This is a genomic window from Rhizohabitans arisaemae (genome assembly GCF_025996515.1).
In the GTDB taxonomy this organism is placed as follows: Bacteria; Actinomycetota; Actinomycetes; order Streptosporangiales; family Streptosporangiaceae; genus Rhizohabitans; species Rhizohabitans arisaemae.
In genome coordinates, this window is sequence record NZ_BLRH01000035.1 from 459,278 (window position 1) to 574,620 (window position 115,343).

The window sequence follows — 115,343 nt, forward strand, 5'->3', positions numbered from 1 at the left end:
GCATGATCGCGCCCCAGGACCAGCTGTTCGGGTCGCCGAGGCCCAGGAAGGACAGGCCCGCCTCGGACAGCACGGCCCGCGAGGTGGTCATGACCACCGAGACCGCGACGATCGGCATGACTCCGGGGAGCATGTGCTTGCGGATGATCCAGAGCGCCGATCCGCCGACCACCTTGGCCGCGGAGATGTACGGCAGGGGCACGATGGACAGCGCCTGCGCGCGGACCACCCGGGCGACCTCCGGCCAGCTGAACAGGGCGATCACCACGACGAGGGTCTGCACGCTCGGCCCGGCCAGCGCGGCCACCAGGATCATCAGCGGCAGGACCGGGAGCGACAGCGAGAGGTCCACCAGTACGCCGAGCGGGCCGTCGATCCGCCGGAAGTAGGCCGCGGCCACCCCGACGAGCAGCCCGATCACGATGGCGAGCGCGGACGCGCTGACCCCGACCAGGACGCTGACCCGGGTCCCCCAGACGACTTGGGCGAACACGTCCTGGCCGAGGTCGTCCGTACCGAACCAGTGGGCCGAGCTCGGCGGCAGGGAGGTGTCGGTCCCGTACCCCTCGGGGAAGGGGGCGATGAGCGGGGCGCAGAGCGCGACGAGGATGAGCGCCAGGAGCACGGCGGCGCTGCCCGTCCCGAGCGGGTTGCGGCGGAACGCCCGCCAGGTCCGCTGGGCCGGGGTGAGATCGGGTGCGGCGGACAAGCCGCCGACGACGGGGGTGGTGTCTGTCATGAGGTCCGCACCCGGGGGTCGAGGAAGCCGTAGGCGAGGTCGGTGATGAGGTTGGCCACGACGACCGCGGCGGCGAGCAGGATGAAGGCGCCCTGGAGCACCGGGTAGTCCTGCTGCCCCACCGCCTCGTAGATGGCGCGGCCGATGCCGGGGTAGGCGTAGATGGTCTCGGTGAGGATCGCGCCGCCGAAGAGCGCGCCGAGCTGGAGCCCGGCCAGGGTCGTGGTCGGCAGGAGCGCGTTGCGTACCGCGTGCTTCCAGACGACCGCCCGCGGCCGTACCCCTTTGGCCTTGGCGAGCGCCACGTAGTCTTCGCCGAGGGCTTCGAGCAGCGTGGACCGCATGGAGAGGACGAAGTTGCCGAGCTGGATGAGGACCAGCGACAGGCCGGGGAGCACCAGGTGGTGGAGCATGCTCAGGGTGGCGTCGAAGCCGGTGGCGTCCAGGTTGATCGCGCCGCCGATCGGGAAGATCGGGATCACCACGCCGAGGGTGTAGAGCAGGAAGACGCCGATGCTCGGCACGAAGAGCGACTGTGCGGTGATCCCGGTCACCTGGACGATCCGGTCGGTCAGGCGGTGCGCCCGGGTGGCCGCCAGCACCCCGAGCGGGATGCCGACGATCACCGTGACGGCCAGCGCGGACATGGTCAGGATGAGCGTCCAGGGCAGCCGCTCCAGCAGCACCTCGGTGACCGGCAGGGCCTGCCGGAAGGAGATGCCCATGTTGCCCTGGAGCAGCTGGACCATGTACTCCGCGTACTGCACGAACAGCGGCCGGTCCAGGCCGAAGTCGGCGAGGAGCTTGGCGCGGAGCTCCTCGGTCATGTTGGGGTCGGCGACCGCGAGGACCGGGTCGCCGGGCAGGAGCCGGACCAGGAAGAAGGCCACGGTGACGGCGAACCACAGGGTCAGCAGACCGCGCAGCAGTCGTATGCCGACGAACTTGAGCCGCACCGTGACCTCCTTGTCTGGTTATCTGGCGGCGGCGTCGTCTAGGAGACGGGCTTGACCTGGGCGAGGGAGAGCGGGTTGACGATGGAGAGCAGCTCGCTCGGCATCGGCAGGAAGTTGCCCCACTTCGCGGAGTGCGCGATGTTGAAGGTCTCGACGTACATCACGTTGTCGTAGACCTGCTCGTGGATGATCTTCGCGGCCTCCTGGATCGGGCCCTTGCCCTCTTCCACGGTGAGCGCCTTCGAACCCTTGTCGATCAGCGCGTCCAGCTTGGGATCGGAGACCTGGGCGTAGTTGATGAAGCCACCGGTCTTGAAGGCCAGGGCGAGGTTGGACGCGGGGTTGTCCATGATCGCCCAGGAGCCGGCGTAGATGTCGAAGTCGCGCTTGTGGCCCTTTTCGACGTAGGTGTTGCGCTCCAGGCCCTGCAGCTTGATCTCGATGCCCGCCTGCTTGGCCGAGTCACGGACCATCGGCGCCCACTTGGCGATGTTGGGGTCGGCCTGGTCGTACATCATGCTCAGGCTGAGGTTGGTGATCCCGGCCTCGGCGAGCAGCTGCTTGGACTTGGCCGGGTCGAAGGCGTACTCCTTCGTCGTGGGGTCGAAGTAGTCCGGCTGCGCCGGGGTGAGCACGCTGGAGTTGGACGACTTGGCGAAGCCCTGCAGCGCGATCTTCCGGATGGCCTCGTAGTCGACCGCGTGGGCGAGCGCCTTGCGGACCCGGACGTCGTCCATCGGCTTGCGCTTGGTGTTGTACTGCATGTGCGCCCAGCCGAGCGACGGCACCTCAAGCAGCTTGATCGAGGACTCGTTCTTCAGCGTGACCGCGGTGGAAGGCGGGATCACGTTGCCGATGAGGTCGATCTCCCCGTTGCGCAGGGCGAGCACCTCGGTGTTGACGTCGGGGAAGACCCGGAAGACGACTTCCTTGACCGACGGCTTGCCACCGGGGGCCAGGGGGAAGTTCTCCACGGCCTCCATCACGTACCGCTGGCCGCGCTCGACCTTGGTGAGCTTGTACGGGCCCGCGCTCACCCAGTCCTTGTCGTTGGCGAACTTCTGGATGTTCGGCGCCTTGGAGAACACGTGCTTGGGCACGATCGGCATCCAGAAGCCGATGTCGCTGAGGAAGGCGCCTTCGGTCCGGTTCAGGTGGAACTTGACCTCGGTGGGGGAGACGGCCTCGGCCTTCTCCAGCGGCTCGACCAGACCGCCGACGACGCCGAACGGCTCCTTCTTCACCGCCATGATCGTGTAGACCACGTCGTCGGCGGTGAGCGGGGTGCCGTCGGACCACTTCATGTCGTCGCGGAGCTTCACCGTGGCGGTCTTGCCGTCCTCGGAGTAGCCCCACTCGGTGGCCACGTACGGGATGCGCTTCCCGGTGTTGTCCATCTGGGTGAGGTGCGGGTACATCAGGTTGGTGACCCAGGAGTCGGTCCGGCTGTTGCCGTTCAGCGGGTTGAGGTTGACCACGTCGGCGGTGGTGCCGATGGTGATCCGGTCCGCGTTCGCCGGGGCGCCCGCGTTCGGGTTCCCGCCAGATGAACCGGACGAACCGGATGACCCGGGGGTGCTGGGCGCGCACGCGGCGAGCCCGGCGATGAGTCCCGCCGCGACGGCGGTGACGAGGGCACGACGCATCAGTGCCACACCTCTTCCAATACGCGCAGCACGTTGCCGCCCACGACTTTACGAATCTCGTCGTCGGAGTACCCGTGGACGACGAGCCAGCTGATGATGTTCCAGAAGCACTCGGCCGGGTTCTCCAGGCCGTCCACGTACGGGACCTTGTCGTACGGGACGCCGTGGTGCGCCTCGTTGAGCGACAGGTGCTCGGCGAAGGTGTCGTGCAGGCCGACGTGGTCGCCGAAGAGCGTGTCGGGCCCGAAGGCGACGTGGTCGATGCCGACGAGGTCCACGCAGTAGGTGAAGTGGTCCATCACCGAGTCGAGCGAGTGCAGCGGGTGCGCGGGGGAGAGCGTGGTGTGCGGGGCGGCCTCCAGGCCGATGACCCCGCCGCGCTCGGCCGCGGCCTTGATCGTCTCGTCGGTCTTCATCCGGTTGGTGGGCCAGACGCCCCGGGCACCCGCGTGGGTGATCAGGATCGGCTTGGTGGAGTGCCGGATGGTGTCCAGGCAGGTGATGTCGCCGGAGTGGGAGATGTCGATGGCGATGCCGAGCTTGTTCATCCGGGTCACGGCCTTCTCCCCGAAGAGGGTGAGACCGCCGTCGGACTTCTCCTTCAGGCCGCTGCCCAGGGTGTTGGACTCGCTGTAGGCGATGCCCATCTGCCGCACGCCGAAGCCGTACAGCATGTCGATCCGGTCGACCTCATTCTCGATCATGGTCGATGCCTCGAGGCCGAGCACCAGGCCCATCCGGCCGGAGTCGTGCGCCTCGTGGATGTCGGAGAGGCGCTCGACCTTGACGAGGTAGTCCTGGTGGGCCAGGTCGGACAGGCGCATGCCGATGTCGGCGACGACGTCGTTCCACTTCCAGCCCATCTGGCTGGTGATGCAGCAGGTGCCGTCCATCAGGTTGTCGAAGACGACGGTCATGCCGGAGCGGGCCAGGCCCTCGAATCCGGTGTGGTGCCGCGCGCTCCGGTTGTAGTCGGGGGTCTGGCGGATGTCGGTCGGGAAGACCGAGGGGTGTTCGTGCAGCGAGACGACGATGTTCTCGCTCAGCAGTTTGGCGACCCGGTCCCGCTGGGCCGAGTCGAGGCTCAGGCCTTCGTAGGCGGGTACTCGGCCGAGTTCGGGCACGAGGTCGAACACCCGGTAGTCGGTACCGGCCTCCAGGTACTCGTACGAACGGTAGCCGGAATAGCGCTTCGCGGGCTCCAGCACGATGCGATGTCCTCCTTCGGAGTCTGGACAGGCCGGTCTGCACGGCTGTTGACAGGACTTGCGGGGATTCGGTGAAGATCGCAGATATTGTGAAGTCTTTCAGCGAACTTGGCAGGGAGCTTGCCAGAATTCGGCATATTGGTCAATACTTGTGTTGTTTTTCGGTTGTCTAGGTGGATGTGGGCGGAATGATGGGTCTTGAGAGGGTCGGCGCATGACCGGCTCACGGGCAGCCGATCCCCCTGCGCTGGAGATCCGCGACCTCGAGGTCACCTTCAGCGGCTCTCGGGGCGGCGTGCCCGCCGTACGCGGTGTCGACCTCGTGATCAGGCCGGGGGAGACCCTCGCGCTGCTCGGCGAGTCCGGCTCCGGCAAATCGGTGACCGCCCGCGCGATCATGGGCCTGCTGGAGGGCCCCGGCGTCGACGTGCGCATGAGCCGGGCACAGGTCGGCGGCCGGGACCTGCTCACCCAGGATCCCGAACAGCGGCGGCTGCTCCGCGGCAGCGTGATGACCATGGTCTTCCAGGACGCGCTCTCCGCCCTCAACCCGGTGCTCACCATCGGCGACCAGATCGGCGAGCTCTTCCGCACCCACCGGGGCGCCACCCGTGCCCAGGCCCGGAAACACGCGATCGACCTGCTGAAACTCGTCGGCATCCCCGCCGCCGAGAGCCGGGTCCGCGACTACCCGCACCAGTTCTCCGGCGGTATGCGCCAGCGCATCCTCATCGCCATGGCGGTCGCCCTCGAACCCGACCTGCTCATCGCCGACGAGCCCACCACCGCCCTGGACGTCACTGTGCAGGCCCAGATCCTGCGGCTCATCGACCGGCTCCGCCGCGAACTCGGCACCGCGGTCCTGCTCATCACGCACGACCTCGGGGTCGCCGCCGAGGTGGCCGACCGGGTCGCCGTCATGTACGCCGGACGGATCGTCGAGACCTCCGCCGTCGAGGAGATCTACGACCGTCCCGCGCACCCCTACACCGAGGCGCTGCTCGCCGCGATCCCCGACCTGGAGCGACCCAGCGAGCAGCTGCTCGCCATCCCCGGCGCCCCGCCCCGCCCCGGCACGGTCGGCGCCGGATGCGCGTTCGAACCGCGCTGCTCGCGCAGCTCCTCCCTGTGCGACCGGGAACGTCCGCTCCTCACCGTCCTGCCCGGCAGCCCCCACCGAGCCGCCGCCTGCCACCACACCCAGGAGGTGCTCGATGCCGGCACCGGCTGAGCCCGTACTGCGCGCCGCCGACCTGCACAAAACCTACGGCGGCGGCCTCCTGCGCCGCGGGGGCGTGCACGCCGTGGCCGGGGTGAGCCTGGAACTCCACGCGGGCGAGACCCTCGGCATCGTCGGGGAGTCCGGCTGCGGCAAGTCGACCCTCGCCCGGATGCTGGTCGGCCTGGAGCACCCCGACTCCGGCCAGGTCACCTTCCACGGCAAGCCCTTCGCCCGCGGCCGCAGGATCCCGCGCGAGGTCCGCCGCCGGGTCCAGATGGTGTTCCAGGACCCGCTGACCTCGCTCAACCCCCGGATGACGATCCTGGACATCGTCGCCGAACCGCTGGACGTGCACCGCCTCGCCAAAGACCGCACCGCGCGCCGGGCCCGGGTCGGCGAACTGCTGGAGCTGGTCGGGCTCGCCCCCGAACTGATGAACCGGTTCCCGTATGAGTTCTCCGGCGGCCAGCGGCAGCGGATCGGCATCGCCCGGGCCCTCGCCACCGACCCCGAGGTGATCGTCTGCGACGAGCCGGTCTCCGCGCTGGACATGTCGGTCCAGGCCCAGGTGGTCAACCTCCTCTCCGACCTGCAAAAACGCCTCGGGGTGGCGCTCGTCTTCATCGCCCACGACCTGGCGGTGGTGCGCCACGTCTCCCACCGGGTCGGCGTCATGTACCTGGGCCGCATGGCCGAGCTGGGCGACGCCGCCGACGTCTACGGCGCGCCCGCGCACCCCTACACCGCCGCGCTGATGTCCGCCGCGCCCGTACCCCGCCCGCAGGCGCGGCACCGCGAGCGGATCGTCCTGGCCGGCGACCCGCCGAGCCCGGTCGACCCGCCGTCGGGCTGCCGCTTCCGCACCAGGTGCCCGCAGGCCGCCGACGTCTGCGCCTCCGACACACCCCCGCTCCAGGGCCCCGGCACCCACCTCGCGGCCTGCCACTTCGCCGCGTTCGGCGCCTGACTTTCAGGACCGGTACGGGCTACGCCCGTTCTCAGGCCGGGTACGGCACTGCGGCTCGCGCTCCCTGTGCCGCGATTGTGTGGGCGCGGTAGGAGCCGCTCCGTACGGCGTACTCGGACGTTTCGCCTGTCCCGGCCGGTGTGGTGCTTCGCGCCGGTTCGGGGACGGTCAGCCCGGCCCCGGCAGGGTGAGCGCGGCGAAGACGGCGCGGTGGTCGCCTCCCGGCAGCGGGAACACCCCGAAGTCCTGGACGGCGACGCGCCGGTCGGCGAGCACGCGGTCCAGGGTGACCCACGGGATCGGGGTCGGCCAGTCGCCGTACGGCCAGGTGGCGGTGAGCCCGTCCCCGATCACGTCGGCGGCGTCGCGGTAGCCGGTGGAGATCAGGTCGCGCAGGATCCGGTGGTCCAGGGTCGCGTTGAAGTCTCCGGCCAGGATCCGGACGGGTGACGACGGATCCGCCGGGGGCAGCGCGCGGAGCCCGGCTGCCCAGCACTCGTGCCGGTCCGCCGCGGACGGGGCGCACGGGTGCACCGACACGACCTCCACGGGCGGCCCGCCGGGCACGGAGAGCAAGGCGCGCACCTGCCGGAACCCCCCGATCTCGATCGCGGGGTGTTCGGCCCGGACCGGGTGCCGGGCGTAGACCCCGGACCCGCCGCCGCCCGCCGCGGCCCTGACCAGGCGGTACGGCAGGAGCGTGGTCAGCCCGGCCTTGCGCAGCGCGGCGACGGCGCCCGGGGTGAGCTCCTGGAGCGCCAGCACGTCGGCCCGCTGTCGCCGTACCAGCTCCACGATCCGTTCCGGCGGCACCTCGCCGAGGGCCAGGTTGGCGGCGAGGACCCGCAGGCCGGGGCCGGCCGCGGCGGGGTTCATGTCCGGCAGCGCCCGGGGAAGCACGGCTCCGGCGAGCGTCGCGGTGACGACCAGCGCACCGAACAGGGTCCATCTGCGGCGCAGGCCGAGCGCGAGAACCACGGGGATGAGGGAGGCGACCGCCACATAGGGGGTGAACGGCACGAGCTGCACCCAGGTGAACCCGGTCTCGAAGTCACCCAGCCGGAGCGCCGCCCACACCGCGAACGGCATGACGCCCAGCCACAGCATCAGGGTGACGGCGTGGTGGAGCACCGGTCTGCGCGGCTTTTCGGTGATCTCCCGAGCCGTGTCCCGCTCCGTGGCAACCGCGGTCATGCGCCCCCCGTCCGCTTGCGTCGGGGCGCCCCGCGAAACCGTGGCCGGACGGCCACGGCGACGTCCCCACGGCATTGTGCCCTGGGTCCAAAGCCCCCGGTGCCACGTCCCGGTGCCGAGTGCGGGCAAGGCGAGTGGGGCCTGACCGGACACAGCAGGTGTCCGCGCAGGTCGCCTTGGGTGGGCCGGGTACGGCCGACACGGCGCCCGGCGCGGTTCCCGGCGGGTTCCGCCCAGGTCATGCCGGGTCCACCCGGCCTGTGACGAACCGGTCGGCAGGGGGCGCCGGTAAATGGGAGGACCACGGGATGAGATGTCGATCACAATGGGGTTGTGGCGGGATTCGAGGGATACGAGCTCGCGGCGGACGCCGGTCCGGCGCGGTGGGTGGCCGACCGGATCGGGGAGTTCGCCAAGAACGTGACGTCGGTGTTGCCCGGCGGGTTCGAGGCGTATGCCAGGGTCTTCCATCCGGCCGGCTTGGGAGGGCGAGCCGTGACCTGGCGTGAGGTGGCGCAGGCCAACGGCCGTACGGCGCATCCGGCGATGCAGTGGCCCTCGATCACCGGGGCCGAGCGGTTCGCCTACGGGGACGTGCAGCCCGGGATCTGGGACACCCCGCCGGAGGAGGGCGCGCTCCCGCCGGATCTCGCGAAGGCCCTCGGCGGAGTGCTCGTCCGGTTCACCGCCACGCCCGATGTGGCCTGGTACGCGGTCTGGGAGGGGCATGGTGGGTTCGAGCCCCCGTCGCAGGCGCCCCGGTTCGAGATCCCCCACCGGGAGATGTTCCTGCTGAAGGGACGGGCGGGGACGATCGCCGAGGCCCCGCCGCTGGCCGGCTTCACCGCGACCCCGAACCTGTGGTGGCCGGACGACCGGGCCTGGTGCGTGGCGACGGAGATCGACTTCAACACCACCTACGTCGGGGGTTCGGCGGACGCGGTCGCCGAGCTGCTCGCCGTACCCGGCCTTGAGGTCGCCGCGGTCGACCCGGCCACCGGGATCACCTTCGATTCCGACACCGTCAACCCCCGGCCCAGGCCGCAGGAGCGGACACAGTACGTGGCGGGGACCGGCTACGACAGGGTCTACGTCGACGGCCCGGCGGACGCGGTCGCCGACCCCCTCGCCGTGCCGGGGGTTGCGCCCGCCGCGATCGATCGGGACACCGGAACCGACGGCCCCCGCCTATGACCGTCTTCCCGGCAGAAAGGACATCGGTGAGGAATCGGAATCAGGCCGTCGAGCTGAGAATCAAGACGATAACGAGGGCGGCAGGGCCGACGGTACGCCGGTAAAGTTCCTTATGTAGGCCAAGGATCGGATTCACGCTGCGGGGTTGAGGCCGAGGCCGGCTCGCTTGTCGTGTCGCTGACAAGAGACGGGTGGATGGGACTTCTCGATCGCTTTCGCCGTAGCCTCGATCGCAGACCTGCGGATCTCCGCGATCCGCTGAACCGACCCCCGATTCCCGCCGAACCGCAGCCCCCGATCGCCCCGGCCCGGCCGCCCGGCCGCCACGCCTCCCGCCGCGACACCGCCCCGCACCCCTCCCAGTACGTCGCCCCCGTCGGACCGTGGCTGCCCCCCGGAACCGGGATCGTCGTCGCGGGCCTCAACATCGTCGGCGGCCTGCTCTACGTGGGCAGCGGCCTGCGCGCGGTCTCCGGATCCGTGGCCGAACCCGCCCTCATCGACCCGCGGCTCCCGGTGGACCACCGGCGGCCCGACTGGGCCGGGCACGAACTGGACTACTGGCCGTCCTACGACGCCGTCTCCCCCGCCGCGCGCGCCGCGTACCTGTCCTGGCTGGCCGACGGGCGGCGCCACCCGGAAGTCCCCATCGGCTACGTCTTCCTCTACCTGTACGGCCTGGAGCGGCGCGCCCTCTACGAGCTGTGGGGCGGCCACCCCGCCGCCGAGCACGAACTCCCGATCATCCGCGAGGAGGTCCGGCGGCTCACCGGGCTCTTCCCCGGCCAGGCCTCCTTCCAGCGGTACACCGGCGAGTTCGAGCAGCTGCTGGACGTCATGACCATGACGGCGCGCAACGTCCACGCCGGGCCGGTGCCCGCCCCCGCGCGGGAAGGGGCGCCGCCCGCCCGGCTCCGCGTCGGACTGGGGGAGTTCGCCGCCTTCGGCCTGCCGATACCCGCCGAGTGGGCGCTGTCCTGGCTCCGCTCCGACCCCGAGTACCGGCTCCGGACCGTCGCCACCCGCTGCCCCGACGAGTTCGACGGGCTGTTCCGGCTCCGCTACACCTCCCGCCACGGCCCCGGGATCAAGGTACGGCCCGGCGGCGAGGAGATCGCCCTGGAGTACCGCCCGGCCAGCTCCGGCTTCCGGGGCGCCGCCAAGCTGACGCTCAGCGGGACCACCGACGTGCTGAAACAGGCCGGACCGCTGCGCAAGCTCGCCGCGATCGCCGACGAATGCGCCGCCGAACTCGACACCTACAGCCGGTTCGTCGGCCGGGTCCCCGAGGAGCGGGCGAGCCTGCGGGCGAAGGCGCTGCTCCCCGTCGAGCTGGTGGACTTCCGCTCCGGCGAGGTGGGCCGGGCCGTCTCCTGGGCGCGGGACCGGCTGGGGCGGCGCGAATCGGCGATCGTCCGCGCCGAGGAGTTCGCCGCGTTCATCGCCAAACCCGGGGTCAACCCCACCAAAAAGGACGCCCTCGGGCTGATCCGGCTGCTCGGGGTGGCGGAGGTCGGGGTCGAGCCGGACCCCGGGCTGGGCGGCCCCATCCCCTTCCAAGGTCCGATGGTTCTCTTTCGCACGCTGAGCGGGCCGCCGCCGGAGGCCTCCGAGGCGTACCAGACGGCGACGCTCCTGCTCCACCTCGCCGCCGCGGTGGCCGAGTCCGACGGGGTGGCCTCCGAGGCCGAGCACCGGCATCTGGTGGACCACCTGGAGCGTTCGCTCCACCTGACCGGGAGCGAACGCCGCCGCCTCGGCGCCCACCTGAGCTGGCTGATGGCGACCAAGGTCAAACTCAGCGGGCTGACCCGGCGCATCGCCATGATCGACGACCGGCAGCGGGCCTACGTCGCCGAGTTCCTGGCCGGGGTGGCCGCCGCCGACGGAGAGGTCTCCACGCCGGAGGTGAAGACCCTCACCCGGATCCACCGCCTGCTCGGCCTCGACCAGCCCCCCGCCGTCGTCCCGTCCCCGCCTCGGCCCGCGACGCCGTACGGCTCCGCGGCCCCCACCGGAGTCCGCCCGGGCGAGCCCGAACGGGTCTACGTCGTCGAACCGGAGCCCGCCACCGCGCCGATGGAGCGGATCCCGGCCCAGCCGGAGCGCGCCGTACCCGCCCTCCCGTCGCAGGTCCGGCTCGACCCGGAGGCGATCAAACGGAAGCTGGCCGAGACGGAGCAGGTCAACGCGCTGCTGGGACGGATCTTCGCCGAAGAGGAGGAGACGGCCGCCCCGGTCGATCCGGCCACCGTCTCGGAGGAACCGGTCGCCGGGCTCAACGCGCAGCACTCAGGGCTGCTCCGGACCCTCGCCGGCGGCCACGAACTCTCCCGGGCCCGCTTCACCGAGCTGGCGGCCCGGTGGAACCTGCTGCCCGACGGGGCCATGGACCAGGTCAACGAGGCGGCGTACGAGCTGGTCGGTGAGCCGCTGCTCGAAGGAGACGACCCCATCTCGGTCAATCAATATGTGTTTGGAGAAATGCTCTCGTGACCACCGCAATCCCCATCCGTCCCCGTGAACGCGATGCCCTGATCCAGTCGCTGCGGGCCGGGGTCGTCCCGCGGCTCGGGCAGTGGCACGTCCAGGTCGGGCGTTCCGCAGAGGTCCAGGCACTCGTCACCGACATCGACCGGCTCGGCCACGGCGGCTCCGCCGTACGGTTCGTCATCGGCGACTTCGGTGCGGGAAAGACGTTCTTCCTGCACCTGGTACGGTCCATCGCCCTGGAGCGGCGGCTGGTCACCGTGCATGCGGACCTCACCCCCGACCGGCGGCTGCACTCCACCAAGGGCCAGGCGCGGAGCCTGTACGCCGAGATGATGCGGAACATGGCGACCCGGGCCAAGCCCGACGGGGGAGCGCTCTCCGCCGTGGTGGAGCGCTTCGTCTCCACCGCGCTGGAGGAGGCGCAGCGGACCGGGACCAACCCCGGGCAGGTCATCCGCGCCCGCCTCGCCCACCTGGCCGAGATGACCGGCGGCTACGACTTCGCCGAGGTCGTCGCCGCCTACTGGCGCGGGCACGACAACGGGGACGAGCAGCTCAAGTCGGCCGCGGTCCGCTGGCTCCGCGGCGAGTTCTCCACCAAGACCGACGCGCGGGCCGCGCTCGGGGTGCGCACCATCGTCGACGACGCCACCTTCCACGACCACCTCAAGCTGATGAGCGTCTTCGTCAGGCTCGCCGGATACGAGGGCCTGCTGGTCTGCCTGGACGAGATGGTCAACCTGTACAAGCTCGCCACCATCCAGGCGCGGAACTCCAACTACGAGCAGATCCTGCGGATCTTCAACGACACCCTGCAGGGCAGCGCGCGGCACCTGGGCTTCGTCTTCGGCGGCACCCCCGAGTTCCTCACCGACACCCGGCGCGGCCTCTACAGCTACGCGGCCCTGCAGTCCCGCCTCGCCGAGAACACCTTCGCCGGTGGCGGGCTCGTCGACTACTCCGGCCCGGTCCTGCGGCTCTCCTCGCTCACCCAGGAGGACCTCTACGTCCTGCTCACCAAGATCCGTCACGTCTACGCGCTCGGCAACCCGCAGGCGTACCTCGTCCCCGACGACGGCCTCTACGCCTTCATGCAGCACTGCGCGAGCCGGATCGGCGAAGCCTACTTCCGCACCCCCCGTATGACGATCAAGGCGTTCTGCGACCTGCTCGCCGTCATCGAGCAGAACCCCGGGGTGGACTGGCGGCGGATCCTGTCCACGGTGGACGTCGCGCAGGAGGGAAACCCCGACCTGGTCGGATTCGAGGAGGAGGCCGCCGGGCCTGCGGGGGCCCGTGGCGATGACGACTTCGCGACCTTCCGGCTCTGACCCCGCCGCCCCGTCCGGGGCGTACGGGCTGCTGCACCCCGCGGTGCGGCGGTGGATCTGGGACGAGGGCTGGACCGGGCTCCGCGACATCCAGGAGACGGCCATCCCCGAGGTGCTGGCGGGCCGCACCGATGTGCTCATCGGCGCGGCCACCGCCTCCGGCAAGACCGAGGCGGCGTTCCTGCCGATCTGCTCGGCGCTGGTGAGCGAGCCGCCGGCCGTACCCGGATTCTCCGCGATCTACGTCAGCCCGCTGAAGGCGCTCATCAACGACCAGTACGATCGGCTGGACCGGCTCTGTACGGATCTGGACATCCCGGTCGCCCGCTGGCACGGCGACGTCGGCTCGGACCGCAAGCACAAGCTGACCGAGAATCCCCGCGGGATCCTGCTGATCACCCCGGAGTCGCTGGAGGCCCTGTTCGTCCTGCGCGGCTGGAAGATGTCGCACCTCACCGGGGCGTTGCGGTACGTCGTCGTGGACGAGGCGCACTCCTTCATCGGCACCGAGCGCGGCGCCCAGCTCCAGTCGCTCCTGCACCGGCTGGACCTGGCGGCCCGGCGGCGCGTCCCGCGGATCGGCCTGTCGGCCACCCTGGGCGACATGCGGCTCGCCGCCGAATTCCTCCGGCCCGGCGACGGTGGGAAGGTCACACTGATCACCTCGGACTCGGACGCCCAGGCGCTCCGGCTCCTTCTCCGCGGCTACGTCGAACGGGAGCCCGACCCGGCGGAGACCCGGGACGAGCCGGACGAGATCGCCGACCACCTCTTCACCACGCTGCGCGGCAGCCACAACCTGATCTTCGCCAACTCGCGGCGGGACGTCGAGCACTACACCGACCTGCTGAGCCGGCGCTGCGAGCGCGCCGGGGTACCGGGCGAGTTCGTCCCGCACCACGGCAACCTCTCCAAGGACATCCGCGAGCACGCCGAGAGTCGGCTCAAAGACCGCTCCCGGCCGGTCACCGCGGTCTGCACCGCCACCCTGGAGCTGGGCATCGACATCGGCGCGGTCGCCTCGGTGGCCCAGATCGGCGCCGCCCCCGGGGTCGCCGCGCTCCGGCAGCGACTCGGCCGGTCGGGGCGGCGCGGCGAACCGGCGGTGCTCGGCCTGCACATCCGGGAGCGTGAACTCATCGGGACGAGCCCGCCCGGCGACGAGCTCCGGGAGGAGCTGGTGCAGGCGATCGCCGTCGTCGAGCTGCTGCTGCGCCGCTGGTACGAACCCCCTCCCTCCGCCGCGCTGCACCTGTCCACGCTCGTGCAGCAGCTGCTCTCCCTCATCGCCCAGCACGGCGGCGTCTCCCCGAGCGACGCCTACCGGACCCTGTGCGTCCAGGGGCCGTTCCGCGCCGTCGACCCCGGGGTGTTCGGCGCCTTCCTGCGGGACGCGGGCGCCGCCGACCTCATCCGGCAGGAGCCCGACGGCCTCCTCCTGCACGGGACGGTCGGGGAGCGCCTGGTCAACCACCACAGCTTCTACGCCGCGTTCGCCACGCCGGTGGAGTACCGGGTCGTCACCGAGCGGACGACCCTCGGCACCTTTCCGATGGATCACCTCCTCCCCGACGGAGCCCTGCTGATCTTCGCGGGAAGGCGCTGGAAGATCCTCAAGGTCGACACCGAGGCGAGGACCATCGAGGTGGCCCCCTCCTCGGGCGGCCGACCCCCGAGGTTCACCGGTTCCGGCATGGCCGTCCACGACCGGGTCAGGCGGGAGATGCGGCGGATCTACCAGGACACCGCGGTGCCCGTCTACCTGGACGCGACCGCCCAGCGGCTGCTGGAGCAGGGGCGCGCCACCTACCGGCGCTTCGGCCTGAGGTCGGACTCGCTCGTCGGCTGGGGCAAGGACACCCTGTTCTTCCCGTTCCGCGGGGACGTCATCATGACCACGATCGGCTTGGCCCTGCTCGGCCGCGGGGTGGAGATCGATCAGGAGGGCGCCGGGATGACGCTGAACGGTACCTCCCCGGCCACCGCCCACACCCGTCTGCGGGAACTCGCCTCGGCCGCCCCGCCCGCCCCGGAGGCCCTGGCCGCTCTCGTCCCGGACAAGCGCCTGGAGAAGCACGACCACTTCCTCGGGGAGGACCTGCTCACCCGCGGCTACGCCGCCCGCCACCTGGACGTCCCCGGCGCCTGGTCCGCCCTGGCCGAGCTCACGGCCGGTGGACGCCACCCCGACTAATCGGTACGGGCGAGACATCCCCACCCCGGCCAGCCTGAGTGTCTCAACAGCGTTTCCGGGGCCGGGTGGTAAGTACGGCTGGATCCTAGGTGCTGGTCGCGCTACATCCGCACTTCTCGCGCCGCGCCCTTTGCGGCGCGAGAATGCGCGCGGCGGTTCGTGCCGCGCTGGTTTGTGCGCGGCACGAACCGATCGCGGTCAATGTTAAAAAATACTGTTCTTGTAAGCTCGACTTCACTTAACGGGGTACCGCACGTCCAAGGTTGTCACCCGAACCGGGCCCATCTGCACGGCTCCCTTCGGTGTGTCGCTCACCGACCGGCGGTAAGGGCTTCCTGCAACTGCTCGTAGGTGGGGGAGAGCCGGTGGAGGAGTTTCACGGCGCCCGCGTCGTCCCCGACGACCAGGGGGTACTGGAGTCCGCCCACCAGGCGGGCCTGGAGGTCGGCGATCTCCGAAGCCCGGCCGTATCCGATCTCGCCGAGCCAGTGGGCGGCGTCGGCCAGCCTGCGGGCGGACACCCGGACGGCGAAGTGGGTGAGGTGGTCCCGGTAGCCCTGATCGAGGTCGGCCCCGACAATCTCGATCAGCCGGTTGACCACCTCCGTCGGCGACGGGGTGGAGCCGAGGAGTCGAATTGCCCGGGGAATTGATTCCCGGAGCATGGTGTGCACGTCGAGGTGGCGAATTCTTTCGAAATTCATCCACATGGTGAATGACTCGGCGGGGTATCCGATGGTATCGGTCCGCCATGAGGCGATGAATTCGTCGACGGGCATCGTGGCGTAGGGGAATCCTTGCGGGTCGTGCATGAGCACGGTGTCCTCCTCAACGCGGAGGACCACCGCGTAGTGGTCGGCGGCGATGGGCCCGTTCATGTTCGGCTGGTGCCGGAACAGCCCCATCTCCACCGGCCCGACCAATGCGGGAGATGACGGATTCGCACGTCGGAGCCGGGCCACCGCCTCCTCGGCCGTGCCGCCGCCGCTGCGTTCGGCCCGCCAGCCCATGAGCTCGACGGTCTCGTCGATCGCGATCAGGGGGTCCAGGCCGTGCGGGTCGAAGAAGATCAGATCGTTCTTGTCGAGTTGCGCGCCGAACGGCATGCCGGTGAGCACCTCGATCGCCGAAGGAGGGGGAGCTTCTTCTCCGAGCATCATTCTCAGGGAATTTGAATAGCAGTACGGGCCGGATCCGATGTATCGAAGTCGCATGGCCGGAAGCCTGACAATTTCACCGGGAATTGTCCAGCTGAATACGCCGACAATTTCCGGAGACCAAAATCACACAGGAAAAAAGCGGGAGACCGGTGACCGGTCTCCCGCTTCCGGCCTTCGTGTCGGTCAGGCCGTGCGCGCGGGTTCAGGACCGGCGGCGAGGGCTTCGCGGAGCTGCTCGTAGGTGGGGGCCAGTTGCCGGAGGAGGTCCATCGCGGTGGCGTCGTCCTGGACCACCAGGGGGTACTGGAGTCCGCCCACCAGGCGGGCCTGGAAGGCGGCGACCTCCGAGGCGCGCCCGTACCCGATCTCCCCGAGCCAGTGGGCGGCGTCGGCCAGCCTGCGGGCGGACACCCGGACGGCGAAGTGGGTGAGGTGGGCGCGGTAGCCCGGGTTGAGATCCCCTCCGACGATCTCGATCAGCCGGTGGATCGCGTCCGCCGGGGGCGGGGTGCCGCCGAGGAGTCGAATTGCCCGGGGAATCGAGTCCCGGAGCATGGTGTGCACGTCGAGGTCGCGGATCTTCTTGAAATTGCGCCACATGGTGAATGACTCGGCGGGGTATCCGATGGTATCGGTCCGCCACGAGGCGATGAATTTGTCGACGGGCATCGTGGCGTACGGGAATCCATGCGGATCGTGCATGAGCACGGTGTCCCCCTCGACGCCGAGGACCACGACATAGTGATCGGAGGCGATGGGCCCGTTCATGTCCGGCTGGTGCCGGAGCAGTCCGATCTCGACCGGCCCGACCAGTGCGGGCGATGACGGATTCACACGTCGGAGCCGGGCAACTGCCTCCTCGGCTGTGCCGCCGCCGCTGCGTTCGGCCCGCCGGCCCATGAGCTCGAGGGCCTCGTCGATCCCGATCAGCGGGTCCAAGCCGGGCGGGTCGAAGAAGATCAGACCGTTCTCGTAGAGTTGCGCGCCGAACGGCATGCCGGTGAGCACCTCGATCGCCGAAGGTGGGGGAGCGTCTTCTCCGAGCATCATTCGCAGGGAATTTGAATAACAGTAGGGTCCGGATCCGATGTATCGAATTCTCATGTCCGGAAGCCTGGCAAGATCTCTTGGGAAGGGTCCACCGGCTAGGCCGACAATCTCTTGAGATGGGCCGACAATCTCTTGAGACCGGAATCCCGGCACACAACAGCGGGAGACCGGTGACCGGCCTCCCGCTGTCGACCTGCCGTGGCGCTTAGGCGGGCTGGTAGACGAGGTTGAGCACGCCGGTGCTGAACGTCGTGGACTCGACGAGCTTCAGCTCCTTCTGGACGCCTTCCCCGAAGAGCCGCGCGCCGGTGCCCACCACGATGGGGTGGACGAGGAGCCGGAGCTCGTCGAGGAGGTCGTTCGCGAGCAGCGTGCAAACCAGGGTCGCGCTCCCGGTGATCGAGATGTTCTTGCCCGGCTGCTCCTTCAGTTTCGCGATCTCGGCCATGACGTCGCCGCCGATCACCGTGGAGTTCTGCCACTCCGGGTTCTTCAGGGACTGCGAGACGACGAACTTGGGCGTGTTGTTGAGATAGTCGGCGAGCTCGGCGTCCTCGCCCTGGTGGTTCGGCCAGTAGCCGGCGAACTCCTCGAAGGTGACCCGGCCGAACAGGAGCGTGTCGGCCTCGGCGGCCTGGGCGCCGACCGCGGCCCCCATCTCGTCGTTGAAGTAGGGGAAGTGCCACTGGTCCGGCCGCTCCACCACGCCGTCCAGGGAGATGAAGAGGCCGGCGACTGTCTTACGCATGATTCATCCTTCGTACGTGGGCTATGCGGATCTTCAGGTCGCGGTCGGCCGACCGTGACCAGGGGGCTGAGGGTGTGGGTACGGGGCGGAGGCCGGGCTCCGCCCCGTACCGTGCGGCGGTCGGCTCAAGGCGGCCGACCGCCGCCGTCCGGGGAGGTCAGGCGGCGAGGGTTTCGAGCCAGGAGCGCCAGGACCGCTCGGCTTCGACCGGGTCCGCGTCGCCGAAGAGCTCGTGCATGAGGATCAGCGACCCGCCGAAGCCGCCGACGAACCGGTACAGCGCGTCGTCGGTGCGCACGCCCAGGGTCTGCGGGTTGGACACGTACACGACTCCCTCGGCGGCGGGCAGTCCCGGTACGGCCACCCGCGCGGGGTCGCCGACGGCGGCGGTTCCGGCCAGGCCGAGCGCACGGACGATCCGGGGCCGTACCGCGTCCCAGCCGTCCGGCACCGCGGAGAAGACGGTGAGGGGGACGGAGACGCGCCCGGGGAAGCGGTTGACGTACTCCACCAGCGTGCGGAAGTACATCTCCCCGCCCATTTTCATGGACTCGTACTCCCCCTCCCAGTCGTCGCCGGGAAGGAAGCCGCTGGTCACCGTACGCAGGAAGGTGCTTCCATCCCGTCCTTCGATGAGGAAGTCGTAGGCGATGAACCGCCCGTCCCCGTCCTCCTCGCTCCGGTAGGCGAACCGCTTGAGCGGCTCCCACGAGGTCACGGTCGCCGACGGGGTGTACCCGCCGAAGGTCAGCCGGACCGTGCCGCCTTCCTTCGGCTCCACCTCGCTGCGCCCCATGAACCAGGAGTCGATCCCGGGGCCGGTGGAGATGGCCTCCCACACCTGCTCGGGGGTGGCGTCGACCTCGGCGGACATGTCCACTTCGAATCCGTGGCCCATCTCAATGCTCCTTGTCCTGGTCCTTGGGGGTGTCGTCCGTGCCGGAGGTGTCCGGTGGGGTGGCCACGGCCTTGACGCTCGGGTGGATCGCCACGATCAGGCGGTGGTCGCGGCCACCTTCCGTGCTTGCGTCGTGATATTTGCTGACAAGCCTGGCGACAGTGGTCGACAGTTCCTCGGCGAACGCGGCGCGGTCGGCCGCGGAGGCGAACCGGACCTCCCCGTCGAGCGTGAAGGTGGCCAGCCGCCGCTGCGCCTTCGCGGCGCCGGTGACGAGGGCGCCGACGTCGCGGACGAGCCGGGCGGCGACCGCGAGCAGCCAGCGTGCCGAGAGCCGGTCGGGGGATCTGGCCGGGTCGGGTTCGACCGCGGCGAGCGCGGCCGGTGAGATCACGTACGACGCGGCGGTCGCCCGCATCACCCGCTCGGTGCAGTTGCCCTTGCGCCGCTCCTCGACCAGCTCGACCAGCCCGTGCCGCTCCAGTGCCTTGAGGTGGTAGTTCACCTTCTGCCGGGGCAGGCCGACCTTGGCCGCGAGTGTGGTGGCCGACGCCGGCTCGGCGAGCTCGGCGAGGAGCCGGGCCCGCACCGGGTCCAGCGAGACCTCCGCGGCCGCCGGGTCCTCGATCACCGTGACGTCCAACATGGCGCCCACCCTGCCACCGACAATTTTTGTTGTCAAGACAAGGTGAATGATCCGGACATTTAGTGCGATATCAATCTGAAGTGGCCCAGGATCTTCGCGTTCACCCGCAGGTCCGGACCACCGGGGGCGCGGTTCGGGACCTGCGGGGCTTGGGCGCTCAGGTCTGGTCGTCCGATCGGTCGGAGGTCGCGGTCTCGGGCTGTCCGGTGGAGACGCAGGGGGCCGATGTCTTCGCCGGGGCGACGTTGCGGCGGAACCGCTGGGGCGCGTCGACGTTGCCGGCCGGGCTGTAGATCGTGATGACGGCCGTGTACGCCTTGCCGTCGTCGGCCACGTGGACCGCCCTGCCGACGCCGAGGTGGGTGGTGTTCTTCCACACCAGCTGGGTGAAGTGGCCGGCTTGCTGGGTGTATCCGGGGCGGTCGAAGTCGTACGCCTCCGAGCCCTCGTACCAGGCGGCCACGGCCTCCCCGGGGGCGAGCTCGGCGGAGGAGTCGGAGTCGATCGCGATGAAGCCGTTCTCCCCGTACGGATGGGTCCGCTGCTCCAGGAACGAGCCGCGGCGGGCCGTCTCGCGGGCGCGGAGCCTGGCCAGGTTGGACAGGCGCACGTCGAGCCGGAGCGGCTGTGCGGAGTGCCGGGCCCGGCACCGGTTGACGGCGTCCCTGGTCGCCTTGGCGAAGCCCTCGTCGGAGAGGGCGGCCGCACCCGGCGGGGCCACGGCGGCCAGCAGGCAGGCTTTGACGATTGTGGTGATCAGAATCTGTGACATGGGGCGCCCCCGCGGTCCGGTCCGAATTGATTTGATGCTCACACAGATCATCCGAATGGCTACGTAGCGACACGGATTCGTGGCGGGGTGTGTTCGATGCCCTGGGTTTACCAACCCTAGGGGGGTATGGTAGTTTCCTGCCCGACGGATACCCCCCATGGGTACATGGGAGATGGAGGAGACCATGTGCGGTGAATGCGCCTGCGGTACGGCGGACGCGCCCGTGAAGGACGTCGTCGCCGAGGAGGAGGCCGCGGAGGGGATCCTCCAGGGCTGACCGGCACCGGGCACCCGGACTCCGCCGGGTGGGCGTGGGTTCCGAACCGCCCACCCGGCGGCGAGGTGATCCGGATCCCGCCTGGTCGCCGGCGGTATCGTGGCCGCCGCGCTCGGCGCCGTACCCGCTCCGCGCCGACGGGCGTGGCCACCCGACCCTGCCAAGGGTATATACCAGTAGGGGGTATATTTCCCCCGATGTCGAACAGAGCGGACCATCAGGAGGGTCACCATGAACACACCCGCCAAGCTGGCAATCTTCGTCTCCGGCCTCGCCGTGACCTTCGGCGCGGCCATGGGAATCGGGACCCTGTTCCCCACATCCGCCGCGGTGTCGGCGGCGGAGAACCCGCCCACGACCGCGCCACCGGGCGACGACGGACACAGCCATCCCGCGCCCAAGGCCGCCGCGGAGGTGCCGGGCGGCCTGCAGATCTCCCAGGACGGCTACACCCTCACCCCGCGGACCACGGAGCTGGCACCGGGCGAGGCGACGGACTTCCGGTTCACCGTCACCGGGCCGGACGGCCGCCCCGTCACCGACTACCAGGTGCTGCACGAGAAGAAGATGCACTTCATCGTGGTGAGACGGGACCTGTCCGGCTTCCAGCACCTCCACCCCGAACTGCTGGACGGCGGAGTCTGGTCGATACGGCTGACACTGCCGGAAGCGGGCGCGTACCGGGCGTTCGCCGACTTCGCCGCGACCGGCGGCGAGCCGCTCACCCTCGGCATGGACCTGCACGCGGCCGGCGACTATCGGAGCAAGCCGCTCGCCGAGGTCACCCGGACCGCCGTCGTCGGGGAGTACACGGTCGCGCTCACCGGTGACCTGGTCCCCGGGAAATCCGGCAAGCTCACCCTGAACGTCACCAGGAACGGCGATCCGGTCACCGACCTGGAGCCCTACCTCGGCGCGTACGGACACCTGGTCGCGCTCCGCGCCGGCGACCTCGCCTACCTGCACGTCCACCCGGACGGGGAGCCCGGAGACGGCAAGACCGCGGCGGGGCCGGGGATCGTCTTCCACGCCCAGGCGCCGAGCCCGGGGGCGTACCGGCTCTACCTGGACTTCAAGCACGCCGGGACGGTGCGCACCGCGGAGTTCACCCTGACCGCCGGGGGGAAGGCCGACGTCAAGGCGCCGGAGCAGACCACCCCGGACGACGGGGGCGAGGAGCACGGCGGTCACTGAGCGGTTCTGTCGTACCCCGCCGCTAGGGTCGCCCGGGAACCGCCGTGGAGAATGGGAGAACCCCGATGCACGTCCCCGAGGACCTCGCCGAACTGCCGTACGCGCGCAAGCTCCGGCCGCATGAAGGGGCTCCCGAGGCCGAGGAGCACCACGACGCGGTCCACTTCGCCGACGCCGAGTTCGAGGACTGCGAGGCGGAGCACGCCAGGTTCGGCGAGTGCGCGTTCACCGGGGTCGACTTCACCGGCGGGCGGCTCTCCCGGGCCCGGTTCGACGAGGTGTGGATGCGCGGCACCCGCTGGGTGGGGACCTACCTCGGCGAGACCGAGTGGCTGGACGTCACGGCGATCTCCGGGGTCTTCGCCGGCCTGCAGGTCTTCGGGTCGGAGCTGCGCCGGGTCGTCTTCCGGCGGTGCAAGTTCGACGCGGTGAACCTGCGGTCGGCCCGGCTCACCGAGGTGGTCTTCGAGGACTGCGTCCTGCGTGACGTGGACTGGGGCGGGGCGACGCTGACGAACGTGCGGTTCCCCGGCTCGACCCTGGAGCGGGTCCGGCTGTCCAAGTCGACGCTGACGAAGGTCGATCTCAGTGAGGCCGCCGAGGTCGGGGTGGCCGACGGCTACGACGGGCTGCGCGGGGCGACGATCGGCGAGGCGCAGCTGATGTGGATGGCGCCGATGTTCGCACAGGCCCTCGGCGTCAAGGTCGCGGGGCGGTGACCGGAAACGGGCACTTCACCCTCGCGGCCGTGGGTAAGCGGTGCGTCTCCGGGGAGCGCACGATCGAGGCGACCGAGCTCCGGACCCCCTTCAAGACCTACACCACGACCGTCGGTGGACCGCACATTCCCTAGGCCGCAATCACACGTCGTCTTCCAGGCCCCCGGCCCGATCGGCCGGGGGTCTGCGCTGTTTGTCCGGTTCGGCCGGATCCCGTACCAGGTGATGTGGGCGTAGTTGTTGTGGTTTGGCCGGTGATGTGGAACGACTGAGGGGAGGCGATGGGAACCGGGAGAGGCGGAACGGGATGCCGGACAGGGCGGGGCTGCTTGTGCTCATGGGATCCGGTGAGACGAGCCCCACCATGGTCACGGTGCACCGCGCGATCGCGCGCCGCCTGGGCGACGCGCCGCGCGCCGTACTCCTGGACACGCCGTACGCCTTTCAGGAGAACGCGGCGCTCATCTCCGCCCGCGCCCGGCGGTACTTCGCCGGGAGCGTCGGGCTCCACGTCGAGGTGGCGCGGGAGCCGCACCAGGTCAAGGAGGCCGACTGGGTGTTCTCCGGCCCGGGCAGCCCGACCTTCGCGCTTCGGCGCTGGACCGGCGGGCCGGTGGGGCGGGAGCTCGCCGGCCGGGTGCGCGCGGGCGGCGGGGCCACCGTGCTCGCCTCGGCGGCCGCCTGTACGGCCGGGGTCTCGGTCGTGCCCGTCTACGAGGTCTACAAAGTCGGGGCGGAGCCGCACTGGCTGGACGGGCTGAATCTCCTGGGCCGACTCGGGCTGAAGGTCGCGGTGATCCCGCACTATGACAACGCCGAGGGCGGGACGCACGACACCCGCTTCTGCTACCTGGGCGAACGGCGCCTGGCCCGGATGGAGTCGCTGCTCCCCGAGGGGGCCGGGGTACTCGGGGTCGACGAACACACGGCCGTGGTCCTCGATGTGAACGCCGGGGACGCCGAGGTGGTGGGGCGCGGCGGGGTGACGGTACGGCTCCGCGGCGCCCAGCTCGTCCTGCCCGCGGGGACCTTCGTCTCCCTGGCCGAGCTGACCGGGTTCTTCGCCGGCGAGGGCCTGGCCGGTCCGCCGCCGGCCCGGGTGCCCGGGGGTGAGCCGGCGCGGACCGCGCTCGGCGAGGTGATCCAGGCGTGTGAGCGGCGGTTCGACGCCGCGGCGGGGGAGCGGCGGGCGCAGGCCGTACTGGACCTGGAAGAGGAGATCACCAGATGGGCCGCCGACACCGAGGAGGATGAGGGCGGGGTCGCGCAGGCGCGTGCCGTGCTCCGCCACCTCGTCGTCAGGCTGGCCCGTGCCGCCGAATCGGGTGATCAGCGGGACCGGCTCGCCCCGATGGTGGAGCCGCTGCTCACGGTCCGCGCCGACCTGCGGCGACGTGAGCTGTATCACAGTGCGGACGCGATCCGGGCGGCCCTTGCCGCCGTCGGCATCCACGTCCAGGACGGGCCTGACGGGGTTCGCTGGTCTTCTCGCTAGCTTTACCGTTCCGTGCCCTGCATGGTAGATCTGTTACCTTTTCGTGGCGTTTGAGTGATTTGTCGGCTAGTGTCCGTTTAGAGACCAGTGACCGGGACCTCAAACGGAGGCCGGCTGGTCGCCCCCGCGGAGTCCCGCGACTCGTGGACCCGCCTGTGCTACGGACACTTCACCGTCCTGGCGATTCTGGAGCCTCTTCATGACTAATGCCATAGAGACACCATTGCTGCAGGGAACGACGAAGGCCTCGTACTACTGGGACGACGGCTCTGGCATCAATGGCGACACCGGAATGCCGGCTTCCGGCAAACCCATGCAAAAGGGGCTGTTCGCCAGCCCCAGCTGGCCCCTCGGCACCGAGGGCTACGTGCTTTACGAGGGGAAGAAGGAGAAGTTCTTCATCGGTGACCGCGGTCCGGGCATCCCCTCCAACAAGGGCGTCATGCTCGACATGGACGGCAAGACCTTCGCCGCGCTCACCGGCGGCAGCTGGAACCAGTCGACCCTCACCGTCGAGGGACACGGCCTCGGGCACATCCACGTCACCTACCACGTGACCAAGTGGGGTCCCGGGATCGGCAAGAAGGGCCAGCCCCAGGCGTTCTCCACCGGCGCGTGGAAGGTCAAGGAGCCCGACCCGACCGTCAAGCCGGTCAACGGCGTCAACACGGTCTCGGTACCCCTCAAGCCGTTCACGCCGGCCCCCGCGGCCACCGCCGCCGACACCGGTGCAGCGATCGCGCCGCTGCTCGTCGGCCTGCTGGTCACCCTCACGCTGCTGGCCACGCTCGTCGTCACCTACCTGCGCATGCGGCAGGACGGTCATCACGCCAACCGGGCCTAGGGTCTTTGCCGTGATCATGCCGGGCGACGGGCGGCCGATCGCCTGAGCAGGGGTATCCCCTCGACGAAACGCGGGTGTCCGTCAGGACGCCCGCGTTTCGCCGGTTGTGGATGACTTTCCCGGACTCGGTGGAGTTCGGCCCGGGCGTCTGCGTCGACCCGTGGCCGTACCCTTTCTTCGGCGAGGCGGGCGGTCCGGCCGGGGAGCCGGATCCAGGTCTGGGGCAGGAGGAGCAGACGACCTTCACCGTGTTCGACCCGCAGACCTTGCCCCCGGGCGTCGTCCTCGGGGAAGACGGAAGGATCGGGGGGCGCCGACCAGACCCGGCGTTCACACCGTGCCGGTTCCGGCCTGCAACGGGCCCAGGCTGTTCTGGTGACGATCCCGGTCGACCGCCCCTGCGGGCCGAACGCCGGGGCAACGCCGGCGCCGTACGGGCGTTGAGGGGCAAAAGCTGACCGGCGCGCTGTGCCGTGGGGGCCCGGTACAGCGCGCCGGTCGGTTCAGGGGGTCTTAGGGGTTACTTCCCGAAGGCGAGGTCGTATCCGGTGCCGCGGTCGCGGTAGACGCGGCCCTTGCCCCACTCCAGGACCTCGAAGTCGACGACGACCACGTTGGAGCGCTGGCCGGTGAGCTCCCGCATGAGCAGCTCGGAGAGGTCGATGATGGCGGGCACCTTGTGCTGGGCGACGGCCCACTCGGCGGGCCCGAAGTCCTCGATGACACCGGTCACACTCTTGCCCTGGTAGGTCACCTTGACCTTGGTGCCGAGCGGCCAGTACGGGCTCGCGATCGTCTGGTATCTCATCGGCTTGCCCGACGCCGTGGCCGGGTCCCAGAAGGAGGTGGCGGTGGCGCTACCGGTGGGGAGCTTGGTCAGCAGCTCGGCGGGGACCTTCGGCTCGTGGGCCGGGCCCGAGGCCGTGGCGCCCGCGGGGGCCGTGCCGGCGAGGCCGGTCGCCAGAGTGAATGCCGCTACCGCTGCGATTATCGCCTTCTTTGACCGCATGGGGATCCTTTCAATCGGCACAGGGCGGCTCCGCGGGGGCGGAGAAGGACGTCGCGGGCGTGCGATGGCAGCACGAAGAGAGGTCGTGGCGACCTCGATCAGGGATTCGCGGGGTCGGACGACCCGGCGAGTACGGCCTCACGACGACGGCGAGGCGGTGCGACGGCCCTGTGCTGGGGGAGACCAGCGAGCTGATCTGTATCGGGAAGATGTCAAGTTCTTGGGTATTGCATTTTCCTAGCAAAGGGAACGATAGAGCAAAATGTCCAAGAAAAGTGATCGATGCCCGAATTAATGGTAGATCTTCTGGTGCGTCGGTAAAGGTGGTCTTGGTAGGCAGGCGTCAGCCGTGCCCCGTACGTATCAGCAGTGTCCCTATGGCACTCAAGTGACGCTGAAACCAGCTTTATTCGGCAATCTCCTCTTTATCCAGAGAATCGGCGCGTCGCGGGACCAGGTGGGTATCACTTCGTCCCGGCCCCGCCCGCCAACCCCTTGAGGTGCCGGCACAACCGCCCGCGGAGTCCCGCGGGAAAAAGACAGTGCCGTCCGTATTCGACAAGGGGCCCGCGCATGACGCCCGCAGAGATCTGCTCAGACCTGATCCGCCTCGACACCAGCAACCACGGCGACGGGCGCGGACCCGGCGAACGCACCGCGGCCGAGTACGTCGCCACCCTGCTCAGCGACGCCGGGATCGAGCCCGTCGTGTTCGAGTCGGCGCCCCGCCGTACCAGCGTCGTCGCCAGAATCCCCGGCGACTCGCCCGACGCGCTGCTCGTCCACGGCCACCTCGACGTCGTCCCCGCCGACCCCGGCGAGTGGCGGGTCTACCCGTTCTCCGGGGAAGTCCAGGACGGCTGCGTCTGGGGGCGCGGCGCCGTCGACATGAAAGGCACCTGCGCGATGACGCTCGCCCTGATCCGGCGGTGGGCGGCCGAGGGGGTGCGCCCGCGGCGGGACCTCGTCCTGGCGTTCCTCGCCGACGAGGAGGCGACCGGCGAGTACGGCGCCCGGCACGCCGTCGTCCACCGCAGGGAGCTCTTCGACGGCTGCACCGAGGCGATCGGCGAATCCGGCGGCTACAGCGTCCACGTCAACGACGACCTGCGGATCTATCCGGTCGCGGTGGGGGAGCGCGGCACCGCCTGGATGAAACTCACCGCCCACGGCGTCGCCGGCCACGGATCCAGGCCCGCCGTCGACAACCCCGTCGCCAGCCTGGTGGAGGCGATCGTCCGGCTCGCCGCCCACACCTGGCCCGTACGGCTCACACCCGGAGTGGAGGAGCTGCTCACCCGGCTGGAGGACGCCCTCGGCACCGTCATCGACCGCGACCGGCTCGACGCCGAAGCGGCCCGGCTCGGCGCCGTCGGCACCCTGTTCCGCGGCACCATCCGCAACTCCGCCAACCCCACCATGCTCGAAGCCGGCTACAAGGTGAACGTCGTCCCCAGCACCGCGCACGCCTACGTCGACGGCCGGTTCCTCCCGGGCCTGCGCGAGGAGTTCCTGGCCACCGTCGACCGGCTCCTCGGACCCAAGGTGACCAGGGAGTTCATCTCCTTCGAAGACGGCGTCTCCGTACCGACCGGCGGCGGCCTCCTCCCCGAACTCTGCGACGCGCTCCGGGCCGAGGACCCCCAGGCCAAGCCCGTGCCGTACATCATGTCCGGCGGCACCGACGCCAAGTCCTTCGCCGGGATCGGCATCCGCGGGTACGGCTTCGCGCCGCTCATGCTCACCGAGAACCTCAACTACACCGGCATGTTCCACGGCGTGGACGAACGCGTCCCCGTCGACGGCCTGGAGTTCGGCGTCCGCGTCCTCGACCGCCTCCTGCGCTCCCGCGCCCTCACCGCCACGATCCCCGAACAGGGCGTCTCCGCCGACCAACTCGTTCCAGGAGCGTCCTGACGGCCTCGGAGGCGCCGTACGGGACATGGTTCCGGCGTTTGGCGTCCAGCTGCGCGCGGGTTCTCCGGACAGCCGGAGCCTTCCGCCGAATCGGTGTCGGGGGTTCGGTCGTCGCCGGGTACGGCCCTGGGCGACTCACACCGACCGCTCCGCCTCGGAATCCGCGAGCACCGAGCGGAGTTGCTTGGCGATCTCCCGCGCAGCGGCGGCCTTTCGCCGTCGGGGGTACGGACACCAGGCGGCTTTCGTGCCGCTGTCCGGGTGGGGGATGCCATCGGGGACCGGCTCGGCTCAGCCCGTACGGCCGTTGTCGGGTGATCGTTGTGTTGTCCGCACCCTTTGGGGTGCACACGCCGCAACGATCACCTGGACTTGTCCTGTGGGGAGGTGCCCACGACGGTCGCGCTGACGTGTGGTTTGTCAGACCTTGCGGCCGACACCCGCGACGACCTGCAGCATCGTCTCCGGGGTCTCCTCGTCCGACCACCAGTCCTGGACGTTCACCACACCCGGCGGAAGCACCTCAAGCCCGTCGAAGAACCGCTCGATCTCGGACTTGAGGCGGAAACACATCGGTGCCGCGGAGTACTTGGAGATCTCCTCCAGTTTGGCCTTCGCGCCGGGGTCGCTGGTGTCGGTGCAGAACTGGGAGATGAGGAGGTGGCTGCCGGGCGCGAGACGGTCGCGGTAGTTCGCGACCAGCCCGGCCGGGTCCTCCTCGTCGGTGATCAGGTGGAAGAGGCCTGCGAAGATCACCAAGGCAGGCTCGTCGAGGTTGACGAGCGCCCGGACCTGCGGATTGGCGAAGAACCCGTCCGGGTCGCGTACGTCGGCCTGGATGCAGGCGACGCCGTCCGCGTCCATCAGGGCGTTGTTGTGGATCAGTACGATCGGGTCGCTGTCGGAGTAGACCACCCGGGCGTCGGGGTGGACGGCCTTGACCGTGTCGTGCACGCTCGGCGAGGTCGGAATCCCGGCGCCGATGTCGAGGAACTGCTTGATGCCCTGGCGCGCGCACATCTCAGCCACGCGGAGCAGGAAGTTGCGCTGCGCCTTGCCGAGGACCGGGAGATCGGGGGCGAGGGCCATCACCTGACCTGCGCCGACCCGGTCGATCTCGTAGTTGACGTCTCCCCCGAGCACGTAGTTGTAGGCGCGGGCGTGACTCATCTGGGTAGCGTCGATACCTTCGGGCACTACCTGCGATTCACTCATTGGTCTCCTGTGCTCGTTTCATGTCGCGTGGCCGCCCCCGAGGCCGGGCGGGCGTCGTTGCCCACCGATAGCTTCATATCTTGTCGCGAGAAGGATCTATAGACATCTCATGACTTTTGATGACATCGTCATGTTTGGTGGATAGAGCTCGTCAATCTCAGAGTTTGATGTGAATTATCACGCTCCAGGACTTCGGGGTCTTGTGGGCTATTTGTAGTGATATATCCGAATTCATGGAGTGGGTGACGCCGGGCTGGAATCCGAGTCCACCCGATCGACGGGCAACCTGGAGCCCAGATATTTACCGCCCGGGTAAAGTTGTAGTGGTGGGTAGGGTTGGCGAACACCGCGTGATGTGCCACTGTCGTCACTCGTGGATACCGGGGTGGGATCCGCACGAGCAGAAGAGCAAGCGCTCAGCCGGATTATTCGCATAGCAACGGACGCGCACCGTCTCCTCGACGGACCGTTGACGTCGATGAGGGGCCTGACCTGGGTCGGAGGCGGCGCCGACCGATTCTCCGACGAACTCGCGCATGTACGGCGCAATCTCCAACAGGCACTGGGAGAGGCCGTGGAAAGCGTCACCGCCCGAGTCAGGCAGCTCGGCGGGCATGCCCCCGCGCCCCCGCCGCTGCAAACCCAGGTCGCCGTGGCGGGAGTCAGACCCGGATCGTTCACCGGCATCAACCCGGCAAGGTTGGAGCACCTGATCGCCGACCTTCGGCGGGCCGGCGAAGGGCTCACCCAAGCCGGCTCCCGGCTCTACGGCGAACTCAACGCCATCTGCGTCCCCGCAGAACCCGGCCAGAGAGTCGGCAAAACCGGGGAGTGGGCCGGAACCCAGGTAACAGACCTGACCCGGCGCCTCGACTCGATCCGCCGAACCGGCCCCAACCTCCCGTTCAACGCGGCCATGACCGGCTACGGCCTCTTCGGCGACCACGCCCCCGACCCAGCCAACGCCGCCAAGGTTCTGGGGTGGGCACAGGCAGGGAACAAGGATGCGTTCACCGAGCTTCTGAGAATCCAGGAACGCGGTACCTCCCCGGGCCTGGCGGCACGGGTCAACATCTGGTGGCTCACCCTGGACGAGAACACCCGGGCCGCACTATTGGCGAGCAACCCCGCCGGTATTGGCAGGCTCAACGGAATCCCGTCCGGAGTCCGCGACACCGCCAACCGCACCGTCCTGGCCCAGCGCAAGGACGCCGCCCGCCAAGCGTTGAACGACATCCTGTCCCGAAGACCAGAGGGCTGGAAGGAACAGGCCGAGGAGCAGTCGAGGATCCTCAAACGGATCGGCCAAGTGGAACGGGGACTCGCCGCGGGTGGAACCAACGGTCGCCCTGCCGCACTATTGCTCGCTTTCGACCCTGGCGGCCCCGTGGGCCGAGCGGTGATCTCCTACGGCAACCCCGACACCGCAGAACACGTGGTTGCCTACGTCCCGGGTCTCAGCACAAATCTCGACGGGGCAGCCGGTGACTTCCAAAGGGCTTGGAAGCTTCTGGATCGTACACAGCCGTATTCGAAGTCCGTTGCCTCGATTGCTTGGCTTGGATACGACGCCCCGCAATTATCAGCAGATGTTCTTATCAAGGGTAAGTCGGTGGCAGCTGACGATGTGGCTGATCGAGGAGCACTCATATTGGCGGCTTTCGCAGATGGTCTAAAGGCAACGCATCGTGGCGATGGGGATTCGCACATGACTGTGTTAGGGCATAGCTATGGTTCGCTTGTCACGGGGAAGGCAGCTGTGCTTCGGCCGGGAAGTTTTGCTGATCGGCTCATATTTGTGGGAAGTCCTGGGGTGGGTGTTGGCCACGCGGCAGAGCTGAGAATCGCCCCTAAGAATGTATGGGTAGGGGAGGCGCTATTCGATCCTGTAGCCGACCTCGGCAGGTTTGGTGAAGATCCGGGCAAGGTCGAGTTTGGCGCTCGTCCGTTCCCAGTGGAGCCTGGGCCGCTGTCAAGTGCTCACTCAAGTTACTGGGATCAAAACTCCACTTCACTGAGAACAATGGCTAAGATAGTGACGAACCATGAAGATCTTGCCGACTTTCCTGTTCATGATCCCTCGGCTCGCTGAGCAAGGCCGAGGGACGGTCCGCTATGGACGTAGCCCGTGTCCGACCTGGTGTGGCGTGTCCGAAGAATCCAGTAGTTGTCAGGGAAGTGGCCAAGGGGTCTGTCTATGCCTAGATCACTGAGAACGGTCCTCGCGGTGGCTATGCTCTCCATACTGGTGAGTTGTGGGTTTGGGGGAATATCGATGCGGCGCAGTGAAAAGCCTACAATCACACAGGAACAAGCCATTGCCCGATTGGAGCAATTGGTTGCTGAGGCAGTCGCGAACATCGATCCCAAACCACGCTTGGAGTTGTTCGAACCCTCGCTAACACCTGGGAATTGTCTAGATCCGATGGATGGGGGATCGGAAGACAGATTGGTTCTGTCGCGGGCATACTGGTTGCGTGGAATATCGAAAGATGGAGTGGTTGAGATTGCCGGTCAGGTAAAGCGCAACTGGGAGCAGAAGGGGTATCGGATTAAGTCGACGGGTTTCGACTCCAATAAGCCGGATATCAGTGGTTTCAGTGTTCCTGATGATTTCATTCTGTTGCTTGAACGGACAGAGGAAGGCGGTCTGTATCTCGGCGTCACATCCACTTGTATCTGGCCTAACGGGACTCCCGAGCCGAGTTCCGAGTCCAAGTGACCAGCCCCGCAAATGGTTCAGAGCACCCTGTGTCGGTGAACAACCGCTTGGGCTCCACGAAGATCGGCAGCGACCCTGTCTACCTAGGCCGACGGATCCCAACGTGGTCAGGGCATCCAGCGGCACGCCGTACCGAACCGATATCCAGCACCTCGCTCGGCCGGTCGAGCCCGTGTTCGGGAGCGAGATCCTATTGGTTACCGATGTCGTGGGAGATCCTGGTACAGTTGCCGACGTCGCGCCGCTAGCTCAGTCGGTCAGAGCAGCTGACTCTTAATCAGCGGGTCCGGGGTTCGAGTCCCTGGCGGCGCACTCATAATCAGGCTGCTGAACTGCGAGAACTCGTAGGACAGCGGCCTTTTGGTTTTTGTTCCGTGTCCCGCGCTCACGCATGCAGGTCTTGCAGATCGGTCGTATCGCCGCTCCGGCAAATGTGCTGAGCGTGTTGTGCCGGTGCGGACCTTAACCCGTTACGGGTGGGAGATCACACACGGGCTGTCCGGCGTGAAGTCGGCTGGTCGAGGGCTTCGTCATACCGCGAGTTCCGGCCATCCAGAAGCTTGAAGATCAAAAGCGTTCTGATCACTTCGGCTGGTGCCGGGACACGTGTCCTCCTCGTCACCGAGGGCTCGGCCAGGCTAGACCACTGGTCCAAATTGTGGACCAGTGGCCTTGTCCAGTGGTCCACAATGCGCTAGTTTCGCAGTCCGCGGGTCGAACCCGCTTTCCACCCCTGAGATCAAAGGTGGTCCAGTTGTGAGATGGAACACCCATGTCGCCGCAATCGCGGTGATCGCGACCATGACCGTTCTCGTCAGTGGCTGCACGTCCTCCACGGAGGGCTCCGCGGAAGCCACGAAGGTCGCGCTCCTCCTGCCCGAGAACCAGACCGCACGCTGGGAGCAGCGGGACAAACCCGCGTTCGAGGCGGAGCTCGCCAAGGCGTGCCCCACGTGCGAACTCCTGTACTTCAACGCTGGCGGCGACGCCGCCAAGCAACTGAGCCAGGTCGAATCGGCGCTGACCGAAGGCGCGGACCTGCTCGTGATCACGCCCGTCGATTCGACGGCGTCCGCGCCCATGGTCGCCCTGGCCGACGCGCAGAAAGTCCCCGTCGTCAGCTACGGCCGCGTGATCAACGACGGTGGAGCCGACTTCGCCGTCCGCTTCGACAATGTGGAACAGGGCCGTGTCGGCGCTCGCGCGCTCGTCGACAAACTCGCCGCCGACGGCGTTAAGGGCGGCAACGTGGTCATGATCAACGGCGATGCGCGCGACTCGGTGGTCGGCCTCATGAAACAGGGGGCGCGCGCCGCCCTCCAATCCGGCTACACGATCGCCGCGGAGTTTGACACCCCGGATTGGTCGGCGGAGAACGCGCAGCGGCAGATGCAGCAGTCGATCACCAAACTCGGGCTCGACGGCATCGTCGGGGTGTACGTCGCCAACGACGGCATGGCCGCCGGCGTCATCGCCGCGCTCAAGGGAGTCGGCGCCGACCCGATTCCTCCCGTGACGGGACTCGACGCGCAGCTCGACGCCGTACAGCGCATCGTGGCCGGTGATCAGTACGCGTCGGTCTTCCTCGACATCGAGGAGCAGGCTCGGATCACGGCGAAGATCGCATCGGCCATGGTGCGCGGCGAAGCGGTTCCCGCGGCGCTCCAGAACGGCACAACCGACGACGGGTCGCACAAGGTCCCCTCGTTCCTGCAGGTGCCCGTGCCGGTCACGGTCACCGACATCCAGAAGGTGCTCATCGACAGCGGCTACCTGAAGGTGGAAGAGATCTGCACGAGCGAGTACAAGGCGGCGTGCGACAAGGCGGGGCTGCGCCAACCATGACGCCCAAGGCTTCTCCGGTGATCTCGATCGATCTGGGCGGCACAACGGTGCGCGGTGCCCTCGTCGCCTTCGACGGCACACTCCTCCAATCAATCAAGCAACCCCACCAGGCTGGCAACGCCCCCAGCCAAGTGCTCGCGATCATGCGGCAACTCGCCGCCGAGGGAACGGCGCGCCAGGCCGTCGTCGGCTTGCCGGGCCGGGTCGACCGGTCGACCGGCACCCTCGAATTCGCCACGCAGAACCTCCCCGGAACCGACTTCAGCGGTCTCTCGGCGTCGCGACTCACCACCGAAACCGGTCTCGTCGTCGAACTCGCGAACGACGCCGAGCTGGCGGTTCTCGGCGAAGCGGCCTTCGGTGCGGGTAGCCGCCACGGCACCACCGCCTATCTGACCTTCTCGACCGGTGTCGGTGCCGCCGCGGCGGCAGGCGGCCGGATACTCGCCGGTTCGATGACCGGATACCAGATCGGGCAGTTCCCGGTGCTGGGGACCGCACGCCCGATCCTCAACGAACTCAGCTCGGCGTGGCGCATCCGCCTCCTCGACGAGGAGACCGGAACCCGGGCATCCGACATCCAAACGGTGATCGAGCGAGCCGACTCCGGTGAGCCGGCTGCGGTCCGTACCTGGGCGGATGTCGTGGACGGAGCGGCCGCCGCAGCCCTCTTGATGTGTCTCACCTGCTCGCCCGACGTACTCGTCATCGGTGGCGGGATCGCGCGCGGCGGCGGCGAACGCCTGCTCGCCGCAGTGCGGGAGCGCGTCGACCGGGACGCAGGCGCCCGCCTCGGTCTCCGGACCGAGGTACGGGCCGCGGCGCTGGGTGACGACGCCGGCCTTACCGGCGGAGCAGCCTGGTACGAGGCCCGGACCGCGATGGGTGCCCGGACATGACGACCACCGCGGGCGTCGTCCCGACTCTCGAACTGGACGGCATCAGCAAGTCGTTCGGTGCCGTCCGCGCGCTCACCGACGTCTCCATGCGGGTGGGCACGGGTGAAGTCGTCGCCTTGGTCGGCGACAACGGCGCGGGCAAGTCGACGCTGATCAAAACGATCGCCGGAACGCATGTCCGGGACTCCGGCACCATGTCGTTCGAAGGCGTCGTGGTGCATCCGCGCACCCCGAAGGAGTCCGTACGGCTCGGTATCGCGACCGTTTATCAGGACCTCGCACTCTGCGACAACCTCGATGTGGTGGCGAACCTCTTCCTCGGCCGGGAGCCGTCGAAACTCACGGTGCTGAACAGCCTCGACATGGAGAAGACGGCCCTCGAACTGCTTTCGCGCCTCTCCGTGAAGATCAAGGATGTGCGCGCCGCCGTCGGATCGCTCTCGGGCGGCCAGCGGCAATGCGTGGCGATCGCCCGGTCCCTCATCGGCTCGCCGCGGCTCGTCGTCCTCGACGAACCCACCGCGGCGCTCGGCGTCGAGCAGACCGCCGAGGTGCTCGCCTTGATCGATCGCCTGCGGGACGACGGGCACGCCGTACTCATGGTGAGTCACAATCTCGCCGACGTGTTCGACGTCGCCGATCGGATCGTCTGCCTGCGCCTCGGGAGGGTCGTCGCGGAGTTCCGCGTCGAGGAGGCCACGGAGGACGCGGTCGTCGCCGCCATCACGGGGGCGACCGACAGCCAGGCGCACCGGCGCCGTGCACAGCGGGCCGCGAAGACGGGGGAGAGCCGATGAACACGACCGTCGGCCATCGCCTCGCCGGTTTGCGGTCCGGTGAGCTCGGCCCACTCCCGGTGATCGTCGGCCTCGTGCTCATCGCGATCCTGTTCCAGCTGGCCAACGATCGATTCCTGTCACCGCAGAATCTCTTCAACCTGAGCCTGCAGATCGCGTCGACGGGCGTGATCGCCCTCGGAATCGTGTTCGTGCTCATGATCGGTGAGATCGACCTGTCGGCGGGTGCCGTCAGCGGCGTCACCTCGGCGGGAATGGTCGTGCTGAACATTCGGTACGGCTGGGACCCCCTCCTGGCCGTCGTGCTCGCCGTCGTCCTGGGAGCCGCGATCGGATTGCTGCACGGCGTCGTCTTCAGCAGGCTCGGCGTTCCGTCGTTCGTCCTGACGCTCGGAGGGTTGCTGGCCTGGCAAGGCGTGCAGCTTCTGATCCTCGGCACCACCGGGGCGATCAACATCCCCTACGACGGCCTGATCGCGGCGCTCGCGAACACGGCCCTGCCGGCCTGGTGGGGCCACGTGCTCGCCGCCGTCTTCGTCGTGGTCTCCGCCGCGGCGATCCGCGTCGACGCGGCCCGTCGCCGTACCCGAGGTCTGTCGGAGCGCCCGGCGCTGGGATCGTGGATCCGTACGGCGATCGCCGCCGCCGTGATCGTCGCGGTGACCCTCGTGTTCCAGCAGTGGCGCGGCATTCCGCTGTCCCTCCTCATCTTCATCGGCCTCGTGCTCCTGGTCGAGCTCATGCTGCGGTACACCGTGTTCGGACGCCGGCTGGTCGCGGTAGGGGGGAACTCCGAGGCGGCCCGCCGTGCCGGTATCCGGGTCACCCTCGTGAAGGCCGCGGCCTTCAGCCTGTGTTCCGCGTTCGCGGCGTTCGGCGGGGTGCTCGCGGTGTCGCGACTGTTCGCGGTGAACCAGAACAGCGGAGGCAACGACGTCCTGCTGAACGCGATCGCCGCCGCGGTCATCGGCGGCACCAGCCTGTTCGGCGGGCGTGGGACCGCGTACTCGGCGCTGCTCGGCATGCTGGTGATCGGTGCCGTCTCGAACGGGATGGATCTGCTGAACCAGTCCTCGGCGACGAAGTTCATCATCACCGGGATCGTGCTGGTGGCGGCCGTGGTCATCGATTCGGTGGCGCATCGGCGAAGGAAGGTGAGCGGACGATGAGCCTGGACGCGTTCCTGCGGCAGGGGTTCCTGCCGTTCGAGGCCGCGTTGCGACGCCAGCCGTCCGAGCTCACCCGCGTCGTCGCCACACTGCGATCGTCGGTGCGGAACGTACGGCGGGTGCCCGAGCGGCCGGTGTTCGTCGCGATCGGGGCGAGCCTGGCAGCCGTCGCCCCGGCGGTCGAGTTGCTCAGGGGCCACGGCATCGCGGCTCGCCGGGTCAACGCGGCGGAACTCGAGCATCGCCCGTCGGCAGATCCGGGCGACCTGGTGGTCGCCGTGTCGCAATCCGGCCGCAGCCGGGAGACCGTGGGCGCCCTGCGGCATGTGACGTCACGCACCCTCGCGATCGTGAACGTGACGGATTCGCCTATCGCGGCGCGCACGGACGAGGCGATCCTGCTAGGTGACCTGCCGGACAGTCTCGCCTCGACGATCGGGTACACGGCGACCGTCGCGGCGGCGTCGATGCTCGCGGAGTCCTGGGCGCTCGGAGCTCCGTCTCCCCATTGGGATTCACTCGGCGATCGCCTCGCCGTGTTCCTGACAGCGGTACCTGACGAGATCACGCTCCTCGCGGAGCTGCTCGACGAAGCCCACGTCGTCGACGTCGTCGCGCCCGTGGAGCACCTGGGCGCGGCCGAGGCCGCCGCGCTCCTCCTGCGCGAGGTGCCTCGCGTGCCCGCGGCGCCGTTCGAGTCCCGCCAGTATCTGCACGGGTTGATGGAAGCGGCCGGCCCCGGCACACTCCACCTCGTCTTCGACGGGCCCGACAGCGTTCACCTGCTGCCGAGCCTGGCGAAGGGGTCGGGCCGGGTGCTGCGATTCGGATCGAACGCGACGACGTACGGGCCGGAGGGCGACGGCGTGCTCACGATCTCGCCACCGGCCGTGTCCGCCGCGGAAACGTCGATCTTCACCGCGGCGGTGCTTCAGCAGGCGGCCCGGCTCGTGTCGCGCTCGCGCTCGATCGACCCGGACGAGTTCCTGTTCCTCGACACAGACATCAAACTCGGAGATGAGGTGGTCGAAGATAATGAGCCACGGAGATGATCGGCCGCAGCCGCGGCACGGAGAGGGGAACACGATGGCGGACGGTTCGCTGCTGCACCGCAGAATCAGCGATGCGTTACGCGAGCAGATCGAGCGTGGGGAGCTGGCACGTGGCTCCCGCGTGCCATCGGAGCGCACCCTCGCGGAGCAGTTCGGCGTCAGCCGCCTGACGGTCAGACAGGCCCTCAAAGACCTCGAACTCGAGGGGCTCGTCCAGGTGATCGGCGGAATCCGGTGGATCACCCGCCTTGAGAGCTCGATCGAGGAGGGCGGATCGGGACTCGTGAGCTTCTCCGATCTGGCCGCCGCCAACGGATTCCGGGTGACCTCGCGGGTGCTCACGTACCAGACGCGGTCGAGCACGCTCGACGAGGCCTCGGTGCTCGGGATCGCGCCCGGCGCCGACGTCATCGACCTGGCCCGTCTGCGCTTCCTCGACGGGGTGCCCGTCGTCGTCGACTACACCCTCATCCCCGAAGCGGTCGCCCCCGGCCTCGAGGGCGTCGACTTCACGACCGAATCGCTCTACGCGATCCTCGCCGAACGGTTCGGCGTCCACACCGTCAACGCGGAGTGCGTCATCGAGGCACGTGGGGCGAGCCCCGAGCTGGCCGAGTACCTCGGCTTGAGCGCGGGGGAGCCGATTCTGGAGATCATCCAGCTGATCTACGACGATCGCGGCCGCGTCGTCCAATCGGGCCGGAGCGTGTACCGCGGCGACCGATACCGTTTCCGCGCGCTCCTGGAGTCGGGCCGTGGTGCCAGGAGAACGGTCAACCGAGCCGTGGAGCGCGTGACCGACCCGTCGCCGAACTTCGGGAAGGTGCTGCGGTGAGGATCTCCGCGAGCGGGGCGGTGATCTCGGGCGCCTGGGTCGCGGGCGACCTCGAGATCCATGACGGGCGGGTCGTACGCTGCGGACTCCCGGCGACGGGCAAGGGCGTCGTGCTGCCCGGGCTCATCGACGCCCATGTCTGCGGGTACGCGGGCGCCGACTTCAACACCGCGGACGCGGAAGGCATCGCGATCGCGCGCGCCGCGCTGCTGCGTGACGGGGTGTTCGCGTTCCAGCCGACCGTCATCACCGATGACGTGGACGTGATGGTCCGCCAGTTCCGTCGGATCGCCGACGCGCCAGGCGAGGCGCACGGGCTCTCCGGAATCCTGGGCGTGCACGCCGAAGGGCCGTTTCTCTCACCGGACCACCGCGGGGTGCATCGACCCGAGTTCCTGCGAAAGCCTGACATCGACATCGTGACGCGGCTGCGTGAAGCGGGGCCGTTGACCACCCTCACCATCGCCCCCGAGCTGGACGGCGCGCTGCCGCTCATCTCCTGGGCCGCGCGCCAGGGAATCGCGGTGCACCTGGGCCACACCGGCGCCGACGCGGCGACGGCGCGCGAGGCCTTCGCCCGCGGCGCCCGCGGCGTGACGCACCTCTTCAACGGGATGGCGCCGTTCCACCACCGCGAGCCGAACGTGGCGGCGGTGGCGCTCGCGCGAAGCGGCATCACGATCCAGCTCATCGCCGACGATGTACATGTCGCGACCGAGGTCGCCGAGACCGCGCTCCGCGCGGCCGCCGATCGGATCGTGCTCGTCACCGACTCCACCTCGGCCGCCGGGGGCGCCGACGGGCCGCTCACGATCGCCGGGCTGTCCGTCATGGTGGTCGACGGTGTTCCCCGGCTCGCGGACGGAACCCTCGCCGGCAGCACCGTCACGCTCTTCGAGCAGGTGGCCCGGCTCGTCCGGCGCGGCTGGGCTCCGGACACGGCGGTCAACCTGGCCAGCCGCGCCCCGGCCCGCACCCTGACACGCGCCGGATCGGGCGAACTACAGCTCGGCGGGCTGGCCGACCTGCTCGTCACAACCGACGACTTCCGGCTGGACCGCGTCCTCCAGGCCGGCGTGGACGTCAAGCGCTGACCGATATCCCCGCCCCTACTCGGCTTCGACGACCTCCGACCTGCCGGACTGGCGCGTGGCTTCGAGGGGTTTCACGTCGATGCGCATCCACGGGTACATCGGCGAACGCCGGAAGATCGAGACGGACGGCAAGGTCATCTGGCGCGGAGGACGTCCGGCCGGTGACGTACGGGCCGTGCCCCGCGGGGACACCGTCGTCTTCTCCGGCATCCGCGGCGACCACACCTTCGCCTGGAGGGGTGACCAGCCAACCGCGCGGAGGGGCGGTAAGAACTTTGCCGTTGTGACCGGACGAGACGGCCGCGTCCGGTCACCTGGCATGCCGGGATCGGCGACGTCAGCGCTTCACCTTTCCTTCTTGGTCGCGACGATGAGTTCGACGGGGCCGGGGATCACGGTGACGTCGCCGAAACCGCTCTCCCGCAGGAGGCGTTCGTAGTGGTCGATCTCGTACAGGCGGCTGACACAGGCGTCGATCCCCATGAGGAAGTACGACCAGAAGAACTGGGCAAGGTGACACACATCAGGGCCGAAGACGTCTTCCCGCAGCCTCTCCACGCCTTGGCGTAATTGCCTCGTGCGCAGGACTTCAGACATTCTTGCGTACGACTTCGGAAATCGACACCGTGTTTCCGAGCGGAGCACGCCGGACTCACGGTAGTCGTCTTTGAGTACCATCAGTTCCTTGGAGCCGTCGGCACGGACCCCGATCAGAGCCTTAGTCGACGACCACGCGTTCGGAACCCTCAAGCCGCCCAAGACCACATTCGGACCTGGGCTTCTTCGTAGGCGAACCGAATGGTCAAGGCCGTGCAATTGCACGGTCGGTTGCTCGGTGGTTACTCTTCGGCCATCGGCACCTGTGAACACGCGGTGGCATTTGGGGTATTTCGGGGACGGCGGAAAGGGGTGGAGCGTTACAAGGAAACGCACTTAGGTATGGCCTTACACAAAGGCTAGCGACTCTTGATCAGCGGGCCGGGGTTCGAGTCCCTGGCGGCGCACCCGTTAGAAACCCTGGCTCAGGGCGCTGAGCCAGGGTTTCTCGGTTCTTAGCGGACCTCCGCCAGCCTGCGGATAGACCGAGGTGCTCTATCAACGGCTAGGTGCGTGTGGGTGTGGCCTATTTCCGTGATCCACATTTCCAGGAACACGATCATGTTGAGTCGGCTGCAGGCCGGTGCTGGCGTTGGGATACTGCTGTGTGTCAACCATAGAGCTTCAGGCGGTCGTGTTCCTCGGCGACTTGCTGGTCGACCTCGGGGACGGTGGACAGATGCTACACCTGCAGAATGTTGCTGACCTTCTAAGGGGGAACTTCGGCGAGCTGGTTTTGTTCGCGAGAAGTGGATCTGGATCAAACTCTCGCGAACAAAACCAGCGAGCCATTTGTCGAGCACGCACGAGCCCTCGGTAGGCACCTTGATCTGTGATCTTTAGCGTAGGGCATGCGGGGTTGGCAATGGCACGTGCCCGCAAGGCGTAGATGCTTGACATCGCATCCATTCGGGCGGCGGCAGTCGCGACCGGTATTTAGTGATCTTCTGCGAGGAGATCAAGAGGGCCAGGGCCGCCATCGCAAGACAACCCCCTCGACATCAGCGCACCCGAACATGCCTGTGGGCGCGCTGCCTGTCATCCAGATGATCTTCTTCCGTCATGTTCTACGTGAGTTCACCGGTGTCAGAGGACTCTGGAGTGGCCAGAAGAGATCGGGCCTGAGCCCCCCAGCCACTGACGTAACTGTTCGCCGAGGCCATCCGAGCTACGGCTGATGTGATCTTGGAGAGTGGCTTGCGAAGCTGGCGGCTGAGGTCTTTCCCCGAGTCGATGACATGGGACATCTCCAGGAGATAGCCGATGGCCTCGTTTGCGATTTCCTCCAGATCAATGAGACTGCTCAGGATCTCGTTGGTCTCTTCGGGACGCTCGTTGAGAGGTAGGCTCTCAACATGGGCGAGGACTAGGCGGACGCCGGCGTCGGCTGAGTACAGCCGCTCTGTGCAGTGTTTCGAGCTCGTATCCATGTCGTTCGCAGGCCCACTGATTGCGGTCGCGAAACGCAGTATGACGGCCAGCATCGCCGTTGGCCGACGTTCCCCTTCCGTGAGCCTGCTGATTTCTGGAAGAAACGCGTCACAGGCTTCCATGATGGCTTGCAAGGAAGCGGTCAGATTCTCCAGATCGTCGACTATGGCCACCATCTCGACTTCGATCTGAGCGTAGGCGTCCAGTAGCCCCAGTGCGTCTTCTTTCTCGTCGATGGTGACGACGTCAGAGTTGACGACTGCGCCGTGCAGGATACGGGCCGGTGTGAGGATGTCGAATCCATTGCGAATGCCGAGTTCCAGCGTCTGGCGAAGAGCTTCACGAGCCTCGATCAGTCCGCCCTTGGTTCGGCCATACATGATGGTGCGGACCTTGGCGAGATAGAAAGGCAGGTCCGCTGCGTCGGCCGCGTCGCGGAGCTGGATCGTGGGTTTCCCTGTTCCCTGCCGGAGCGCCAGCTCCCAAATCACGTTGGGGTTGAGGCCAGTAAGATCGGCGATGACGAGGTCGGCCTCCTTGACGTGGCGGCAGATCTGGTCGGCGATTTCCCCAGTGCTGGGCAATTCGTCCGCTCGGATTGGGGTGATACCGAAGGCTGCGCAGGCAGTCTGAATAACGTTCTCGTAGACAACGCGCATTTCTTCGTAGATCTTCAACTTGGGGCTTCCCGCTTTGGCGTAGGGATCCCCGAGCGGTCCGAGTACGAAACACGACCAGGTTCCACCCAGTTCCTCTGCTGGGGCCCCGGCAATGGGGATATTGGCGATTGTCAACGAACCTCCTCATATTCTCTGGCGTGGTGGATACCCGATTTGATGTGCTCTGCATGAACGGGAACCTGCTCGAGTCCGAGCGCTTCCATCAACAGGGCTGTGGGGATGCGGTAATGGCGGCCGATGCGTAGGACAGAGCAGGGAAACGCGTCCGTGTGGATCAGCCGGTAAGCAGTGGCACGACAGATACCGAGGGCTTTCGCCGCGGTGGGAAGATCGAGTGTCAGCGGAAGGTCGAATGCTTCCGCGAAGGTGAGCGGTGTCTTGATCAACGGCGCGCTCCGATCGCGCGAAGCGAGATGTGTCCCGTCGCCGCATCATCCAGCGGCCGTCGTGCGCGGAGGACGATATCGGCAAGTCCCAACCGGTAGGCGAGCGTCCCAAGACGTTCACCCTCGATCCGGGTGGAGTCAGCGACGAAACGGAGGGGAGCGGAGAGTCGGTCAGGCCGTGGTGGTGGAATGAACTCCAATTCCCAGCCGCTTTCGGCGTACGACTCTAGGTCGTCGCGTGCCATGAGGTCGCACGAGTCGTTGACCGGTCGCTCCCGTCTGGCGGCGCATGCGAGTGCCCAGGTGCTCCTCGATGCGGCTATGAGGAGACTCTCACTGGCATCGAGCCGGTTCAGGTCGATGTTGTGCAGATTCTCCAGGAAGGCGGTGACGAACTCGGCCTCCAGATCCTCGCGAGATTCGCGGAAGCGGCTGGAGATCATGGACATGACGCGAGTCATCCATGGTTCGGCCAGCCAGACCGCAAACAGGAAACTTAGCTCTTGGTCGGGTTCGCCATGCCGTGCTGCCAGGATTGCAGCACGCCAGACGGCTTCGTATGGCCTGTTGCCCCTGATCGAGGCTTTCGCCTCCTGCGGAGTGAGACGGATCAGGCCGGAACTCGTGTCAACCAGCAGACCGGGATGCTGCTCGACAACGCGCGTCTCGATTGTCTGGAACAGGACGTTTCGTGGACGCAATGTCATTGATCTCTCCTCAGTACTGTTGATCGAGAACGGCGAGGAGCTGCTGGATGGCTGGATGCCGGTCCTCCCGTACTGTCGCTAGGAGCGCATCAAATGGTGCGGATCCGTCGGGGGAGAGGTAGGCGAATCGCTGCCAGGCGAGCATGGTGTCGCGGAGGCGTGACCCTGATCCGTGCGAACGTGTCACCCGACGAATGAGAATGGCTACCGAGCGTCTACCAGACTCCTTCACGATGTGCGCCTGGAACCAGGTGAGATATCTGGACAGGAGCCTGGGAAAGAGTGTTGTGGCGTAGCGTGTCTCCGCTTGGCCTGACTCCGTCCATCGCGTCAGCTCCTGCAGGACAACCGTCCGGTCACCCTGGTAGAACCGGTCCATCAGGGCTTCATCGATAGCGTTCGCGATGCGTGGGGCAGGATCCAAGTCTGAGTTTCGGATGAGCCTGACGACCAAGCCTAGGATGGGTGCGGTAGGCGTGGTCTCGGCACTGCCGCCGCAGGTCAGCGCTGTCACATAGCGGAGCCGCTCGTCGGTGCTGCCGGCCCAGCCGCCGAGCTGGGCGAAGATCTCGTCGGCATGTGTCATCTCAGCCACGAGGGTTCGCAGCGCGGCAGCGGCGACCTTTGGGCCGCGTGGGTCGCGGGAAACGGCGCTGGCCCGAATCCGAGTCAGTTGCAGGTGTCGTGGGTGGACAACGGCCGACGTTGCGAGTGCCTGGCCTGCGGGCGGGATCAGTTCGGCCTCGGGCACACTGCGCAGCCACTCGGCGGCTGGCTCGGCGAGCGGGCCCCGCCAAACCTGACGGAGGATTGCTTTCGCCCAACGGCTGCGGGCGAAGACCACCCGGACCGGTGGGTCGTTGTGGCTATGCCTGACCGTCTCGACTCGCACGCCGACAGGGCGCAGGAGCGTTTCCAGAGACCGAGGGGCCGCTTCGTTGGGAACCGTTCCTGCGATGCGTGCCAAGCGCCGAGCCTGTTCCGATACTGTTTCGGGCGGTTGGCCGACGAAGGCGGCCGCCGAAATCAGGACGTGGCGGAGGTCCTTGTCCAGGAACCAATCAGGGATGAGTTCGTGGACTTCTCTGTCCGCCCCCTCGTCAAGAGTCGATCTGATCGCGGCAAGTCTGCTTCTGTGAAGGTGGTCAGACGTATCGAGAAGTGCTTCGAGGACGTCCATGGCGTCTTGGGGAGAGCCGTCGCGTGAGAGTACGTTCCTGAGAAAACCCGGGGGAAGACCTCGGGTCACAAGACCTCGTTCCGATTCCTCTGGGACAGCCGCTCTGAGGCGCGCCGCGAAGACCTCTTCGGCGGAGGGCGGCTGACAGCGTACGAGAGCAGGACCGATGAGCCCCATCGTCCGATCGTCGAGACGGACCCCTTCAGGGAGGATCACGACCATTACCGCGTCCGCTGCCATCAGCCTCTCCCTGACCGCCACAATAGCCGCGCGGGATTGCATCAGAAGACTCGGTGAGCCATCTACCAGATAGCCGTCAGCCGCGCCTGGTTCGGGCGTCCAAGTCGCGAAATCGACATCCGGGCTCAGGCAGCGAATGATCACCTTGTCGTTCCGAAGGCCTGCGAGAAGGGCGCAGGCCACGGTCCGACGTCCTGTGCCGCGTTCTCCGGCCAGGAACAGGAGCCCTTCGCGAAGACCCTTCCTCGCTTTGCGGATTCCCCTTACCGGCACGAAGCCAGGCACGGGTTCGACAAGCAAAGACCCGATCAGGTTGGGGCTCGCAGACGGCACCTCCAGAGGCGACCGGGGATGTGTGCAGGACTGACTGCCTTGAACCCTTCCGTTGTTCAGGTTGTGAGCGATGTTGATAAGGAACTGGAAGGGTTCCTTCGACGCGTCGTCATGCATCACGGCTCCAGGCGATCTGGTGGCCTTGAACGACGCCGTTGTTGATGTTTCCGTGTTTCACGTGATTGCTCATCCACATCGGCGGCCGTGAACCAGGCCCTCCACGTGGATCGGCGGATGTGGAGACGTTCTGGATCAGTCCTGTAGACGGGATGGGAACATAGAGGTAGCCCGGTTGGTGGAATCTCTTCGACGTCGCCTCTACCTTCGTGAACTGGCTCGGGCGAAGAGTGGTACGACCGCCCACGACAGTATTCTCGAATACCTCGGAGGACAGCAGGATCGCGGTGAAGGTGACGTCCGGATCGCTTTCCTCCAGAGCGCGATACAGGGGCTGGCTGTTCAGGAGTCGCGAAACCGTGTTCGTCGCGGCGGAGACGCCGGGGGTATCTGGACGCCGGTCATCCAGCAAGCCGGCATGAAGGGCTAGACGGAGTCGGAGGCGGATGCCTTGTGAACGCAGTTCTGGTCTCATGTCACTCAGGCGATGCTGTACGTGAGCGGCGAAGGGATCGATGAGCCGCGCGAGAGCTTGAATGGGGAAGGCTGCGAGGACGCCGTCGCCTTTGAACACTCTGAAAGCGAGGGCGTCCCAACTTTTGCCGAGTCCGGACGCCTCACAAGCGTCTCGAATCACTCGCTGGAAGTACAGGGAGACATCTGGCAGCGCAGTGTCGGGATGGGTGGTGAAGCCTTCTACATCGGCCGCCAACAGCGCTCGGTACTCCTCCATGGGAGAGCCTCTCTATGATCGGATGGGCACCCCAACTATGCGCGATGGTGATGAGGGCGGCTGCCTAGGATTTGGCACGGCGCTGTCCACTTTCGGACAGGGAAACGAGGTGATCCCACCTCAAGATCACAACGCGCCTCTGCTCGGTCTCGACGGTTCCAGCGCGACGAAGCCAGTGGAGTGCGTTGTCGACGGACTGGCGGCTTACGCCCACGGATCCTCCGATCTCCTCATGGGTGAGCCTGACCTCATGCATGCCATCCGGCCGACGGCGGGCGAAGCGGAGAAGTGCATGACACACTTTCCTCTTGGCAGGAAGATGGATAATTAGGGTGTGCCAAGCGTTTATGTCGGCAACTCGAATCATGGCTTGTCGCCGCAATTCATCGCCAAGCTCCGATTCTCGGGCAAGCTTAAGAAACTGATTCGCCTGTAGCGTTGATATCTGGCATCGAGTCACGGCCTTAATTGAGCAGGATCGGGGCATTCCCGAGAGTATGCCAGTCGCTCCTAGGGTTTCTTTATGCTCAACAATCGAAAGAAGTATTGGCTTGCCGTCTGGCTGCTCCCTGACTGCCTTTACTTGTCCGTCAAGAAGTAGGATGACGCGATCAGGCAATGTTCCCTGGTGGAGGATTGATTCTCCGGGAGACACGCATCGGGGGTGCCCGAATTCAATCAGCCCGTCCAAGAGGGCTTCTGGAATCTTCACCCTACCCACTATTGTCGAGCTAAAGGATGTAATCAAGATGTTTGGAAAAGTGAGCTGAGTCACATAAGGGGAGGTGTAGGGTCGGAGTGTAGATGATCATTCATGGGAATCGAATATGTTGGGCCTTTCATGTTTCCGGTTGTCGGCACGTCAGGCTTCAGGTGATGGCGATAGGTGAGGTCCTGAGCCGGGCGGACAGTCCGTAAGAGCGATGCTTACCTTGAGTGTTAATCTCTGTTTCTTCGAACGACGATCATGCGGATCGACCATCAAGGATCACTCGTACGCGCTTGTATCCACAAAGGCGACACCTATGCTGACCGCGTTGCCCCGCGATCTGCCGGAACGCACGATAGATCCCCACGATCGACCCGCGAAGAGCGATCCTGCGCTTGATGTGGGTGCGGGTGGGCGCGCCGGCCTGATGCGGCTCCTGGCAGGCGATGTACGGATTTTCGCTGTTGGCAGCTGGGCGGGAACCTGGCAGCGGATCCTGGCCGGTCTACGAGCACAGGCAGATGCGGCGGGATTGATCACCTGAGAGGTGGGCCTGGACTCCGCCATCGCCCGGGTGCATCAGCACGCCGCCGGGGCTCGCAAGCAGCCTGACCTGCCGTCTCATGATCAGCGGGTCTGGGGTTCGAGTCGTCGGCGGCGCATTACGACAGTAGTCATGATCTGGTCATACTCCACTCAGTGGAGTATGACCAGCATCGTTTCCGGGACCTATTCGGGGTCACCGTCACAAATCTTTTTTGGTCGCGACGATGAGTTCGACGGGGCCGGGGAGTACGACGACGTCGCCGAAACCGCTCTCGCGTAGCAGACGCACGTAATGCTCGATCTCGTACAGGCGGCTGACGCACGCGTCGACCCCCATGAGGAAGTACGACCAGAAGAACTGGGCGGCGAGCCGTTCCGGGGTGCGGAACTCCTCGCAGATCAGGATCCGGCCGCCGGGCGGCAGGGCGCCGTGGGCTTTGCGGAGCAGCATGCGCGCCGTGGGGATCGGCCAGTCGTGCAGGACCCGGACGAACGACAGGGCGTCGTACCCGGCCGGGAGGGGTTCGCCCAGGAAATCACCGCCGACGAACCCGAGCCGGTGCCCGTGGGGGCTGTCGAGGCGGGTACGGCCGACCAGCGGCTCCGCTTCCGGCAGGTTGTAGACGTCCACGCGCAGGTCCGGGGAGTGCGCCAGCAGGTGGGCGGCGAGGGTGCCGTCGCCGCCTCCGACGTCCAGCAGGCGTGACCCGGGCGTGTTCCACAGTAGCTTCGCGTGCGTGCGGAACGTCTGGACGAACGGGGTGAGGCCGGCCGCCATGCTCTGTTCGAAGCCGGCCAGTTGCACGGCTCCCTGGGGTGGCCAGGCGAAGGCGTGCGGGGGGATCGACGTCATGCCGCGGAGTACGCCGGCGAGGTCGCCGTACAGCATCCGCCACGGGTAGCGGTCGCGGTCGAGTTCCAGCGATCCGGGGCCGACGACTTCGGCCGCCGCGCGGCGCAGGCCGGGAACGGCTCGGTATCGGGTCAGGGTGTAGTCGTCGACGACGGCTTCGGCGCGGACCATGCCGAGGCTTTCCAGGCAGTCCAGCAGCTTGAACAGGCGACCGGGAAGGACGTCCAGCCGGGCGCCCAGCTCGGCCACGCCGACGTCGGCCTCCTCCAGCGCGTCGAGCAGGCCGAGGTCGAGCGCGGTCCGTATGACGTCCATGGCTTTCGAGCCGTTGGCGAGGAGGCTCATGAGCGCTCGCGGCGAGTAGGCGGTGCCGGTCATCGGCCGACCTGCTTGCGTTCGACGTCCACGGCGTCCATGAAGGCGTCGACTTCGGCGATCGTGGTGTAGATGTGCGGGGCGACGCGGAGGGAGCCGCGCCAGCTGCACACGATGCCGCGGCCCGCCAGCCTGTTTCGTACGTGTTCGGCTCCCGGGAAGCGCAGGCAGACGACGCCCCCGCGGCTGTCCGGGTCGCGCGGCGTGAGCACCTGGATGTCTGCGGCGTCCGCGCGTTCCAGGATGCGGTCGGTGCAGGCGAGTGAGTGGCGCCGGATCTCGTCGATGCCGACGAGGGCCAGCAGGTCGAGCCCGACCCTGGAGATCATCGGCCCCAGGGGCATGGGGGTGCCGCCGGAGAGGCGCCGGGCGTCGGGGGCCCATCCGGCGGCCGGTCTGAAGCCGGTCGGGTCGGCGCCGGCGAGCCAGCCGGTCGCCGCCGGTCTGAGTTCGGGCAGCAGGTCGGGGCGGATGTAGAGGAACGCGGTGGAGGCTCCGCACATCCATTTGTGCGCGCCGCCCAGCAGGAAGTCGACGCCGAGGGCGGTGACGTCCAGGGGGACCGCGCCCACGGTCTGGTAGGCGTCCACGATGACCTTCGCGCCGACCGCGTGCGCGCGGGCGACGATCCGTTCCAGGTCGAGGAGGGCTCCGGTCGCGTAGGCGCCGTGGGTGACGCACACGCACCGGGTGCGTTCGTCGATGGCGGCTTCCAGCGCGCCCACGTCGTGGCCTTGCAGGGGTACGACCTCCAGGTCCGCCCCGTAGCGGGCGAAGCCGCGCCACAGGAACGGGACGGTGGGGAACTCCAGATCGGTCGTGACCACTTTGGTGCGCCGGCCGGTGAAGTCGAGGCAGGTGGCGACGCGGGCGAGGAGGGTGCTCAGGTTGACGTCGGTGACGACCGATCCGGGTGGCGCGCCGATGAAACCGGCCACGGCGTCGGCGTAGGCCTGCGTCTGCTCCAGCCAGCCGGACCATATCTCGTCCCGCCAGTTGACCAGGGTCTGCCAGTAGCGCCGCAGGACCGTCTCCACCCTCCGGGGTATCGCTCCGGTCGAGTTGCTGTTCAGGTACAGGCAGGTTTCCAGCAGCGGGAACTCGGCGCGTAGCGTGGCCTGGTCCATCATTTCTCCGCCTGCGCGGTTCGCTCGGTCCCGGGGGCGTATCCGTCGCCGCGGTCCCAGCCCGCGGTCATCCGCTCGCGGACTTTCCAGAGCGGGCGGAAGAGCGGCTGCGTCATCCGGCCGGTCAGCACGGTGGTGGGCACCCCGTCGAGTGCCGCTGTACCTCTGCCGACGCCGATGGTCCGGCGGACGAGCATGAAGTGGGTGAACAACCAGGTCTGATACGCCTCGTCGACATCCATCAGACATTCGAACGTGCGCTTGAGGTCGAGGTGCTCAGGGTCCGGTACGGCGTACACGTCGTAGACGGAGGTTCCCCGGCGGTCCACGAGCCGGTCGAGCGCCTCCGACACGAACCCCGCGGCCAGCTGCACGCGGTTGAATCCCGGGGACTCCTGGCCGCTGCCCTTGCCAAGGTGCCGTCTGATGGTCTGGTAGGTGTCGGGGGTAAGCGTCTCCAGCACGCGCATTTCGCCTGCGAGGCACCGGCTGATCCGGATGATGCGCTCCAGCCGGGCGGTGGCGCTCCAGAGGTCGTCGCCCTCCAGTTCCCCGACCAGCTCGGTCAGTTCGTGCGTGAGGAGCTTCAGCCACATTTCCTGCACCTGGTGCACGATCTGGAACATCAACTCGTCGGAGCAGACGAGTTCGTCCGCGGGGGACTGCAGGGTGAACAGCTCGGAGGTCTTCAAATACAGCTCGTAGTCGAGCTTCCCCTCGCCCACAAAAGTCTTGAGCACGGAATTGAATATCGGCTTCGACACCTCATGGCGAAGGTCGTCGACGGTGATGCACGCTGTGTTCACAACACTCTTCTCTCGCCGTGAACCGGCATATCGGGGAGACACCGAACGGCGAAGCCACTCGGTGTTCGTTTGGTACGGGTGTACGAAGGCGGTTTGAGCCGGCCGCCCTTTGCCACGCCCACACTGCGGCGAACCGGTCCGGCGGACCAGGCCTTATTACTCATTCGTGGCGGATCTCGCTTGTGGCGGATGCCGCCCGACTCACCGGCGTGCCGCCGCAGGGGTTCGCGCGATGAGCGCCGTACGGGAACTCAGGCTTCGGGCACCACGTCCTGGACACGCCGCCTGAAGTGGACGGCGTAGAGAACGGCCTGCGGCGCCGTGGAGCGAAAGGCGTCGTCTACGGTCGAGAACGCGATGCGCGGCGCCTTGTTCTTCGCTCTATCGGTCCGGAATCGTCAGCAGTTCGGTCAGCGCGGGATTGTCGATGTCGGCGCCGAGCACCCGGGCGGACGCGAGCGCCTGCCCGTCACCGAGGCGGTACCGGTGGAGGTGCGCACGCACCACGAGTTCCCGCATGTCGCACCGTGCGGCCAGGAGCGCCAAGGCCGAGACGAGCGGCCTGGCCCGGTTGTGGTCCCCGCGGGCCAAGTCGTTTGTGATCGTCGCGTCGAGCACGTATCCGTGGACCCATTGGTAGCGGTCGGGTACCCGGTTGGAGCGGAACGCCGCTTCGCCGAGCCAGTCCCTGGCCGCGACGTGGTCGCCCCGGCTGGCGTTGAGCAACCCTAGGCCGCGTGCGGCCATGCCCTGCCAGCAGGGGTCCTCGACCTGACAGGACAGCGCCCAGGCCTTCTCGAACCGGTCGGCCGCGAGCTCCAGGTGACCGGCGTGCAGATCGAGCTCCGCGCGGAGGGCCTGCGGCCAGGGCAGGAACGCCATCCAGCGCTGCCGGTGCGCCAGGCGCAAGGAGCGCGTCAGCGCGGCGGAGGCCTGGCTGCGCTCGCCGCGCAGCAGGTGAGCCCGTGCCGCGATCGACAGCGACCACGCCTCCTGCCGCTGGTCGTCGCGCAGGTTCGCCCGCTCGATCGACTCGTCGAGGTATCGGAAGGCGGCAGGGTAGTCGCCACGGTCGGAGGCGTTCATGCCACGGACCCCGAGGATTCCGGCGATCTCCTCGTCGGTCTCGGCCAGCGCCAGGGCTTTCACCAGAAACGCGTCCGCGGTCGTGCGCCGGCCCGCCTGCACCTCGACGAACCCCAGCACCCGGTGCGCCGTCACGGTAGTGGCGCGGTCACCCGATCGATCGGCCAGCAGGATCGCCTCGTGCAGGACCGCGGCGCCTTCCTCGTCCCGGCCCCGCACCGCGTGGACCAGCGCGCTTCCGAGAGCGCAGAGCGCGCGGGCCTGCAGGGCGACGTCCCGGCATCGGGTCGCCTCGAGCACGGCCCGGCGCAGGCACTGGATGCCTGCGTCCGCGGCACCGGCCGCGATGGCGGCACGCCCCGCCTCAAGCTGACTCGTGGCCGCCGCCCTGCCGCTCAGCGGCAGAACGATCAGCGAACCCGCCCCCACGGTGGCCGCCTCCCGAAGCGCCGCCGAGGCTTCGACGCCGAGCTCACGCCGCAGTACGTCCTCGCACACCGCGACCTGCCGCATGGCGCCGACCCGGTCACCGTTCACGGCCAGGCTCCGCACCAGCAGTTCGTGGTTGCCCTCCTCCAGCGGATTGCGGGCCACGGCACGCGCGGCGTACGCGATCGCGTCACCCGCGTGCCCCGACGCCAGCAACGCCACCGCAGCCTGGCGCAGTCGCGCCTCGACGGCTCCCGAGATCCGCTGGCGCTCCACCACGAGCCAGGACTCGAACTCCGGGCTGGAGGCCAGGTCCATGCCTTCGAGCAGCTCGCCGTCGAGGTCCAGGAGGGGGGTGGGGTCGGCGTGTTCGCGGTTGAGCAGCAGGACGTCGACCACCACGTCGTCGCCGAGCGCGGTGACCACGGGGTCGCCGGTGAGCACGCCGGGCAGGCCGAGAGCGCGGCGCAGCTCGGCGAGCGTCCACCGCAGGGCACCCAGCGGGTCGTCGGCGTCGCCGAAGAACAGCTCGGCCAGGCGTCTGCGGCCGGGCGGCCGTTCGGTCAGCAGAACGTAGGTGAGGAGGGCCCATGCCTTACGGCCCCGCGGCGGCCGGACCGCTTGGCCGTCCCGCTCGACGGATGGAGGTCCCAGCAACCGGACCTTCAACATGAAGCCCACCTCCTTGGCGGTGCACCTGGCGTGAAGCCGCCGGAACGGCCCGATTCGATCTTGACACCGGTCGGCGGCCCACGCACGGGAGACCGGTCATCCGGCTCTGACTCAGCCTGCGGCCAGGGCCTTCACGTCCGCGGTCGTCAGCGGCTTCCCGCCGATGCCCCAGTCACCGCTCTTGACCTCGTCGACGACGACCCAGGTCACCGGGCGCATGTTCTCGCCCTCGATGCCCACCATCGCCTCGGTGAGCGTCCGCACGATGTCGGCCTTCTGGTCGTCGCTGAACACACCTTCGATGACCTTCACGTTGATGAACGGCATTTTCCCCTCCGTGGTTCACCTGGCGCGCCGGCACGTCCGGCGGGCTATGCCATGACGATGCGGCACGGGGGTGTGAGCGACCGTGTGACGAATCGGCCGCCTCGGCGCCGGCGAACCGGCGCGGACGCACACGCTTCTTCACACGTCGACACCGCAGGCTTCTACTCATCCTCCGGAGCGGACACGCGTCACCGTGTCCGGGAGAAGGGAATCCATGAACAGGGTGCAAGCCGTACACGCCGCCAAGGAAACGGGAGCGAAGGCGTCGTCGGCTTCGACCGTCAAAGTGTGCCACCGGCCGCCGGGGTGGGACCGAGAGGTGACGGGCGGACCGGGGCCACCGGGCTCCTAAGACGGGAGGGGCCCGGTCGGCCGGGTGCGCGGATCCGTCGTCGGACCGCGCACCCGGCTCCGCGGGCGGGCGGCCTGGCCCGCCCGCGACCTCGCGGTTTTCACGGCTCAGGCTTCCGACATCGGCTACGGGCCGCGCCGCCGTACAGGCAAGGAGAAGTACGTCATGGCCGGAAAGGCTGTCATCAGTTTGACCACCGGGTTGGAGGATACCGAGCGGGTCACCGTGGCTTTCCTCGTGGCCGTCGCCGCGGCCGAGGAGGGCCGGCCCACGCTCATGTTCCTCACCAAGGAAGCGGCCCGGCTGGCCCTGGAGGGCGTCGCCGTGGCCGTCGCGTGCCACGGCTGCCCGCCGCTGGCGGACCTCGTCGACCGGTACGCCAAGGCGGGCGGGAGCTACCTGGTCTGCCCGATCTGCTTCGACTCCCGCAAGCTCGACAAGAGCCTGCTGATCGACGGTGCCGAACTGGGCGGGACCGTTCCCATGTGGAAGTGGATCGGAGACGAAGGCGCGACCACCTTCAGCTACTGACGCGGGCCGCGTCGCCAGAGCGCTCTCCGCCGGTGTCCTCCTGGCTGGCGCGCTGATTTCGATCCGGACGGTAAGGCCGACATCCTCTAGCGGGACGGCACTTTCGCGATCTGGCCGATGAACGGCGCCCAGTTTAGAGGGTCTGTGGATCCGGGAGGGTACATCGCGTCGCGGTGGGAGTCTCTGGGCGTGACCCGAGATCCGGTTCCGACGGCCACCGCGGTCCCGGATTTCCGGAAACACCCGAGCCTCCGGTGGTAAACGTCAGGGCCAGGCGGCCATAGCCCGCCTGGCCTTTCGCCATGCTCCGGCGCCATATCGAACGCGGCGCGAGGGTCGTGCAGCGCCGTCTCACGCTCACGCAGGCGCCGCATGTCGGCGGTCGTCACCTGCGGGCGGGCTTCCGTCATGCTCCGGGTGGCGACCGCCGGGTCGGCGCGATGTCCTGTCGACACCCCCACCTGTGAGCCTCACCTGTGCGGCAACGCGATGGCAACACGGCCTGGATATCAAAGACTCGGCTCAGGAACAAGTGAGAGTTTCCGCGGAGTCGCCCGGCTGGGAATTCGGCGAACAAGCCGAATCCCAACCGGAATGAAGAGCGATGGGGGAGGAATGAACTCTGAAGGTCAATATCTGCTTCAGTGGTGCATAGGGTCGCCTTCGACAAACCGATCCGGTCAATAAGCGGGGACGTATTCATGCTTCGAATTTATGGCTACGCACAGGCGGATCCTGAGTTCTACGCCCCATTGTCACGGATTTCCGAGGCCGGGAGGCGATTCACACCCGAGGGTCTCTCCGACGGCTGGACCTGTGCCACTCACGACATATGGACCGTCTGGCGTCATCCCGAGGTGGTTACCCCGGACCAGGGATGGAAGGTGCACGTTTCCGCTCGCCTTGACCGCGCCGACTTCGTGCTGAACACGGTGGCGCGGGCCTGCGATGCGGAGAAGGTGGCCTTCAAGCACCTGTCCGCGGAGGCGTTCTTCCTGTTTGTTCATCACAAGCATGGGCCTAGGTCGCAGGCAGGGAAGTTCTGCGCCCTGTATCCGGCCGATGAACGGGCCGCCCTGCGCCTGATGGAACGGCTGGCGCGGGACCTCGCTGAGGAGGAGGGACCCTACGTCCTTTCCGATCGGCGCTTCCGCGACTCGCGCACGGTGCACTACCGCTATGGCGCGTTCCGGTCACGGAGCCGGATGCTGGCGAACGGCGATCGGGAAAGCCTGGTCCGCGACGGCAACGGCCTCGACGTACCGGACGTGCGGGGTGTCTCCTTCACGCCGCCTCCCGGCATCGAAGATCCTTTCACCGAGCCGCCGGACGGGGTGTGCGGGGGCCCGGTGACGATCCACGGCTATGAGATCGTCCAGGTCCTCCAGCACAGCAATGCCGGTGGGAGCTACCAGGCCAAGGACACCCGGACGGGCCGCATCGTGTTCGTCAAGGAGGCACGCGCGCACAACGGCCTGTTCTGGGATCGCACCACGGCCGTCGACCGGCTACGACGGGAACATCGGGTGCTCACCGAGATCCACCTGGCCGTCCCCGGCGCCTGCCCCGAACCGTTGGACTACTTCCAGGAGTGGGAACACGAGTTCCTGGTGACCGAGTTCGTCGAAGGAACACCACTGAACAGGTGGATGGCCCGGCACTCGCCGCTGATCCAGTCCGGTCGGAGCGTGGCCGACTTCGACGCCTTCTACGGCAGCTGCACGCGGTTCCTCGACGAGCTGGACCATGCCCTCGGCCGCATCCACCAGGCCGGCTACCGCTATGGCGATCTCAATCCTCGAAATGTGATGGTGAGCCCCGCCGGAGCCAGGCTGATCGACTTCGAGTCGTGTGAACACCGCACCGCTCCACTCATCCGCATGGGTGCGAACGGATACATACCGCCCGAGGAACTTGCTCTGGAGGGCCCTTTCGCCTGGGACGAATACGGTCTTTCCGCCGTCGCACTGGGCCTGATCATGCCATTGCACTCGGTGATCCAGCGGAGTTCGGGAAACCTGCGCCTGCTGCGCAGGGACGTCGAGCGGCACGCTCCCGTTCCCGCCGAGCTCTGGCGGCGTGCCACCCGGTTCCACAACGAGCGGGACACGGCACAGCGGCTCCCCACGCCCGAGGAGCTCGACGAACGACCGCGGGAGAGCCTTGGACGGTTCGCCGAGCAGGTCAGGATCGGGCTGGCCGACATGGTCGGCGTCGAGCGGCTTGATCGAGTCTTCCCCACGGTTCCCCGCGGGTACGAGACGAACCTGCTCTCCGTCGCCTACGGCTTGGCCGGCATCCTGCACGCCTTGCAGGTCACCGGCTCCACGATCCCGGCCGAGCTGGTCGAACGTCTTCGCGTCCAGGCAGTGAACGGCGGCGCCGACCTTCCACCGGGACTGCACATCGGGGCGGCCGGCGTCGGCTGGATTCTCGCCGATCTCGGGCTTCTCGACGAAGCCGGTGACCTGCTCACGGGCGCTGCCCGTCATCCTGTGCTGGGTACGTCGACCACGCTGGGCGAGGGGCGGGCCGGCATCGGTATGGCGGCTCTGCGCATGCACCTTGGCACCGGCGAGCAACGTTTCCTCGACATGGCCGTCGCCTCGGGCGAGGCCATTGTCGGCACGGGCGATCTGCGCTCGACATTGGGACCGGACAACGCCCGCGGGCTGCTGCACGGCCGGTCCGGCCTCGCCCTGTTCCTGCACCGGCTGGGCGCCGTGACCGGTGACCACCGGTATGTGCGACAAGGAAGGCGTCTCCTGCATGGGGAGCTCGACCTGGCGATGGAGATGCCGGACGGTGCGCTCTCTTTCACCGACAACGATCTGACCAGGCGTTCCATGCCCTATCTGTTCAGCGGCTCGGCGGGTGTCGGGTTGGTGTTGGGCCGGTACGCGGCCGACGCCGCCGACGAGCGGATCGCCGCTGCCCTGCCACGTGTCCTCAGCGATTTCCATAAGAACTGCTGCGTGTTTCCCGCGCTGTACTGCGGTCTGGCGGGTCTGGCGTTCGCGCTCGCGGACTACGCCGACGTCGTTTGGGATCCGAGAGCGGCGGACGACGCCGTGAAGGTCGCCACCGGCTTGGTCAAATACGCGATCGAAGGTGGGCAGGGCGTTCGCTTTCTTGGCGACGGAAACCTCAAGTTCAGCGCGGAGCTCTGGAGCGGCGGAGCGGGTGTACTGCTGGCCCTGCATCGGGTGCTGAACGGTTCTTCCGGTCATTTCCTGTTGCTCGATTGAACTCCACTCGATATGGGACTCCGGCCTGTGATCCGCTGGCCGGGAATGCGCTATCGATGGGGAGGGGGTGAAGATGATGTCTGATGTTCTTGCTCTTCAGGAGCTTGGTGTCGAGCAGGGTGTGGATGCCGCTGCGTATCCCACTATCGGTGAGATCAGCACGTTCAGCTGGTTTAGCTGCAGCTGATTTCTGCTGATATAGGTGAATGATGTGCGGCCGGTGTCTGGTTTTTCGGATGTCGGCCGTACCATTTGTTGGATCCTATTTCGCTCGTTTCGGGTTCCGGCCTGTGATCCGCTGGCCGGGAATGCGCTATCGATGGGGAGGGGGTGAAGATGATGTCTGATGTTCTTGCTCTTCAGGAGCTTGGTGTCGAGCAGGGTGTGGATGCCGCTGCGTATCCCACTATCGGTGAGATCAGCACAGCGAGCTTCTTCAACTGCAGTTGATGCCTGCGGATTCAGGTGAATGATGTGCGGTCGGTGTCCGGTTTTTCGGATGCCGACCGTATCATTTCCTCTCTCATATTCTGTGCGTCATTTGCATTGATTATCAGCCAACCCGCAAGATCGGCTCTGTGTCGGTATTCCGTTTCATACCCCGTCGAGTTCGCGTCGCGACAGATCGCGGGGCGGTGTCACCCGCCGGATCACATGGTGGTGCCGAATGCTTCATGGAGCCGTAGGCGCTATCGGCACGCGATAAGGGGGAGATTCGTGGCTGGGCCGACAGGCATCACATCACGAAGGCTGCGGAACCGGATGAGCCGGTTTCCGGGAAGTGTCGGATCCGAGACGAAGGAGCGACCATCCCTGGTTTTCAGTGAGTCACTGGGAATGCCACACGGTTTGGGAACGGAGCCCCAACCATGGGTGATCAACCTGCTCGGGCCGGTGGACGCGCGACGCGCGGGACACCTTGTCACATTGCCGCCACGGCGCAGGAGTCTGCTGACACTGCTGGCGCTCAGAGCGGGCGGCGTCGTCACGGCCGAGCACCTGGCGGACGGGCTGTGGGGCGAGGAGGCCCCGCCCACGGCCGTCCGCACGCTCCACGCCCACATCGCCAAACTTGGTTCCGTTCTGGGGGAACACGAAGGAAGACGGGTGATCCAGAGGCGGGACCCCGGCTACATACTGAACGCGGATGCGGTGCATGTCGATCGAGACAGGTTTGAGGACCTGGTCACGATCGGCCAGAAGTCCTCAGCGGAAGGGCGGTTCGCCGAATCGGCACGGAGCTTCGACGCGGGCCTGAGGCTGTGGCGAGGGGAGGCCCTGTCAGGTTGCCGAGTGTACGGGTGGGCCGCCGCCGAGGCCGGCTACCTGGAGGAGCTAAGGCTCCAGGCGTTTGAGGGCCTGTTCGCGGCGAGCTTGGCCGCGGGCGTGTATGACACGGTGGTCGGGAAGGTCGAGCGCTTGGTCGCCGAGTATCCGCTCCGCGAGCGGCTTTGGGAACTGCTGATCGTCGCGTTGCAGGTGACCGGCCGGTCCGGTGACGCGCTCATGACGTATCAGCGGGCCCGCCGCACGATCGTCGACGAGCTTGGCATCGAACCGGGGGAGGGGCTGCGGCACGTCGAGGCCTGCGTTCTTGAAGGGGCCACCGAACCGCGGTCGCTGCTTCGCCTGGCGGCGCCCACCAGGACGGGTCCGTCGGCCCCCGAACCGGCCACCCTGCCGCAGGAGATGAGCACCCTCATCGGGCGGAAAACGGACATCGCAGAGACAGCAGCCGTACTGAACACCGCCCGGCTGGTGACCCTGACCGGATTCGGGGGAAGTGGGAAGACCAGGCTGGCGGTCGCGGTCGCACGGGCGGTGGCGGCCGACTTCGCCGAGGTCGTGTTCGTCGACCTGGCCGCTACAGGCGACAAGGACGCCGTCGGGGACGCGATCGCGTCCGCGCTGGGCATCCGGCGAGAGCCAGGTGCTCGTAGTCTTGATCAACTCGCTCGGCGTGTCTCGCAGGCACGTGTGCTCATGGTTCTCGACAACTGTGAGCGTCTCGTGGGTGAGTGTGCGGATATCGCGCAGGTCCTGCTGACGCGCTGCTCCCATTTGAAGATCCTCGGGACGAGCCAGGAAGCTCTGCGCCTGCCGGGGGAGGTGGTCCGCGCCGTATCGGGGCTCGGCCTTCCGGATCCGGACTTGGTACGCACCGCCGCAGACCTTGTCGGCTACGACGCGGTCACGCTGTTCTGCGAACGCGCGGAGATCGGGGACGTCGCGGCGCTGTCTCCCGTGGACGCGCGCGCCGTCGCCGCCATCTGCGCGAAGTGCGATGGATCACCCCTCGCCATCGAACTGGCCGCGACCAGGGCGAGGTTGCTGACCCTGCCGGAGATCGCATATCGGATGAGGGACCCGTACTCGGTTCTCACGAACGGGCCACGCGGATCACGTCCGCAGCACCGGGCACTGCGCGCGACCGTCGAATGGAGCTACAACCTGCTCGGCGCCGAGGAACGCAGCGCCTTGCGACGGTTCAGCGTTTTCGGAGGCGCGTTCACGCTGGAGGCGGTGGCCGCCGTACATCCGGACCCGTCGGTCCTCGAAACAGTGGGCCGGCTGGTGGACAAGTCGCTCCTCAAGCCCCTCTTCACTCTGTCCGGGATGCGCTACCGGCTGCTTCGGACCATCCGGCGCTATGCACTTGAGCAGCTCACGGCCCGTCCCGGGGAGCATACTCAGGCACGCCGCGCCCATGCCACGCACTACCTGCGCTGTGCGGAGGAGACCGAGCGGCGACTTCAGGGACCGGAACTGGGTGACCTCGTGAAGGAGCTCGCCGAGCACCATGACGACATGCGGGAGGCGGTGAACTGGCTGATCGGCGACGACCCCGAGTCCGCGCTCCGCCTGGCCGCGGCGTTGTGGCGGTACCACCACCTGCGCGGCCGGTACGCGGAAGGGCGCGACTGGCTCAGGACGGCGCTCGCGGCGTCGGCCACCGGCATGTCGAGGCGGGTTCTGGCGAAGGCGTACTGGTCGGCGTCGAGGCTCGCCGTACTGGAGTGTGACTATCAGGAGGCCGAAGCGCTCGCGGCGTCGGCCTTGGAGACGTACGAGGCCGAGCACGATGACGACGGCGCGGCACGCTCCCTGGCACTCCTTGGTGAGATCTCCCGCGAACTGGGCGACGACGGCCGGGCGATCGAGCTTGGCCGACGGTCGTTGGCCGTGGCCGAGCGGGGTGGGGACGAGTGGGCCGCCGGTCACGCGTTGCGGTCTCTCGGCTTCGCCTCCTGGCTCCGCGGCGACTTTGCCGGAGCCGCGCTCCTGTCCAGCAAGGCGGCCCGGCTGTTCGACCGGTTGGGTGATAGCGAGCGGTTGGCCTGGTGCCGCCTTGACCTCGGCGCGGTGGCCTTCTACACGGGAGACCTCGGCGCGGCTTCCTACCACCTGGGCCTGGCGCTGTCGGCGTTCCTGGAGATGGACTTCGACGAAGGCATAGCCTGGGCGGAGAACCTGCTCGCCCTCGTGGACCTGCGGCTGGGTCGGCAGGACGCCGCTCTAGGACGCCTCGCCACCAGCCTGCGGCTGCACCATGAGCTGGGTGACCGGTGGCGTGCGGCCGTCGTCCTCGGCGCGCTCGCGCGCGCGGTCGCCGTCTTCGGCGAGGGTGAGTTCGCGGCCGAACTGCTCGGTGCGGCCGAGCACATCCGGCAGGAGATCGGGACACCCGTACCGTCCTGTGAGCGTGCCGCGTACGAGGAGACCCGGGCCCTCATCAGGGGCATGGTCACCGCCTCGGCTTACCAGGTCGCCGTCTCCTACGGCGTCGGTCTCGACATCGAACGACTGTGGCAACGGATCACAGGTCTGCTCAGTCCGGTGGCTTCGGGCACTCGCTGAACCACCGGCGTGTCACGCGTGATCGGAGTGAGTCGGCACGCTCCAGTCGCCCACCAGGTCGGCGTACCGGGGAGCGGTGGCGACCAGCTCCCCGTGCGTCCCGGACATCGCGGTCGTCCCGTCCAGAAGCAGGATCCGGCGGGCTCGGCGGGCGGAGCTGACGCGGTGCGCGATCACGATGAGGGTACGGCCGCCGGCGGCGAAGGCCTCCTCGGCGCGGGCCTCGGCGACCGGGTCGAGGAGGCACGTGGCCTCGTCGAGCACGACGACTCTGGCTGTGGAGACGTAGACCCGGGCGAGGGCGATGAGCTGGCGCTCTCCGGCGGAGAGGGTCGCTCCGCCGACGCCCAGCGGAGCGCCGTACCCGCCGAGGCGGTCCACCAGGGGGCGGATGCCGAGCGCGTCGACGGCCAGGTCGAGTTCAACCGTCGACGCGCTCGGGCGCAGGTAGGCGATGTTCTCCCGCAGGCTCCCGGTGAACACGTACGCCTCCTGCGGGAGCAGCGCCATTATGCCGCGAAGATGCGAGGCGTCGATCTCGGCGAGAGGGGTTCCGCCGAGCCGCACGGTGCCGGCCTGGGGGACGGCCAGACCGGTGAGGAGCGCGGCCAGCGTGGACTTGCCGATACCGCTCGGCCCCACGACCGCCAGGTGCTCCCCGTCGGGAACGCGCAGATCGAGGTTGTCGATGACCGGTGCCGCGTGCGGGCCGTAGGCGAAGGTCAGCCCGGTGACATGGATGTCGCCGGACTCGGGTGTGCCACGCCCGACGTGCTCGGGGGTCGGCGGGACCGTGCTCGTCTCGGCGATCCGGTGCAGGAGCACGCCCAACTGCCGGGCCCACGACGCGACGGTCCCGGTCAGCGAGTGAAGGGCCGGGCTCAGCGTGCCGACCAGATAGGTGGTCGCGCCCACGAGTTCACCGGGGGTCATCCGGCCGGACCGCAGCAGCCATGGCGCCGACGCCAGGACCAGGAGCACCGGCATCGTGTCCCCCAAGGCCACGATCACCGTTCGGATCGACAAGGTTCGGGCCAGGGCGAGGCCCGCTCGCGCTTGCGCCGTGGCCGCCTGATCGACGACTGCGCCCGCGCTGTCGACCGCGCCGGCCGCCACCACGTCGCGCAGGCCCTCGAAGGTGTCCGTGGCCACGCTTGCCATCGTCTCCTCGGCCAGGACCATCTCACGTTGGCGAACGGCGAGTGCCCGTGTCAGCCAGGCGAACAGCACCAGGCACAACGAAACCAGCGGAATCGTGATCAGCGCGACGACCGGGGCCAGGGCGGCCAGTCCGGCCAGCGCCAGAACCAGCGACGCGATCGCGGGTCGCAGGGTGCGCAGAAGCGCGGCGACCAGGTTCCGGACCGCCTCGGTCTGCCCGCTCAGCCGCGCCACCACGGCGCCGTCCTGGCGCTCGTTCCCCTCGACGGCACGTCGAAGAGCCGCCGACACGACGATCCGGACCATCGCGTCGCGCACCGGTTCCACGATCGCGGCCAGCCAGGGAAAGGCGTTTCGGGTCGCCGTTCCCTGGACCACCGCCGCCAGGCCGAGCACCCCCAACCAGGCCAGCCCAACCAGTGGCCGTCCGGAGAGGAAGCCCTGGTCCAACGCCGCCGCCACGGCGAATCCGGATATCAGCGCGGGCAGGGACTCGACGACCGACCACGCGCCGAGGAACATCAACGGTCGCCGCCGCCGGGCCAGCTCCCGGGTCAGCAGCCGCCACCCGGCCCGGCTCACCGTACGGTCGTACTTGGTCATGCCGACTCCCTCGCGCCCTCACCGGCCAGGTCCGCGCCGTCGGTCGCGAACATGGCGCGGTAGGCCGGTTCTCGCCACAGCAGGTCATGCGGCCCCGTGGCCCGTACTCGTCCGTTCTCCAGCCACACGACCAGATCGGCTCGGGCGGCTGTGCCGGCGCGATGCGCGACGACGATGCGCGTACGGTCGGCGAGCAGGCGGGTCAGGGACGCGGTCACCTGGGCCTCGGTCGCGGTGTCGAGGCTGGAGGTGGCGTCGTCGAGGATCAGCACACGGCGTTCACGGGTGACGGCACGGGCCAGACCGAGCCGCTGCGCCTCTCCTCCGGACAGCGGCGCCCGAGCCAGGGGGGTGTCGTAGCCTTCGGGGAGCCGTTTGACGAAGTCGTGTGCGGACACCTGCCGGGCGGCGTGTTCCACCTGCTCCCGAGTCATGTCCCGAGAGCCGTACGCGATCGTGCCGTGGATGGTTTCGCCGAGCAGGGCCGGCCGCTCGAAGGCGTAGGAGACCGCGCGCCGTAGCTGGTCGGGCCGTACCTCCGTCATCGATGCGCCGTCGAGCAGCACCTCGCCGCGGTCGGGAGCGAGCAGGCCTCCGGCAAGTGCGGCGAGCGTGGATTTCCCCGCTCCGGACCGCCCGACGACGGCGACCGCGATGCCGGCGGGAATCGCGAGATCGATCCCGTCGAGCAGCACCTCGCCGTCAGGGTGCACGGTCACCGAGCGGAACACGATCGCGCCCGGGCCCTCCGGCAGCGGCCGTTTCCCTCCGGGGCCGGGCGGCAGGGCCAGCACCTCGGCCAGCCGGGCTGTTCCGGCCCGGATGTGTACGAAGCCCATCAGCTTGTCCACCACGCCGAGCAAACCCAGTGCGACGCCGACATAACCGGCCACCGCGATCCAGGATCCAGGGGTGATCCGTCCGGCGGCCACACCCATCCCCGCCGTGGCGAGGACCGCGATCTGGGTAACCGGGCTGAGCAGGGCCACCTTCCACACCGCGCGGCGCTGGATGTTCCAGATCGCCCGGCCTGTCGCGGTGAGGTCGGCCAACGGCGTCAGAACCCGTTCGACCTCGCGATCCAGAGTCCCGCCGGCGCGGATGGACCGTGCCCCGGAGACCGCCTCCACCAGCCGGGCCGCGAGCGTCCCCTGGAGTTCCTGGTAGTGCGTGATCGACTGTGTCGCCTCGGCGGTGAACCGCCGGAACAGCGGGACTGCCACCGGCATGAACACCACGAAAACGGCCGCGAGCGTCCAGTCGATGAACACGAGCCCGACCAGCCCGCCGACGGAGAGGACCAGCGCGTGGACCATGGACAGGACGACCGACACAAGTCCGGAAGCCTCGGAGGCCCCCGTCACCATCCGGCTGCTCACATCGCCCGCCGCGAACCGGCGCCGCCCCGCGATCCCCGCCCGGAGAACCCGCTGGGTCAGGGCCCGGCGCAGCGACAACTCGACGACGATGCCGCTCGCCGAACCCGCCCACACGCTCAGCATGTCGATGACCAGGCCCGCGGCGAAAAGGGCTCCCAGCCAGGCGAGCGCCGCCTCGGCGTGCGCACCGGCGACGGCGGTGTCCACGGTTCGCGCGATCGACGCGGGCAGCGAAAGCGCGATCACCACATCGGCCGCGGACGACGCCACCAGCACGGTGGTCCAGACCGGCGCCCGCCGCACGGAGAACAGCAGCATGCGCGCAGGTGAGTTCACTTCCTGAGCCGTGATTCCGTCATCGTCATACAACCCGTTGCGCGGCCGGTCCACTCAGCCCCCGTAAGTATGTGAGGCGGAGTGGGTACGAATACCCACTCCGCTGCTTTGGTTGTGACTTCCCGGATCACCAGGCTGTTTGGTCAACCGCGTACCTTCGTACGGGGCGAACCGGCTATGTCGTCACGTGGTGGGGTACGTGTAGCTGGTGCAGGTGATCAAGTAGCAGGTGAGATTGCAGGTGACGGGCTTACACGGCTTGAGGCCTTCGACCTCTGAGATCGGTAGCATTTCCAGCGCGTGGATATCGATTGACATTTGTTTTCACCTCCTTTCTGAATAGTGGGCGACTTTCATTCCCGGGTGTCCTCCCGCTGGGTGCCCGATGGGTTTTCGCGCACGTCGAACCGGGAGGAAACCAAGGAAGCATGAGTTGTCCGGGCAGCAAGGGGGGGGCCTTCCGGCTCGGCCGTATGGCTCCTAAGGACGGAGAAGGCGACGGGTCGGTTCGGGACCCTGCTCACCGTGGCCTCCGGTGCGTGGTTCCAGATAGACGAAGTCCTGTGGTTCGTGCCGACCGGCACGGGGCAGGCATTCGCGGAGGTTGACCGGGATCACTTCGTCACCGCCGCTGTGCATGATGAGCAGGCGGGCGATGATCCGGTCGCAGAGCCGGGCGAGATCGCGTGAGCCCAGGTCGTCGGTCACCGGTGGGGCCACCGTGGTCGGCGATGAGGTCATAGGTCACACCTCCCCGGCCGGGTGGGCCGACTGGATGCGCCGCTGCCGGGTGTCCGGGTGTGGGCAGGTGAGGAGTTCGTCGGGCATCCACATTCGGGGGCCGCCGTAGCGCAGCCGCAGCAGGAAGGCCAAGGCGCCGCCGAGGCCGGTGTTGTAGGCCGGGTGGACCTCGGTGCCGGACTCGTCGGGCAGGACCATGAGTTCGTCGCGGAGGGTGTTGCGGGCGTACATCGCCGTGGCCAGTTCGGCGGCCCAGTCGTGGTAGCGCCGCTCACCGGTGAAATCGGCCAGGTCGAGCAGGAAGTCGGCGTCGCCGGACAGCCCGTGGCAGGAGCCGGTGCCCGAAGTCCACATCCCCTGGCGGATCGCGGCGCCGGCTTTTTCGGCGAGGTCCCGGTGGTGTTGTTCCCCGGTCGCGACCCACAGGCGAATCAGGAACGTGCCGACGCCTGAGGAGCCGCTGCACCAGTGCCGCATCCGGTCGCGGGAGGCGTTCTCCATCTCCCCGCCGGGCCACCAGGCCGCGTCGCCCTCGACGTCGGCCACGGCCGTCAACGTCCGTGCCGCACGCTGTGTCGCGTCCAGATACTCGGTACGGCCGGTGGCGAGCCAGGAGTACAGCAGGAACGTGCCGGCCCCGGCCACGCCGTGTGCGAAGCCGTAGTGGACCAGCCCGGCCAACTCCGAGTCGAAATCCTCCGGGATCGGCCATACCGTCAAGCCGTCCTCCCGCTCGTGGGCCGCTTTGAGCACGCAGTCGGCGGCTGTCACGATCCGGTCCCGCAACTCCGAATCGCCGGTCGCCAGCCACAGGTGCAGCTGAGTCATCCCGGCGCCGGCCGCGCCGTGGCATATGTCGTGGTTGGGCCAGACCACCGGTACCCGCTTGGCCAGTTCGATCGCCTGTGCGGCCATCTCGTCGTCGCCCAGCAGGCCGGCGGCGTCGTACAACGCCCAGGCCGTTCCCGACCGGCCGAAGTACAGCCCTGGAAGGAGGCGGGGAACGTCGTACCGGCGACGCTGAATCCACCGGGCCGCGGTCGAGGTCCCCTCATGCAGCCGGTGCCCGCCGAGCAGCCGGGCGCTGTGGGTGAGCACTCCCAACACCCCGCTCGCGCCGTGCTGCACATTGCACGGGTCGGTCGATTCGCCGGACTCGCCGACCGTCCACAGCCGGGGGCTCTTCGGGTCCATGGCGGCGAGGATGTGGCGCAGTCCGTCGCCGATCAGCCGGTCCACCTGAGTCGTCGGCAGACGCCCGTCGCCCGTTTCGCCGCCGGGGTCGACCGGCGTCAGGGTGGCCAGGAACTCCCGCGCCTGGGCCAGGGTCCACCGTTGCTCGGGATCATCCTTGGTCAGGCCCAGCACCAGCGGCGACAGCTGCCGCAGCGTCGGCATGTCCACGCCGAGGAGCCCGACGAACTCGGCCAGTCGTTCCTCGCCGGAACGGACGGCAGGCACATCCTTGGGCAGTAGCGGATCCACACCGGAAGCCAGGTGGATGAGCGTCGCGCCGAGGCTGTACAGATCCACCCGCTGTGAAGGAGCCCTGCCGAGCCTGTCCCCCGATATCTGCTCCGGCGCTCCGTAGGCGGGGGTGAAAGCCCGGTAGACGAGGGAGCCGGGAGGAACCGCGAGCTCCAGATCGATCAGACGCAGCCGGCTGTCCGGTGTGACCATGAGGTTGTTCGGATTGAGATCACGCAGCACCAGGCCCTGCTCGTGGACCGCGGCCACGATTTCCACGAGTCGGCGGGCTATGTCCAGGGCTTCGATCGGCGGCACCCCCCGGCCCCGCGACTCCGTGCACCACTCCGCCACCCGGTTTCGCAGGGTGACGCCTGGGACGAGCTCCTGCACCAGGAACAGGTTGTCCTGCTGGGTCACCAGCGCCACCTTGCGCGGCGCCAGCCCCAGCGGGCTCAGCAGATCGAGGACGTTCGCCTCGTGCCGCAGCGTGTCCTGCGCGTCCAGGCCGGTCGGCATGCTCATCACATGGGGTCGTGCCTGCTTCAGGATGACCTCGTCCCCGGTTCGCTGATCCGTTCCCCGGTAGACCCCGCCACGGTAGGAGTGCCGGATCGCCCTCGCCACCACGAACCGATCAGCGATCAGCACCGGCTTGGCGTCCGTGTTCGCGGCCGTGGGCTCCGGCTCGGGCAGCGGAGGCTCGGCCCACGTCGGCGGGCTGTACCAGGCCAGGCGCCGGTCTTTGTACGTCTTCCCGTCCGGGCCGGTCAACCTCGACTCGAAACTCCCGTCGTTGGTGAACACCGGCTCGGCGCCGAGGACGCCGAAACGGTAGTACACCAGGCTGCCGGGACGCAGCCGCCGGTCGGACAGGATCACCGGGCCTGGCAGGCCGTCGGTCGCGATGTCCAGTTCCATGGCGAGGTGGCGAAACCGCTCGTCGTCCCCGGGGTACGCGGTGATGAACTTCCCGCCGCTGCCGCGATCGCAGTTGACGGACAGCAGATCGGCCAGCCGATCCGGATCGCGGGCGAACTTGAACGCGCAGCCGGCCCCGATCAGGACCGTCGCGACACGCGCCAGCACGACCGGCGCGGACAGTTGCGTGGCCGACACGTGCAGCTTCCACCCCTGATCGAGGATCCGCCCATCGGGTGGCGTGAGAGAGCACCAGAACTTCCCCGGCTCGAACCTCCAGCCCCCGGCGCTCTCCCGCGCCAGCACCGCCAGAGCGATGTCCTGCAGCAGCCGCGAGTCGTCCACCGCTGCCGGGCCTTGTGCGCGCTGGGTCCCCTTAGTGCTCATACGTCCCCCGTCGTCATCTCGGCACGAGTCCAAGTGCGGGGTTGGACTCTGTGATCCGGCCACATCCTGAAGAAGAGGACGTGCACTCGTTCATGAGCGGACCCATTGATAACCAAAGGCTGTTGCCGTCGTGTTGTCACGCAGATGGCGGCCCACCGCCGCTGACGCTGCGGACATCCGCTTCTCGGCAAACTGGGACGGGGTATCCCGCATCGGTCCACACCTTCCTGCTGTAGAGGATCAGGACGGCGGACTCCCCATCTACGCAATCGGCCACCCCGCGTGCACCGCCCTACCCCGGTGGCACCGACGGGTGGCTTGCGTGAAGGATGACCACCCGGTTGGGCGGTGTCGGACCGGTGGCAAGCGGGCATGCCGTATCCATACTTTCGCCACCGCCGGTACGGGTGACACCGGCCACGCCACCGGCGCCAAGCGTGAGCACGTGCTCCGGATGACGGGTCGGCGGCCATAAGCGACGCTTCGTCGAGGAAGAGAGCATGGTCATGTCGGTTGGGTGGATCGGTCTCGGGCGGATGGGGGCGGCGATGGCCCGACGCCTGGTCGACGCCGGCGAGGACGTGACCGTCTGGAACCGTACGGCGGCCAAGGCCGCGCCGCTGGCCGCCGCCGGAGCGCAGGTCGCGGACTCTGTGGCCGGGGTCGCAGGCTCGAACATCGTGTTCGTCATGGTCTCCGGGCCCGCCGACGTCGAGGAGGTCGTCGCGGGGCCTGCCGGGCTGCTCGCGGCGGACGTCCTCCCACAGGTCATCGTCGACTGCTCGACGGTAGACGTGGCGACCTCGGCATCGATCCGCCAGGCCGCCGCCGAGCGCGGAGTCCGGTTCCTCGCGTGTCCGGTCAGCGGTAATCCGCATGTCGTCGCCGAGGGGGAGGCGGTGCTCGTGGCCTCCGGGCCGTACGACACCTATGAGCGTGTGCGCCCGCTTCTCGGATCGATCGGAAAGAGCGTGATCTGGACGGGTGAGGGAGAACAGGCGAGGCTGGTGAAGATCTGCCACAACCTGTACCTCGGCCTGCTCGTGCAATCCCTGTCGGAAGTGACGACGCTCGCGGAGAAGGCCGGTGTCTCGCGGGCTTCGTTCCTAGAGTTCCTGAACAGCACCGTTCTCGCCACAGACTGGGTACGCAAGCGGACGCCGGATCTCCTGGCGCTGGACTGGACCCCCACGTTCACCACGGAACTTCTGCGCAAGGACTTCGATCTCGGTCTTGCCGCCGCGCGCGAGGAAGAGGTGACGATGCCGCTCGCGGCGATCGTGCTTCAGCTCATTCAAGCGGCGATCGGTCGCGGGCACCGCGACGACGACTTCCTCTCGCTTTTCGCGGTACAGGCCGAGTCCTCCGGAATGACCGTCACCGCAGTCGCGAAGTGAGGGCGTAGGGGCCGAGCCGGTTCCGTCCACGCGGCTCAGGTCGCGATCGCCGAGTCGGCCGGGGCCGTTCGCAGCCCGATCTCGCCGTTGCACATCCGTTCAGTGGCATGTTGCGGTTCTGTACCCGTCGCGCAGGCTCTGCACAGCCCGTACCCGGCCGAAGGGGGCAATCCCGCACGACAACGAGTGCTCCTTGCCTTCTTGAGCCGGACACTCGCGGAGAAAGAATGAGCGCTATGTATGCGTTTGTCACAGCGAACTTCATTGGGCGGGAACTCGGATACTCCCTTCCCGGGTGGCGGGTGGACGATCCTGTTCATCCGTTCCTCGGCGGGTGGGACACGTGTGCGGCAGCCGTCAGGGAGGCGTTCTCTCCGGAGGAGACGTACCGGGAAAGGCTCGGCGCGCTGCTTGGCCCGGTCCGGGCGGCGGGGTTTGAAACCATCGAGTTCTGGTCGGGACACCTGAATCCGCTCTGGGCGACCGACCGGCAGATCGGCGTGGCACGCGAGGTCGTCGATGGGCTTGGGCTGCGGGTTGTCGGATTCTCCGGGTACATCGGGGCATCACGGGAGTACGCGGAACGGACCTGCCGGATCGCAGCGGCCCTCGGCACACCGCTGCTCACCGGTGGAGGCGGGGCCTTCTTCCGCGAGGAGCGGGCCGCCGCGCTCGGCCTTCTGGACAGGTACGGGCTGCGCCTGGCCATCGAGAACCATCCCGAGCACCCGACCCCGGAGGTCCTGCTGGCCGAGGTGGGAGGAGACGCCGAGCTGGTCGGCGTCAACCTCGACACCGGGTGGTGGGCCACCCACGGCTACGACGGGGTGAAGGCCGTCGGGGAACTGGGAGATCGGCTGTTCCATGTCCAGCTGAAGGACGTCGCCGCAGTCGGGACGCACCATCCCACACCGTTTGGGACAGGCGTGGTGCCCGTTCAGGAGGTCCTCGACGCCCTGGACGGGTACAGCGGTGCGATCTCCCTGGAGTACCTCGCCGCCGACACCGATCCGATCCCGCCCTGCCGCGACTTCCTCAGCCGCGCCCAGGGACGGTAAGAGCACAGCCGGGTTTCATCGCTTCCGGTCACCCTCGAAGGCCGGACGCGACGACGGCGAAGCGCGTCGTACCGATCGGGATCGTGGATCTCAGCCGCTCAAGGGGGCGGGCGAAGCCGACATGGTCGTGTTCGGTCCGGAGCCGACAATTGACTTGCGTTCGCCGGACCTCCTCCCCCTAATGTCGGGAGCATGGCAGTCGATCACGACGAGCTGGTGCCGCTGCGGGGATTTCCGTGGGCCGACCTTTCGCATCGGCAGGCATTGGCCGAACTGGTGTTGCTGTGTAGTCCCCGGGTCCCGTGCTCGATGAACACCAGCACATACAGCCGCTTGAGCAGTACCGTCTCCACCACGAGGAAGTCACACGCGATGATCGCTTGAGCCTGAGCGGCCAGGAACTGCCGCCAAGTCGGCCCGGCGCGGCGGGGCGCCGGCTTGATCCACGCCGGGTTCTCCCGCGCCATCCGCACAATCAATGTCTTGACCGGCCGACGTGTGCCGGGCCGCCCCGGACGCCGTCTGTAGTTCTCGCGGTAGAGCGTAGTGAAGCGCGCCTCCACCTTCCGGTCCACCATTGATGCGCCCTCATATCCAAGGAATGTCCGGAGCCCGGCCAATCCTTACACCACCACTTGGAGCTTTCCGGCCCGTACGGCCAGGCAGATCATCCACACGCTCCAGGCCAGGTAGCCGAGGAAGTTGGCCAGGTCGGTGCCGGGCACGTCGAGGGGGATGAGCAGGCCGGAGAGGATGGCGACGGCGGAGACGGCGCCGAGGGCGATGAACCAGCGCGGGGCCGGCAGGGCGCGTAAGACCAGGATCGTCCAGGCACCGGTGAGCAGGTAGCCGAGGGTTTCACCGAGGCCGCTGCCCAGGTAGCTGTGGAGCACGGTGAAGATCGTTTCGGCGGTGACCCGGTCGGCGGCGTGGGCCAGCGCGGGCACCGCGAACGGCCAACGGAGCAGGCCGATCACCTGGACGAGCCCGGCCAGCACGCCGACGTGCACCGAGAGCGCGGCGGCCGAGCTGTCCTGGAGACGGCGGCCGAGCAGGACCGCGACCGGGATGAGCGATCCGGCGCCCAGCGCGAGCAGCAGGAACAGGGCGGTGACGGTCGACTGGTCGGCGGCGAACCTGGCGAGGATCTCGGTCGGCGGCTCGGCGAGCACGTCCGGGTATCCGAAGACGATGCCCAGGCCGATGAAGGCCAGGTTGGCCGCGATGACACCCGCGACGAGGATCGATCTCATGGCAGACTCCTACTCCATAACTCTGAACGATGTTTAAATTAAACGCCGTTCAGAGTTATTTGAGAAGAGGCTAAGGTCATCCCGTGACACGAGGACCACGACGCTCCGTCCAGCCGGACGCCGTCCTGGACGCGGCTCTGGAGTTGATCGACGAGGGCTCACTGACCATGCGCGCCCTGGCCACCCGGGTCGGCCTGACCCCCGGCGCGCTCTACACCTATTTCCCCGACCGCTCCGCAATCGTTGCAGCCCTGGCCGACCGGCTCCTCGCCGAAGCCGACCTGTCCCTGCTCGACGACCCGTCCCAGTCCCCCCACCAGCGCATCGAGAACTACTCCCTGGCCCTGCGCGAGGTTCTGCTGGCCCATCCCGCCGCCGTCCCCGCCATCCTCGGCGCCGCCTTCAACGGCCCGGTGGCCCTGCACGTCGGCGAATCCCTCCTGGGCGTGCTCCCCGACGCCCGCGCCACCTACACGGTGATGGTCTACGTGCTGGGCTCCATCGCCCTGGAAGCCGCCGACCTCGAAGCTTTCGGCACTCCCCCGCCCCCGGAACCGGACAGAATCGCCGCCCGACGCGCCGTTTTCGTCATTGACCCGGAGCAGTTTCCTCGTACGTACGGAGAGATCGACGCCATCGCCGCCTACAACTCAACCGGGCAGTTCCGGTGGGGGTTGCACCGCGTACTGGCTGGTCTGAGCGGTTCTCAGCAGTCTGGATGTCAGCACTGATTCGTCTTGGCGTCCTGTGGGGCTCAACAATTGGATTCGATGCTTGACCTGCCGGTTCGCGACGACGTCAGCTGGCGACCCGGTACTCGTTGATAAGGCCTCCGAGGATCGCTCTGCGATGGACTCGGTGGTTGGCCATGCCGCTCGGTTGGCGGATCCTCGCCGAGCACGACGCCGCTGGTACGCCGCTCACCCGCGACCGCCTTCGCGACGCCGTCCGCGAGACCGGCCAGTCCATTTCCACCGACCGGGCGGAGCACTGCTCGCCCTCCCCCGGTCTGAGAGGGTCTTTTGAGAGTGAATGTGATCCCGACCTGCGGCACCCCGAACGTTATCTGGACTTCCTCGCGGCTCGGCGCGAACTGCTGGCCCAGGCGTCGCAGTCCTTCCTCACCGAGCTCCGCGACGGCGTGCGGGCCATCGGTGCGGCAGAGCTTCGTCCGCTCGTGGTCGTCACAGAGAAGAAGGACGACGTCCGCGCCGCACAGATCACCTTCCTCGTCGCTGAACTGGGCCGCCGGGGGTTCGCCGAGCCCGCCCTCGACAGCGAGATCGCGGACCCGGCCAACGGCGCGGCGCTGGCCGTCGCCGAGGCCTTCTGGCCGGACGGCCTGCAAACCGGCCAAGGTCAGCCGGTTGTACTGGAGCTCGACCCGTCCACCGCAAACCTGCCGCGTCTGGAAGAGCTCGGCTATCTGGTCTTCACCTCGGTCGACGCGTTGCTCGGCTACGCCGTACGGCTGAATCAGGCGGCGTCCGGCGAGGAGGAAGCTCCGCCCGAGGAGCCGTCACCCGATGGTGGCCCGGTCGCCCTGGAGTTCGAGAAAGCGATGCGTGAGCTCTACGAACGGGCCAGGAGTGAGGCGAACTACCACACCACGTACTTCCTCGGCATGCTGGCCGAGCTCGGAGCACTCGTCACCGCACGCAAACTCCTTTACGCACCCGCCGTCTCCGACGGCTTCGCCATCCTCTGGGAACGTGGCCGCCTGGACCTGACCGTCGAGGCCTTGGTGATCCAGCCGCGCTTCGCGGACCTGTTCACCACTCAGGAGATCGAAATCGCCCGGCACCGCCTCGACCGCTTCGGCTACTGATCCCGATCCTTTCTGGTCTGCGGGAAGCCAGGATCTCGCGGATACCGGTTGCGCTGTTCCGATCGACACCGGCCGAGGCGATCGACTGCGGCGGCGCGGTGGACGGGCGGGAGCACACGTACGAGGACAGCGGGTCCGGCGAGGGGTTCACCGAGCTGGACCGGGAACTGCTCGAACGCTCGATCGCAGCCGGTATCCAGGACCGGATCAGTGCGCGCAGCGAGGTGCCGTCGGGCTAGCGCCGCAGGGCGCAGGAGCGCACACGTCCCTCGGCGCACTCATCCGGCGCGGGGTGAACACGGTGGCCGGGCAGGTCGACTTCAGCTACCGCCGCCCGTCACGACGGGCCGGCGCGTACACCGACATCGTGCCACCGTCGATGGTGCGCGCGGTCCCGGACACGCTGCTGGTGATCGACACCTCCGGCAGCGTCACCGGCGAGGTGCTGAACCGGCTGCTCACCGAGGTCACCGGGATCATCGACGGGGTGGCCGGACCCGGCCGTCGGCTGCGGGCGTTCTGCTGCGACGTTGGCCCGCACCCGGTCCAGACGGTACGCCGGGCAAGCGACATCGAACTGGTCGGTGGCGGCGGCACCGACATGCGGGCCGGCATCGCCGCGGCCATGGCCCTGCGGCCCCGGCCGGACCTGGTCATCGTGCTGACCGACGGCGAGACCCCGTGGCCGGAGCGGCGTCCCCCTGCACACGTGATCGTGTGCCTGATCGGCGACGGCGGGCACGCGCCCGACTGGGCCACTATTGTGCGTATCCCGGCGGATTTGTCCAGGCGGGTGCCGGCGAGAGGAGAATCATGACGACGCGGTACGCCGACGAGCCGAACCCTAGCCGCTGTACGAGTGGCGGGAGCGCGGCTTCACCGTCGCCGAGGCACGGCAGTGGATCGACGACGGCTTCTCGATCGGCGACGCGGAACGCTGGCGCAAGTCCGGCGTCTACACCGCGTCCGACGTCCGGCCGTGGCGCACCGTCGGAGCCACCCCGTACACCGTGGACCTCTGGCTGCGGGCCGGGATGACACCGCGGGACGCGGTGCGGTGGCGCGAGTTCGGCTACCCACCGGAGGAGGCGGCCGACCGGCACCTCGCTGGAGAACGCCCCCACCCGCGCGGCCGGCTGTGGCGGCTGCTGCACCGCAAAAAGAGCACCGGCGCCGCCTTCGCCGATGAGGAGCGTTCCCGCAGCATGCGCGAGCTGCTGCGAGCCGGCATACCGGCGGCCAAGGCGCGCGCGTACGTCGAGGCGGGCTGGCCCGGCGCCGAAGCGGTTCCCTGGGCCGGACGCGGCGTCGAGCCAGGACAGGCACGCGTGTTCCAAGCGCTCGGCCTGTCCCCCCGCGAGGCCGGGCGCATACTCGACTCGGGGGAGGACGCCATCTCCCTGATGACCGGATTCTGGCGGGCCGGGATACCGATCGACGAGGTGGCCGTTTGGCGCGGCGGGTTTCACCGCCGCCGAGGCGGCCCGGATGCGCGCAGAGGGCACCGACGTCGAGCAGGCCCAGGTGCTACGGGCATTGACCGAGGGCGACGGACCCTGACGGCTCACCGCTCGGATTCACCACATGCCTATGGAGAGGATGTCCCGCAGTGCCGCTTCGGCCATCAGTGCAGCGTCCATCACGGACTCCACTACCCCAACAGGTATTCTTTCACCGAGTCCGGCACCCTGGACAAGCGCAGTGAGCACCACGATGGGCTCTTCCCCGTCAATCACCGGCAGGGCCTGCGGTAGCAGCTCGCGCGCGGCGTACGCGTCCCTGGACGTAATCGCCTCAGCGATGATCTGCTTGGCCACTGGCGACGCCTGGGCCGCATCGGTGCAAAGGCCCAGGACAGTCAGTCCGAGCCGGACGTAGAAGACAACCTGTTGACGCGGCGGCCGGTACTCCAGGAACGCCTTGATCATCGTGGCGGTGGCAGACGCCGACGCCCGGCCTGCCCGTGCCAATAGCAGCGCATATAGGCAGGCCGCCATAGGCCTCTCCCAGCTTTCAGTCGGGACACTGCGGGCCAACATCTCAAACCCCGCCTCAGCTGTCGCTTGGGCGAGCACCGCCACCTGACGCCCTTCCAGCAGTCGTTCGCCGATTCCGTGATGTCGGGTGAGATGTTCCAGTGCTTCCTTCCATCGGCCCGCACGGGTGAGAGCGCGGGTGCCATCGTGGAGCAGTACTCGCCACACCCACTTCACAAGTTCGGCGTGACCGGCGCCGACGACCAAGTTGTGAAGGTGTGTCGTTGTCGCACCGATCCTCACGTCGCCCAGGTCCCGGACCGCATTCAACAGCCCCTCGAACGTCCGGTAGGCGGCATCGGCGTCACCCTCGCGGGCGTGCAGACGTCCGAGATTGATGAGCGGCTGCAGCGACAGCTTCGCTACGTCCACCGTGAACGGCCTACCCTCCCGGAACAACAGCGCCTGCTGCCGACACAGCTGCCGGGCGAGGTCGGGGTGACCGCCGTCGCTCAGGAGCAGAGCGGCGAGGTTGAGCGCTCCCGCCCCGCGATCCAGTGCGTCTTTCCCACCCGCGGCCGCGTCTTTCGCTCGCGTCTGCACCTGTACGATGCGGGCCTCGAGGTCCAGGCACCGTGGCTTGCCGCCCGGCACCAGCGGGAAACGGAGGGTGAGTTCGTCCAGATTGTGGAAGTACGCTCGGGTCGTGGACGTCACGGTGCCTTCTCTCATCAGCCCAGCCCGAAGGGCCTAGGTAGGGGCTACCACGTGATGACGAACCGAGTGTCCGGCCGGTTGATGACGTATCCAACCGTCGGCTCCCCGGCCGAGGCGCTGACGGGGTAGGCGGTGATGACCGGTTGCTCGGGTCGCGTGTGGTCCCATTGGTGCAGCAGCTCAACGAGCTGAGCCGCGAGCTTGCCGGCGCCGGGGCCGTGTGCGGTCACGCCGAGTTCGTAACCGTCCTCGCCTGCGGGGCGTGCGGCCACATAGGCGAGCGTCCCGTTTTCATACAGCGCTGCGCCCGCCCACCTGCGCGCTGGGTCGGCGAGCCCTCGCTCACGTGCGGCCTTTCCGGTGGCCATCCGGCCAAACGGCGCTCCGCTGGTAGCCAGCCACAGGTCCAGGTGTTCGGCGGGCTGCTCGTCGGTGACGCGGATGCCGGTCCATTTCCGCACCGCGGAGTGCGTGAGCGCGTCCTTGAGGCCGTCATCGACGGCCGAGCCGCCCCGGAAGACGACGTCGTCAGCCAGTCGGACGGGCGGGCGCTCGTGAGCGGTGGAGCCGCGCATGTCTACGAATCCGCACACCAGTGCCTTCCCGGACGAGGTCAGGCGGCCAGGTGCGACCAGGTCGAGGGCGATGCTTCGGGTCAGACCGCTGTCGTGCAGCTCCATCGGGACCACCAACCGGCCACCGGGCCCGAGTTGTTCCCACCACGGACCGGGGATGCTCCACGCCCCTGCGGTCACGATGATCCTGTCGTACGGCGCGCCGTCAGGGTAGCCGTCGGCACCGTCCCCGACGAGTGCCCGTACTCGTTCGTGTCCGGCGGCGGCCAGGCCGGAGCGGGCCTGGGCGACGATGTCGTCGTCGATGTCGACCGTGACCACCGAGCCGTTCTCGCCGACAAGCAGATCGAGGAGGGCGGCGTTGATGCCCGTTCCGGCGCCGATCTCCAGCACGTGGTGGCCGGGCTGCGGGTCGAGCTGGCCGAGCATCGCGGCGACCAGGTTCGGGTGGGAGGCGGAGGAGATTGTGGTGCCATCAGCGGTGTGCTTGGTGCGGACGACCTGCGGTAGGTATGCCTCCCGTAGGTCCACGCCGGGCAGGAACAGATGCCGGGGAACGGCGGCGAAAGCCGCCTTGATCCGTGGAGAGGTGAACGTTCCACGCCGGTCAATGGAGTCGACGAGTGCGGCGCGCAACTGCTCCGGGCTGGGGCTCTGAGGTTCGGGGTCGGTGGTCACCGCGTTCAGGGTAGCGACCACCACCTCATCAGGAGCGCTGGTCAGACCCAAGTCAATGTCCGGTATCGAGGCAAACACCACACGTGCAGCCGTCGCGGAGAGCAGGCCCTGTTCTCCAGGCGGGATTCCGGCGCGGTTCCAGGCGAACAGGATGATGTGCGCGAGGACCGCGCGAAGGCCGCGAGTCAGCAGGCCCTGCTCGAACAGGTGGGCCAGCGCGGTGCCGGTGTCTGTGAAGGCGCGGCTCCAGTTCGGTGCGGCCGCGAGGGGACTGTGCGCTGCCGGACTGGAGGCGGTGATCAGAGCCTGCACCTGGTTGGCGGCCAGGGACCCGGGCGCCGGCGGTCTGGCGGCAGGGGTGCTCAGACGGTGCCCGGCGACCCTCGCCCACACGTCACCCTGCTCGTACCAGCCTTGGCGGGCACCGCGCAGCAGCTGTGCGGCGAGGATCAGCCCGAGCTCACGTCGTAGGTACGGCTGGCCGCCTTCAGCCGCGTGGCTGAAGTGCTTCAGGAGGTGGAAGCTGTCGGCGTGGAACAGTTCGTGCACGACGTTCATGGCCTCGTCGCCGCCGAACGCACGGGTTTCCGGCTCGTACACCTGCACGGCCCGATGGCGCACCTGCGGGCTGGTGGCCACCTCCTCCAGGAGTGTTCCTGCCTGCTTATCCTTCCCTTGAGCGGGTAATATGCGCACACGCAGAATCTCTCCGGCTTCACCCTTGCGTAGGAACCACCAAGCGGAGATCAGGCCCGCGACCTCGGCGGCGATGAGCCGGTCGGTCATCGCGATGGCCACGCGTTCGGCGGTGTCGGCGCTACCGCACGACAGGCTCACCTGCCGCCATCGGGTGGGCGGGTCCATGTGCTCCGCTTCGTGGGCGTCGTCCGGGGCTAGTTGATCAGCAGGCATGTTTCCCATCCGGGGATCGTGGTTGCGGTCATGGAGTGCAGAATCAGGGCGGCACCGGCCCGGCCGTCGATGAGACCGTCCGCGGCACAGTGTTCAGCCGTGTTGATCAAGGCGGTGAGCAGACCGGTCAGGTGGTCGGCGATTGCACTGGTGGAGGCATCTGTTGCGGCCACCCGGACGGTGGCGGCGAGTCCGGCCCAGCCGTGGCACAGGCCGGGATCGATGATGCGGACCAGCTGGCGAGGGTCGGACAGGCTGTTGAGGATCGCGCGGTCGGCGAGTAGTAGCCACTCGCGGGCGTTGAGGGCGTGCGCGGCCAGTTGCATTGCGCGGGCGATGCCCGGTGTGCCGTAGCACCAGGACGGACGGGTTGGCCCGGAAAGGACGGAGCCGTCGCGGTGGGCGGCGAGGACGATGCGCTCGGGCCACCACGAGCCGGACATGCCGGCCTGCTGCCAGGCTTCCAGCCAACAGCAGATGCGGTCCATCGCCTCGGCCTGCCCGTCCACGATGACGCCATCACGCGCAGCCAACGCCATCAGGGCCAGTGGGCCTGCGATGCCGTGCGCCATTCCGAGGTCGGCGTGGCCGTGGGGGAAGTCGGCCGGTGAGCGACCGCCGGGGATGTCGTGCGTCCACCAGCCGGGCACCTCCGTCCCCGCCATGTCGTCGGCTTCCACGGGGAAGGTGAGCTGAACCAGGTAGTTGAGAAGCTGCCGGAGCTGGTCGCCGTCGGGGTCGCGGCGCAGTAGGTGCGCGCCCAGCCCGGTCAGCCCGCTCACGAGATCGTATTCAGTACGGGCAGGCCGCCGCCGGGCCTCGATCCGCGCCTCCGCGGCCTCCAGTCGGGCAGCCACCGTCTCGGCCACAACCTTGTCCAGTAGCTGCAGCGCCCGCTCGTACTGGACGTGTGGGGCTACGGTCGCGAGCGCGAACGCGACCGCGGGTGCGCCGAACCACAGACCGGCGCCGGGTCCGGCCTCCAACGGGGCGAACGTCGCGGCCTTCAGCCACGCGTGCACCCGATCCCAGTTACCGGTTCCGGCGTGGGCGCGGGCCGCGTGCAGCAGCGAGACTCCCGCGGCCCCTCTGCTCAGGGATTGTGTGCGCCAGCGCAGGCTGTCGTCCTCGATAGGGCTGGGTACGGCGAGCATTTCGGCGATGCGGTCCGCCGTCGCGCTCGCCCGGCCCGCGAGGTCATCGTGACGGACGGTGCTCATCCTTGGGACCCCTTCCGGTGGGCATGGGCCAGCGCGACAGCGCGCGCTAAGCGGCGGCATGTTCGTTCCGAACCCGGCTGGAGGCCGATGGCGCGCACGTGGTGCAGGTGCAGCAGTGGCGTCAGCACCTCGCTAGGCGTCAGATGGGTGCCGTCCAGGACGGTGGCGTACGCGGCGGCCGAAAACATGCGCCTCTTCCAGACATCGGCCAGCTCACCCCGTCGATGGGGATGGTCCTGGTCGGCCAGAGCGACGGCCTGCCGCAGCAGTGCCCGATCGAGTGCGTCGCCGCTGGCATGAGGTCGTTCCAGCAGCCACCGCATGCCCTCCTGCGCCGAGTCGGCCATCGCGGTCACCAGGGCAACCATCGAAGCCGCGGTGAGTGCCCGCGCGTCCACCGTCCGGACGCGGGCCAGCAGACGAAGCTGGGCGGTGGCAACGGCTGAGTCGGCGGCGAACAGCTCCTCGGCGGCCTTCAGCGCGGCTTCGGCGCCGTAGCGGGCGGTCTCGGGCTGGTAGGTATCGAGGACGAGGTCGGCGGCCAGCCCGTGTGTCCGCAGCTCGGCCGCCCACCGCCCGACCAAACTAGCCACCGATCCCCATGCGGCAGGGTCGGCGAGATGCAGGCGCAGTCGCAGATGTGAGCGCGGGTCGCGGAAGCGGATGAACCACCAATGCTCCACGAGGTCACCCGCGAGGTGCACGAGGCCGGGCAAGTGCTTGGTCAGGATCACGTCGTGCATCGCGGGGCTGGCATAAACCTTGGCTGACACCACCCGCCCGCCTGGTAGGACATCATCGTCTGGCCTGATCATGGGGAGTGGCGCCCTGGAGGCCAGTACGGTGGGCGGGTCAGCAGCCGGGCGGGCGGAGGCCACAGGGATGACGATCTCGTGAGCGCGGCCCCCGATCCAACCGTGATCGGCGGCGTCCGGCGCTTCTGTCACGGTGGTGGCCGAAGGGTTCTTGTCGATGTAGGCCCGTAGCAGCGCCAGGTCCATCGGCTCCTCAAGGCTCAACCGGAGTCGCCGATCACGCTCCCCGACATACACGTTCTCTGGCAGTCGCAGCCGGGCGCGCACCTCCTTGAATGCCCGCTCCCACTCCATCGTGGAAACCTTCGGCCCCGGCAGCGCATCGGCGCCCACCTGCCACCGAGCCGCCGCCAGGATGGTGCGTCCGCACCGCAACCGAGGTAGGAACGGCAAGTCGGCGGCCGCACCCCATGAGAACGGCGTCACCTCAGCCGAAAGCGCGCGCGGAAGCTCAAACAACAGCCTGGCCAGTGGCGGGACGCCTTTCAGAGACGCGGCGTTGGACAGAGTCGGTTCCACCAGCCGCCGCTCGGCCACATGCACCACATGAAACCGGTCAGCGTCGACAGTGACGGCCAAATCGTCGACCCCGATCACGTCATTGCCGTCGTGGTGCTCAGCCAGCGCGATCACATGCGGGGCCAGCCGAACGGTGTGGGTCACGTTCTCCAACCGCCGATGCCAGGGCACACATGACACCTGGGCCCGCCCCGCGCCGCCGACCGAGACGGGCAATTGCCGGTGCACGGCTGCCATCCGGCGCCGCTCAATCGCCGAGATCAGATCCAGGAACCGGCCCGCGCACGCGGTGCCGCTACGGCCCACCCCCGTGATTGCCAGCGTGAACGTCCCCTCCTGTAGGTAGGGGAGACTGCTCGCGCGTACCTCGGCGCACACCTCCGCATCCGTGACGACAGCGGGCAGTTGGCCGCCACTCAACCGCCCGATCAACTCCTCGTCGAGAACGACCTCGATCGTGCCGTTGAGCGCGGCCTGCTGCGCGAGCGCGAACAGCTGCTCGTCCCGCTCCGACAGCGGCGCCCGCTCCTCCGAGCCGCCCGAATGGTGGGCTGGGAAACCGATGCCCGCCACCGGGTCGACAAGCTGGCGAAGCGGGACCACCGCGCCGACGCCGTACCGGTTCACGAATTCCATGTGGTAGGCGCGCCAGGCGGGGTGACCGGCCGGATGCCGGCTCAGCCGGGCTAAGGTTCCGGCCGCGACAGAGGCCTCCGCCGCCACCTGTTCGGGCAGCGTCACCGCGCAGTCGAGCAGCAGGTTCACCGTCAGCGGCTGCGTCTCGGCGGCTGTGCCGGTCAACGCCCGCATTCGCGACGCGACCACTTTTCGGGCGGGAGCATCTACGTGGCCGGTGCGGGGTCGCCCGCCCAGCAGCGCACGGATGACCCGCAGCTCGGCCAGCAACCTCTCGGCTACTTCTCCGACATCGGCGAAGGTATCTACCTCGGCCAAGACGTGGGTGAGGCCGTCAGTGCACGTGGACGGGGGCCTCAGGTTGCTCACCAGGACGCCGAGCCTGATCAGCTCGGCCACCATGCCGTCGGCTGCCGCCTGCGGGGAGTCGTGCTCGGCGGCTAGCCAGCCGACGAGGGCGCCGACGCCGACCGAGCTGCAGGCGAGCTTGAGCGACGCCTGGACAGCCGGGCTAAACCCGACCGACACGTGCTCGATCCTGCCCCAGCTGGGGTCGGACGCGGGCGGTTGCCACATCACTTCCAGCCGGTCACCGCGCACCTGTAGCAGGTTGTTTGCGACGACCCGTAACCGCCGTCGCACCAGTGGGTCGGCCTCCAGCTGGGCGATCACCGCGGCTAGCCACACCATGTCGGCTCGGACCTTGGCCCGGTGGACGCCACCCCATGTCACCGTCGCGTCAGACCCGAGTCGGACAGGCGCCACCCCGGCGAATAGACCGAACGGTGTGGATCGCCCGCGCACCCGCACCATGTAGCGGGCTAACGCCATCACCATTCGTCGCACCTGCGCTGGACCAGGGCGATACCCCGAGCACACAGCCTCCACCCCGGCCGCAAGGCCAGGGCTGGCCACAGCCACCGCGTCGGCGAACTCGGGATGCGCCCATACGCTGGCCAACCACGCACAACCTTCGCCCACCACGGCGTCGCCGTGGAGGTTCGGCCACACGTCGAAGCGGGGAGCGTCGACTGCGCTGATGCGGATGAGCGTCGCGTCCACGTGCCGGAACAGCGACGGCCTGTCGGCGGCCACGAATCCTCCGGAAGATCGCCAGATTGGGAACAAGCAGAGTTGGTGGAGGTTGGGTCCTCCTCCGGGGCAGGGGAGGACCCAACAGGTTGGCAGGTGGGCTAGCAGTCGCCCTGAGCCTGGGTGTCGCAGCCGTTGTCGGTGTCACCGCTGGCCGGCGGAGCGCCGTCTCCCTGCTGGATGGTGACGTCGAGGTCGAACGTCGAGGTGTCTGCCGTCGAAGCCATGGGCTTTCTCCTGTCGTAGCGGAACGCGTTGTGCCTGGGTCAGGGGTAGCTGACGTGCTGTTCACTCCGTCTCGGGTTACCCGTACAGCATCCGCCTGCTGAAGGCACGATGGGGGAGCACGCTGTGCGTGCCCACACCGTGCCCACACGCTGACCGAGAAGGGACCTCCTGGTGGAAGCGCCATCCCTGCCGCTACCGGATCTGCTGAAACACCTCCGGGCGCGTGCCGACATCACTCAGCAGCAGTTGGCGGATAAGCTCAGCGCCATCACCGGCACGTACACCATTACCCGGCACGAGATCGGGCGATGGGAGCAAGGCCGTGTCCGGCCCACTTCCTGGCTGCCCCCACTGGCAGACGCCCTCGATGTGGGCAGGGAGGTGCTGGAGAACGCCCCTGATAGACCCGGGAAGAAAGGGCGAGGATCTCGCCCCGTCCCGGAGGACGACATGGAGCAGGTGAGCGAGGTGCTTCGTCGGACGTTCCTGCAGCGAGGAGTCGCAGCAGCCGCGGTCTCCGCCCTGGACACACCTGACGACCTGCGGGTCGTCCAAGCCCTCAACATCGTTGGTGCCGACCATCTCGGCAGTGTGGTGGACGGTTTGGGCGAGCTCATTGACCACTACACCCAGACGATCGGCGCCCTTCCGCCTGCGGACGTGTACGACGAGCTGCTCACTGTCCGGTCGTATGCCACTGGCCTGCTCGCCCACGCCGGAACTACCCGGCCGAGTACTGAACTCGTCCTGGCCACAGGGTGGCTCTCGCACCTTCTGGCCGTTGCCGCATGCGACATGGGGGAACACGCGGCCGCTCGCGTGTGGTGCTCTGACGCCGAACGCCGAAGCAGGGAAACTGGGTATTCAGAGCTGGAGGCGTGGGCGACTCTCACAAAGGCCATGATCGCCTGGTATCAGGGACAACCTCGCCAGTCAGCCACACTGTCAGCACGCGGCCAACAGGTCATCGCCAAAGGGACCATCGTCTACGCCAAACTGGCTTCCCAGGAGATGCGGTCCGCGGCGATGGCCGGTGATGTCGACGGGATGAGTCGCGCCCGACGTACGGCGGTTGCAGCGATCGCTGCACTTCCTGCCGATACCCCTACGAGCGGGGCCTTGTCCATCGCGCTAACGGACGATCCGCCCTACACCGCCACATCTCTTCTCTATGTCGGCCGCTACCGGGAAGCCGTCACCACCACCAACCGCGTCATCGAGACCGTCTACCAGCCAGAAGCCCGCCAGAACGGTGGACATCCTTCCGGATACGCCCGATCCCTGCTGATTCTCGGACTGGCCCAGGCTGCCCTGGGCCGACTGGATGAGTCGATAGCCGCCGGCCACGCCGCGTTGGAAGGAAGACGACCTGTCTGGCCCACGATGGTGCTCGCCGACAAGCTCGACAAGGTTCTGGCCCAGCAATACCCTGGCGCCCGCCAGACCGTTGAATACCATTCCCGCTACATGGAAGCGCTCGACACTCCGGCTGCGCATCAGCTGCAACTTCCGCGGGCAAAGGAGCGTCAGTGACCGACTTCAGCCTCGACCACATCGCCGACATCACCGCCTTCGTGGACATCCAGGCTTCTCCACCCGACGACAAGCCCACTGCGCTCTTCCTCTTCGGCACCAACCAGGCCCCGCCAGTTGAGATCGCGGCCGAGCGCCACCACGCCGGCCTCGCCCCAATGATCATCGTGACCGGTGGGGTGAACCGGCACAACGGGATTATCGAAGGCCGCACCTTCCAGCGGCTCCTCCTTGAGCGCGGCGTACCCGAAGACGTCATCCGCTGCGAAGACCACTCTGCCAACACGTGGCAGAACGTGGAACTTGCGCTGCCTTTCCTCCTTGAGGCCATCAAGTCCGGCCTGACGGTCACGGCGGTGTCGAAGTGGTTCCACCGGCGCTCGATCCACATACTCAAGACCGTGTTCCCCGACATCGGACCCTTTCACGCCATCGGCTGGGAACCGATCTACGATGACCAGGCTGTGACCAGGTCATCTTGGCCACACGTCCCGGGAGGCAAACGGCGGGTGCTCAGGGAATGGGATGAGGTCTCCCGCCGGATCGAGGAAGGAAGCCTCGCCGGACTACAGCATGACAATGGCAGCTGGCGGTGAAGAAGCTCCGGCGCCCCTTCAACGTGCTGAGGGGTTGCTGACGGCACTTACAACCGACTTGCGTTCGGACCGTTACGGCGGGGCTTGGACGGCCGGACCGTGCTCATCGACGTCTTCTGCATGGACGGCGCCGCCCTGTACGGCCAGATCCTCAAGGACGCCACCGTCGTCCATGAACGCCTCCCGCACAGCCGCTACGCCCTGGACATCCCCTACATCGCCCGCGAAAGCACCGCCGAGGAGATCACCACCCTCCGAACCGCCTGGACCACCGGCACCTGAACAAACCAGACCACAGCAGAGAGTCGGGCTTTCTTCACCCGTACTGCCTATTAGCGCCGAGTGGTTCGGAAATGACTGGTTCCGTGATTGTGATATGGGTTACATCGCTTCTGATGTAGATTTCGCGTTCTAGGTGGCGCGCCATCACAAACTCTACGATGATCAATAGGTGTACTGCCCCCGACCGACGTACCCGGCGGAAGAGCCGCGTACGGGCGACCTGGGAGTCACACGCTCTGGCATGTTCTACTCGCCGATTTGGACTGATCATGAGAGGTCTCGGATGCCGACGGAGCACATCGAGGCTCCCAGAGAGGTTCCTGATCGGCAGCAGCCTGGTCGGCGACTCTGCGCGATTCTGCTCAACCCCGCCCTGCGGTCGATGGCGACCACGATCACCTATCGGAACGTGGAGGCGGCCTTGCAATTGGTCAGCTGTACGGAATTGGCCCTCACGAACCTGCTGGACCTGGCGACGAAGGACGCCCCGGAGCTTAACCGGAGCACGATCAGCAACCAGGGCATCGAAGCTGCACGAGACCAGATTTCGCAGGCCCTGCTTGGCGCGGATGAGGTGCTGCTTGCCTGGGGCACGGGCGGTATGACGGGGCCGGTTCGAACCGTGCTTCGTGCTCAGACCGAGTGGCTGTTCGATGCGCTGAAGGAGCGGAGAATCGGCCATGTATGGACGATCACCGACAAACCGCGCCATCCCTCCCGCTGGCGGCAGTACGTGGGGCCGGAGAAGCAGAGAGTCACGGGAGATACCTTCGAGGAGCGTCTCTCCAAGGTTCTGATCAAGACCTCGCTCAGCAGCGCAGCAGGTCGCGTGATTTTTGATCGCGCCTTCTGACCTGCCCTGGCACAGACGCAGACCCGGCAAAGTCTTGTTCAAGATTGACCGGGCGGTTACTCTCGCCGCAAGCGAGGTGGCCGGGGCGATGGGGAGATTGGGCGGATGGCGCTGGGCCCGGAGGAGCGTCTGGGACGCTACGGCGAAGCGTTCGTGACCGCTATTGCCGAGTCGGCTGGTCTCACGGTGCTCAGCAAGCGGCCTGCGGACTTCTATCTGGTGGACCTTGAGATCGGACACCCTGGCCCTCGTGGCCGGATGCGCACGCCGATCCTGAACGTGCAAGTGAAGTGCACTCAGAATGCCGTCGTAACTGACAATCTCGTCCAATACAAGATCAAGGCCAGGTACTACAACGATTATGTCCGACCTTGCCATGAGTTCGGCAATCCGATCTTTGTCGTAGTGGTAGTCGCACCCAAAGAGTTCGAAAATTGGGCGGACGTCAGTAGAGATCGGCTGGTTCTACGCGAAGCTGCCTACTGGACCTGTCTTCACGGAGAGAAGCCGAGCAGCTCGTCGGGCGATTCCAAGGTCCGGGTAACCTGGCAGCGAGATGATGAACACCTGCTGGACAAGAAAACCCTCCTGGCGATGTTTGATCATGCGGAGCGGATGAGGTACAGCAGGGAGGGGGTGTTCCAAGTATGACGTCCCCGTGGTTGTTGACGAGCGATGCCGATCTCAGTCCGGAGCCCATTCGAATTTACCTTCGAGCGCATGGCTGGCATCTCTTTGAAGAGCAACCTCGCACCGAAGTATGGGCAACGACCGTCGATGGAGAACAGGCCGAAGTGGTCGTACCCAAGCACACCAGGCTGTTCGACTATGAGAAGCTCGTCCATCGGCTGCTGGAGGACCTGGAAGTCTACGAGGAACGCAGTATCCCCCAGATACTGATGGATCTCACTACAGCCGTTGTCGATCGTCACCAGGTTCGGCTGCAGCCCACTGGTGTGCCATCAGGCGTCATTTCGATGAGCGACGGCACCAAAGCGTACGCCAGTTTTCGCGATCTCTTCCTGAGTGCGGTCTACCGTGCCTCATTGGCGCAAAGCGGACAACCGCTTCAGCCGGTGGAACCTTCCCGAAAGCCGGACCGGATCTACAGCTTTCTCAATGCGATCAGGCTCTTGGCACCGACCTCCGGTAGCTATGTGTTGACCGCAGAGGTCCCGCTTGCCGGAACAGGACCGGAGCAGTTGCCCTTGGATGTCCCAGATCGGGTCACCGGAATGCTCCCGCCACGCCGCGTGTCTGTAGCCCTGCAGGAAGGGACTCAAGGGGCATGGAAGGCGGCTCAGGAATACCTTCTCGGAGGCAGTCGGGATCTCGAGGTATTTGAGAGCTTTGCGAACGAGACCTGGGGCCTAACAGCCAATCTATGCGAGGCCCTGGTAGAAATCTCCTCAAAGGGTCGGGTCCCCTTTAGCCTGAGGGTCGCCTACGCCACCCAGTGGGAACACGACCACCCGGCTCCCCTGCTCGAGTTCGACGCCGAGTTGATTGATGCCCTTCAGGCTGGCGCTGAGTTTCTGCGTGGGCGGTTCACCAAGTCAGAGGTGCTCTTCCGCGGGACCGTGGCTCAGTTGGACCGCGCGCCCACCCAAGGGCCCGGCGGAGCGGTCCTGCTTATCCGACCCGAGGCCGAGCCGAGGGCCAAGCGTCGGCGAGCCCACGTCGATCTAGACGAAGCTCGGTACAACCTGGCGATCAATGCACACCAAGATGGCAGGGAACTGCTCGTTCAAGGTGACCTCGTTTATGAAGGGAACCGTTGGCGTCTGCTGCGGATCCAGACCTTCCAGCTCGAGGAACCATTCGACTGATCCTTCCCACCCGGTCGTATTTAGGGGTAGCAGTGTTCGGCAGGAATGCCGCGGTCATGGTGAGGAAGTAGGAGATCTGTGGTCAGTGGGGCCAGTCAAGTCGAGGGAGAAGACGGCCCTTCCAGGATACGGCTGGAGGATCTCCTGCCAGGGGCGGTCGTCGTCGGACTCGCTGCTGGCCGCCGTTGCACGGTGGTGCGGGCGGATTTACGGGGGAGCAACGCTGTGGAGGTGGTGTTCCAGGATGAGAAAGGCGCCTACGACACGGTCATTCTCTACCGGGAGCATGAGAGCAGGTTGCGCCTCGCCAAGCAGGAGAGTAAGCAAACCTTCGAGGGAGATCCGCATGCCTTCCGATTGGCTGCGGAATCGCTCCGGCTGCGGATGGCAGGCCTGTTTGATCCCATGCTCGCTGTTGCGACATCGGAACTCGAGCCTCTGCCTCACCAAATTCGGGCCGTGTACGGTGAGCTCCTGCCCCGAACTCCCCTCCGCTTCCTCCTTGCAGACGACCCTGGCGCTGGGAAGACGATTATGGCTGGGTTGTATATCAAGGAGTTGCTCCTCCGGGGTGACCTTGAGCGCTGCCTGATCGTCGCACCAGGCTCGCTGGTTGATCAGTGGCAGGCCGAGCTGATGGAGAAGTTCGATCTGCAGTTCGAGATACTTGCCAGAGGGGTCGGAACGCAACTCCCTCCCCAGTTGATCGCGCGGATGGACCAGCTGGCCCGAACTGATGACCTGCGAAGCCTCGTCACCCGCACCGACTGGGACCTGATCATCGTGGATGAGGCTCACCGTATGTCGGCGCACTGGTATGGCGGCGAGTTGAAGACCACCCGGCGCTACCAGTTGGGACAGGCTCTCGGTCAGTGCGCCCGCCACCTGCTGCTCCTGACCGCCACCCCGCATGCGGGCAAGGAGGAGGACTTCCAGCTTTTCCTCGGTCTGCTGGATCCCGACCGGTACGCGGGAAGGTATCGGCAAGGGGTTCATGAGGCTGACTATGAGGGCCTCATGCGTCGCATGCTTAAGGAGGAGTTGCGCACCTTCGAGGGCAAGCCTTTGTTCCCTGAGCGGCGGGCGTACACCGTGCCTTACCGGCTGTCTCCCTTGGAGAGGGAGCTATACGAAGCGGTGACCTCCTACGTGCGGGTCGAGATGAATCGGGCTGACCGCCTGAGGCAAGCGGGCGACTCCCGGCGGGGCAATACCGTGGGCTTCGCCCTTACCGTCCTGCAGCGCCGCCTTGCTTCCAGCCCTGAAGCCATCCTGAACTCCCTCCGCCGGAGGCGAGAGCGCTTAGCACTCCAGCGGCAGGAACTCCTAACGGGTCGTCCTTCCGTGGTACCAAACGAGACGGCGGAAGGCATCTTCGGTTCCATCAGCAGAGATGATGCCAAAGACTTCGAAGCTCGCCTGGATGACCTGGGCGGGGAGGAGCTGGAGAAGCTGGAAGAGGAGGTAATCGATGCCTCGACAGCAGCGCGCACTGTAGAAGAGCTTGACGCTGAGCTCATCAGTCTGGGCGCCTTGGTGGAGCTGGCGGCCCGCGTCCACCGTTCAGGCCAGGATCGCAAATGGTTGGAGCTGAGTCGGCTCCTTCAAGACGACGAAGAAATCCGCGACTCCAGCGGCCTACCCCGCAAGATCATTCTGTTTACCGAACATCGTGACACTCTGAACTACTTGGTCGCTCGTGTCAGGGCCCTGCTGGGTAGCACAGAAGCGGTGAAGTCTATCCACGGCGGCGTCAGCCGGATGGAACGGCTACACGTCCGAGAAGTGTTTACTCAGGATCATGAAGTACGCGTGCTGGTGGCCACCGACGCTGCCGGCGAAGGCCTCAACCTGCAAGCCGCCCACTTGATGGTCAACTATGACCTCCCCTGGAACCCGAACCGACTGGAGCAGCGGTTCGGCCGGATCCATCGCATCGGCCAGCAAGAGGTCTGCCATCTGTGGAACCTGGTCGCGATCGAGACCCGGGAGGGCGCGGTCTTCCAGCGCCTGCTCGACAAGCTGGACAAGCAACGGGAGGTCTACCGGGGCAGAGTTTTCGACGTGCTCGGTGAGGCCTTCGAGGAGCGCCCCCTTCGGGAATTGCTGCTCGAAGCCATCCGGTACGGTGACCAACCTGAGGTCAAGGCGAAGCTCAACGAGATCATTGACCGCAACGTTGGAGAGGGCCTGGAAGAGCTCCTCGCGAAGGAGGCACTCCACCACGACATGCTCAGCGAGCAGAACGTCGCCGAGACCAGAGCCCAGCTCGAAGAAGCCCGGGCTCGGCGATTGCAACCCCACTATGTGGAGGCATTCTTCCGTGCAGCCTTTCACCAATTTGGTGGTCGGCTTGCGGAGCGTGAAGGTGGCCGTTCGGAGATCAGCAACGTTCCCGCCATCCTTCGAGAACCGGGAAGAGCGCTGGGCCGAGGCTCCCCGGTGCTCCGCCGGTACGAGCGCGTGGTTTTTGAGCGCAGCAGACGCAGATTTTCAGGCAGGCCGGATGCGGCTCTACTAGCCCCTGGCCACCCACTCGTCGATGCTGTCGTTGCCCTCACTATCGAGCGGCACGCCCACACCCTGCGCAGCGGGAGCGTCCTCATCGACAGGGCCGACCTCGGGACCACGCCGCATCTGCTGGTCGCCGTCACCCAGCAGATCGTAGATGGCCACCCCAAGCCCCGGACGATTGACAAACGCTTCGACTTCGTGGAGCTGAGACCCGATGGCTCAGCCGTACCCGCCGGCCCAGCCCCCTACCTCGACTACGAAGCTCCTGAGCCGGATGAATCAAGCGTGGTCGCCAGACTCACCATCGAACTCCGAGCTGAGCCGTGGCTGACGGGCGGCTACGAAGAGGTCACTCTGACCTGGGCGATTGAGCAGGCCGGACCTGACTACCTCTGTGAGGCACTTTCACGTGTACGACCTCGCGTGCAGAAGCATCGGGAACAGGTCACCCAGCGGCTGACCTTGGAGGCGGACTATTGGTACGCCCGCTATCTGGAGCTGATCGATGGCGAAGATAGCGGGAGGAGCCAACGGCTCAAGCCCGAAACCGCTCAGCGACGAGCCCGAGAACTTGAGGCCCGGCTGGAGCGCCGTCTCCGTGGCTTGGCGCAAGACGAAGAGCTGAGGCTTCGTCCACCTCAGGTGGCAGGTGGCGCACTGATTCTTCCGCAGGGCCTGCTCAATCAGGCCCAAGGGGCTGGGGATCGCGACAGGGTCTTCGCGGCCAGGGAGCAAGAGGCCATTCGGGCTGTAGAACGGCGGGCTGTCGACGCAGTCGTCGCAGCCGAGCACCGTCTAGGCCGAGTGCCGGAAGAGATGTCCACCAACCACAGGGGCTTCGACCTCCGTTCCTGGAGCCCCGGCGGTGAAGAGCTTCTTCACCTGGAGGTGAAGGGCCGGATCTCTGGGGCTCAAGACTTCACCGTGACTCGGAACGAGGTTCTCCACGCCAAAAACGCTGGAAATCGCTACCGCCTGGCGCTGGTTCGGGTTTCGCCGCGGGGCCCCTCCCACGATGAGATTCGGTATCTGATCGAACCCTTCGCCGAGACCAACACCGACGATTTCAACGTCACCAAGTTTGTCTTCCACTGGGATCGCATGTGGGCGCGCGGTGGACCCCCCTGTTGAACTCGTCGACCTGTCAACCGCCCCTGTTTCCCGGGAAGACTTGGCAGGTCGTCAGTCCTACGCCCTACTCTGATACGTGGACCACGAGCCGGGCTCTCACCGAGTTCGATCGGTGCCGCACCAGCCACTTAGCCGAAAGTCGGGCCCTGCATGTCGAGCACGCTCAAGCGTAAGTTGATCGAGGTCTCCCTCCCGCTGGAGATCATCAACAAGGAGTCCGCGCGCGAGAAGTCGATTCGGCACGGTCACCCGTCCACACTGCATCTATGGTGGGCCCGCCGTCCACTGGCGGCCTGCAGAGCGGTCCTCTTTGCACAGCTCGTCGACGACCCATCAGCTCACCCGGACCGGTTTCCTACGGAGGAGGATCGGGAGAAGGAGCGCAAGCGACTGTTCCGGCTGATCGAACGACTGGTGGTCTGGGAGAACACCACCGATCCGGTGCTCCTGAAGGAAGCCCACGAGGAGATTCTTAAGTCGACGGGGGGTAAGCCCCCTACGATCCTTGACCCCTTTGCAGGTGGTGGCTCTATCCCGCTTGAAGCTCAGCGGCTCGGTTTAGAGGCGTATGCTTCTGACCTCAATCCCGTTCCAGTTCTGATCAACAAAGCATTGATCGAAATCCCGCCAAAATGGGTCGGTCGGCCTCCAGTATTCCCTGGAGCAGCCGACGAGGTAGGAGTGGACGCGTGGCCGAACGCAACTGGGCTGGGTGAGGACGTCCGCCGCTATGGCCAGTGGATGCGCGAGGAAGCCGAGAAGCTGATCGGCAAGCATTATCCTAAGGCGATTCTAGCCGATGGGACCGAAGGCAACGTCATCGCTTGGATCTGGGCGCGAACTGTGACATGCCCGAACCCTGCCTGTGGCATTCAGATTCCGCTTACCAAAACATGGTGGTTGAGCAAGAAGAAGGGGAGGGAAGTATTCGCTATACCTGTCATAGAAGGCCGCGTCGTGAGTTTCAAGCTTAGTCAAGAGATTAAGCGGGGACCCTCGAAGGCACAGGATGGCACCGTTGGCCGGACGGGGGTGACGTGCATTGCCTGCGGGAACAATTCCGCTCTGGCGCACGTACGAGCGGCAGGCAAGGCTGGTCTAATCGGTCACCAGCTCATGGCAATTGTTGCCGAGAACAGGAGAGGGCGCGCTTATCTATCGCCGACTGAAGAGCAGGAACTCGCGGCCCAAATCGATCGACCGGAAGATATTCCGGAGACCGAGCTTCCCGAGGCCGCGCTAGGTTTTAGGGTTCAAGGCTACGGTATGACGCATCATTCGGACCTGTTTACGAATCGGCAACTAATCTTGCTGGCTACATATAGCAAGCTGGTAGGAGAAGTCGCGAGCAGAATTGTGGCGGACGCGATTGCGGCTGGTTATGGTGATTTTGATGCCGAAGAGCGCGCTCGTGCTGTTGGTCTATACCTAGCTCTTGCTGTTAGTAGAACTGCAGACCTCAATAACTCCTTGGTTACGTGGTCAAACAGCCGCGATCAAGCAAGAAACCTGTTCTCTCGTCAAGCGATCCCCATGGCGTGGGACTTCGTCGAGGTCCACCCTTTCGCAAAGGCCGCCGGGGATGTTGGTATATCGGTTGAGACGGCTGCGAAAGTTCTTGCGCAGTTGCCATCGAGATCAGTGGGCAAGGCTGAGCGAGCTGACGCATCTACTCGAAGCTATGATGGCTGCCTGGTTGCAACAGACCCACCATATTATGACAATATTGGATATGCTGATCTGGCCGACTTTTTCTATGTCTGGCTGCGTCAATCTGTGATTTCGATATACCCAGAAGAAACAAGTACGATGCTCACGCCAAAGGCAGATGAGCTAGTTGCCGATGCAATGAGATTTGGCGGCGACAAGCTTAAGGCTGAGCAGCATTTTGAAGAAGGATTTGTGAAGGTGTTTTCTCAAATCCGGGAGTCTGCCCCATTTGACATCCCCATTACGGTCTTCTATGCGTTTAAGCAGGCAGAGGGAGATGCCGACGGCGTTGCGTCGACCGGATGGGAGACAATGCTAGCTGGACTGGCAAGAGCTGGGTTCAGCGTCACGGGGACATGGCCAATTAGGACCGAAAGATCAGGTCGCTCTCGGGACAACGAGAGCAACGCCCTCGCCTCGTCAATAGTCCTAGCCTGCCGCCCCCGACCGGAGGATGCGGGGACCATTAGCGCAAAGGTCTTCCTAGACTTTCTCCGGGATGAACTCCCGGACGCTCTCAACAAGCTGCAGCAGGGGGCCATCGCGCCGGTGGACCTCGCACAGGCAGCGATTGGGCCGGGCATGGCAGTGTTTTCACGATACGCGGCAGTCATCGAGGCGGACGGTAAGCACATGCTGGTGCGTACCGCCCTCAAGCTGATCAACCAGATCCTCGATGAAGTCCTCTCTGAGCAGGAGGGCGACTTCGATGCCGAGACTCGGTTCTGTGTGAAGTGGTTCACTCAGTACGGCTGGAACGACGCTGACTCAGGCACCGCAGACACGCTGTCACGGGCGATGAACACAACCGTGGAGGCGGTGGAGCGAGGCAGTGTGTTCCGCGCGAAGGCGGGACGTGCCCGGCTGTTAGCCTTCGAGGAACTCTCGGCAAACTGGAACCCGCTGACTGACGATCGGATCAGCCTGTGGGAGGTGGTCCTCCGCCTGGCCAAGGCCTTAGCCGAAGTTGGCGGACAGGAAGCGGCCCGGCTAATGGCGCTGGCACGCCAGCGCGTGGACCTGGACGCGGCTCAGGAACTCGCCTACCTGCTGTTCAGCCTCTGTGAGAAGCGCAACTTAACCCAAGACGCGATCCTGTTCAATGGTCTGGGCCAGTCCTGGTTTGACCTCACCTCATCCTCCCTCAAGCTCGCGGCCACCCTCCCGAAGCCGGTCCAGGGCCAGCTTGACCTCATGGAACTGGGTGATTGAGCAGTCGTGGCGTCAACAAGGAGAACCGTGGCCGAGACGAGCGTCGCATACTGTTGTGAGATGCGTCACTTTCGGTTGGTTTTGTCTGGGATCATTGGGGTTGGAGGCTGACGAAAGCGAGGGGTCGAGTTGGCGGGGATGAGCAACAAGGCGCGGGTCCAGGAAGGCTTTACTGTGTTGGCCGAGGGCCTCGAGCCCTTCGTGGACGAGGTGATGTCGGCTGCTGCCCAACCGCCAGACGCTGACTGGGTGAAGTTGCTCGAGGCTAGGGATGTCGTCAAGTTTGGCACCAACCGTAGTTACGCCAAGAACGACCCCCAGGTCCAGCTTCGTATGATCACCGAGGAGTGGCGGGCGGGCTTCAAGGACCGGTTATCCCGTGCTGACCAGTCACTCGCCTCGTTGCTCCGTGGTCACCGTGACCGTCTCGCACACAACCAGTCGTTCAGCGCGGATGACACCACCCATGTACTCGATCTGATCGAGCGGCTGTTGATTGCTGTCAACGACGTGACGCGTGCGGGGGCCGTACGGAAGCTGCGCCGTGACCACGAGCGTGCGCAGTACGAGGCAGAGACTCGTAGGGCGGTTAGAGAGGCGCACTCCTTCTCGGGAGTGCTGGGCGAGTCTGCCGGATTGACCCTCAAGCCCTGGCGGAAGGTAATCCAGCCCCATGCCGACGTTAGCTCCGGGAGGTTCAAGCAGGCAGACTTCGCCGCAGACCTCTACGAGGTGGCCGAAGGCGCGGAGGAGACTGAGTACTCCGACCCGGTCGCCTTCTTCCAGCGGACCTACCTCACAGAGGGTATGAAGAAGCTGCTCACCAACACCGCGCGACGGCTGAGCGGAGATGGAAGCGCGGAGCCGGTCATCAACCTGATGACCAACTTCGGTGGCGGCAAGACCCATTCCATGCTCGCTCTCTATCACCTGGCCTCGGGATGCCCTCTGGCCGATTTCCCCCAGGAAGTTCAAGACCTGCTTTCTGAGTTGCCTATGCCCACCAAGCCGGTGAGGCGGGTCACTCTGGTCGGCACGGAGATCGCCGCTGCGAGTGGCGTAGAGCACAAGGATGCGCAAGGGACGGTTCGCGTACGGACTCTATGGGGAGAGCTCGCCTGGCAACTCGGAGGCCGGGCCGCCTACGAGAAGATTCGCGTGGACGACGAGGCTGGGACCAATCCCGGTTCGAAACTCCGTGAGCTAATCAAGGAGTACAGCCCGTGCCTGATTTTGATCGACGAGTGGGTGGTGTATGCACGCCAGCTCTTCGCGCGCGATGACCTCGACGGTGGCACCTTCGAAACTCAGCACGCGTTCGCGCAGACGCTCACTGGAGCGGTCAAAGCAGCTCCGGGTGCTCAGCTGGTGGTCTCGATCCCGGCCTCGGAGAAGTTGGTCGGCACGGATATTGAGGATAGCGATTCCGGGGTCAGCGACACCGAGGTCGGGGGGCTCCACGGCCGCAAGGCCTTGATCATGCTGTCGAAGGTGATCGGGCGGACGGATTTCAACTGGCAACCGGCTTCACCCACCGAGATCTTTGAGATTGTCCGCCGGCGGCTGTTTACCGAGCCGGGTGCCGACGGTCGAGCGGACATCGCGTTCGTGGCTCGCGCCTTCGTCGACTACTATCGCGGTCACACCGGAGAGTTCCCGCGGGACTGCAGCGAGATCGCCTATGAGCGGCGCATTGCAGCCTGCTACCCGATCCATCCCGAGTTGTTTGATCGGCTCTACAAGGACTGGTCGATCCTGGACCGCTTCCAGCTCACTCGAGGCGTACTTCGGGTCATGAGCACGGTGGTGCACGCGATCTGGAACAAGGGGAACGACTCTGATCCGTTGATCATGCCGGGTTCGTTGCCGTTCAACGTGCCGGAGGTCTCTGGTGAGATCACTCAGTATCTGGGTGACCCTTCCTGGCGAACTATCGTCCAGACCGACGTGGACGGGGAGACTTCGGTTCCGGTCCAGATCGACGTGATGCGCACCACATTCGGGAAGCGCTCCCTGACTCGGCGACTGGCTCGCACCATCTTCTTCGGCTCAGCGCCGTTGGCTCAGACCGAGCATCGTGGCATTGAGCGCCAGTATGTCTGGCTGGGCACTGCCGTTCCGGGGGATACCTTGGGCAACTTCGGCTCGGCCTTGGACTTGTTAGCGCAGCGAGCCACCTACTTCTACCCAGAAACGGGCCGGTATCGCTACAACACAGCACCCTCGATCACCAAGAAGGCACAGGATCACGCCGAACGACTCCGCACCGAACCCGAGGTGGTCTGGCAGGAGCTCGTTCGACGCCTTAGCGAGCAGGCCGCTGGTGTCACTCCCATCAAGGTGCACACCGCGCCTGAGGATACTTCCCACGTACCGGACTTCGAAGAAGCCCGGCTCGTGATGCTGCACCCTCGCTACGCCCACGCTAGGGGAGAATCCGACTCCTCCGCACAGGGTTTTGTGGCTGACTGTCTGAAGCACAGAGGCTCAGCCCAGCGGGTGAACATCAACCAGCTCGTGTTTCTTGCCCCAGACAAGAAGCGACTAGAGGAATTGGAAGACGCGGTCCGCTACTTCTTGGCTTGGCGAGATGTGGTGGCTCGCAAGGGACCCGAGGAGTTGAACCTCAACCCTCAGCAGGCCAACATGGCCGAGAACCAACGAGCGGACTTCGATCACACCGTTGATCTTCGGATCTCCACGGCCTATCAGTGGGTCCTCTATCCCAAGCAACAGGAGGCCAACCGTCCCTGGAAGGTCGACGCAATTAAGGCAGAGGGAACCGAGACCAATCTCGGAAAGCGTGTCTATGAGCTCCTCCGCCGTAAGGAAGAGCTGGTGGACCGCTACGGCTCCTACCCGATTCGGATGCATCTGGACGGTCCACTGAAGAAGGTATGGGAGACCGGGCATGTCACTGCTGGCACGCTGTGGGACCTCTACCGCAAGTACCCCTATCTGGACCGCCTCCGCGACCGTTCGGTTTTGGAGGCCGCCGTGCAATCCGCTATGGATCAGGTCTTGTGGGAAACTCAGGGTTTTGCGCTTGCTGAGGGCTATGACCAGGAGGCCGGCGTGTACATCGGCCTCGCCATTCCGCCGCACGATCGCTTCAGCCTCCCCACCGATGGCACTCTCCTCGTCCGCCCGGACGTGGCTGAGGAACAACGTCGCCGCGAGAAGGAGATCGTAGAACGCGAGCGTGAGAAGGATCAGAAGGGCCCCGACCCTAAAGAGGTGGTGCCCGACGGTAGTAGTGACGAAAGTGCCACGGGCAGGGAAACAGGCCGCGAGGGGGGCACCCCACCCCTGCCGGAGCCTGAGCCGAGGGTCGTCCCCAATGCGCGCTTCTTCGGTACTTTTCCAGTAGACCCCGCTCGCGCAAGCCGTGACTTCGGCAGGGTAGCCCAGGAAGTGCTCCAGCACCTACAGTCCCACGCGGGCGCGACATTGACCATCAAGGTTGAGATCGAGGCGGCCCACCCAGAGGGCTACCCCGAAGACAAGGCCCGGACGGTTACGGAGAACGCCAGGACCCTGAAGTTCGAGAATTACGGCTTCGAAAATGAGTAGAGGGTCGAGCACCCGTGTGGGCGGGTACACGAAAATCAGCGGAGGCGGGGAAACCAGATCGTAGCCGGACGCGCAGACACCCGTCCGCGTGAGGAGACAGCGAGAGCAGCTGACCCTACTCAGTGGGCACAGAGCTTGAGTCCCTGGAGGCACACCCGACAACAACCCCAGCTCAGCATTGATCAGCGTACTGGTCGGCGATGGCTTCCTTGTGGCCTCGGGCTGCCCCGGGGCCGCAAGATGGGGCTGCCGGCTCAAGGCCAGTTAGAGCCCGTGCACCTCACCGTGGCCAACCGACGGAAGGGACACCCGTGGCCCCATAGCACCCAGGTGGCAATATCACGTTTGCTGAGGGTCAGTGGCTACAGGTTTATGGTCAAGACCGTATCGGATGATCGATCCTGCTAGGCGATTGACTGAATCGAGCAGTTCCGCAGGTGGCAGCATGAGATCTAGCGCATGCTGGACGATCCCGATTCCAGCACGGTGAATCATGTGATGGTATGGCTTGCTCTCCCCCTTGGCATATACGAGGTGTCCAAGAGGGAGGCCGAGCACAGTGCAGTAGGCAAGTGCTTGGTAGAGATCATCACTATGCCCAGCGGGGGCTGTGGAGATCTTGTACTTGACATCCACTACTGCTGCCGGGTGCTCGGTGCCGTTGGGAGCTGTGACATATCGGATCAGGTCGGGTCGCAGCGGCACCTTCTTTCCGTGGTCGAGGTGATGCTTGCGATCTTGTAGTGCACTGCGCCCGCCGTAGGGGTGGAAAGCTTCGGACAGAGCGACGGTGACGAAGTCCTCAAAGGTCCGCCACATCTCGATCAAGAGGCCGTCCACTCGCAGGGTCCTGCCGTCGTTGAGTTCGCACGATGATCCACTTAGCACGAGTTCCGCGAGCCGCAATGCTGTGTGATACCGAGCATTAAGCCGTGTAGCCCTCCAACGCGGGAGTGGCCTGCCCGGCATCAGCGCTGACACACCTGTCAACCGTGACAGTACATGTCGCAGCATCCTACGGGTGACGACTGTCAGTCCAGGTAGGCGCAGCAGTCGGCCCGTGGCTGCCAGAAGGAGCTGGTTCTCCGCTATGTCCACAGCGAACTCGTCGTAGCGCACTTCGACGGGCAGCAGCAAGCCGTACCGCCGTCTGACCTGGTCAGCCTCACGGATCCGCCCACGGACGAACTGCAGCGAATCCTCCACGGTGTGATAGCTCTGGAGGACGCCCTGACGCAGCGTCCGCTCGGCAGATCGGGCGAAGGCGTGGGCGAGCGCGGGAACGACGTCAGGTTGCTCGCCGACATCGATCTCTTCTTGCCGCCATCCGCGCTGCGACTGGCTGTAGCCGAAAAGGAAGAGCACCCGGTCGATCGGTGTTTTTGGCTTGATCCGGACTGACATGCCGCCAATCGTGGCGGCGCCGATGTACCCATTATCGCGGACCCGCCAGAGCCCGGACCGCGGACCGGGCGTGACCCGTACGGCCTTTGATGCCAGCAACGCCGCAACCTGATCCGATGACAATTCAAAGTCCTGTGGCGGGCCGCCCTCAATGAGGCTGATCACGAGAATCCTCGACGCAGGCTCTCTAGTCCATACCGTTCGGTCACGTTGGTGCCGTCGCCGTAGTGGTGCTCCTCGAGGAGCGGCAGGATCTGCGTACGCCAGACCCGCTCGAACCCCTTCGCGTTGTGATAGATCACTGGACGCATCAGATATGAAGGGCCGATCTTGAAGTCGCGATCCTCGATCCGGGCGTTGAGTTCGTCCAGCAGTTGCGCAGCCTCGTCAGAGAGATTGTGGCGGGCTAGCCAGCGACGTAGCAGGTCTGCTGTCGGCTTCTCCTCGGGATGCAGCTCCATGAAGGCGAATCGCCGCCGCATCGCGGCATCCACTAGGGCGATCGACCGGTCAGCCGTGTTCATCGTGCCGATAATGATCAAATTCCTGGGCAGGGTAAACGGCTTACCCGCCTCATCCGCTGAAGAGTAGAGCAGGTCGATAGCATTGCCCCGGTATTCCAGCAGGAAGTAGAGCTCACCGAAGATCTTCGCGATATTTCCCCGGTTGATCTCGTCGATGACAAGAACGAAGGCCTCGGATGGCCGCTGCCGTGCAGCGTCCACCAACCTGAGTAGCGGACCAGGCAGCGGCTTGAACACCACTCCTTGTCCGTCGGGTGTCTGGACCGGGCGGAACCCCTCGAAGAAATCTTCATAGGCGTACGACGGGTGAAACTGGACCAGCTTCACGTTCTCTGGTTTGCCGCGTGCGACGTGCTGGCCGAGATGCTGTGCGATGAACGTCTTTCCTGTGCCTGGCGGTCCGTACAGGATGAGCTGTGGCCGGTCGCGGAGCAGGTCCACACACTCCTGCAACCACTCCTGATCGATCATCAACTCTTCAACCAGTTCTACCGTGATATCAGGAAGCATGGCCTCCCGCGCTAGAGGCTCGCCCGCCTCCTCCATGACCAGCAGTTCCAAATCATCAAGGAACTCGGTGAGATCGAGCACATCATGCTGGGTGGCTAGCTTGGCGGACATCTCATCCGGTAGATCGGCGAGGTCAACCGGATTGTTCCCGTTTAGCCATTCGACCGGTCTCTGCAGGCTCGCTCGGCTCTCTACGCTCGCACGGATGGCCGTCCCGCCGCGAAGGTGGCCTAGGTAGACCTTCCCGCCCTCGTTGGTGAGTACCAAGTCGTCTTCGCGCATTCGGCTCAGAAAAGCGTAGAATTCTGCGGTCTTCTTCAGCTTGTCGCTGTATGACCCATGAGCATAATCCTCTTCGACCGCCGCTTTGATGGCTTCCCGTGACGCTCCTGGCGGTAGTTCCCGTAGTTTTGCGGCGGGCAATGAGCAAATTCCATCGGTGAGCCATTCATGTAGTGCGCTCTCGCCATGAGAGTTTGAGCCTCGCACCAACCAAGCCCGCTTTGGCCGCTCGGGATCCTCCGCACCATCGAGATCTTCGGCAAGGAGCTGTTGGAGATCTGAGTCGTGGAGTCTACGTGCGGGAGGCGCCGTGCCTAGAATAGTGGGAAGACCGTCATCTTCAAGCATCTGTTGCCACTGCTTGCGCAGCTCTTCGTCGACTCGGGCCGCGTCCGGCAGACATCCGTCGGTGTCCAGCACCCGGTGCCAGCCTTCGGGTCGTTCTCCTTGAAGCCAGTGCACTAGGCGCGCTTCATCGAGACCCGCATATGTCGCGAGGTCGCCGGCCGCGACCCAGTTCCCCTCTGGTACTGCCTCTGCCAGCTGCTTGGCAGATTCGAAGCAGGCCTTGTTTCGTTCCCAGTGCCGATAGCCGCTTCTGGCTGCTTCAAAGAACGGTTTCGGCTGAGGATATGTGGCCAGCGCGACTCGGCCAAGCGGAGTCGCGAACCAGCGACCGTTGGATTTCGTAATCCATCCGCACTTCACTAGGTCGACGCTGTACCACTGGAAGTTCTTCTCCGGCGTCGTGGATCCGGTCGCAGCCTGTTTCCATTCCTCGTCAAGATTTGGAAACTCGTGCTCGACGAGCGCCCATAACTCCCGAGCCCGCATGCCCGCTGGGTATTTCGTTAGGATTCGCATACCCACGAACTGGGCACGAGCTGTCAACTCAGTCCAAGCTGTCACGGCGAGTAGTTCGGTCCTTCCGATCTCGATACTTCCGATCAGGCGTAGATCATCTGATCCAAGTGGTCCAAAGTGATCCAGCTGAGTAGTGTCGTAGCACATGGCGTATGGCTAACTCGCTCAGCGACGATTGCATTGAAGGCCAATCAAATGCGCCTATTTCGAGAGCCCCGCGCGAGGTTCCATCAGCTGCAACTCGCCCCCGAGTTGGGATCGAAGTGTAAGGTCCTCGCGATCCGTCGCTCCTAGCAACAGGGAAGCCACCACTTACCCTCGACTTGAAAGGTTCGCCGGGGAAGCATCCTTCGATCGACCTCCACATTTCGTCAGCTCATCGCCGTCAGGGTGAACGAGCTCACCGCTCCCATGGCCCGAAATCTCACCATTGGCCCGGCAAGTATACTAGTGTCCGATACGCTATCGGAGGTGATTTCAGTAGAATAGTGTGGTTGGATCGTTCACCGGACGATTCTTAGCGATCCAGATGATGAGGCTGTAGCCAGGGGTGATCGAGTGGGGTTCTGCGTGGCGTCGTAGATTCCCAGGACAGTCATCCTGGTGACAGCGAATAAACCCGGAATCGTGTTCTCGAAGGCTTGGTAGCTGTCCGTAGTTTATCCGTATTACGACGGGAGATGTCGTGGAGACGGGTAATGGGTGCTCTTGGGCGAGATCGGGGCGTCCATCATCGGCTGACCCGCTTGCGCTCGATTTCGACGGCATCCATGAGGGCATCGACCTCGGTAATCGTGTTACGGATGAGTGGGGCAACGCGTAGGGAGCCACGCCAGTTGCGCACCGCGCTGCGGTCGACTACTTGGTCTCCACCTCGGGCATCTCGGAGCCCTGGCCATGTGGGGCGGCTTCGCCAACCTCTGGGAGCGTGGCCGCCTGGATCTGACCGTCGAGGCCTTGGTGTTTAGCCGCGCTTCGCGAACCTGTTCACCGAACAGGAGATGGAAGTCGCCCGGCACCGCCTCGACCGGTTCGGTTATTGATCCTGATTTGCAGCCATATCTCGTGAAAGCCCTCTATGCTCCCGTCGTGTCGCATGATGGGGCTGCCTGGCGGGTTGCCGAAACCTTGGTGGAGTACCGGGTCGTCGTGCCCGATGAGGATCGGGCCGGGCTGGTGGCTGCGGAGCTGGCGGAACGGGGGCATCGGTGGGTTTGTGTCCGGCCGGTGTATCTGCCGTATCTCGACCCCCAGCATGCGTTGTTCGGCAAGCCGGAGTTCTCCCGGCCGGAGCTTGACGGCTGGTGGCAGGTCTGTTCCCTGGTGGATGAGGAAACACCTTCCGAGGAGGAGGAGTTCCACCAGCGGGCGTGCGAGCGGGCCGAGGTGGCGGGCGTCGCCCGTACACATGGAGGTTTCACCGACGGTGACGCCACCGGGCTACGCGAGACCATGCTCAAGCACCTCGACAGGGCGGGCCTGGTGCATGAGCTGAGTGCGGACGAAACCTATGTACGGCGCCGCGCGGCGATCGCGGCCTTCGCACCGGTGAAAGCGGTTCTGGTTCCTTGCACTCCGCTGGACTCCGGCGATTGGACGCCTGACGACAAGTCGTTCCTTGAGCTGATTCGAACGACGGTCGGGGAGCTTCCGGATGCCTCCGAGGACTCGCAGTGGTGGCTGACGGACGAGGTGGAGGAGCTGGCAGACGATTACGAGCTGCTGTTTGAGCTTTCGGATTCCGTCATGCACCAGGGCACCTGCTATCCGCACACTCCCCGTGGGATTCCTCTGCTTGCCGCGCTCGCCGCCAACCGCGCCGTCCCGCCGGCGTACCGGGCGGTTCTCCTGCTGTTTCTCGCCGAGGCGGCGACCGCCGGACGTCGGCGTCTTGCCGCCGACGCGGATCGCAGGGTCGCCCTGCGGCTCGGGTTCGACGAGTCCGCGGACGAGTCGGCGACTCGGCGCACGGTGGAAGCCGTGGCGCCAGGGCTGCTGGCGACCTGGGAGAACGAGGGTGAAGCCGTCCGGTTCGGGCTCGCGGTTCTCGCCGCGGCCTGCGCGGACCCCGTGCAGTGGGCCGACATCCGGCCGTACGTCCGGCTTCTCTCCGACGATTCACGGGATGAGCACCGCACCCTCGCCCTTCAGTTGATCGACCATTTGATCGGCGACGATGCGGAGAGCCTGAAGGACGTGGTCGCGCGGGCGTTTGGGGCCACCGATACCGACGGCCTGGACGTCAGCCCCTTCGCCCCGATCGCCTGGACCGGCCTGAGCGTTCTCGAGCTGATGGCCCAGCGCCAACTTTCCTCGCTCATCACCGATTGATCCACGAACCCCGCACCCCCCAACGGAGCGGACGCCGTACGGCGGCCAAGCCGGCGGACGGGCTCTGGAGTGATCCGAGTACGAACTGCGGTCGGGTCATGCGCCGAGCGGCTTCCGTCCACGGCGCGTCACCGGATCGAGCGTCGGCACCGAGTTGTACGGCTCATGCGGCGCCGCCCGTACTTTCGGCAAGCGGTAGTCCGCTATTACGGGGTTGACCCATGACGCTTCAGCCCTAGGTAGTGCTGGCGCGTCTCCTCGGGCAGGTGCTCGATGGCGAAGCGCAGGGTGACCCGCGGCATGGTGGCCGCATACCGGTCGAGGATGTCGAGCAGCCTGCCGCGGTCCGTGTCACCGGCACCGCGCAGGCAGCCGCCCACAACCTTGTTGATCAGGTCGTGGGGGTCGTCGATGAGGATTTCCGCCAGGGCGAAGGTGTCGTCGACCTGACCCGCGCGCATGAACCACAGGGTGCTGTAGATCGCCACCCGGCGTTCCCACCAGTTGGGCGACTCGGCCAGCCGGTAGAGGAGGTCGCGGGGCTGGTCGATCAGGTAGCCGCCGATCACCTGGTGGCCGCTGACGTCGACGAGGTCCCAGGTGTCGATTCGGTCGATCCGTCGCAGGTACAGCTCGAAGAGCTCCTTGCGCCGTTCGGCCGTGGTCCGCTTCTTGACGGCCTGCTTGCCCATGATGCTCACCGCGCCGACCCGTACTTCGTGGATCGAGCTGTCCAGGAGTTTGTCGATCTCCGCCGGCGGCATGTCGGCGTACTTCTTGCCGAGGGCGAAGATCTGCCCCATCCGCACTCCGAGGAAGTCGTTCGACGTGCGGAAATGCCGTCGGCTCCGCTCCAGGTCGACAGGCGTGCCGTGTGTGCGGAGCTCGGCGACGAACGCTTCGGCGGTCAGCTGCGGGGAGTCCGGCATCAGGTCCTTTCCTTCTGGTCGTCGCCGGGTACGGGTGAACCGGCACCTGCGCGGACCGGCTGAGGTTTCTCAGGCACAACCACGCCCGAAATGCTGCGATATGTGCTGAAGACTACAGGTTGAGGTACGCCGGATACGGATCGCCAGACGGCCGCGTACTCGGGCATGTCGTGCGGACCATCACGGCGATGATTACGGCCTCGCCGACCGGGCTCGAACCGGCGTCCACCCGGTCCCGAGCCGGGCGTTCTACCACTGAACTACGACGAGGCCCCGTCCATTGTGCGGCACCGCCGACCGGGCTCGAACCGGCGCCGACCTGGATGAAGAGCCAGGCGTTCCACCACTGAACTACGGCGGGCCGCTCCCAGTGTGCTGCACACCGCCCGGCTACGCCACGGGATATCGGCCAGATGCCTAATCGCCGGGAGACTCCACCACCGGCAGATCGCTGACCACCACTCCCGAGGCAAGCCCGTGGCGGGCGTCGGCGGCCAGTTCAGACCGGACGCCTTTGCCGCTGAACACCCCGGCACGCCGCAGCAGGGCGGCCCACACCGGGTCGGCGATGCTCACCCCGTGCACCAGTTCGGGTGTCGGCCGGAACACCGCCACCCCGCGTCGCGCGGCGGGAGCCGTCCAGCCCGACTGTTCCGGGTCCAGCCCGGCTGTGCGGCAGGCCGCCGCCACGTCGGCGCGGGTGCAGGCGCCGGTGCCGTCCAGCACCTCCCACGGCAGCGGCAGCGCGGCCCACACCGCGGTGTTGGGGTCGACGCCGCCGCCGGTGCCACGATGCCAGGCGGCCAGGTCGGCGGCCATAAGGCGCATCACCTTGCCCGGGCAGGCCACGTCCAGCAACTCGAGCGCGTTCGACGACGCCAGGCAGGCCAGCCACCCGGCCCGCGCCGCGTTGTAGGCGAGTGCCAGATTGTTCCACGTGGTGGAGTCGTCGCCCCGCCGAACGATCATCGTGGTGCGGTCGACGGCCGGATTCCAGCGGGTACGGAGCACGTCGGCGCCGTGCCGCATGGCGGCCGACCACTGGCCCAGCAGCCGCCCACGCTCCTCGGCGGTCAGGTGCTCCAGGACATCGGGGCTTGCCCGCGCCTGGGCGATCATCCACCAGTCGCTCCGATCCTGATTCGCACACCGGTCGAGCAGGACCTGGGCGACCTCGTCGAACGGGTTCTCCCGACCCGACAGGCTGAACTCCCGGCGCAGCTTGCGCCGCGCGGTGTAGTACGCCGTGAAGCACGCGGCGTCGACGTCGGCGGCGAACCGCTCCAGCGGGATGTCGGCGGCGAAACCGATGACTCCCACCATGAGCAGCCGCCGCTTGTTCTGCTCGGTGCGGAGGGTTCCCGCCTTGGCGGCGATCCGGCCCAGCATCCTGAACCGGCGGTTGTACTGCCGCTTCGACAGCTCCATGCCCGCGGCTTCCCGAGCGTCCCGGTTGAGCCGGTCGTTCAGGAAATCACCGCGGTCCGGGGCCCAGCCGATCCCGTCTCCCATGGTCGCCGCGAACTCCAGCAGCGACTCGGGATCATCGGGGTCCACCTCGATCCGCTGCTCGAACAGGCGGTTCGCCGTCGCGACCTGCCGCGCTCCACCGACGGCCCTGGCATAGTCGGCGGACATCGAGGAGAACCAGCCCTTCCTGCGGGAGGAATGCTTGGCGGCCCGCTCCAGCACCAGAAGCTCGCGCCGTGACAACCGCCCGTCCAGTACCTGCAGCACCAGGTCGGCGACGTCCTCGGGCCGGTAACGCCGGTCCAGCGACTCGTACAACTCGGTCAGGATCTCCGGGCGTGACCGGTGCCTATCCCTATGGAACTCCATGGAAAGCCATGATCCCGCTGGTTGTCTCTGACTTCGATCGGATTTCATACGACCGGTGGTCAGGTGATGTCGCGGGGGGTCCAGCCTGGGGGAGTTACGGTTCTAGGCCGTGCACTTCGAACCTATGTTTACGTCTCCGAGTGCACCTCGCGGAAGTTCGGAGGGCGGCGACCCCGAAAGTGCGGTGAAATGGGCTGATGAATGGCGACAAAGAAAGGGTCACCATAGCCGGTGAATCGGCGCCATGCGTCGAGCTTCTTATCGGGATTGCCAGGACCGGCGAGCTTGGTCCGCTGCGTTGCGGTATGACACTGGGAGAGGTTCAGGAACACCTGGGTCCCTTCCACGACCGGATGCGCGATAGGCGACCCCGCCGCTGGCGGCCCCGCCTGTATTTCTGGAACGACCTTGAGGTGCTGATCTGCTTTGACAGGGTGATCGGCATCACGGTCCCGATGTGGCAGGAGTCGCTCGACCTTCCTGCGGTCGTGACCGGCTGGGAGGCGCCCTGTCCGCCCCGCGTGCCGTACGAGACCGTGGTCGCAGCCCTGGACGCGTCGGGCATCACTTGGGTCGACGCGCCGGAAGAGGTGATGGAGGACGCCCGGGCGATCCGCATCCCGCGGTCGAACACGCTGATCACGTTCTGGGCCGTGGACGGGTCGTCGCGCACCTACAAGGTCTTCATGCTCCCGGCGGACCGGAACGGTAGCGCATAACCCCGGATAGGGCATTTGTGTAATTCGTGGTGAATACTGGGGAAACGACGATCGCTTGCCGTGATTCGATCTCGGGCGCTCAAACACCGCAGCACTACCGAGGTGAGCGCGGAGACGAGCCGGCAGGGTCGGGCGGCCCAGGGCGACGCCGTAGCAGGCCACCGAGCTGTAGTCGTCGACGATCGCGTCCGAGGCGACGAGCGCGGCCTGTCGTCCCTACTGCGGTGGGATCAGGAGCAGCCCGCGTCGCAGGCGTCCGCAGTAGCCGATCAACCCTCACTGACCTGGCCCGCGGCGACGTGGAGGCGGCGGGTGGTGTGCACGGCGGAGAGCATGCGGCGGTCGTGGGTGACCAGCAGGAGCGTCCCCTTGTAGGCATCCAGGGCGGACTCCAGCTGCTCGATCGCCGGGAGGTCGAGGTGGTTGGTGGGCTCGTCCAGGACGAGCAGGTTGACGCCCCGGGCCTGCAGCAGGGCGAGGGCGGCCCGGGTGCGTTCGCCGGGGGACAGGGTGGTGGCCGGGCGGAGCACGTGGTCGGCGCGGAGGCCGAACTTGGCGAGCAGGGTGCGGACCTCGGCGGGGGGCAGGTCGATGAGGGCGCCGAAGGCGTCCAGGAGCGGTTCGTCGCCCTCGAACAGCGCGCGGGCTTGATCGACTTCGCCGACGACGACACCGGGGCCCAGCGAGGCAGAGCCTTCGTCGAGCGGGAGCCGGCCGAGCAGGGCGCCCAGGAGGGTGGTCTTGCCGGAGCCGTTCGCGCCGGTGATGGCGATCCGCTCGGCCCAGTCCACCTGCAGGTCGACCGGTCCGAGGACGAAGCCGCCGCGCCGCAGGACCGCTCCGCGCAGGGTTGCCGTCACGGCTCCCGAGCGGGGAGCGGCGGCGATCTCCATGCGGAGCTCCCACTCCTTGCGGGGCTCCTCCACGACGTCCAGGCGCTCGATCATCTTGTCGGTCTGCCGGGCTTTGGCGGCCTGCTTCTCCGATGCCTCCGCGCGGAAGTTCTTGACGAACTTGTCGGGGTCGGTGGCCTTGCGGCGGGCGTTTCTGACGCCTTTCTCCATCCAGGCGCGCTGGGTACGGGCCCGCGTCTCCAGGGCGGACTTGGTCTCGGCGTACTCCTCGTACTGCTCGCGCGCGTGCCGCCGGGCGACCTCCCGCTCGTTCAGGTAGGCGTCGTAACCACCGCCGTAGGCGCGGACCTGCCCCTGGGCGAGGTCGAGTTCCACGACCCGGTTCACCGTACGGGCGAGGAACTCGCGGTCGTGGCTGACCACGACGACGCCGGCGCGCAGCCCGGTGACGAAGCGTTCCAGCCGGTCCAGACCGTCCAGGTCGAGGTCGTTGGTGGGTTCGTCGAGCAGGAAGACGTCGTACCGGCTGAGCAGCAGCGAGGCGAGACCGGCCCGGGCGGCCTGACCGCCGGACAGGGAGGTCGTCTCCTGGTCGAGGCCGACCGTGAGTCCGAGTTCGGCGACCACCTCGACGGCCCGTTCGGGCAGGTCCGCGCCGCCGAGGGCGAGCCAGCGCTCCAGGGCTTCGGCGTAGGCGTCGCCCGGGTCGCCGCCCACCAGGGCCTCGGTGGCCACGTCGAGGGCGTGCTGCGCGGCGGACACGCCGGTCCGCCGGGCGAGGAACTCCGCGATCGTCTCCCCGGACCGCCTCTCGGGCTCCTGCGGCAGGTGGCCGATGTTGGCGGTGGACGGGCTGAGCCGTACGGAGCCGTGCTCCGGGGTGTCCAGGCCGGCGAGCAGGCGCAGCAGCGTGGATTTGCCCGCGCCGTTCACACCCACCAGGCCCACCACGTCTCCGGGGGCGACGACCAGGTCGAGGCCGGAGAACAGGAGCCGGTCACCGTGTCCGGCGGCGAGGTCTTTGATGACAACTGTGGCGCTCATGAGGAATCCAAGGTTATCCGGACGGGGAGGAGGGCTGTACGGCTGCCGCGGGCCCGGCGTCGCGGCTGCGACGGCGCCTGTCGCCAGTCGGCGACAACAGGTTCGCGGACTTCCCGGACGGCCACTTCGATGTGATCAACGCGCATAGCGTCTACTCACACCGCCCGATCCATGTGATCGAGGAGTGCTACCGGCGCATCGGCCGCATCATGAAGCCGGACGTCACCTTCGACCGCACGGAGGGCAAGGAACACCAGGTGCTGCGGGAGGACTTCCTACTACCGGACCTAGACCCTGGTGGACCTGGCCGCCAGACACGGCCTGGTCGCCACGTTCATAGGCGACTGGGAGAGGCTCCCGCACAAACAATCCATAATCCGAGTGGTCCTGCCGCGGTGACATTGAAAAAGGTGGTGCGGGACAGGCGGCCGGCGCCTCGGTGAAAACGAATCGTCGCTTCGGACGGTGACTCACATGGAATGAGGAGGTTGTCCACCGCGCCCGGCACAGTTCCCGCACCGATTATTCAACCGGCCTCCCGCCCGCGGGGCAACCGGTTTACCGCGGGGTGAAGAGGGAGGCGTACACCGGCCGCCCGTGTTCGGTCACGACCTGGCCGGTGAGGCCGCCACCCGTGACGGTGGACAGCCTCAGGTCGAGGTAACGCTCCTGCTCGACCAGCTCGACCTTCCGCGTGGGCTTCGGCATCCAGGACGCCACCTCCTCCGTCCGCGCGGCCCGGTCGCTCCGCAGCAGCTCGCGGAGCTCGGCGAGGCCGGAGGCGTCGTACGGCTCCGCGGGACCCGGTACGGGCTCCGCGTGCCACGCGGCGACGCCGTACGCGAAGCACACCAGCGCCATCCACATCTCCGCGAAGTACACCGGGTCGGGCGCGAGCTCCAGCCCGGCGAAGGTCTCCCCGAGGAAGAACAGCGCGCCGAGCTGACCGGGCATGAGCTCCAGCCGGCTCTGGAACTGGGTCAGGACGGCCCGCTTACGCGAGAGGATCTGCTCCAGGTGCCCGCGGGGCGGCAGCCCGTACCCGCGGTTGAGGTCGGTGATGGCGGGCCACAGCTTGGCGTAGTTCTCGCGTCCCCGCAGCTCCAGGGCCTTGGCCCGCAACTCGACGGGGAGCACGAAGAACCACTGGTCGCGGCCCTCCAGGTATCCGCCCTGGCCGGACTGGACGCAGCAGGCGTCGTCGAACCGGCGGGTCTGCCCGGCGGCGATCAACGCCGATGAGCACAGGGCGTGGTTCTGCGCGCCGTCCTGGATGTAGCCGATGTGCAACGGCACGATGGCCACGCCCTCGGGGGCGCCGTTGTGCAGCTCCACCTTGCCGTAGGTGACGACCTGCTTGAGCTTCAACCCGGAGCGGGGCGGGACGAACCCGGGACGGGACGGTCCATGGATCGGCACCATGGTCAGCGTCCCCGCTCGCTGGGGGGTGCCCAGCCGGTAGCCGGTGAGGTCGAGGGGGGCGGGCACGATCGTGTCGAGCCGAGTCAAGGTCGTCCTCCTTCCAGACGGTTCAGTACGGCGGTGCGGATCCAGTTCCGGCCAGGTGCGCAATGGGCGAACATCCACGGCAGCAGCTCGGCGAAGTCGTCCTGGTGCCAGAACCTGCGCTGCGGAAGCCCGGGCGCGGGGTTGCGCAGGGTCAGGTCGTCGCGTCCGCTGAACGTCGCCTGGCAGAGCACCACCGGGACGGTGACCCCGGCGCGCGGCAGGGTGGCCGCGACCCGGGCCAGGTCTCCGGGCAGCAGGTTCTCGTATCCGTCGGTGACGATCGCCACCAGATCCGGTCCGGTGTCGAGCGCGTCGAGCAGCCCGGTCGCCAGGTCGGTGGCACCTTCGGGGTTCGCCTCGCCGCCGCCGACCTCGATCACGGTGAGCTCCTCGACCACCTCCGCCAGCACCAGGCGCAGCGCGCTCGCCTGGGACAGCACCGCCCACTCGCGGTCGCCGTACCCGCGCATGGATCCCGAGGTGTCCAGCACCAGGGCCACGCTCCCCGGCAGGCGGGGCAGGCCGCGGGTCACCTCGGCCGTGTACCGGGCGAGCGCCGGACGCAGCTCGGCGGCCGGGCCGCCCCGGTACAGATGGACCAGGGTCGCGGCGACGTCCCCCCGGTTGGTGGGCGTCACGATCGGTTCGTGTGCCCGTACGGCCTCCAGCGGGACGGGCGGATCCGTGCGAGCCGTCGCGCCGTGGGTTCCGGGCGCGTACAGGTACCAGACCCGCTCGATCGCCGTGGCCGGGTCGGCGGTGAAGCGGAGCAGGCGGCTCCGCAGGTAGTCCGAGCCGGTGTCGCCCTCGTCGATCCGCCGGGCGCACGCCCGGGCGGTCGCCTTGCCCAGCGCGTGTTCGAAGCAGTCGACCAGGGCGGGGCGACGGGCTTCGATGAGCGCCGCGGCGTCCGGATGCTCCAGGACGAAGGCGAGTACGGCGCGGGTGGTGTGCTTGTGGTTGGCCCGCAACCGGCGCAGCGCCAGCAGGACGGTCATGGCCTCGGCCGGGGGCAGCCCGAAGAGCAGCGCCCGGGTGACCTTGGCCAGAGTCCGGCGGGTCCGCTCGTCCAGGCCCGCCTGGGACGTGGCCAGGGTGTGCAGCAGCACGCGGGCGCGCTGCGACGAACGCACTCCGGGCACCAGCGCGAGCAGCGCGTACCCTTCCGGGTCGCTCAGCCCCGCGGTCCGGTGGAGCTCCGCGTCGTCCCAGGTCAGATCGCCGCTCCGGGTCAACGTCAGCGGCGCGGTGTGCGTCTGGAAATGGGAGAGAACAAGGGGAATGTCCACTCCGGGAGTGTAATGATCTCGGCATCGGGGGTGACACCGGTTTTCCGCCCGGTACGGGCTGCGCCCCCGCACCCCGTACGCAGCCGTCGCCGTGGACCCGCCGAACGCCGGTCCGGCGGACCGGGCCGGAGCCGGAACCCGTCGTCCGGTTGGACGCGACCGCGCCGAACCGTCCGCCGGGGTGTATCGCGGAGTGGGAGAACGGGGTCCGCATCTGGGCTCGGACCTGGTGCGAGATCATCGAGGACTGTGAGGATCGGCTCCATTTCTATCGTGATCGGCTGAACCACGATCCGGCCACGGAGGACGCGGTCGAGTACCTCAGGCGGGTGCACGGCTCGGTGCTGCCGGAAGCCGTGACCGTTTAGCGGAAGGAATTCGCCGACTTCGGTCCGTACAACACCGTTTCTATGGGGTCGAAGCCGTATCAAGGCGATGGTCGGGACGGCGAGATCCCGCCCGGTCAGCCGGGCGGGATCTCGTTCGTCGCGGTGGGTCAGACGGTGGACAGGGCGACCGTGGGGGAGAGGCGGGCGGCGCGGATCGCCGGGTAGATTCCGGCGATGCTGCCGACGACCAGCGTGGCCGCGACGGCGCCGCCGATCGCCCAGGGCGGTACGACGGGCGGCCAGTCCCGCGACAGCGCGTACCCGGCGGTGGCGAGTGCGCCCAGCACCGCCCCGGCGACACCGCCCAGTGCGGAGAGCAGCAGGGATTCCACCAGGAACTGGATGCGCACCTGCCCCCGGGTGGCTCCGAGGGACCGGCGCAGTCCGATCTCCCTGCGCCGCTCCAGCACCGAGATGACCATCGTGTTGGCCACGCCGACCCCGCCGACCAGCAGCGCGACCGCGCCGAGGCCGAGGAGCAGGTTGGTGAAGGCGCCCGCGGCGGCGGCCCTGGCGGCGAGCGCGTCGGAAGGCCGGCTCACGTTGACCTCGTTCGGGTTCTCCGGGTTGACGGTACGCGGCAGCACCGCCCTGACCGATTCCACCGACTCCTCGGTGGAGCGCTCGTAGAGCGTCGTCGGGTGTCCGTCGAAGCCCAGCAGCCGCTCGGCGACCGGGAAGCCGACGAGAGCCGAACGCTCGATCTCCGGGGCCAGGCTCATCGGCGTCAGGATGCCGATGACGGTGAACCATCGGTTGCCCAGCCATACCCGCACGCCCATCCTGGTGATGCCCAGCCGTGTGGCCGCCTCCGAGCCGAGGACGACGGCGGGTTGCCGCTCGGTGGCGGCGTTCAGCCAGGTTCCCTTCGCCACCCGGCCCTCCAGGGTGGTCAGCAGCTCGGCGGACGCCGCCTGAACGGTGAGTCCGCTGGTCACCGCCTCGGGGATGCGGTCGGTCCGGCGGACCGTGGTGTCGATGACGCCGACGGCCGAGGCGGTGCGGACCGGGCGGATGCGCTTGACCATGTCCACCGCCTCGGGCGGGAGTTTGGCCTGCTGGCCGAAGACGGTCTGGCCGGGGGTGACGGTGAGCAGGTTGGTGCCGAGCCGGTCGATCTGCCGGAGCAGCTCCGCCCGTGAGGAGGACGAGATGCCGATCACCGCGATCATCGTGGCGATGCCGATGGCGATGCCGAGCGCCGACAGGAACACCCGGGTGGGCCGGGCCCGTAGCCCGGCCGCACCCACCCGCAGCACGTCGGAGGGGCTGAGCCGGGCGGGGGCCGGCGGGCGGCGGCGGGTCATGTGCGGGCACCCTTCGTGATCTCGGCCGGACGGCCGGCGCCGTCGCCCTCGTCTTCCACGATGAGGCCGTCGCGGACCCGGACCCGTCGCGGGCACCACTCGGCGATCTCCATGTCATGGGTGATGATCGCGATCGTGTTCCCCGCGGCGTGCAGATCCCGCAGGACCCCCAGCACCTCGGCGCCCGCGGCCGAGTCCAGGTTCCCGGTGGGCTCGTCGGCCAGGATCAGCGGCGGATCCCCGGCCACCGCGCGGGCCACCGCGACCCGCTGCTGCTCACCGCCGGACATCTGGTTCGGCTTGTGGCCCAGCCGGTGGCCGAGGCCCACCCGTTCCAGGGCCGCCGCGGCCCGCTCCCGTCTGACCTTGATGGGAACACCGGTGTAGAGGAGGCCGTCGGCCACGTTGTCCAGCGCGCTCACCCCGGGCGCCAGGTGGAACTGCTGGAAGATGAAGCCCAGGGTACGGCCGCGCAGCGCCGACAGTTCGCGGTCGGACAACTCGGCCACGTCGAACCCGTCGATGCGCACCGTGCCGGCGGTGGGCCGGTCCAGGGTGCCGACCAGGTTGAGGAGGGTCGACTTGCCGGACCCGGACGGCCCGACGATCGCGAGCAGCTCACCGGTCCCGATCGTCAGATTCACCCCGCGCAGCGCCGGTACCTGCCCGCCGTAGACCTTCGTGACCTCGCTGAGCTCCACGACGTACGGCGGGCTCATGTCGCGGGCACCCCGACCTTCATGCCTTCCGACAGCCCCGTTCCGCTGATCTCCACCAGGCCGCCGCCGAACCCGCCGGTCTCCACCGGCACGAGCCGGGTGGCGGTGCCCTCCACCACCTCGACGCCGAACCCGCCCTCCCGCAGCGCCAGCAGCGCCTCCACCGGGACGGCGAGCACGTTCTTGCGCCGCTCGCTCTCCATCTCCACCTCGACCGGGGCCTGGTCCAGCTTGGTCTTGGGGGTCTTGGTCAGCGTGATCTCGACGTCGACGGTGGTTTTGCCGTCTTCTCCGCCGTTCGTGTTCTCCCGCTTGGCCACCGTGCCGACCGAGGTGATCCGCCCGGTGGCGCGTTCGCCGCCGGGCAGCTCCACGGTGACCTTGGCGCCTTTCCTGGCCAGCGCCTGATCGGTGGTGTTGAGGTCCACGTGGACGAGCCGGCGGACGCCGCTGACCGTCAGGACCGGCCGGCCGGGTCCGGTCTTGGCGCCGACGGCGGCCTGGGCGACGGTGACCCGGGCCACCGAGGGCAGGAACACCACCTGGGTGGCGTCCACCCGGCCGGTCACGGGCAGGCCCTGATCGTCCTGCCACTCCCGGACGGCGAGGTAGGTGGCGTAGCTGAACCGGTCGTCCACGGTCATGTCGTCGCCGTAGCCGAGGGCGCGCAGATTGCGCTCCAGCTGCTCCACGTCGGGGCCGTTGGCGATCCCCCACCGCAGTTGCCGATAGAGCGGCAGCTTGCCGTACATGAGGACGACGGGTTTGCGGTCCACCTTGAGCAGCGGACGGCCGCGGCGGATCACCGCGCCTTCGGCGGGAACCCAGGTCACCGTGCCGGAGGCGTCGGTGGCTACCTGGCGCTCACCGGAGT

At 67.1% G+C, this 115,343-nt stretch carries 92 protein-coding genes and 3 tRNA genes (2 of these 95 running past the window's edge); 46 read left to right on the forward strand and 49 right to left on the reverse strand.

What is annotated here, in order from left to right:
* The 4 genes in view from RUR_RS24185 to RUR_RS24200 are tightly spaced (at most 38 nt apart) and all read right to left on the reverse strand, a layout consistent with a single transcriptional unit that may run on beyond the window.
* Window positions 1–739 carry the 5' portion of an ABC transporter permease gene (locus RUR_RS24185; protein ID WP_283137462.1) on the reverse strand. It extends 140 nt beyond the left edge of the window, so 739 of the gene's 879 nt are visible here — the first part of the coding sequence; it begins with the start codon at window positions 737–739; the stop codon falls past the left edge of the window.
* Window positions 736–1,695 carry an ABC transporter permease gene (locus tag RUR_RS24190; protein ID WP_283137463.1) on the reverse strand — a complete coding sequence of 320 codons (960 nt, stop codon included), beginning with the start codon at window positions 1,693–1,695 and terminating at the stop codon, window positions 736–738. Before RUR_RS24190 ends, RUR_RS24185 begins: the two co-directional genes overlap by 4 nt.
* Before the next feature lie 38 nt (window positions 1,696–1,733).
* Window positions 1,734–3,341: an ABC transporter substrate-binding protein gene (locus tag RUR_RS24195; RefSeq protein ID WP_283137464.1), complete on the reverse strand. Its 1,608-nt coding sequence runs from the start codon at window positions 3,339–3,341 to the stop codon at window positions 1,734–1,736.
* The gene (locus RUR_RS24200; RefSeq protein ID WP_283137465.1) at window positions 3,341–4,549 is read right to left on the reverse strand and encodes a dipeptidase; all 1,209 of its coding nucleotides are present in this window, start codon (window positions 4,547–4,549) and stop codon (window positions 3,341–3,343) included. Before RUR_RS24200 ends, RUR_RS24195 begins: the two co-directional genes overlap by 1 nt.
* 214 nt (window positions 4,550–4,763) lie before the next feature.
* Here RUR_RS24200 and RUR_RS24205 point away from each other — a divergent pair, with 214 nt between their 5' ends.
* On the forward strand, window positions 4,764–5,780 hold the full coding sequence (locus RUR_RS24205; protein WP_283137466.1) for an ABC transporter ATP-binding protein: 1,017 nt from the start codon (window positions 4,764–4,766) through the stop codon (window positions 5,778–5,780).
* The gene (locus RUR_RS24210; protein ID WP_283137467.1) at window positions 5,764–6,738 is read left to right on the forward strand and encodes an ABC transporter ATP-binding protein; all 975 of its coding nucleotides are present in this window, start codon (window positions 5,764–5,766) and stop codon (window positions 6,736–6,738) included. Before RUR_RS24205 ends, RUR_RS24210 begins: the two co-directional genes overlap by 17 nt.
* Window positions 6,739–6,906: 168 nt before the next feature.
* On the opposite strand, the gene RUR_RS24215 is transcribed toward RUR_RS24210, so the two are convergent.
* Window positions 6,907–7,932, reverse strand: a complete 1,026-nt coding sequence (locus RUR_RS24215) for an endonuclease/exonuclease/phosphatase family protein (protein ID WP_283137468.1) — start codon at window positions 7,930–7,932, stop codon at window positions 6,907–6,909.
* 333 nt (window positions 7,933–8,265) lie between these two features.
* Here RUR_RS24215 and RUR_RS24220 point away from each other — a divergent pair, with 333 nt between their 5' ends.
* From RUR_RS24220 to RUR_RS24235, 4 genes are all read left to right on the forward strand, one after another.
* Window positions 8,266–9,126, forward strand: coding sequence for a hypothetical protein (locus RUR_RS24220; protein ID WP_283137469.1), 861 nt, complete (start codon window positions 8,266–8,268; stop codon window positions 9,124–9,126).
* Between the two features lie 195 nt (window positions 9,127–9,321).
* On the forward strand, window positions 9,322–11,622 hold the full coding sequence (locus RUR_RS24225; protein WP_283137470.1) for a tellurite resistance TerB family protein: 2,301 nt from the start codon (window positions 9,322–9,324) through the stop codon (window positions 11,620–11,622).
* Entirely contained in the window at window positions 11,619–12,950 is a 1,332-nt protein-coding gene (locus RUR_RS24230; protein ID WP_283137471.1) for an ATP-binding protein, read from the forward strand. The genes RUR_RS24225 and RUR_RS24230 overlap by 4 nt, the downstream gene beginning before the upstream one ends.
* Window positions 12,922–15,144 carry a DEAD/DEAH box helicase gene (locus RUR_RS24235; RefSeq protein ID WP_283137472.1) on the forward strand — a complete coding sequence of 741 codons (2,223 nt, stop codon included), beginning with the start codon at window positions 12,922–12,924 and terminating at the stop codon, window positions 15,142–15,144. Before RUR_RS24230 ends, RUR_RS24235 begins: the two co-directional genes overlap by 29 nt.
* A gap of 311 nt (window positions 15,145–15,455) precedes the next feature.
* Here RUR_RS24235 and RUR_RS24240 read toward each other — a convergent pair whose 3' ends face one another.
* From RUR_RS24240 to RUR_RS24265, 6 genes are all read right to left on the reverse strand, one after another.
* Entirely contained in the window at window positions 15,456–16,301 is an 846-nt protein-coding gene (locus tag RUR_RS24240) for a hypothetical protein (RefSeq protein ID WP_283137473.1), read from the reverse strand.
* Window positions 16,302–16,487: 186 nt separating this feature from the next.
* Window positions 16,488–17,351, reverse strand: coding sequence for a hypothetical protein (locus tag RUR_RS24245; RefSeq protein WP_283137474.1), 864 nt, complete (start codon window positions 17,349–17,351; stop codon window positions 16,488–16,490).
* Between the two features lie 208 nt (window positions 17,352–17,559).
* Window positions 17,560–18,102, reverse strand: a complete 543-nt coding sequence (locus tag RUR_RS24250) for a dihydrofolate reductase family protein (RefSeq protein ID WP_283137475.1) — start codon at window positions 18,100–18,102, stop codon at window positions 17,560–17,562.
* A gap of 157 nt (window positions 18,103–18,259) precedes the next feature.
* Complete coding sequence (locus RUR_RS24255; RefSeq protein WP_283137476.1) at window positions 18,260–19,000, reverse strand: SRPBCC family protein; 741 nt, start codon at window positions 18,998–19,000, stop codon at window positions 18,260–18,262.
* A 1-nt stretch (window position 19,001) separates the two neighbouring features.
* A complete protein-coding gene (locus tag RUR_RS24260) occupies window positions 19,002–19,646 on the reverse strand; it encodes an ArsR/SmtB family transcription factor (RefSeq protein WP_283137477.1) in 645 nt (214 codons plus the stop codon).
* Between the two features lie 157 nt (window positions 19,647–19,803).
* Window positions 19,804–20,418, reverse strand: coding sequence for a CAP family protein (locus RUR_RS24265; RefSeq protein WP_283137478.1), 615 nt, complete (start codon window positions 20,416–20,418; stop codon window positions 19,804–19,806).
* Between the two features lie 508 nt (window positions 20,419–20,926).
* Here RUR_RS24265 and RUR_RS24270 point away from each other — a divergent pair.
* From RUR_RS24270 to RUR_RS36845, 5 genes are all read left to right on the forward strand, one after another.
* Window positions 20,927–21,889, forward strand: coding sequence for a hypothetical protein (locus RUR_RS24270; protein ID WP_283137479.1), 963 nt, complete (start codon window positions 20,927–20,929; stop codon window positions 21,887–21,889).
* 65 nt (window positions 21,890–21,954) lie between these two features.
* A complete protein-coding gene (locus tag RUR_RS24275; RefSeq protein ID WP_283137480.1) occupies window positions 21,955–22,608 on the forward strand; it encodes a pentapeptide repeat-containing protein in 654 nt (217 codons plus the stop codon).
* On the forward strand, window positions 22,605–22,742 hold the full coding sequence (locus tag RUR_RS24280) for a hypothetical protein (protein WP_283137481.1): 138 nt from the start codon (window positions 22,605–22,607) through the stop codon (window positions 22,740–22,742). Before RUR_RS24275 ends, RUR_RS24280 begins: the two co-directional genes overlap by 4 nt.
* Before the next feature lie 173 nt (window positions 22,743–22,915).
* A complete protein-coding gene (locus RUR_RS24285; RefSeq protein ID WP_283137482.1) occupies window positions 22,916–24,103 on the forward strand; it encodes a CysS/YqeB C-terminal domain-containing protein in 1,188 nt (395 codons plus the stop codon).
* A 199-nt stretch (window positions 24,104–24,302) separates the two neighbouring features.
* Window positions 24,303–24,947 (forward strand): hypothetical protein, encoded by a 645-nt coding sequence (locus tag RUR_RS36845; protein ID WP_428847020.1) that lies wholly within the window; start codon window positions 24,303–24,305, stop codon window positions 24,945–24,947.
* Window positions 24,948–25,467: 520 nt separating this feature from the next.
* Here the strand turns inward: RUR_RS36845 and RUR_RS24295 are convergent.
* The gene (locus RUR_RS24295) at window positions 25,468–25,956 is read right to left on the reverse strand and encodes an RlpA-like double-psi beta-barrel domain-containing protein (protein WP_283137483.1); all 489 of its coding nucleotides are present in this window, start codon (window positions 25,954–25,956) and stop codon (window positions 25,468–25,470) included.
* 573 nt (window positions 25,957–26,529) lie between these two features.
* Between RUR_RS24295 and RUR_RS24300 the strand changes: the two genes are divergently transcribed.
* Window positions 26,530–27,873 carry a M20/M25/M40 family metallo-hydrolase gene (locus RUR_RS24300; RefSeq protein ID WP_283137484.1) on the forward strand — a complete coding sequence of 448 codons (1,344 nt, stop codon included), beginning with the start codon at window positions 26,530–26,532 and terminating at the stop codon, window positions 27,871–27,873.
* 420 nt (window positions 27,874–28,293) lie between these two features.
* Here the strand turns inward: RUR_RS24300 and RUR_RS24305 are convergent, their stop codons facing one another.
* Window positions 28,294–29,088: an SAM-dependent methyltransferase gene (locus RUR_RS24305; protein ID WP_283137485.1), complete on the reverse strand. Its 795-nt coding sequence runs from the start codon at window positions 29,086–29,088 to the stop codon at window positions 28,294–28,296.
* Between the two features lie 478 nt (window positions 29,089–29,566).
* On the opposite strand from RUR_RS24305, the gene RUR_RS24310 reads away from it, so the two are divergent.
* The 10 genes from RUR_RS24310 to nagA all read left to right on the forward strand — a co-directional run bounded on the left by RUR_RS24310 (window position 29,567) and on the right by nagA (window position 39,501).
* The gene (locus RUR_RS24310; RefSeq protein WP_283137486.1) at window positions 29,567–31,180 is read left to right on the forward strand and encodes an alpha/beta hydrolase; all 1,614 of its coding nucleotides are present in this window, start codon (window positions 29,567–29,569) and stop codon (window positions 31,178–31,180) included.
* A gap of 141 nt (window positions 31,181–31,321) precedes the next feature.
* Entirely contained in the window at window positions 31,322–31,810 is a 489-nt protein-coding gene (locus tag RUR_RS24315; RefSeq protein ID WP_283137911.1) for a hypothetical protein, read from the forward strand.
* A gap of 238 nt (window positions 31,811–32,048) precedes the next feature.
* Window positions 32,049–32,122 (forward strand) — tRNA-Lys (locus RUR_RS24320).
* Between the two features lie 444 nt (window positions 32,123–32,566).
* The gene (locus tag RUR_RS24325; RefSeq protein WP_283137487.1) at window positions 32,567–33,655 is read left to right on the forward strand and encodes a substrate-binding domain-containing protein; all 1,089 of its coding nucleotides are present in this window, start codon (window positions 32,567–32,569) and stop codon (window positions 33,653–33,655) included.
* A 17-nt stretch (window positions 33,656–33,672) separates the two neighbouring features.
* Window positions 33,673–34,554: an ROK family protein gene (locus RUR_RS24330; RefSeq protein WP_283137488.1), complete on the forward strand. Its 882-nt coding sequence runs from the start codon at window positions 33,673–33,675 to the stop codon at window positions 34,552–34,554.
* Window positions 34,551–35,351 (forward strand): ATP-binding cassette domain-containing protein, encoded by an 801-nt coding sequence (locus RUR_RS24335; protein WP_283137489.1) that lies wholly within the window; start codon window positions 34,551–34,553, stop codon window positions 35,349–35,351. The genes RUR_RS24330 and RUR_RS24335 overlap by 4 nt, the downstream gene beginning before the upstream one ends.
* Complete coding sequence (locus tag RUR_RS24340) at window positions 35,348–36,520, forward strand: sugar ABC transporter permease (RefSeq protein WP_283137490.1); 1,173 nt, start codon at window positions 35,348–35,350, stop codon at window positions 36,518–36,520. The genes RUR_RS24335 and RUR_RS24340 overlap by 4 nt, the downstream gene beginning before the upstream one ends.
* Window positions 36,517–37,572 (forward strand): SIS domain-containing protein, encoded by a 1,056-nt coding sequence (locus RUR_RS24345; RefSeq protein ID WP_283137491.1) that lies wholly within the window; start codon window positions 36,517–36,519, stop codon window positions 37,570–37,572. The genes RUR_RS24340 and RUR_RS24345 overlap by 4 nt, the downstream gene beginning before the upstream one ends.
* A 34-nt stretch (window positions 37,573–37,606) precedes the next feature.
* A complete protein-coding gene (locus RUR_RS24350; protein WP_283137492.1) occupies window positions 37,607–38,407 on the forward strand; it encodes a GntR family transcriptional regulator in 801 nt (266 codons plus the stop codon).
* A complete protein-coding gene (gene nagA / locus RUR_RS24355) occupies window positions 38,404–39,501 on the forward strand; it encodes an N-acetylglucosamine-6-phosphate deacetylase (protein WP_283137493.1) in 1,098 nt (365 codons plus the stop codon). The genes RUR_RS24350 and nagA overlap by 4 nt, the downstream gene beginning before the upstream one ends.
* Window positions 39,502–39,516: 15 nt before the next feature.
* On the opposite strand, the gene RUR_RS24360 is transcribed toward nagA, so the two are convergent.
* From RUR_RS24360 to RUR_RS24395, 8 genes are all read right to left on the reverse strand, one after another.
* Complete coding sequence (locus tag RUR_RS24360) at window positions 39,517–39,711, reverse strand: hypothetical protein (RefSeq protein WP_283137494.1); 195 nt, start codon at window positions 39,709–39,711, stop codon at window positions 39,517–39,519.
* Window positions 39,712–39,846: 135 nt separating this feature from the next.
* A complete protein-coding gene (locus RUR_RS24365) occupies window positions 39,847–40,059 on the reverse strand; it encodes a hypothetical protein (RefSeq protein ID WP_283137495.1) in 213 nt (70 codons plus the stop codon).
* Window positions 40,060–41,165: 1,106 nt separating this feature from the next.
* Window positions 41,166–42,323, reverse strand: a complete 1,158-nt coding sequence (locus RUR_RS24370; protein WP_283137496.1) for a hypothetical protein — start codon at window positions 42,321–42,323, stop codon at window positions 41,166–41,168.
* Window positions 42,320–42,595 (reverse strand): helix-turn-helix domain-containing protein, encoded by a 276-nt coding sequence (locus RUR_RS24375; protein ID WP_283137497.1) that lies wholly within the window; start codon window positions 42,593–42,595, stop codon window positions 42,320–42,322. The genes RUR_RS24370 and RUR_RS24375 overlap by 4 nt, the downstream gene beginning before the upstream one ends.
* Entirely contained in the window at window positions 42,592–43,302 is a 711-nt protein-coding gene (locus RUR_RS24380; protein ID WP_283137498.1) for a hypothetical protein, read from the reverse strand. The genes RUR_RS24375 and RUR_RS24380 overlap by 4 nt, the downstream gene beginning before the upstream one ends.
* 10 nt (window positions 43,303–43,312) lie before the next feature.
* On the reverse strand, window positions 43,313–45,172 hold the full coding sequence (locus RUR_RS24385) for a serine/threonine-protein kinase (protein ID WP_283137499.1): 1,860 nt from the start codon (window positions 45,170–45,172) through the stop codon (window positions 43,313–43,315).
* Window positions 45,165–45,905, reverse strand: a complete 741-nt coding sequence (locus RUR_RS24390; RefSeq protein WP_283137500.1) for a nucleotidyl cyclase domain-containing protein — start codon at window positions 45,903–45,905, stop codon at window positions 45,165–45,167. The genes RUR_RS24385 and RUR_RS24390 overlap by 8 nt, the downstream gene beginning before the upstream one ends.
* Window positions 45,906–45,969: 64 nt before the next feature.
* Window positions 45,970–46,617, reverse strand: a complete 648-nt coding sequence (locus RUR_RS24395) for a Crp/Fnr family transcriptional regulator (RefSeq protein WP_283137501.1) — start codon at window positions 46,615–46,617, stop codon at window positions 45,970–45,972.
* A gap of 313 nt (window positions 46,618–46,930) precedes the next feature.
* Here RUR_RS24395 and RUR_RS24400 point away from each other — a divergent pair, with 313 nt between their 5' ends.
* Window positions 46,931–47,158 carry a hypothetical protein gene (locus tag RUR_RS24400; protein WP_283137502.1) on the forward strand — a complete coding sequence of 76 codons (228 nt, stop codon included), beginning with the start codon at window positions 46,931–46,933 and terminating at the stop codon, window positions 47,156–47,158.
* A gap of 201 nt (window positions 47,159–47,359) precedes the next feature.
* Here RUR_RS24400 and RUR_RS24405 read toward each other — a convergent pair whose 3' ends face one another.
* From RUR_RS24405 to RUR_RS24425, 5 genes are all read right to left on the reverse strand, one after another.
* Window positions 47,360–48,391: a methyltransferase gene (locus RUR_RS24405; protein ID WP_283137503.1), complete on the reverse strand. Its 1,032-nt coding sequence runs from the start codon at window positions 48,389–48,391 to the stop codon at window positions 47,360–47,362.
* Window positions 48,388–49,515 (reverse strand): aminotransferase class V-fold PLP-dependent enzyme, encoded by a 1,128-nt coding sequence (locus RUR_RS24410; RefSeq protein WP_283137504.1) that lies wholly within the window; start codon window positions 49,513–49,515, stop codon window positions 48,388–48,390. The genes RUR_RS24405 and RUR_RS24410 overlap by 4 nt, the downstream gene beginning before the upstream one ends.
* Window positions 49,515–50,255, reverse strand: a complete 741-nt coding sequence (locus tag RUR_RS24415; protein WP_283137505.1) for a tryptophan 2,3-dioxygenase family protein — start codon at window positions 50,253–50,255, stop codon at window positions 49,515–49,517. The genes RUR_RS24410 and RUR_RS24415 overlap by 1 nt, the downstream gene beginning before the upstream one ends.
* 447 nt (window positions 50,256–50,702) lie before the next feature.
* Window positions 50,703–52,508, reverse strand: a complete 1,806-nt coding sequence (locus RUR_RS24420; RefSeq protein WP_283137506.1) for an AfsR/SARP family transcriptional regulator — start codon at window positions 52,506–52,508, stop codon at window positions 50,703–50,705.
* Between the two features lie 111 nt (window positions 52,509–52,619).
* Window positions 52,620–52,835 (reverse strand): tautomerase family protein, encoded by a 216-nt coding sequence (locus RUR_RS24425; RefSeq protein ID WP_283137507.1) that lies wholly within the window; start codon window positions 52,833–52,835, stop codon window positions 52,620–52,622.
* A gap of 376 nt (window positions 52,836–53,211) precedes the next feature.
* On the opposite strand from RUR_RS24425, the gene RUR_RS24430 reads away from it, so the two are divergent.
* From RUR_RS24430 to RUR_RS24440, 5 genes are all read left to right on the forward strand, one after another.
* Entirely contained in the window at window positions 53,212–53,718 is a 507-nt protein-coding gene (locus RUR_RS24430; protein WP_283137508.1) for a DsrE family protein, read from the forward strand.
* A 647-nt stretch (window positions 53,719–54,365) separates the two neighbouring features.
* Complete coding sequence (lanKC, locus tag RUR_RS24435; RefSeq protein ID WP_283137509.1) at window positions 54,366–56,966, forward strand: class III lanthionine synthetase LanKC; 2,601 nt, start codon at window positions 54,366–54,368, stop codon at window positions 56,964–56,966.
* Between the two features lie 76 nt (window positions 56,967–57,042).
* The gene (locus RUR_RS36850) at window positions 57,043–57,153 is read left to right on the forward strand and encodes a class III lanthipeptide (protein ID WP_428847026.1); all 111 of its coding nucleotides are present in this window, start codon (window positions 57,043–57,045) and stop codon (window positions 57,151–57,153) included.
* A 152-nt stretch (window positions 57,154–57,305) separates the two neighbouring features.
* The gene (locus tag RUR_RS36855; protein ID WP_428847027.1) at window positions 57,306–57,416 is read left to right on the forward strand and encodes a class III lanthipeptide; all 111 of its coding nucleotides are present in this window, start codon (window positions 57,306–57,308) and stop codon (window positions 57,414–57,416) included.
* Between the two features lie 423 nt (window positions 57,417–57,839).
* Window positions 57,840–60,824 carry an AfsR/SARP family transcriptional regulator gene (locus RUR_RS24440; RefSeq protein WP_283137510.1) on the forward strand — a complete coding sequence of 995 codons (2,985 nt, stop codon included), beginning with the start codon at window positions 57,840–57,842 and terminating at the stop codon, window positions 60,822–60,824.
* 12 nt (window positions 60,825–60,836) lie between these two features.
* Here the strand turns inward: RUR_RS24440 and RUR_RS24445 are convergent, their stop codons facing one another.
* From RUR_RS24445 to lanL, 4 genes are all read right to left on the reverse strand, one after another.
* Window positions 60,837–62,588 carry an ATP-binding cassette domain-containing protein gene (locus RUR_RS24445; RefSeq protein ID WP_283137511.1) on the reverse strand — a complete coding sequence of 584 codons (1,752 nt, stop codon included), beginning with the start codon at window positions 62,586–62,588 and terminating at the stop codon, window positions 60,837–60,839.
* Window positions 62,585–64,285: an ABC transporter ATP-binding protein gene (locus tag RUR_RS24450; protein WP_283137512.1), complete on the reverse strand. Its 1,701-nt coding sequence runs from the start codon at window positions 64,283–64,285 to the stop codon at window positions 62,585–62,587. The genes RUR_RS24445 and RUR_RS24450 overlap by 4 nt, the downstream gene beginning before the upstream one ends.
* A gap of 498 nt (window positions 64,286–64,783) precedes the next feature.
* Window positions 64,784–65,044, reverse strand: a complete 261-nt coding sequence (locus RUR_RS24455) for a hypothetical protein (RefSeq protein WP_283137513.1) — start codon at window positions 65,042–65,044, stop codon at window positions 64,784–64,786.
* Between the two features lie 3 nt (window positions 65,045–65,047).
* A complete protein-coding gene (gene lanL, locus RUR_RS24460; protein WP_283137514.1) occupies window positions 65,048–67,819 on the reverse strand; it encodes a class IV lanthionine synthetase LanL in 2,772 nt (923 codons plus the stop codon).
* Between the two features lie 506 nt (window positions 67,820–68,325).
* Here lanL and RUR_RS24465 point away from each other — a divergent pair.
* Together RUR_RS24465 and RUR_RS24470 are read left to right on the forward strand one after the other, a co-directional pair.
* Window positions 68,326–69,216, forward strand: coding sequence for an NAD(P)-dependent oxidoreductase (locus tag RUR_RS24465; protein ID WP_283137912.1), 891 nt, complete (start codon window positions 68,326–68,328; stop codon window positions 69,214–69,216).
* Window positions 69,217–69,452: 236 nt separating this feature from the next.
* Window positions 69,453–70,274: a sugar phosphate isomerase/epimerase family protein gene (locus RUR_RS24470; RefSeq protein WP_283137515.1), complete on the forward strand. Its 822-nt coding sequence runs from the start codon at window positions 69,453–69,455 to the stop codon at window positions 70,272–70,274.
* A 203-nt stretch (window positions 70,275–70,477) separates the two neighbouring features.
* On the opposite strand, the gene RUR_RS24475 is transcribed toward RUR_RS24470, so the two are convergent.
* Together RUR_RS24475 and RUR_RS24480 are read right to left on the reverse strand one after the other, a co-directional pair.
* Window positions 70,478–70,852, reverse strand: a complete 375-nt coding sequence (locus tag RUR_RS24475; RefSeq protein WP_283137516.1) for a hypothetical protein — start codon at window positions 70,850–70,852, stop codon at window positions 70,478–70,480.
* Between the two features lie 45 nt (window positions 70,853–70,897).
* Window positions 70,898–71,527, reverse strand: coding sequence for a DUF4386 family protein (locus tag RUR_RS24480; RefSeq protein WP_283137517.1), 630 nt, complete (start codon window positions 71,525–71,527; stop codon window positions 70,898–70,900).
* An 83-nt stretch (window positions 71,528–71,610) separates the two neighbouring features.
* Between RUR_RS24480 and RUR_RS24485 the strand changes: the two genes are divergently transcribed.
* From RUR_RS24485 to RUR_RS24500, 4 genes are all read left to right on the forward strand, one after another.
* Window positions 71,611–72,258: a TetR/AcrR family transcriptional regulator gene (locus tag RUR_RS24485; protein ID WP_283137518.1), complete on the forward strand. Its 648-nt coding sequence runs from the start codon at window positions 71,611–71,613 to the stop codon at window positions 72,256–72,258.
* Between the two features lie 131 nt (window positions 72,259–72,389).
* Complete coding sequence (locus tag RUR_RS24490; RefSeq protein ID WP_283137519.1) at window positions 72,390–73,355, forward strand: hypothetical protein; 966 nt, start codon at window positions 72,390–72,392, stop codon at window positions 73,353–73,355.
* Between the two features lie 98 nt (window positions 73,356–73,453).
* The gene (locus RUR_RS24495; protein ID WP_283137520.1) at window positions 73,454–73,594 is read left to right on the forward strand and encodes a hypothetical protein; all 141 of its coding nucleotides are present in this window, start codon (window positions 73,454–73,456) and stop codon (window positions 73,592–73,594) included.
* Between the two features lie 53 nt (window positions 73,595–73,647).
* A complete protein-coding gene (locus RUR_RS24500; protein ID WP_283137521.1) occupies window positions 73,648–74,172 on the forward strand; it encodes a VWA-like domain-containing protein in 525 nt (174 codons plus the stop codon).
* A gap of 760 nt (window positions 74,173–74,932) precedes the next feature.
* Here the strand turns inward: RUR_RS24500 and RUR_RS24505 are convergent.
* The 5 genes from RUR_RS24505 to RUR_RS24525 all read right to left on the reverse strand — a co-directional run bounded on the left by RUR_RS24505 (window position 74,933) and on the right by RUR_RS24525 (window position 82,722).
* Window positions 74,933–76,048, reverse strand: coding sequence for a hypothetical protein (locus tag RUR_RS24505; RefSeq protein ID WP_283137522.1), 1,116 nt, complete (start codon window positions 76,046–76,048; stop codon window positions 74,933–74,935).
* Between the two features lie 44 nt (window positions 76,049–76,092).
* Window positions 76,093–78,213 carry a methyltransferase, FxLD system gene (gene fxlM, locus RUR_RS24510; RefSeq protein WP_283137523.1) on the reverse strand — a complete coding sequence of 707 codons (2,121 nt, stop codon included), beginning with the start codon at window positions 78,211–78,213 and terminating at the stop codon, window positions 76,093–76,095.
* Entirely contained in the window at window positions 78,195–79,433 is a 1,239-nt protein-coding gene (locus RUR_RS24515) for a lanthionine synthetase C family protein (RefSeq protein ID WP_283137524.1), read from the reverse strand. Before RUR_RS24515 ends, fxlM begins: the two co-directional genes overlap by 19 nt.
* The gene (locus tag RUR_RS24520) at window positions 79,430–82,498 is read right to left on the reverse strand and encodes a lantibiotic dehydratase (protein ID WP_283137525.1); all 3,069 of its coding nucleotides are present in this window, start codon (window positions 82,496–82,498) and stop codon (window positions 79,430–79,432) included. Before RUR_RS24520 ends, RUR_RS24515 begins: the two co-directional genes overlap by 4 nt.
* 98 nt (window positions 82,499–82,596) lie before the next feature.
* The gene (locus tag RUR_RS24525; protein ID WP_283137526.1) at window positions 82,597–82,722 is read right to left on the reverse strand and encodes a hypothetical protein; all 126 of its coding nucleotides are present in this window, start codon (window positions 82,720–82,722) and stop codon (window positions 82,597–82,599) included.
* Window positions 82,723–82,894: 172 nt separating this feature from the next.
* On the opposite strand from RUR_RS24525, the gene RUR_RS24530 reads away from it, so the two are divergent.
* From RUR_RS24530 to RUR_RS24570, 9 genes are all read left to right on the forward strand, one after another.
* Window positions 82,895–84,256, forward strand: a complete 1,362-nt coding sequence (locus tag RUR_RS24530) for a helix-turn-helix domain-containing protein (protein WP_283137527.1) — start codon at window positions 82,895–82,897, stop codon at window positions 84,254–84,256.
* The gene (locus tag RUR_RS24535) at window positions 84,253–84,852 is read left to right on the forward strand and encodes a YdcF family protein (RefSeq protein ID WP_283137528.1); all 600 of its coding nucleotides are present in this window, start codon (window positions 84,253–84,255) and stop codon (window positions 84,850–84,852) included. The genes RUR_RS24530 and RUR_RS24535 overlap by 4 nt, the downstream gene beginning before the upstream one ends.
* A gap of 84 nt (window positions 84,853–84,936) precedes the next feature.
* Window positions 84,937–85,134 carry a hypothetical protein gene (locus RUR_RS24540; RefSeq protein WP_283137529.1) on the forward strand — a complete coding sequence of 66 codons (198 nt, stop codon included), beginning with the start codon at window positions 84,937–84,939 and terminating at the stop codon, window positions 85,132–85,134.
* A gap of 283 nt (window positions 85,135–85,417) precedes the next feature.
* Window positions 85,418–85,987 carry a DUF1643 domain-containing protein gene (locus RUR_RS24545; RefSeq protein WP_283137530.1) on the forward strand — a complete coding sequence of 190 codons (570 nt, stop codon included), beginning with the start codon at window positions 85,418–85,420 and terminating at the stop codon, window positions 85,985–85,987.
* Window positions 85,988–86,092: 105 nt separating this feature from the next.
* A complete protein-coding gene (locus tag RUR_RS24550; protein WP_283137531.1) occupies window positions 86,093–86,638 on the forward strand; it encodes a DUF4365 domain-containing protein in 546 nt (181 codons plus the stop codon).
* Window positions 86,635–87,816, forward strand: coding sequence for a hypothetical protein (locus tag RUR_RS24555; RefSeq protein ID WP_283137532.1), 1,182 nt, complete (start codon window positions 86,635–86,637; stop codon window positions 87,814–87,816). The genes RUR_RS24550 and RUR_RS24555 overlap by 4 nt, the downstream gene beginning before the upstream one ends.
* A gap of 78 nt (window positions 87,817–87,894) precedes the next feature.
* Window positions 87,895–91,461 carry a helicase-related protein gene (locus tag RUR_RS24560; RefSeq protein ID WP_487250723.1) on the forward strand — a complete coding sequence of 1,189 codons (3,567 nt, stop codon included), beginning with the start codon at window positions 87,895–87,897 and terminating at the stop codon, window positions 91,459–91,461.
* Between the two features lie 150 nt (window positions 91,462–91,611).
* Window positions 91,612–94,383: a DUF1156 domain-containing protein gene (locus tag RUR_RS24565; RefSeq protein WP_283137534.1), complete on the forward strand. Its 2,772-nt coding sequence runs from the start codon at window positions 91,612–91,614 to the stop codon at window positions 94,381–94,383.
* 138 nt (window positions 94,384–94,521) lie between these two features.
* Window positions 94,522–97,956 (forward strand): DUF499 family protein, encoded by a 3,435-nt coding sequence (locus tag RUR_RS24570; RefSeq protein WP_283137535.1) that lies wholly within the window; start codon window positions 94,522–94,524, stop codon window positions 97,954–97,956.
* Window positions 97,957–98,295: 339 nt separating this feature from the next.
* Here RUR_RS24570 and RUR_RS24575 read toward each other — a convergent pair whose 3' ends face one another.
* Both RUR_RS24575 and RUR_RS24580 read right to left on the reverse strand, forming a co-directional pair.
* Window positions 98,296–99,525 carry an McrC family protein gene (locus tag RUR_RS24575; RefSeq protein WP_283137536.1) on the reverse strand — a complete coding sequence of 410 codons (1,230 nt, stop codon included), beginning with the start codon at window positions 99,523–99,525 and terminating at the stop codon, window positions 98,296–98,298.
* Window positions 99,522–101,510, reverse strand: coding sequence for an AAA family ATPase (locus RUR_RS24580; protein WP_283137537.1), 1,989 nt, complete (start codon window positions 101,508–101,510; stop codon window positions 99,522–99,524). The genes RUR_RS24575 and RUR_RS24580 overlap by 4 nt, the downstream gene beginning before the upstream one ends.
* Before the next feature lie 927 nt (window positions 101,511–102,437).
* Here RUR_RS24580 and RUR_RS24585 point away from each other — a divergent pair.
* Window positions 102,438–103,871 carry a hypothetical protein gene (locus tag RUR_RS24585; RefSeq protein ID WP_283137538.1) on the forward strand — a complete coding sequence of 478 codons (1,434 nt, stop codon included), beginning with the start codon at window positions 102,438–102,440 and terminating at the stop codon, window positions 103,869–103,871.
* A 206-nt stretch (window positions 103,872–104,077) separates the two neighbouring features.
* Here RUR_RS24585 and RUR_RS24590 read toward each other — a convergent pair whose 3' ends face one another.
* The 4 genes from RUR_RS24590 to RUR_RS24605 all read right to left on the reverse strand — a co-directional run bounded on the left by RUR_RS24590 (window position 104,078) and on the right by RUR_RS24605 (window position 106,639).
* Entirely contained in the window at window positions 104,078–104,800 is a 723-nt protein-coding gene (locus RUR_RS24590; RefSeq protein ID WP_283137539.1) for a DNA alkylation repair protein, read from the reverse strand.
* A 198-nt stretch (window positions 104,801–104,998) separates the two neighbouring features.
* Window positions 104,999–105,070 (reverse strand) — tRNA-Pro (locus RUR_RS24595).
* Window positions 105,071–105,088: 18 nt separating this feature from the next.
* Window positions 105,089–105,161, reverse strand: a tRNA-Lys gene (locus tag RUR_RS24600).
* A gap of 56 nt (window positions 105,162–105,217) precedes the next feature.
* Window positions 105,218–106,639 (reverse strand): hypothetical protein, encoded by a 1,422-nt coding sequence (locus RUR_RS24605; RefSeq protein WP_283137540.1) that lies wholly within the window; start codon window positions 106,637–106,639, stop codon window positions 105,218–105,220.
* A 197-nt stretch (window positions 106,640–106,836) separates the two neighbouring features.
* Here RUR_RS24605 and RUR_RS24610 point away from each other — a divergent pair, with 197 nt between their 5' ends.
* Window positions 106,837–107,358 (forward strand): hypothetical protein, encoded by a 522-nt coding sequence (locus RUR_RS24610; protein WP_283137541.1) that lies wholly within the window; start codon window positions 106,837–106,839, stop codon window positions 107,356–107,358.
* Window positions 107,359–107,627: 269 nt separating this feature from the next.
* Here the strand turns inward: RUR_RS24610 and RUR_RS24615 are convergent, their stop codons facing one another.
* The 3 genes from RUR_RS24615 to RUR_RS24630 all read right to left on the reverse strand — a co-directional run bounded on the left by RUR_RS24615 (window position 107,628) and on the right by RUR_RS24630 (window position 112,054).
* The gene (locus tag RUR_RS24615) at window positions 107,628–109,256 is read right to left on the reverse strand and encodes an ABC-F family ATP-binding cassette domain-containing protein (RefSeq protein WP_283137542.1); all 1,629 of its coding nucleotides are present in this window, start codon (window positions 109,254–109,256) and stop codon (window positions 107,628–107,630) included.
* A gap of 558 nt (window positions 109,257–109,814) precedes the next feature.
* Window positions 109,815–110,765, reverse strand: a complete 951-nt coding sequence (locus RUR_RS24625; protein ID WP_283137543.1) for an ARPP-1 family domain-containing protein — start codon at window positions 110,763–110,765, stop codon at window positions 109,815–109,817.
* Window positions 110,762–112,054, reverse strand: coding sequence for a vWA domain-containing protein (locus RUR_RS24630; RefSeq protein WP_283137544.1), 1,293 nt, complete (start codon window positions 112,052–112,054; stop codon window positions 110,762–110,764). The genes RUR_RS24625 and RUR_RS24630 overlap by 4 nt, the downstream gene beginning before the upstream one ends.
* Before the next feature lie 149 nt (window positions 112,055–112,203).
* Between RUR_RS24630 and RUR_RS24635 the strand changes: the two genes are divergently transcribed.
* On the forward strand, window positions 112,204–112,422 hold the full coding sequence (locus RUR_RS24635) for a hypothetical protein (RefSeq protein WP_283137545.1): 219 nt from the start codon (window positions 112,204–112,206) through the stop codon (window positions 112,420–112,422).
* Window positions 112,423–112,550: 128 nt separating this feature from the next.
* Here RUR_RS24635 and RUR_RS24640 read toward each other — a convergent pair whose 3' ends face one another.
* The 3 genes in view from RUR_RS24640 to RUR_RS24650 are tightly spaced (each overlapping or abutting the next) and all read right to left on the reverse strand, a layout consistent with a single transcriptional unit that may run on beyond the window.
* Window positions 112,551–113,750, reverse strand: coding sequence for an ABC transporter permease (locus RUR_RS24640; protein WP_283137546.1), 1,200 nt, complete (start codon window positions 113,748–113,750; stop codon window positions 112,551–112,553).
* The gene (locus RUR_RS24645; protein ID WP_283137547.1) at window positions 113,747–114,469 is read right to left on the reverse strand and encodes an ABC transporter ATP-binding protein; all 723 of its coding nucleotides are present in this window, start codon (window positions 114,467–114,469) and stop codon (window positions 113,747–113,749) included. The genes RUR_RS24640 and RUR_RS24645 overlap by 4 nt, the downstream gene beginning before the upstream one ends.
* Window positions 114,466–115,343, reverse strand: partial view of a peptidoglycan-binding protein gene (locus RUR_RS24650; protein WP_283137548.1) — the 3' portion only. 190 nt of this gene lie beyond the right edge of the window; only the last 878 of its 1,068 coding nucleotides appear in the window; its start codon lies beyond the right edge, outside the window; its stop codon occupies window positions 114,466–114,468. Before RUR_RS24650 ends, RUR_RS24645 begins: the two co-directional genes overlap by 4 nt.

Excerpts from the sequence above, each read along its gene's own strand:
- RUR_RS24405 (WP_283137503.1), bottom strand. The coding sequence starts at position 48,391 with ATGACCGGCACCGCCTACTCGCCGCGAGCGCTCATGAGCCTCCTCGCC.
- RUR_RS24345 (WP_283137491.1), top strand. The coding sequence starts at position 36,517 with ATGAGCCTGGACGCGTTCCTGCGGCAGGGGTTCCTGCCGTTCGAGGCC.
- RUR_RS24450 (WP_283137512.1), bottom strand. The coding sequence starts at position 64,285 with ATGCTGCTGTTCTCCGTGCGGCGGGCGCCGGTCTGGACCACCGTGCTG.
- RUR_RS24250 (WP_283137475.1), bottom strand. The coding sequence starts at position 18,102 with ATGCGTAAGACAGTCGCCGGCCTCTTCATCTCCCTGGACGGCGTGGTG.
- RUR_RS24385 (WP_283137499.1), bottom strand. The coding sequence starts at position 45,172 with ATGCATGACGACGCGTCGAAGGAACCCTTCCAGTTCCTTATCAACATC.
- RUR_RS24205 (WP_283137466.1), top strand. The coding sequence starts at position 4,764 with ATGACCGGCTCACGGGCAGCCGATCCCCCTGCGCTGGAGATCCGCGAC.
- RUR_RS24285 (WP_283137482.1), top strand. The coding sequence starts at position 22,916 with ATGCCGGACAGGGCGGGGCTGCTTGTGCTCATGGGATCCGGTGAGACG.
- RUR_RS24225 (WP_283137470.1), top strand. The coding sequence starts at position 9,322 with ATGGGACTTCTCGATCGCTTTCGCCGTAGCCTCGATCGCAGACCTGCG.
- fxlM (WP_283137523.1), bottom strand. The coding sequence starts at position 78,213 with ATGCCTGCTGATCAACTAGCCCCGGACGACGCCCACGAAGCGGAGCAC.
- RUR_RS24335 (WP_283137489.1), top strand. The coding sequence starts at position 34,551 with ATGACGACCACCGCGGGCGTCGTCCCGACTCTCGAACTGGACGGCATC.
- RUR_RS24475 (WP_283137516.1), bottom strand. The coding sequence starts at position 70,852 with ATGGTGGACCGGAAGGTGGAGGCGCGCTTCACTACGCTCTACCGCGAG.
- lanL (WP_283137514.1), bottom strand. The coding sequence starts at position 67,819 with ATGAGCACTAAGGGGACCCAGCGCGCACAAGGCCCGGCAGCGGTGGAC.
- RUR_RS24585 (WP_283137538.1), top strand. The coding sequence starts at position 102,438 with ATGTGGGGCGGCTTCGCCAACCTCTGGGAGCGTGGCCGCCTGGATCTG.
- RUR_RS24350 (WP_283137492.1), top strand. The coding sequence starts at position 37,607 with ATGGCGGACGGTTCGCTGCTGCACCGCAGAATCAGCGATGCGTTACGC.
- RUR_RS24465 (WP_283137912.1), top strand. The coding sequence starts at position 68,326 with ATGTCGGTTGGGTGGATCGGTCTCGGGCGGATGGGGGCGGCGATGGCC.
- RUR_RS24615 (WP_283137542.1), bottom strand. The coding sequence starts at position 109,256 with ATGAGCGCCACAGTTGTCATCAAAGACCTCGCCGCCGGACACGGTGAC.
- RUR_RS24445 (WP_283137511.1), bottom strand. The coding sequence starts at position 62,588 with ATGACCAAGTACGACCGTACGGTGAGCCGGGCCGGGTGGCGGCTGCTG.
- RUR_RS24215 (WP_283137468.1), bottom strand. The coding sequence starts at position 7,932 with ATGACCGCGGTTGCCACGGAGCGGGACACGGCTCGGGAGATCACCGAA.
- RUR_RS24195 (WP_283137464.1), bottom strand. The coding sequence starts at position 3,341 with ATGCGTCGTGCCCTCGTCACCGCCGTCGCGGCGGGACTCATCGCCGGG.
- RUR_RS24315 (WP_283137911.1), top strand. The coding sequence starts at position 31,322 with ATGCTCTCCATACTGGTGAGTTGTGGGTTTGGGGGAATATCGATGCGG.
- RUR_RS24640 (WP_283137546.1), bottom strand. The coding sequence starts at position 113,750 with ATGACCCGCCGCCGCCCGCCGGCCCCCGCCCGGCTCAGCCCCTCCGAC.
- RUR_RS24420 (WP_283137506.1), bottom strand. The coding sequence starts at position 52,508 with ATGTTGAAGGTCCGGTTGCTGGGACCTCCATCCGTCGAGCGGGACGGC.
- RUR_RS24580 (WP_283137537.1), bottom strand. The coding sequence starts at position 101,510 with ATGCGGGCTCGGGAGTTATGGGCGCTCGTCGAGCACGAGTTTCCAAAT.
- RUR_RS24610 (WP_283137541.1), top strand. The coding sequence starts at position 106,837 with ATGAATGGCGACAAAGAAAGGGTCACCATAGCCGGTGAATCGGCGCCA.
- RUR_RS24525 (WP_283137526.1), bottom strand. The coding sequence starts at position 82,722 with ATGGCTTCGACGGCAGACACCTCGACGTTCGACCTCGACGTCACCATC.
- RUR_RS24515 (WP_283137524.1), bottom strand. The coding sequence starts at position 79,433 with ATGAGCACCGTCCGTCACGATGACCTCGCGGGCCGGGCGAGCGCGACG.
- RUR_RS24390 (WP_283137500.1), bottom strand. The coding sequence starts at position 45,905 with ATGGAGGAGTACCGAGCGCTGTTGGCGGCCGATGTAGAAGGCTTCACC.
- RUR_RS24455 (WP_283137513.1), bottom strand. The coding sequence starts at position 65,044 with ATGACCTCATCGCCGACCACGGTGGCCCCACCGGTGACCGACGACCTG.
- RUR_RS24380 (WP_283137498.1), bottom strand. The coding sequence starts at position 43,302 with ATGACATTGCGTCCACGAAACGTCCTGTTCCAGACAATCGAGACGCGC.
- RUR_RS24360 (WP_283137494.1), bottom strand. The coding sequence starts at position 39,711 with ATGCCGGAGAAGACGACGGTGTCCCCGCGGGGCACGGCCCGTACGTCA.
- RUR_RS24555 (WP_283137532.1), top strand. The coding sequence starts at position 86,635 with ATGACGTCCCCGTGGTTGTTGACGAGCGATGCCGATCTCAGTCCGGAG.
- RUR_RS24255 (WP_283137476.1), bottom strand. The coding sequence starts at position 19,000 with ATGGGCCACGGATTCGAAGTGGACATGTCCGCCGAGGTCGACGCCACC.
- RUR_RS24245 (WP_283137474.1), bottom strand. The coding sequence starts at position 17,351 with ATGCTCGGAGAAGACGCTCCCCCACCTTCGGCGATCGAGGTGCTCACC.
- RUR_RS24310 (WP_283137486.1), top strand. The coding sequence starts at position 29,567 with ATGAGGGGCCTGACCTGGGTCGGAGGCGGCGCCGACCGATTCTCCGAC.
- RUR_RS24410 (WP_283137504.1), bottom strand. The coding sequence starts at position 49,515 with ATGGACCAGGCCACGCTACGCGCCGAGTTCCCGCTGCTGGAAACCTGC.
- RUR_RS24425 (WP_283137507.1), bottom strand. The coding sequence starts at position 52,835 with ATGCCGTTCATCAACGTGAAGGTCATCGAAGGTGTGTTCAGCGACGAC.
- RUR_RS24295 (WP_283137483.1), bottom strand. The coding sequence starts at position 25,956 with ATGCGGTCAAAGAAGGCGATAATCGCAGCGGTAGCGGCATTCACTCTG.
- RUR_RS24275 (WP_283137480.1), top strand. The coding sequence starts at position 21,955 with ATGCACGTCCCCGAGGACCTCGCCGAACTGCCGTACGCGCGCAAGCTC.
- RUR_RS36845 (WP_428847020.1), top strand. The coding sequence starts at position 24,303 with ATGACTAATGCCATAGAGACACCATTGCTGCAGGGAACGACGAAGGCC.
- RUR_RS24265 (WP_283137478.1), bottom strand. The coding sequence starts at position 20,418 with ATGTCACAGATTCTGATCACCACAATCGTCAAAGCCTGCCTGCTGGCC.
- RUR_RS24645 (WP_283137547.1), bottom strand. The coding sequence starts at position 114,469 with ATGAGCCCGCCGTACGTCGTGGAGCTCAGCGAGGTCACGAAGGTCTAC.
- RUR_RS24550 (WP_283137531.1), top strand. The coding sequence starts at position 86,093 with ATGGCGCTGGGCCCGGAGGAGCGTCTGGGACGCTACGGCGAAGCGTTC.
- RUR_RS24270 (WP_283137479.1), top strand. The coding sequence starts at position 20,927 with ATGAACACACCCGCCAAGCTGGCAATCTTCGTCTCCGGCCTCGCCGTG.
- RUR_RS24590 (WP_283137539.1), bottom strand. The coding sequence starts at position 104,800 with ATGCCGGACTCCCCGCAGCTGACCGCCGAAGCGTTCGTCGCCGAGCTC.
- RUR_RS24300 (WP_283137484.1), top strand. The coding sequence starts at position 26,530 with ATGACGCCCGCAGAGATCTGCTCAGACCTGATCCGCCTCGACACCAGC.
- RUR_RS24480 (WP_283137517.1), bottom strand. The coding sequence starts at position 71,527 with ATGAGATCGATCCTCGTCGCGGGTGTCATCGCGGCCAACCTGGCCTTC.
- RUR_RS24260 (WP_283137477.1), bottom strand. The coding sequence starts at position 19,646 with ATGTTGGACGTCACGGTGATCGAGGACCCGGCGGCCGCGGAGGTCTCG.
- RUR_RS24470 (WP_283137515.1), top strand. The coding sequence starts at position 69,453 with ATGTATGCGTTTGTCACAGCGAACTTCATTGGGCGGGAACTCGGATAC.
- RUR_RS24240 (WP_283137473.1), bottom strand. The coding sequence starts at position 16,301 with ATGCTCGGAGAAGAAGCTCCCCCTCCTTCGGCGATCGAGGTGCTCACC.
- RUR_RS24340 (WP_283137490.1), top strand. The coding sequence starts at position 35,348 with ATGAACACGACCGTCGGCCATCGCCTCGCCGGTTTGCGGTCCGGTGAG.
- RUR_RS36850 (WP_428847026.1), top strand. The coding sequence starts at position 57,043 with ATGTCTGATGTTCTTGCTCTTCAGGAGCTTGGTGTCGAGCAGGGTGTG.
- RUR_RS24565 (WP_283137534.1), top strand. The coding sequence starts at position 91,612 with ATGTCGAGCACGCTCAAGCGTAAGTTGATCGAGGTCTCCCTCCCGCTG.
- RUR_RS36855 (WP_428847027.1), top strand. The coding sequence starts at position 57,306 with ATGTCTGATGTTCTTGCTCTTCAGGAGCTTGGTGTCGAGCAGGGTGTG.
- RUR_RS24545 (WP_283137530.1), top strand. The coding sequence starts at position 85,418 with ATGCCGACGGAGCACATCGAGGCTCCCAGAGAGGTTCCTGATCGGCAG.
- RUR_RS24605 (WP_283137540.1), bottom strand. The coding sequence starts at position 106,639 with ATGGAGTTCCATAGGGATAGGCACCGGTCACGCCCGGAGATCCTGACC.
- RUR_RS24235 (WP_283137472.1), top strand. The coding sequence starts at position 12,922 with ATGACGACTTCGCGACCTTCCGGCTCTGACCCCGCCGCCCCGTCCGGG.
- RUR_RS24210 (WP_283137467.1), top strand. The coding sequence starts at position 5,764 with ATGCCGGCACCGGCTGAGCCCGTACTGCGCGCCGCCGACCTGCACAAA.
- RUR_RS24570 (WP_283137535.1), top strand. The coding sequence starts at position 94,522 with ATGAGCAACAAGGCGCGGGTCCAGGAAGGCTTTACTGTGTTGGCCGAG.
- RUR_RS24305 (WP_283137485.1), bottom strand. The coding sequence starts at position 29,088 with ATGAGTGAATCGCAGGTAGTGCCCGAAGGTATCGACGCTACCCAGATG.
- RUR_RS24400 (WP_283137502.1), top strand. The coding sequence starts at position 46,931 with ATGCTGACCGCGTTGCCCCGCGATCTGCCGGAACGCACGATAGATCCC.